Genomic DNA, 115,343 nt, shown 5'->3' with positions numbered 1-115,343 from the left:
TGTATATTGTAGCATTGCGGTTACTCTGGCTATCCATAGACATAAGCCTCGATCTGCAAATCAGAAATTCAGTAATATAAAAACAATTTATATGAGAAACCCATTCACTTTATAGCGATTATATTTTTATTGCTTGTCATATATAATTCAAAGAGCTTCGGTAGAGCGCACTCACATTACTTGTATTCAGGCGCGGAATGCCCGGTTCCAGTTTTCAGGCCCATTGACGAGCTACAGTATTTCATCCAGCCATAGCCTTGGCATTGCAGCGAATTTGAACGATCTCATCCAGCACGTAACCATCCTGATCGACTTCGCACAGGCCGACATTGTGACAGAACCCTTTTGTGGCTGTAGATTTGATTGACCCGACGGCGGTCGTCCTCTATGTCTGGCGAAAAGGTTCCGGCACCTGCCTCCTGCAGACGAAAGTCATGGTCAAGCCCGGATCGACACGACACCTCACCCTCGAAGCATTTCGCACGGTGGCAATGCAGGCTCCCATCCCATTTGAAATGCCTCATATGAGGAGTGAGCGATGCCTATGCGGCACGCCCAAAGGATTAATCCTTTTCTGACCGCCCCTGTCGGGCGGCTGTTTCTGTCGAACGCCCTTCCAATGGCCGTGGTTATGTCGATGGGCGGCATTCTTAGTGTCGTCGATGGGATTTTCGTCGGCCACTTCATCGGCTCCGACGCCCTCGCGGCAGTAAGTTTAGCCTTTCCTGTGATCATGGTCCTTTCCGCGCTCACCACATTGGTGGGTGGTGGGATGTCGAGCCTCATGGCGCGGCATCTGGGCGCTGGAGATCGTGTCGCTGCCGGTCGTATCTTTGCAGGTGCGCATGGATTGGCGCTGGCACTTTCGGTTGCCCTGATCGGGCTGTGGGTGCTGACTGGTACTTCGCTCGTCGCTTCCATGGCCGCGGGTAATCTTATGGTCGCCGGTCTGGCGCACAACTATTTGCAGATCATTATTGTTGGCGCGCCGGTACAACTGATGCTTGGCGTCCATGCCGATGCCCTGCGAAATGAGGGGCGGGCAAGCTTGATTGCAATCTTGTCCGTGCTGGTCAACCTGTTCAATATCGGTGCCAATTGGCTGGGGATCGCAGTGCTTGGCCTCGGTATTTCCGGTTCGGCTCTGGGTACAGTCGCAGCGCAAGCGCTCGGATTAGCATTGGTCGTTGGCTTCAGAAAACGCAACAAGGATCTGTTACCCCTGCCAGCTCCGCTTATGCAGCGCTGGCAAAATGGGTGGCCTCGCATCATCCGTCTTGGCCTGCCATTGTGTCTCAGTTTTCTCGGCATTGCCGTGGTAGCCAGTATCGTAATGCTGTCTTTGAGGCTTCATGTTGGGACGGAATATAGTACTTGGGTAGCGGCTTATGGCGTAGTAACGCGGCTTTTGGGTTTTGCCTTTCTGCCGCAAATGGCTATCGCGCTGACCACGCAGAGCATTACCGGCAACAATGCTGGTGCGGAAAGGAATGACCGTGTGCTGGCCGCGTTGCGGCTGTCGATTGGAGTCGCTTTCCTCTGGAGCCTGTCTGTCGCGGTGTTTGGCATCTTTGCGGGAACCACCCTCGGCAGTTGGTTCAGCGATGATCCCGCTGTAATCAGCGCCGTTGCACTGATACTGCAGCGCATGATGTTGCTTTACGCATCATCCGGCCCAGTCCTTGCCTTGGCGTTGTATTTCCAGGCTCTTGGTCGAGTTGGCCGAACGGCAGCACTCATTTTGATAAAGCCCTGGCTTTTGGCACCAGCGCTCATCCTCGTGCTTTCCGCCGCATTCGGAGTATCAGGCATCTGGCTGGCATTTCCGGTAGCGGACGGCATCATCTTGATGCTTGCCGTCATAATCGGTTGGAGTGCATTGTGCCAGCCTCGGCAATGAGGCGACGCGTGCCAGCCAGCCTTTTGCACCGCAGCTATATCGCTGCTCAGGAGTAACGACCATCACTCCTGAGCAGCGGTAGCCGATGGCGCGGCTTCATTACAAGAAGTGACAGGCGATTGTGCCGTAGGGGCCAAAGTCTGCACTGATCGTATCTCCGTGGCGGGCTTCAACAGGACGGATAAACGACCCTGCGAGCACGATCTGGCCGGCATCGATGCCGTCACCATACTGCGCAAGACGATTTGCGAGCCAGGCAATACCGCGCGCGGGTTGATTGAGAACCCCCGCGCCTAGCCCAGTTTCTTCAACTTCGGCGTTGCGTGAGACGATCGCGCCCATCCAGCGCATGTCCACCTGGTCTGGCCGCATCTGTCTCCCCCCGATGACAATGCCCGCATTTGCGGCATTGTCGGAAATCGTATCCACGATGCTGCGTGTCCTTTTCGTCTCTGGATCGGCGCGCAGCACACGCGTATCGAGTATTTCCAGCGCCGGGGTGATATAGTCAATGGCGTTTAGCACATCGAAGATCGAAACATTCGGCCCCTTGAGTGGCGCCTTCATAACAAAGGCGATTTCCGCTTCGACACGTGGCTGGATAAAGCGATCTGCCGGAATGTTTGCGCCGTCATCGAACATCATGTCATCAAGCAACACACCTGAATCCGGAATATTGATATTCAACGCATATTGCATGGCCTTGGACGTGAGACCGATCTTCCAGCCGATCTGCTTGCGGCCCGCAGCGAGTTTCTGCTTTACCCAAGCGGTTTGCACGGCATAGGCATCATCCATTGTCATGCCGCTGTGTTTCAACGACAGAAGACCGATTTGTGTGCGGCTCTTCTCGGCTGCGTCGAGCGCGTTTGCAGCCGCTGCTATTTCCGTTTCAGTCAACATGGATCAGACTTTCTCATCGGCAACAGTATTGCGGAGAACACCAATGCCATCCGCCTCCACTTCGATCACGTCACCCGGCTTCAGCCAGATCGGCGGGTCAAAACGGGCACCCGCACCTGTCGGCGTGCCACAGACCAGTACGTCGCCCGGTACGAGCGTGGTGAAGGTGGAAATGTAGTTGATGATCTTGCGGAAAGAAAAAATCATCCGGCTGGTGCGGTCCTGCTGACGAATATCTCCATTAACCCGAGTGGTCAGCTGGATATCCGCTAGCTGGCTTTCATCCGTAAACGGCACCAGCCATGGTCCGATAGAGCCAGTTGCATCGAAGTTCTTGCCTTGCGTGACATTGAACTTGGCGTGGCGCACCCAGTCGCGGATCGTACCCTCATTGCAAAGCGTGAGCGCGGCGATATGGTCGAGCGCGTCTTTCTCAGCAATGCGCCGACCGCCCTTGCCAAGGACAATGACAATTTCGCCTTCGTAATCGAGCTGTGGGCTTTCAGGCGGGCGGATCAGCGGTCGATCGTGACCAGTGAACGAGCGCGCAAACCGAATGAAGAGTGATGGATTGGGCGGTGCCGCCTGCCCGTCCTTATACTCCTCATTGCGGTCGGGAAAGTTCACACCAACACAGATAATCTTTTCCGGTGACGGAATGGGAATTTCGTAAGTGATATCCGCGAGTGGAATATCTGCCGCCAGGCTTGCGCCCTCCTCCGCAAGTCTTGCCAGCTCCCCTGCTTCGATAACTTCACGCAAGGTCGGCCAAGTCTGACCGTACTTCTTCGAAAGGTCGACAACACCGTCATCTTTCAGCAGGCCATAGGCTTTGCCCGCAGCGGTCGAAAAACTCACCAATCTGGTCATATATGTCTCGCTTTCGCTCCATCCGCGCGCCCCGGGAAGGGCCACCACATCGGCCAACTGGTTCAGGGAGCCACGATCGGCTGCGCTTTTAGAATAGAATCCCGCACTTCGGCCCCGGCAAACAGGCTGCCTTCTTCGAACCATGACTTCGGCGCAGGTGCGCCCCAGAGCGTCTGCCGTTGTGGATCTTTCAGATCCCATTTGATCGGCTCCAGATCGGGATCGACGGTTTGGTAATCCGAGCAGTAAATCTCGATACGGTGCCCGTCGGGGTCGCGAATATAGAGAAAGAAGGCGTTGGAAATGCCATGGCGGCCGGGGCCGCGCTCGATATTGGCGAGCCAGCCAGACGTCGACATCACATCAAGCAGATCGATGATGTTGAGCGGCGTCGGGACCCAGAAGGCGGTATGATGCAGACGAGGCCCTTTGCCATTGGTGAACGCAATATCGTGTACACCACCCTTGCGATGCGTCCACGCGGCCCACAGACGTCCGGTTTCGGCATCTTCAGTATATTCGGTAACGCGAAACCCGATTTCGTTATAGAAAGCAACGCTTTCATCGACATTCGGCGAGAAGCAGTTGAAATGATCGATGCGCAGCGGCTTGACGCCTTTATAAAGCGCATATTTCTGGTGGATCGGCGGCAGGCGATCCATTCTGGAATAAAACTCCAACGGAACACCATGTGGATCACGGGTGCGCAATGTCCGTGATTGATAGGGCCGCTCCACCCATTCGACAGGCAGTTCCTTGCTGCGAAAAAAATGCTCGGCCTTGTCGAGGTCTTCGTCGGAGAACACCTTGAAACCAAGGTCACAGGCTTCCGCCTTATCGGATTTGCGCAGCACGATGCAATGATGTCCGCGCTCCTCCATGGCACGCAGATAAATCGCGTCGGCGGTCTCGTCCGTCACCTGCAGCCCAAGAATATCGACATAAAAAGCGCGCGACTTCGCAAGGTCGGTGACGGCCAGCTCAACGTGCGACAGTCGCAGAATATTGAATGGCGGATAGAGATTTGGTTTCGGCAGAGCCATTATTTCCTCCTCGGAATGGCAGTTATCGTAAAGCGGGACGTCGGCGCGCCTTCTTCAACCGCCAAGTTTTTGAATCGCGTGTGCAGTGTTGGCAAACGCAATATTCTTGGTTTCCATGTAAAAATCGAATGACCAGTCACCGCCATCACGACCGATACCAGAGCTTTTAACTCCTCCAAACGGGGTCGGCAGATGGCGCACATTTTCGGAATTGACCCAGATCATGCCCGCTTCCAGACCATCAGTAAAACGGAATGCGCGCGTAACATCGCTGGTCCACAAATAGCCGGTAAGGCCATACTGAACGTCATTGGCAAGGGCGAGCGCTTCAGCCTCGTCCTTGAACGGAATTGCCGTCAGAACCGGGCCGAAAATTTCTTCCTGAGCGATACGCATCCGGTTGTTTGCACCCGTGAATAATGTCGGCGAAACATAGCAACCGCCACCAGGCCCGTCGAATTTTGCGCCACCGGCGGCAACAGTTGCACCTTCGTTCCGACCGATCTCGATATATTCCAGCACCTTCTTTTCATGGATTGGATGAATAAGCGGCCCCACGACGGTTTCCGGATCGAGCGGGTGGCCGACCTTTATCCGGCTGGCTTTTTCTGCAACCAGCGCCGTGAAGCGGTCATAAATCGTATCTTCAACCAGCAAGCGCGAGGATGAGGTGCAACGCTCGCCATTCAGCGAATAGATCATGAAGACAGCCGCATCGGCGGCGCGCTCAAGATCTGAATCCGCGAAAACGATAACCGGATTCTTGCCGCCCAGTTCAAAATGAACGCGCTTCAAAGTATCCGCACCCTGCTTCATGATCATCGATCCGGTGCGGCTTTCACCAACAAAGCCGATAGCCTTGATATCGGGATGCTCAGTCAATGCCTTGCCCGCATCCTCACCGAAGCCGTTAACGAGGTTCCAAACACCTTTCGGCAGACCGGCTTCTTCAGCAATCTCGATCAGCAGGCGAGCAGTGAGCGGTGAGAACTCGGCTGGTTTATGTACAATCGTGCATCCTGCAGCCAAGGCTGGTGCAATCTTCCAGGTCGACAGCATAAACGGCGTATTCCATGGCGTAATAACACCGACTGGACCTACAGGCACCCTTGTCGTCATGTTCACCTGACCCGGAGCGCGCAGGGTTTTGCCATCACGCGCCTCGGGTGCGCGATCGGCAAAAAAGCGGAAATTTTCTGCGCCACGCAAAGCGGCCTTGGCCATGAATTTCAGAGACTGCCCCGTATCCATGCATTCGACGAAGGCTATTTCTTCCGAACGAGCAACAATGGCATCGGCAATCTTGTGAAGCAGCTTCTTTCGCTCCACCCCCGGCATGGCTGCCCATTCCGGAAAGGCCTGTTTGGCTGCTTTAGCCGCACGATCAATATCGACCGCCTTACCGTGCGCAACTTTTGCCAGAGGCTTCAAATCCACCGGCGATAGGGTTTCGAATGTTGCACCGTCAACGGCGGCCACATCCTCTCCGCCAACGCGGTTCAGAACCCCATTTTCAAAATGAGCCAGATAGGCTTTCGCCTTGGCAACATTATCGTCGAGCTTAGACATGCTTTACTCCGTCATATGGAAATGGCTGACCGCGGCAACTTGCTGTGGGCGGCTCTGAATCAGGCCTGTTTCTGGCGCAGGCGCGGATGAATGGCGTTTTTCTTCCAGCTCAAATTTGGATCGATCTCGCGGACCTCAAGGGTCAACGCGAAATGCGGTGTCTGGAATAATGGGGTCAGAAATGTGCTCACTGTAGCGAAGATTGCCTCTCCGGCTCTCCGCTTCTCTTCCTCGCTACGACCATGGCCGATACGAAGGGACATATCGATGAACCCATTTTGGGGTAGCAGATCAGCGACGGCAAAGGACTCTGCTCTGAATGCGCGCACACGAACCGCACCAAGCTCGAAAAGCCCTGTCTCCATCATGGTCATATGCACGGCTTTGCACAGACCGTCGAAATCCACCGCCGCGTCGAGATTGGCGGAATATTCCATGGTGAAATGCGGCATCGTTCCTCCCACGAACTTAACCAAACTTGGTAACCATCGATATCCGGCTACCCCGTATGGCTGATTTTATTTAACATGTTAATCACAATGTCAAGCCCGGTTATCCAGATGATATGGGATGCAACATTCAAATGATTGAAAAGCGTTGGAAAATGCAGGATAAAGCTTGCATGCAAAATCGTTCCACCCCGAAGTCGAAATCATCGCAAGAAGACCTGCTGCCCCGCGACACGCGGCGTTCGGTGCCGATTGCATTGTTGCGTGCCCGCGAAGCGGTTATGAGCCACTTTCGGCCGATGCTTGCGCAGCATGACATTACTGAACAGCAATGGCGTGTTCTGCGCATTCTGGCAGAAATGGGCGTGGTCGATGCGTCGGAGATGGCTGACAAGGCCTTCATCCTGGCTCCGAGCCTGACTCGCATTATCCGGTCTCTGGAAGAGCGTGGGATTATCACCAAAGCCAAGGACCACAACGACGGTCGCCGGGTGCTGCTGGAAATAACCCCCATCGGTCTGGCTATCATCAAGGAAGTCGCACCGGAAAGCCGGTTGATTTACGCAAGGCTGGAAGAACGCTTTGGACGCGAGCGCATCGAGCAGCTTCTCGACACGCTGGAAGATCTGGCAGCAATCAACGACTAATTCACGTCTTAGCCCACCATTTCCCTATCACGGCTTAAGCAGTCGGGACTCTCTTTGAAAGAGACCGCCGCGATGCTCGCGCCGTGCATGTAACGCGTCGCTCCTGTTGCTTGTCAGGACTTTACGCTTTTAATTAACATGTTTACTTTATCCGTAATTAGAGGTAACGAATAGATATGACAAGATGCAAAACGGGATGGGAAATAGCTTCGATACGGTTATTGGGAGATATCCGACATAGAATACAGTAAGCATTATATTTATTCTGAACGGAATTGAGTGATATATTGATACAAGATTCTGAAATTAAAAAATTTTGGCAAATCAATTAAGTAATATTATACAGAGAGACGGTTTTATCGAAAAATTCTATCCGTGCGAAACGGGTCTAGCATTTCTCCCACATCTATTTACTTAACATGTTTATTATTTGAAGGCTTGATACCGCATATCAGCTGACAAGCTGACCGAGGAAATGGACCACGGAAGAGGACCGTGATTGCTGGGAGGCAATATGAGAATTCAGGGATTATCATCACAAGCACCTGCGGAAGCAGCATTAAATAGCCATCACACCGGCACAGACAAACTTGGCGACACGATACACCGCATCGTGACATGGCGTATCATGCCGCTCCTGATCGTGAGCTATATATTCGCGCATCTTGACCGCATCAATATTGGCTTTGCCAAACTTCAGATGACATCGGACCTCGGCTTCAGCGACACCGCTTATGGGCTTGGAGCTGGCCTTTTCTTCATCGCCTATGCCCTTTTCGGCGTCCCCTGCAACATAATGCTCGACAAGGTCGGCCCGCGACGCTGGATTGCCTTCATCATGATTGTATGGGGCATTCTCTCCGCATCCACCTTGTTGGTCACAACTGCCCAACAATTCTACGTTGTGCGCTTTCTGCTCGGAATTGCCGAATGCAGTTTCTATCCCGGCATGCTGGTTTACATCAATCGATGGTTTCCGGGACGCCGCCGTGGTCAGATCATCGCAATATTCAGCCTGTCGGTACCGGCGGCCGGGCTAATCGGCGGTCCCGTTTCAGGTTGGATTCTGGAGAGTTTCAACCAGTTCGCGGGAATGCGTGGCTGGCAATGGATGTTTTTGTTGGAAGGTCTGCCTGTTCTGCTGTTGGGCGTTATCGTTTACTGGATTATCCCTGATCGCATCAAGGATGCACCTTGGCTGGACAGAACCCAGAAAGACTATCTCACTGCCCAACTGGCGCGCGAAACCAGTCCCGTTGCCAATACCTCCTTGTGGGCGTGTGTCAGCGATGCGAAAATCTGGCAACTCGTCGGTATTTATTTCTCGGTCATGCTGGCGGTCAACACCATTGCCTTCTGGATGCCCGCACTCATTCACGAAACCGGCATAGCAAGTGACGCAGCCATCGGCCTTTTGAGTGCTCTTCCGTATCTTGCGGGCTGCATAGCCATGGTGACCTTTGGATACTCCTCCGACCGCCGCGCCGAGCGACGCTGGCACCTTGTCATTCCGGCCTTGATGGCCGCTGGCGGTCTCTTTCTGGTCGGCTTTGCCGCGCCAAACCCAATGCTTGTTATGCTGGGTCTTATCATTGCCGGCATGGGAGCGAGCGCTTCGCTTCCACAGTTCTGGCAGCTGCCACCCTCTTTCATTGCACCGGGCGCACAGGCAGCGGGCTTTGCATTCATAAGCTGCCTTGGGAATCTGGCGGCCTTTGTCGCCCCCTATTTTATAGGCTGGATGCGCGATACGACGCAAAGCTCATCAATAGCTTTGTATGTGCTGGCTACACTGATCGCTCTTGGCGGACTGATGGTGCTGCGGTTTTCCGCTGCAATCGTCAACCAGCGTTAGCAAACGTAGCGAATGGAACGAAGACGAAAGAAAGCACCAGACAATGATTGAGCATGAAACGACAGGTCAGAAGATCGCACGATCCCTGATTACGAACGGCGTCGATACGGTCTTCGGCATTCCCGGCGCACATATGTATGACTTTAACGATGCGCTCTATGAATACAGAAACAAGCTTCGTTTCATTCATACGCGTCACGAACAAGGCGCCGGTTACATGGCCTATGGCTATGCCAAATCCTCTGGACGAGCGGGCGTCTATACTGTCGTCCCGGGGCCAGGCGTTCTAAATTCGGGCGCCGCACTTTGCACAGCCTATGGTGCCAATGCTCCTGTCTTTTGCATTACCGGCAACATCATGGCGGACCTGATCGGTCGTGGCCGGGGGCAATTGCATGAGTTGCCGGACCAATTGGCCACACTTCGTGGCCTGACAAAAGCGGCGGAGCGGATCGAACACCCCTCCTCAACCTATAACGTCATGGCAAACCTGTTCACACAGATGTCGTCCGGACGGCAGCGACCCGTTGCAGTTGAGGCCCCGTGGGACGTCTTTGGCCAGAAGGGACTGGTTGCTTCTCCCCTGGTTGGAGCGCCGCTTGCTCCGCCGCCGGTCGATCCCGACAGCATCGAAGCGGCCGTCAAACTGATACGAACGGCGAAGAATCCGCTCATCATGGTCGGCGGCGGTGCTATCGACGCGGCAGCTGAAATCAAGGCACTGTCGGAGGCGATACAAGCCCCCGTCACCGCGCACCGTTCGGGCAAGGGCATCGTACCGGACGATGATCCATATGCTTTCAACTCGGTTGCCGGTTTCGACTATTGGCAAGATTGCGATCTTCTCATCGGCATTGGTAGCCGTCTCGAACTTCAGTTCATGCGTTGGCGCTGGATGCCCAAAGGCATCAAAGTCATCCGTATTGATATCGATGCGACAGAAATGGTTCGCCTCAAGCCCGACGTGGCAATTGTGGCCGATGCTGCAGAAGCAACCCTTGCGCTTGCGAACGCTGTCAACCCGACCAGTCTGGATCGCAAAGCAGAGTTCAGCGAGAGAAAACTGAAAGCCCGCGACGCGTTTTCGAGCGTTCAGCCGCAGATGGCCTATCTCGACGCCATACGTGAAGTTCTGCCGCGAGACGGCTTTCTGGTCGAAGAAGTCAGCCAGGTTGGTTTCACCGCGCGGTTTGGCTTTCCGGTCTATGCTCCACGTCAGTATGTGACGTGTGGCTATCAGGACAATCTGGGATTTGGATATAATACTGCGCTTGGCGTCAAGGTTGCCAACCCCGACAAGGCGGTTGTGTCGATATCCGGCGATGGCGGGTTTCTGTTTGGTGTGCAAGAACTCGCCACCGCCGCCCAGCACGCGATCAATGTTGTAGCGATTGTCTTCAACAACCAGTCTTATGGAAACGTATTGCGTGACCAGCGTCAGGCCTATCAGGGACGCTATATCGGTTCTAGCCTTGATAACCCGGACTTCGTCAAACTTGCAGAGAGTTTTGGTGTGGCCGCATGGCGCGCTGACAACCCTGCCGAACTGAAGAAGGCTCTGGAGCAAGCGCTTCTCCTCGATGCCCCCACGCTTATCGAAGTCACCGTGGAACGCGCCTCAGAGACAAGTCCGTGGCCCTTTATTCATCCAGCAGCCCCAACCTGATCCACGGTCAGTACGAGGGAATCTCGGCGCGATAGTCCAAGTGTTGAGACTGTAGCAACGACAAGCGAAAGGCCCCACGTCTTATCAGACGTGGGGCCTTTTAGTTCAATAGCGGATCATGACCGACTTGAGTTCCGTATAGTCATTGATGAATGCACTCCCAAACTCGCGCCCAATACCCGATGACTTGATCCCACCAAATGGAACGGCCGGGTCAAGTATGGTGTGCATATTGACCCAGACAGTACCTGCTTCAATGCGTGGGATCATGCGCAGTGCTTTGGAAATATCCTCCGTCCACAGACTGGCAGAAAGTCCAAATGGCGTATCATTCATCAGTTCCAGCAACTCTTCCTCATCATCATAGGCGAAGAAGGTGCCGATTGGACCAAAGGTCTCTTCCCGGATCAGCGTCGCGTCAGGCTTATCAACGCGAATGACAGTTGGCTCCACATAGAAACCGGGACGATCAAGAACCTTGCCACCACAGATAATCTGCGCGTTTTGAGAACGGGCTTGTTCGAAGAACGCGGCAATTTTCTCAAGGTGAGGCCTATTGGACAATGGGCCGAACTGGGCATCCTCGTCCAGTGGATTACCGACATTCAGACTGGAAATCCGGACCGAGAGTTTCTCCAGAATTTCATCCATGCGCGAGCGATGCACATAAAAGCGTTCGCCAGCCGCGCAGATCTGTCCTTGATGGATGAACCCCGCTTCGAAAATGCCATTCACCGCCTTGTCGGCATCGACATCACGCAAGAATCCAACAGCATTCTTGCCGCCAAGCTCCAGCGTCGCACGGGTGTGTTTCGCATCGAATGCACTCTTGCCAACGGCAATACCTGTCGGCACCGATCCGGTGAAGCTGACCTTGCTTGTTCCCGGATGAGCAATCAAGGCGGCTCCAACCTTGCCGGTGCCAGTAACAACATTCAGAACCCCATCAGGCACACCTGCTTCCTTCGCAATCTCCGCGATACGAAGCATAGTCAGCGGCGTAAACTCCGACGGCTTGATCATCGATGTGCAACCGGTCGCCAGCGCTGATGCAAATTTCCAGACTGCGATCAGGATCGAAAAATTCCACGGCACAATGCCAACGACCACACCAACAGGCTGACGAAGGGTATACGCCGTGTATTGCTCACCATTCAACGAGGGCAACGATGGTTGAATTGTCTCACCGGTAATCTTGGTTGCCCACCCTGCATAATAGCGCAGGAATGCGACCGCCGCATCGACCTCAAACCCGCGGGATATCTGGATGAGTTTGCCCGACTGAAGGGTCTCAATCTGCGCAAGTTCCTCTCGGTACTTGCCAAAGAGATCGGCAAGTCGCAACAGAATATTCGCGCGTTCTGCGGGGCTTGTCCTGGCCCACACACCTTTGAAGGCGCGGCACGACGACTGAACCGCTTTGTCTACGTCCTCATCGGAGGCATCCGCAATCGATGCAAAAGTTCGGCCATCCGCCGGATTGGTGATGCTGATCCGTCCTGTGGTCGTTGCAGGCGTCGCGACGCCGTCAATAAACAAACCGTGCTCGCGGCCAATAAACGCTTCCACCTCCGGCAGAAGAGAAACAGTGCTCATTGCAAACCTCAATTGTGAAGGGATAAAATTGACTTCGGTTTACCTGTGTTGGCAACGCTTAACGCAGCCGCAACCAGAGGATGCCGTGGATACGTAAACCTATTGCGCTGACTTGGACGCCAGCACGCAATGCACTTGCTATCGCATCTCTGTGAGCTTCCTCGCTTCCGATTGAAGCTTGGTCATCAAGCGATCCAACTGAAATGCTATCCAGTTGTAAACATCTGGTTCCTCCACCCTTTTATTTAACATGTTTATTATTTTGGCATTTGGCTCCCAAGTCAACCAATGGAGCAGCATTTGAATGGAAAAGATGACGGACGACCGACGGTTCCGTTGCAAATTTTCTATAAGCCTGACGGTGATCAAATTACAGCTTCTCGCAAACTCGATATTTCTGATGTCTGATAGCCACCATTTCGGCAAGCCAGTGGTTCTTTTATGAGAGCAATGATAGCTGGCCCATAAGCTGAGCTTGCGCAATCAGAAGGAAATGGCGACGATGCATAGAACCGGCCCAGACACGCAGGGAAGCGCCACCGTTCTTACTGGCATCTATGATGGGTTGCGGAGAAATTCCTCTACTTAAGGCGACGCTACCGCTTGAAATCAACGTCATTTTGATGCGTATAGACGTTGAGCAGCGATCATATCTAATTGAAAAGAGATAGGTAATGACCTTGGAGACTAGTGAGTGGCAACATGTTTATCTGCCCGGATCGAAGTCCTTCGAAGTCAGTTCAAAATGTACCGGCGAAACCTATAGGATTCTGGTGCGCATCCCCGATAGTCCGCCTCCCCAAAGCGGCTATCCGGTTTTGTGGATGCTGGACGCCGAAACAAGTTTTCCGCTTACCTATAGTCGCCCTACGCGCAATTTCACTGCTGGCGCGCCAATCGGCGGCACGGAAGCTGACGGCCTGATCGTTGCGATCGGTTTTCCCGGCGGCCCGCTGTGCAACCCCGCAGCGCGTGCTCGCAATTACACCCCCATACCGGACGGTGAGACAGGAGACCAGATTTCCCAAGATTTTGGCAAGGCCTCGGACTTCCTGTCTTTTATCGTCGAGGAGTTAAGACCTCTCCTAACAGAAAGAATTTCCCTCGATTCCGCACGACAAACACTCTTCGGCCATTCCTATGGCGGGCTTTTCGCCATCCATGCTTTGTTGAACCATCCCGGTCATTTCCAGCGTTATTGGGCGGCAAGTCCTTCGCTATGGTTCAGTGAGACGATGATGCTCCGCCATCTACGCGCACTCCCACTAATCACTGCGTGTGAAAAACTAGTCATTACAGTCGGCCAGGACGAGCAATATGCCTCGCAACCTCTGAACGACCAGCGCCAAGCTCATCTGGACAGACGCGCAATGGTGGACAACATCACCGAAGCAGCACAAAGGATTGCGGAAGCAAACCCGCAGCTTGCGATGCAATTGATCATTGCCAAAGATCATGATCATTTCGACATGCTGATGCACGGCGTACGACGCGCGCAACTGCTCGCCTTCAGCTGAGCAACCAGCCTCGACGCAATAACGAAAAAGCCCGGAACAACCGTTCCGGGCTTTTGATATTGCTCTATACCGGTTGCTTAGAACGTCGTTCCCAACTTGAACGAAACACTGCGCGGTTCACCGTAGAAGTTGAAGACGGACGTTCCGCCAACGCGTTCATAATATTTCTTGTCGAACACGTTGTTCACCGCAAGGGTGGCGGTCACATGGTCGTTGAACTTGTAACCTGCTTGCAGATCGACCACACCATAGCCCGGCGCTTCGATTGTGGTTGCACCACCGGCGGCAGTTCTTGAAATATTCTTGAATGACGAGAACACCTTGACGCCACCGCCAACGAAAATGCCATCGGTCCAGTCACCACGACCGTTAAACGTATATTTGGTGAACAGCTGCAGCATATGTTCCGGCGTGTAGAATTCCGAACCAGCAGCGCGTTGCGTATCCTCATAGACGGTATCGGTATAGGTATAGCCGGCGGTTACTTCCCAATAAGGCAGGACTTCGCCGTTGACTTCAAATTCGACACCCTTCAGATGCGCCTTGCCCAGTGCCAGATAGTCGCTCGTATTGCTTGGATCAGCGACAGCACGGTTCTTGTCGGTCAGGTCGAACCACGCGAGCGAAGCGTTGATATTGTCGGTCAGATCGGCCTTCAAGCCGATTTCAAACTGGCGCCCGGTGCGCGGATCGATGATAGAGCCATTCGCGTCCGTAACTGATTGCGGCTGGAATATTTCCGTGTAGCTGCCATAGGCCGAAAGCCAATCCGTCAAGTCGTAAACGACACCGCCATAAGGTGTGAACTCACCATCGATCTTGACTTCATCGCCGCTCGACTGGCCATCATACCAGCTGAAACGACCGCCACCAATGAGGGTCAGTTTATCAATTGGCTTGATGCGCCATTGACCGTACACTCCGTATTGATCGGTTTCTGTCTTGGTCGGGCTACCATATTTCACCGTCGGCTCGGCAAGATGGGTATTCCAGTTGTACAGGCTCTGTGCACCCGAAATTACACCTGTGGCCGAATAAAGCGTATCTTTGCTACCGCGATAATCCACGCCACCAATGATGTTGTTTTCCAGACCGAACATTTCGAACGGGCGGCTGATATGCGCGTCGAGCGAAACCGAGTCTTGCTGATAGTCCCGCGCCAGCCAGCGCGTGCCACTGCTAACGATGCCCGCCGTGTTGGCCGCGCCTGCGGCATAGGCATAGAGGAAATTCGTATCGACGCGCGAATAGAGTGCCGACACTTTGACATGCCCGCCATCGTCGAAACGGTGTTCGATTTCTCCGATATATTGGGTGACGTTGCTTTCGAAATTGTTCCAGTCCGCACCGGTAAATGTGGATCGGTCGAGATCGAGCAATGTTCCATTCGAGAGTGTCGGAAGACCATTGAACGGCGTGATGTTACGTTCGGTATGGTTGATGCTGAATGTTGCGGTCGTATTTTCATTCAGGTCGGCCTGAATGGTGCCGTACAGCACACCGACCTTGTTATCATTGTCATCCACCCAGCTATCCTTGGCCGACAGCACGCCAACGAGACGGCCACGGACGTTGCCAGATGGGGTAAGCGGGCCCGTGACGTCCCCTTCAATGCGCTTGCCGCTCCATGAATCGAAGATGGTATTGGCGCTTGCCTTGAATTCATCGGAAGCCTGCTTGAGACGCATATTGATTGCGCCTGCAGGTTCACCCGTTCCACCGAATAGACCCGATGGTCCGCGCAGAATTTCAATATGGTCGACCACGGCCATATCCGGCTGCGTGCCGTAGATCGACTGAATCGGCGTCGAAAGCCCGTTCATATAGATCGTGTCGAATTCGAAGCCACGCGAATAAATGCTGGAGCGACCATCATCATTCGTCAGAACGACAACCCCCGGCGTTTTGCGCATTGCCGTATCGAGCGATGTGAAATTGCCGTCGTCAAGACGCTCGCGGGTCAGAACAGTCGTCGACTGGGGAACTTCACGCAGCGGGCGCGTATCCTTGTCGCCAACGCTGATCATCTTGGTCGCGTAGCTGCCTGTACCTTCGGTCTCGTAACTGGCGCCCTCGATCACAACCGGCGCAAGAACCGTGGTGCCGGTCGCCTGTTCCGTCTTGACCGCATTCTGCGCGGCTGCCTTGGCGGTATCCTGAGCCGTCTCCTGAGCATGCGCGGCAAACGCAACGCCCGCCAGAATGGTTGTGCCTAGCAATACCCGCGTCAGCCGGGCGACGCGGCGCTGATTTCCGATGGTCTTCGTCTTCATTTCAATATCCCCAAGCGCCGCAGAGATAGCCTTCCCAAAACGGGTCGGACTGAAAATCGTTCTGGCATCCGCTAATCTTGACTGTAACTTTCATATATTCCTATAAGAGGTCAGGCGGACCTCCGCTTACGTTTGCCACGCATAAACTTATGCAGGAGACCGATGTGAACAGCACAATCGGAGTTTTTCCCTCAGCGGAAGCACATAACACACCTATTCTGACGCGACGCGCCCTGCGCAAGCGCGGTGTCCGCTTTCTCGATACGGGTGATCAGACCGAAGCTGTCGTCGGCTGCGGGGTTGTGGGCAAAGTACGGATGGATTGCGGGGTCTACGCCAATTTTGGTCGGCGCATGCAGCTTGAAGACCTCGAAATGGAGCTTGAGCTCGACGCGCGCGTCTGCATCAATATTTTTCTCGAAGGTTATGTCGAGGCATCGCTGGACGGCACCCCGCTGCCCATGCCCAAGCGGACATCGAAGGGGCGCTGGCAATCCTCGGCGGTTATTGTCTCCAATGAGAAGGGCGCCCGCTTGCGCCGGCGCGCCCGGAAGGGGCAATATCTGGACAAAATGGTTATCGGCATGTCCCGCGAATGGTTGAGACGCTGGGAAAGCAACAACGATATCTCGCCGGGCTTCAGCGCGCTGATTAATGGCGATCCCGGTTTGTGGCAATGGAACCCCGGCCCGAAGGTCGAATTTCTGGCCCGCCAGATGTTCGACGTCGCCGTGCGCAAACCACCCTTCTCCGGACTTCTGCTGGAAAGCAACACACTTGCCATCATAGCAGAAGCATTGACCGCAACCTTTAGCAATCGCAGTGAAGCGGTTGCCCAATCCAGCGACCTTACTGTGCTTGAACAGCAGCGTCTTTATGCTTTGATCCAATTCATAGACAGACATTCCGCCCATGATCATCTGTCTGCGGGAGAGATGTCTGGTGCGCTGGGAATGAGCCAGGCGACGCTCCAGCGGCTGGTGCGCAAGGGTCATCATTGTTCGCTGAATGAGTTTATCCGCTACCGATGGCTGGACGAGGCGCATGAGGCATTGCTGTTCAGCAATCACAGCATTTCGGACATAGCGTTCGATGCCGGATATGTACATCTGTCAAACTTCACGAACGCTTTTCGAAAGCGTTTTGGCTATCCGCCATCCGCGTTGCGCAAGCAGGCGACCACCCCCGCCCCTTGATACACAGCGCAATCCAGACAATCGAGATTTTGTGATAGCCAAACAGAAAAAATCGCGATTTTTGACTTCCCCCGAGACGGGCTGCCAATCTATGAGGCATCGAACAGTTGGATCTTTTCCGGAGATTTTCAAGAATGAAGGTTGCTGATATCCGCCAGCTACTCGTGCTGTTTATCGCGCTGAGCTTCATGGCGCTTGCGCCAATCGGCATCGCCCGGGCAGATGAAGGCTGGCCGCGAAATTTCACCAACGCCGATGGCAGCACGACCGTCATACCGAAAAAACCGCAACGCATTCTCTCCACGTCCGTTTCGACCACTGGCACGCTTCTTGCCATTGGTGCGCCTGTGGTTGCGAGCGCTTCTGCTGCAAACGGTAAGTTTTTCGCGCAATGGGACTCTGTTGCCAAGGAACGCGGTGTCGAAAACGCCTGGCCTGCAGGTGCGGTAGATCTCGAAACCGTCTATGCGACACAGCCCGACCTGATCATCGTAGCATCGAGTGGTGCCGGATCGGCGAAGGATCAACTTGCAGCATTCCGTGAGATCGCACCGACCATTCTTGTCGATGACGGCAGCGAAACATGGCAGGCGCTTGCCCAAACACTCGGCAAGGCCGCAGGGTTGGAAAAGGAAGCCGCTGCAACCATTGCCGATTTCGACGCCTATGTCGCCGCAGCCAAGGCAAAGATCAAAGTGCCGGAAGGCACGACCAATATCATCAGCTTCAACGGGGCCGGGCAAGCCAATCCCATTGCGCGCGTTGGCGGCCCTCATGCCTCCTTGCTGGCTTCGCTCGGATTTATGATCGAAGACCCCAACCCGGCCTGGCATACACAAGCCGAAAGCCGGGGAGACTTCGTTTGGGCCCCTTATGAAAACCTCATCGACTTGAAATCGAAAGTCACGTTTCTCCTGCGCGTAAATGATTCCGGCGCCGCCACTTTTCTGAACGACCCCTTTCTTGCCAATGTGCCATCGGTTAAGAGCCGTCAGGTTTACGGTCTCGGCGTCAATTCGTTTCGCATCGACAACTATAGCGCACGACAAATCGTCGACGACATTGTGAAGAAATTCGGAGCCTGATTTTTGAAAGCAGACAGTGCCGGAAGTGGAGGCGTATCGACGATGGAACGACGCCATTCGGCGGCGGGTCGCCGTCTGGCTATTCTTTTGGGGCTGGTCGTACTCCTGGCGGCTTGCGCCTTGTTCGGCTTTACAGTGGGCACGCGTCCGGTAACACTTGCAACGACGTGGGACGCCCTGTTCCATTTCGACCCGCAGTCGAGTGACCATCTGCTTGTGCGGAATCTGCGCATACCGCGCACCCTGCTGGCAATTATTGTCGGCACAGCGCTCGGCGTGGCGGGAACAGTGATGCAGGCGCTGACGCGCAATCCGCTGTCCGATCCGGGCATCCTTGGCATCAACGCGGGTGCATCGGTGATGATCGTCATTGCAATCACGCTTCTCGGCATCAGCGACGTCTCCTTGTACATGGCATTCGGTATCCTCGGTGCAGGGCTCGCCGGAACGGGCGTATATCTGCTCGGCAATGTCGGCGCAAAAGACAGCCAGTTGCGCGTTGTTCTCGCGGGGGCAGCAATCTCCGTTGTCCTGATATCGATTGCGCAGATCGTGCTCATCAACAGTGCAGATCAGGTCTTCGATCAATATCGCAACTGGTCCGTCGGTTCGCTGCAAGGACGCGGTTACTCCGTCTTTCTCCCGGTCGGCGGTCTGACGCTCATCGGCCTTGCTTTGGCACTTTCTCTCTCAAGTGCCCTGGACACGGCGGCACTTGGCAGCGATCTGAGCAAGGCTTTGGGCGCCAATCCAGTGCGGGTCTGGAGCCTTGCAGCAATCTCCATCATATTGTTATCAGGGGCGGCAACCGCCGCTGCCGGACCGATTGCATTTGTCGGATTGACAGCTCCGCATATCGCTCGGCTTCTGGCCGGTCCCGGTCATCGTTGGCTTCTCCCTTTTTCAATGATTGTCGCCGCCATTCTGGTAACGGTTACCGATACGCTTGGCCGCATTATCGCGCCTCCCGGAGAAGTCGGCGTCGGCATCATGATCGGCCTTTTCGGCGGACCATTCTTTATCCTGCTCGTCAGGCGAAACCAGATGTCCCAACTATGAAACAAACACGACTGACGCGCCGCCCGAACGAGTGGATCTGGCGCAGCCGCAGCCTGTCATTCAGCCTGAAACCGCGCTTCGTCGTTTATATGCTGTTGCTGACAGTTATGATCGCGGTTGCTGGTCTCTTCACGATGACGCTTGGCAAGGTCCACATTCCCGCCGAAACCGCAGTTTCGATCCTGTTCAGTCACAGTGACGCAAGCGCGATGCAACAGCAGATTCTTCTCAATCTGCGTCTCCCACGTACATTGACTGCCATCTTTACCGGCGCAGCTCTCGGCGTTTCAGGCGCCATATTCCAATCGGTATCGCGCAACCCGCTGGGATCGCCGGATATAATCGGTTTCACCATGGGCGCAGCCACCGGCGCATTGCTGCAGATTGTTTTCATGGGCGGCAGCCCGCTCGCCGTCGCTGTCTCGGCAGTCGCTGGCGGTATCATAACCGCAGGGATCGTCTATCTTCTATCGTTCAAAAACGGCACGACAAGCGGCTACCGGCTGGTTCTGATCGGCATTGGTGCCGGTGCGACCTTGAGCGCCCTTAACGGACTCATACTTGTCAAAGGCGATCTCGACAATGCAATCACTGCAAATCTCTGGTTGGCCGGCTCGTTGAACGGTCGCACATGGCAACATGTCTTGCCTCTCATGACTGGCTGCCTTCTCATCATCCCGCTCATCAGCCTTTTCGCCACGCGACTAACCATGATGGAAATGGGCGACGACCAGGCGCGGCAATTGGGGATAGGGGTAGAACGAACTCGCCTGGTGATGATCCTGTGTGCGGTCTTACTGGCGGGGCTTGCAACAGCCGCTGCTGGGCCGATCGCATTTATCGCTCTTGCAGCGCCACAACTGGTCAGCCGACTGACGAGGATCAATGGTATTCCAGTTATCAGCGCCGCGCTGATGGGGGCTTGCCTTCTGATTGCTGCGGATCTTTTGATCCAACTTGCAGCTTTCCGCCTTGTTCTGCCGGTCGGCCGTGTGACCGGCCTTGTAGGCGGGCTCTATCTCATCTGGTATCTGACCCGATCACGCTGAAATTAATCGTCATCTGCGTTGTCCAACGGAACAACCATGGGATCGCCGGTTATCGGATCGTCAATGACCACGCAAGGCAGTCCAAAAACCGTTCCCACCAGTTCAGCGGTCATGATCTCGCGCGGATTGCCTTCTGCAACGACATGCCCCTGCCGCATGGCAACGATATGGTCGGCATAGCGGCACGCCTGATTGAGATCATGCAGGACAGCCACAATCGTATTGCCCTGCCTGCGATTGAGATTACGCAGCAGGTTGAGAAGTTCGATCTGATGCGAGATGTCGAGAAACGTCGTCGGTTCATCAAGCAGAAGCAACGGCGTTTCCTGCGCAAGAACCATCGCTATCCAGACGCGTTGGCGCTGTCCGCCGGACAATTCATCTACAGTGCGCGTGGCAAGATCGTCGACACGAGCCGTTTGCATCGCCCAATTGACCGCTTTTTCGTCCGCTTCGGTCCAGCGCTGCAAGAACGTCTGATGCGGATAACGTCCGCGGGCAACGAGGTCGGCAACTGAAATTCCATTCGGAGCAATGGAACTCTGCGGCAAAAGCCCCAAAATACGCGCTACTTCCCGGGCGGGAACGCGCTCTATCTGCTTGCCATCCAGTATAACCGAACCCCTGTCCGGCCTGATAATCCGGGCGAGTGTACGCAACAAAGTCGACTTACCACAAGCATTGGGGCCAACAATGACCGTGAATTTCCCGTCGGGAATGCGCAACGACAAATCCTCGATGATCTGGCTGTCGCCATAGGAAACATTGATATTCAACGTTTCAAGTCGATCGGTTGGGGACTGTGTTGCGGGAGCTTCAGACATCGACGCTACGGTTTCCGGATTATCTCGCCTGCTGACAGGGTGCATTTAGAGTTTGGTAGTGAGGTTGATCGCTATAGCACTAAGACGCCGATTGAAATACCTTCGCTCTTCGTATTGCCAGAACAAAATGCAGAAAGTTGGTCAGGTTGATATCGAGACCCGCTTCGGGCAGGGCTGCATCCTTGACAATCGGGACACCTGCAGCCCTCGCAGCCGAGATAGGGAACACCTTCACTTTTTTACTTTACTTGCCCTTGTACCGGTCCAAACTTGGAGAACGCTTCCCATACACGCCTTTATCCACCTGAATGAACTGCAACTCTGCGCGACAAGATTTTATCCTCGCTTGAAGCAGACTTTGAAACGTGAAGGTTTCATTATGCCGTGCGATTTCTGGCACTGGCGGCTTGCGTGTGTCCGCAATGTGCTTTCGCTAAAAGTGATGACTGACAAGCGCTGCACCCAAACCCATCAGAATGGTGCCGCAAGTTTTTGGCACCAGCCAACCGGTCCTGTCGCCACTCATTCGTCCAAAAGCCAAAGAGGCAAGTGCAACGGCTGCAACATCGGCTAATGAGAAAATCAGGTTCACCACAACACCCAGAACAAGGAACTGGAGCCAGAGTGGGATTTCGGCTGCGGGTTGTACAAATTGCGGGAGAAAGGTCACAAAAAATAGCGCGGTCTTGGGATTGAGAACCTCAACGACAATACTATCCCGAAAAGTCTTGGACACCGGGCTGCTGGAATGGTCGCTCGCCTTGTTCCAATCAAAAAATATGACTAGCCCCAGCCAGATGAGATACGCGGCACCGGCAAATCTTATCATCACATAAACGGTCGGAGCATGCTCTATCAACGAAGCAAGGCCAATCGTAGCCGCTGCAATATGGACATAGCACCCAAGATGAACACCGAGAGCAGCCATCAGACCAGCATTGCGACCGTGTGCAAGGGTCTGCGCGGTCATGTAGAGTATGGCAGGCCCAGGTATACACGCAAATGTCAGCGTCGCGACAGCAAACGGTATCAACAACTCCAGCGACAACATGATGGTTCCTCCCCCATCGGCCAAACGCTGGGAGATTTAGGCTTCGCTGGAACAGAATGATATACGGCAGGTGCCGTATTTAAGCGGCGGTGATACTTGGATAGCGTGCTCTTGGTTAACGTTTTTCAATGCCGAAGCGGTTTCCCACAACGACGCACGAGCTTATTGTTCAATTCAGAATAGTGTCAGTTTCTGGCGTAGGTTAACGCGCTCGTGGTCTGATTCCGACATTTGCATCCCTCGGTTCAAGCGCTGGGCAAATGTTGGATCTTAAAGACCACTAGTTCGCTTTAGGTGCGGTGAACGCAGGAAGCGGATAGGTTTCTCCCAAAACAACCCCGGCTTCTCGTAAAGCTTCCTTTGGCGCCGCAAATGGCTTGTGAACCCAGCGATCCGGCAGGGCGGCGATCTCGGGAACCCATTTGCGTACATAGCCGCCATGGGTATCGAACTTGTCGCCCTGCAAGACCGGATTGAACACACGGAAGTAAGGCGCGGCATCCATGCCACAACCAGCTACCCACTGCCAGCTCCCCGGATTGCTGGCTATATCCGCGTCCACCAACGTATCCCAGAACCATTTCTCGCCCTCACGCCAGTCGATCTGCATATTCTTGCTTAAAACCGATGCCACCAGCATTCTTACACGGTTGTGCATCCAGCCTGTTGCCCAAAGCTGACGCATACCGGCATCAATCAGTGGAATACCGGTCTTGCCCGTCTTCCAGGCATCAATCGCCTCTGGATTGTTGAGCCAACGGATATCAGCCAATGTGTCGCGCATGTCGTTTTCAGCAATATCAGGACGATAATAGAGCTGATGATAATGGAAATCGCGCCAGATCAGCTCAGAAAGAAATTTTTCACCGCCAGCTTGGGTGCTTTGATCCTGATCCATGAGCGAAAGCGTAGCATGCCATGCTTGTCGTGGACTCATTTCGCCAAAGCGAAGATGGGGTGACAGTTTTGATGTGCCTTCAACGTCGGGACGGTCGCGATCCCTGGCATAATTGCGAATAGTTGTATCAAAGAAATGATATAGTTGGTCAATAGCAGCCGCTTCGCCGATCTTCCAAAGACCGCTCATCTTTCTGGACCAGACGGCCTCTTTATAGTTCTTCCGCCTGGGCTTGTGTTCGATGACCAATGGCTCGAGCTTCCGGTCTGGCGAGGGTAGTGGTCTGCTCACGCCATGCTGGCGCAGTGATTTGGCATATGGTGTAAAAACTTGATACGATCCGCCGTTGCCGGTTTTGATCTCCCAGGGTTCCGCCAGCAGATTGCCGGCGAAAGACTCCACATGCAGTCCCTTGTACTTTAAGTTGGATTTGATGAGCGCGTCGACTTCCCTCTCCTGAGGGGCATAACGGCGGTTCCAGAAAACAGTATCGAAGCTGTTTTCCTCGATTAATTGTTCAATGATATTGAGCGCTTCGCCATCGGCAATAATCAATTCGACATTTCGTTCATTGAGACTTTTTTCCAGCAAGTTCAAGCTCTGCTCCAACCACCAACGGACGGCACCGCCGGGTGCACGCAATTGTGGATTGGTTTCATGCACGAAAAGGGCCGTGATTGTGCCACCCATCTTGAACGCGGCATGAAGGGCAGGATTGTCAGCAAGGCGCAGGTCGTTGCGCAACCAGACAAGCGCTTTCGCAGTCATTCAATGATCCTCGGTTTATGTGTTGCTGAACGTGTTTTCGGACGTACGGATGCCACCATATTCATGTCGAGCCCCTTGATCTTCCGTTGCTTTTCCGTGGCCCGAGAAAGAATGCATTGACGCGATGTTGCAGGGCACGGAATTTTTCACCGCGCGATTTCAGCATATGCTCCTCAAGCGGCGGGATGCCAGAGACATGCACCAGCAGCCAATACATCTGGATCGGAGCGAGCAGCGACAACCAGCTCCATGACGATGCGGTAATTGCCATCAATGGCCACGCGCACCAGAACAGCCATTCAAAGAAATAGTTTGGATGTCTGGAATAGGCCCAAAGGCCGGCTTCACAAATTTCTGTTCTGGCTTCTGGAGTCTTGCGAAACTGCGCAAGCTGCGCGTCAGACAGCGCTTCACCCGTCAACGCGATGGCGACGATTGCAATCCCGACCATATCCAAGAAATATGGAAAGCCAGGGCGACCAACCGTAGCGAGATAGACCGCCAGAACCAGAATGACGGCTGCGAGAGCCTGTATCTGCAAAAACCAGAACAAGCGAACGGAAGCGTTTTCGCCCCATTCTTTTAGCAGCTTTGCATAACGCGGGTCTTCGCCATAGCGCATACTGCGCTTGGCAATGTGAAAGCCAAGGCGAAGCGACCATGCCAGGATGAGGATCAGTATAGCTGAACGTCGTTGCCATGTCGCATCTGCAAGCATAACGGCTATGACTGAGCCCACCCCCACCGAAAACGACCAGATGGCATCGATCCAGCCGCTTTTGCCGGTCTTTCGTTCAAGCGCCCAGGCAAATGCCATGATGGCAGACAGGCTAATGGCAACAATTAAAAGCAGACCGGGTTGCATGGGGACCTTTAGTGGAGAGTTCGCTTTTCCTTATGCAATACGTTCTGTTTGACCGGTTGGTTTCTTAAGCGGCTCAAAAAAATAAAAAAGTTTGGTCGCCGATTGAACCAAACTTCTTCTCAAAACGTAAAACGATGAAAATGCAGCACACACGCAGCTCAACGCGCGGTGAAGAGAGGGACTATGGATATCACGAACAGTCCGGGCAGCCCTAAACGTCTCAGCGTCGCGATTATCGGTAGCGGGATTTCCGGATTGTCTGCTGCATGGCTGCTTTCGCAACGCCACGATGTGACTTTATTTGAAGCATCGGACCGCATCGGCGGCCATAGCAACACTGTCGAATTTGAGAGCAGTCACGGTCCCGTAGCAGTCGATACCGGGTTCATTGTCTATAATGAAGTGACCTATCCCAATCTGACTGCCCTGTTTCGCGCGCTTGACGTTCCAACCGCCGCGTCGAACATGTCGTTTGCGGTTTCAGTCGGAAATGGCGCCTATGAATACTCGGGCGGCACCGGCCTCGGCCTCTTTGCCCAGCGCTCCAATCTGGTCAGTCCACGCTTCTGGTCGATGATCCGCGATCTCTTACGATTTTATCGCAATGCACCCAAAGACCTGAGCATCATGGGCGGTATTTCGCTTGATGATTATCTTGCGCGCAATGGTTATGGCCGGGCTTTCCGTGAAGATCATCTTTATCCGATGGCAGCAGCGATCTGGTCCACCCCTGCCATGGAAGTGGGGCAATATCCGGCTGCAAGCTTCGTCCGCTTCTGCTGCAATCACGGTCTTCTTGCTCTTCGTGACAGGCCAATCTGGCGCACGGTAACCGGCGGCAGCCGAGAATATCTAAGGCGGATCACCAAGCCCTATGCAGACCGGATCAGGCTCTCAACGCCGATCAAATCCGTGCGACGTTCCGAACATTCTGTCGAGTTGATCGACGGAAACGGCATTTCCCATGTGTTCGACGATGTAGTGATTGCCACGCATGCCGATCAGGCTTTGTGGATGTTGGCCGATCCGAGCGCGGATGAAAGCCGCATTCTCGGCGCGTTTCAATATTCACGAAATGAAGCGGTGTTGCACAGCGATGCGTCGCTGATGCCCAAACGCCGCACGGCGTGGTCGAGCTGGAATTACCTTACCAATGCGGCCACTGGCCCGGCGCAGCCATCAATTACTTACTGGATGAACCGCCTGCAACCGTTGGGCAACGCGCCTGAGACTTTTGTTACGCTCAATCCTTGTCGTGCACCGCGCGAGGAACTGGTGATCCGTCGCGAGATTTATGAACATCCGATTTTCGACATGGCAACGGATCGTGCGCAGAAAGAAATCTGGTCCTTGCAGGGGCAGCGCCGAACATGGTTTTGCGGCGCGCATTTCGGCTCCGGCTTTCATGAGGACGGTCTTCAGGCCGGTCTTGCCGTGGCAGAAGATCTGGGCGGCCTGCGCCGTCCATGGCAAGTCGAGCAGGAAAGTGGGCGCATCGTTCGCCAGAGTTTGCCTATCCGGGAAAGGGCGCTGGCATGACCAAGAGCTTCCAGTCGGCACTGTTTCCCGGTCATGTGACCCATGCGCGTTTACGACCGAAGGTTCACAAGCTGGCCTATAAAATCTACTCGCTCCTGCTCGACCTTGATGAACTGGAAGCCCTCGATCGCAAGTTGAAACTGTTTTCTCTCGACCGTTTGAACCTGTTTTCTTTCTACAGGAAAGATAGAGGCGATGGATCGGCTCTGCCACTGCGCGAGCAGGTGGAATGCGCCATGGAGGCAGCCGGAATAGTACCTGATGGCGGTGCAATCCGCCTGCTCACAATGCCGCGTATTGCGGGCTGGGCTTTCAACCCGCTCAGTGTTTTCTTCTGCTATAATTGCGGTGGCGAACTCGTGGCGATCCTCTGGGAAGTTGATAACACTTTCCGCCAGCGCCACGGTTATATGATCCCGGTCCGGAACTGCGATAACGGACGCATCGTACAAAGCTGCGACAAGGCTTTTTACGTCTCGCCCTTCATGGATATGAAGCTGCGATACGAGTTTGAAGTCACGCCACCCACAGACCGGCTTTCCATCCGCATCAACAGTTTTGATGATGAAGGCCTGCTTTTGACGGCCCGCCATCTGGCGCGGCGGGTTGAGCTGAGCGACGCCGCCTTGCTGCGCGCCTTTTTTTCGATTCCGTTTCTCACCTTGAAAGTGATTGGCGGCATTCACTGGGAGGCGCTGAAAATATGGTTGAAAGGCATCGGTTTACGCAAACGACCCACAGCGCCCGAGATTTCCATCACATCTGTTCGTAACGAGACCGTCCAGCAGAGGAACAAGGCCGCATGAGCCAGCTCGACGAATATCATCAACTATCGGCATCAAGCCGAACTGAACGACCAGCTTTCAGCCCTTCGGCTATCGTGTTGAAACGACTGCTGAAGCAGGTTAAGCATGGGCGATTGGTGCTTTCGCTGCCCGGCGGTGAGGTCATTGCCGTTAATGGTCCATTGCCTGGACCGGAAGCCAAAATTGCAATCGTTAAATGGAACAGCCTGCGTCGCCTGCTGACAGGCGGAGATATAGGCTTTGCGCAGGCCTATATCGAAGGCGAATGGACATCGCCCCATCTCACATCGGTCATCCGCTTTGCGGCGCGCAATCGCGATACGCTGACATCCACATTACGCGGATCTGGCTGGATGCGGGCGCTAAACCGTATCAGCCACCTGCTCAATGCAAACACGCGCCGCGGCAGCCGGCGCAATATCGAAGCCCACTACGATCTCGGCAATGATTTCTATGCCCGGTGGCTCGACCCTTCGATGCATTATTCATCTGCTATCTGGAATGAGACGACCCATAACCTCGAAAGTGCGCAGGAGCAGAAGTTGCAGTGTATTGCTGAAAAACTCGCGCTTGAGGGCGGCGAAAGAATTCTTGAAATCGGTTGCGGTTGGGGAGCCCTGGCTGGCTATCTCGCAAACTGTCGCAATGCCCATGTGACAGGAATAACCCTGTCACCATCGCAGCTCACCTGGGCAAAAGCCGTCGTTGAAAACGTGGGACTGAGCGATGCCGTTGACCTTCGCTTGCAGGATTACCGCGATGTTCAGGGCCAGTTCGACCGCATTGTATCAATTGAAATGTTTGAGGCTGTCGGCGAAGCCTATTGGCCGGATTATTTCGCAACCCTGAAACGCTGTCTCAAGCCCGGCGGCAGAGCGGTCCTGCAGGTCATTTCAATAGAAGAAACGCGCTACGAAAATTATCGCCGCAAGGCCGATTTCATCCAGAAATTCATCTTTCCGGGCGGCTTTTTGCCGTCAGATCAAGTGCTTGAGCGCGACCTTGCGAAGGCCGGTCTGGTTTTAAAGGAGACCGAGCATTTCGGCCATTCCTATGCTCTTACGCTTGCCGAATGGCGTCAGCGCTTTATCGCCAATTGGCCCGAAATCGAGAAGCTTGGCTTTGACGATAAATTCCGTCGGCTTTGGGAATACTACCTTTGCTATTGCGAAGGTGGGTTTGAGGAAGGTGCCATCAATGTTGGGCTCTATACGATTGAACATGCTTAGGCTCCACACTCACTAACGGAGGAAGCGTCGATGAAATGGATACTGACGGTCGGCATGATGACAGTGTTGTTTCCCTTCTCGGCGCAGGCGGCTGAGATCAACGGTAACTGGGCGCGCGGAGATGGCAATGCGCGGGTGAGAGTTGCCAGATGCGGCAAGGACATTTGCGCCACCAACACCTGGATCAAGCCCGGAACACCGAAAGAGAAAACCGGCGACCGGCTGGTGATGAGCATCAACGAAACTGCGGACGGGCGATATTCAGGTACGGCTTTCGATCCGCAACGCAACCTGACCTACAAGATCAGCGTGAAAGTCGACGGCGACACTATGACGACCAATGGCTGCGTTCTGGCTGGCATCCTGTGTCGCAATGTGGGTTGGACCCGCATCAAGTAAGAGAGCGAGCTATCGATGAAAGATTATCTTATAGCCTATGTGGTGACAGCGGTTGCATTTCTGGCAATCGACTCCGTGTGGCTATCCAACATGGCGAACGTGTTTTACCGCCCTGTCATGGGCGACATGCTTGCGCCGGGTTTTCGCCTCGCGCCAGCTATCGTTTTCTATGTAGTCTTCGTGTTCGGGCTGGTTTTCTTTGCGGTAAGGCCCGGACTTCTGGCCGATAGTGGCACAGTCACGCTCGTGCACGGGGCGCTTCTCGGATTCGTCGCTTATGCGACTTATGATCTGACCAATCAGGCCACTTTGAAAAACTGGTCATGGACCCTGACAATCGCAGACGTGGTCTGGGGCACTGTCCTGTCTGCCGCGTCAGCCTATATTGGCTATTGGGTTACGTCGCGGATCAGCGGATAGACTGGAGTAAGCATATGCAAAAATGGGGTCTTCTGGCCGTCTTCGTCTTCGTCATCATTGTTGTAGGAATGGCAATCGGCATCGGTTTCCCGCCGGGCGAATGGTATGCAGCGCTTCAAAAGCCTTGGTTTACCCCGCCGAATGCAGCCTTTGGCCCCATCTGGACGATACTCTATATCTTCATTGCCATTGCAGGCTGGCGCACGTGGATAAGTGACAGCGGATGGAGGCGGCGCGGACCCTGGTTTGGCCAGATGATTTTGAACTTCATCTGGACGCCGATTTTCTTCGGCGCACATATGACTGTGCTGGGGCTTGTCATAATCATCGGTGTCTGGCTTTGCGTGCTTTTGTTTATCATGCGCGCGTGGCAACCAGATCGTATCTCGGCTCTACTATTCGTGCCTTACCTCATATGGCTATCTCTGGCGACAGCGTTGAATGCGGCAATCGTCGTGTTGAATTCATGAAGAAGGCGGCAATTATGCCGCCTTTTCTTTAGATGCCAATCAATGGCTGCACGAGCCGCATAAGCCAGCTCTGGAACTTGAGCGGCGCGTCAGTCACCGCAAGACAGATGCAATCGCCATCCGGTGAGGCAATCGGCTGATGCACGAGATCAGCATTCGCTTCCTCAATGTCGCCGCGCGCAAAGAGCCCGGTTCCATCATTGAAACTGCCGCTCAACACCAATGTCAGTTCACGACCGCCATGCCCATGTTCTGGCACTGGCTTCCCTGCTGGAATTCGCAAAAGGCGAACCTGCGTTTCGCTATCGCCGGTCTCGATTGGCACCTGATAGGCGCCCCGGCCAAGCGATTTCCATTTCAGGTCCTGCAAATCGCCACCGACATAGGAACGCAGCGGTTCCGGTATCACGGCAGGCTGCTTTATCTCGCACCGCGGTGCCGATTGTTCCATTGATTGCGGTGTTTTCTGCAACCTGTCCTTGAAATTATCCCATGTGGATGCTTCGAGTTTCTGCGGCTCAACCGCGTCAAGAAGCTGACCGCCAATCTGTTCAAACTGCTTGAGCCTTAAACGGCAGGCCGGGCAAAGCGCAAGATGAGTGGCGACTGCTATGCTCCAACCCTCGGCCAACGTGCCTGCAGCATAGCTTGAAAGGAGTTCGTCGCTCAGATGATGCTTGATATCCATCAGTGCGCTCCCGAATTATCGAGCGCTGCGCGCAATTTGTTGAATGCCAGCCGCAGGCGGGATTTAACCGTGCCAAGCGGGAGGTTCAGCTTCTTCGCGATGGCGCTATGCGTGCTTTCCTCGAAATATGCGAGTTCGAGCAAGGTGGATTGCTCCTTCGGCAAGTCAGCCATTGCCGCGCGCAACTGACTGGCGGATTGCCGCTCGGCAATCCTTAAATCGGCGGGCTGTTCCTCATCGGGCACAAAGGAGGGATCGGTTGGGTCAAATTCCGGGCGACGGGCGCGCCGCACTGCGTCAATGCGCTGGTTTCGTGCGATGGTGAAAATCCAGGTCGACAAGGCTCCTTTGGCAACATCAAACTGATCTGCCTTGTTCCAAACTGCAATCATGGTCTCTTGCATTAATTCTTCCGCTGTTTGCGTATCAGCAGACAGTTTGGCCATATAGGCCTTCACCCGGGGTGCGAAATGCTTGAAAATCACCTCGAAAGCGTCCACGTCGCGTCGAGAACTGACCGCCAGCATCAATTCCTCCATTGAGGGCTGATCTTCAGGTGCGGTCTGTCCATTCATCCGTATTAAACCCCATACGCTCAGATGTAGCGAAGCCAGAACCTGTAAATTATGCTGAGCTTCCATGTGCCACTGTTGCGAGAGGAAAGAAACTTTTGTGTTCATCAGCATTATACGCAAACAGATTTAATCTGGATCACACCAGATTTCAAATGTAGGGCGTCATCACAAGCAGCACTCTGGAACTCTGCCTTCTTCGCAATAAATCATGCATCAGCTATGTGAATTCATAGCAGCTCAGCAATCTCTTATTTTGCTCGTGATCTTATGGCTCACCAAATGCTTTCTCGTAATTGATCTCAAACGTGCGAAAGCTGTCAATCGCGGCTTCGATGCACCGTTCTTCATCTTTTTTGTCGAGCGACATGGTTTCAAGCAAAGAAACAGTCTTCTTCCAACCGGCCAGGTTTCCGACCTGCTTTGCCAGGTGTCGCGCACCGTACCCGGCATCAAGACCAAGCAATCGCGCCTTCTGGATGAGCAATGTTGCCCCCAAAGCGGAACCTTCGAGCACGTATAGCGTACCAATCGCTGAAGGCAGATCGACAGGCGTCGCTGCGACGAACTGCAATTCCGGCTTCTTCAGTTCTTCCCCGTCCGACAGATCCGCATAATCCATTTGAAGTTCAGATTGAATTTTATGATTATCCCAATCTGAGAATACTCGTCTCAGGTCACTGACATCCAGCAGTGTTTCCAGAGCCAATCTGCTGTGCCAGGTGGCTTCCAGATATTTCCGGTAGGCGTCCAACGAATTGAACATGCCATATAACGAACCAAGCCTGTCAATCCGTTCGTGGTAGGGTGCGGTAGCCGCCTTCAAATCCCAACGACGTTGCAGGACAGTGCGTTGATTCATCAGCAAAACTTTCCATAGTTCGTTATTCGGTCCAAGACTACATAATATCGTTATGAATAGATTCCGTGCATTACGGCATCGTAATGCTCTTCGATTTCCTGTGTGCACTTGCACGATTTGCGCTTCAAAGCGCTCTTGTCTTTTATGATGAACAATCCGCGCCTGGTGACGATAATGCCCTCATTGCGCAATTGACCGATAATGCGCGTTACAAAAGTCCTGCCGACTCCAAGCATTTCCGATAACTGATCGTGCGTCATCTCAAACTGATCGGTGCCGGTTCGTTCTGCCGCTGATAGCAGCCATTTAGCAGTTCGCTGCGTTATCGTATGGGTCGCGTTACACGCGGCTGTTTGAAATACCTGAGCCATCAGGCAATCGGAATAGCGCGCAAACCAGTGCCGAAGCGAAATGGAATCCAGCTTCAACTGTTCGAGTGCAGCCGTTTTGATCCTGACAAAGCTTCCCGAATTACGGACGATGGCGGTGGCATAGGCGGGTAAACTCCCGTTCGACACAATACCTCCCACAGCCCCTTCCCTTCCGATCAACGCAATCTCGACAGCGCTGTTATCTTCGTCGACCCAGCGCTGAAAACTCGCCAACGCGGATCCGCACGGAAACCAGGTGTGAACAACATCATCTCCGGCCTTCTGCAAAACAGCTTCCGCCTCAAGTTCGTAGAAGACCGTATGGGGCAGCAGCTTTTGCCGGTCTTCCTCATTGAGCATCATCAGAAGCAGATTGCCCGACATCTCGTGGGTCGATGTTAAATTCATACAGTCGAGTTCCTCTTTTCGCGGCCGTTGTGTCCAATAGTGGACGGACGATCCTTTCAGTCTATGTTACTTTTAGACGTAATTACCGTAACCCTTTGAAAAGATGGGTTTGTTTGTGTGCTTCATCGTTGATACTACAATCTCAACAGATATTTTCGTTTGTCAGCGGTCGCAACGTCTTACCGTTTTCAGCTCTCAGATAGTTTAGCAATCCTGCAAAAGGTGCGCTCACGAACGGTTAAGTCCGGGAAAGTTCTGCCGCAATGAATGTGTCCGAACCTGTCAATCTCACCAATTGCGATCGCGAACCAATCCATATTCCAGGATCGATCCAACCGCACGGCGCAATGCTCGTTATGGATCAGTCTGGCCAAAATCTCCTTTTTGCTTCGGCTAATATTCCATGCATAACGGGCTATGGAGGGGATTTGATCCCTGGTACCGCCATTTCTTTTATTGTTGGCGAGAAAAATGCCCATGATTTCCGTAACGCCGCCGCCAAGGCGAGAGAGCCGGGCTTATCGTCTGTGGTGCTTGGGCTTCGTTTTCCAGGCAAATCCACGCTTTTTGACGCTGTGATCCATACACATATGGGAAGGACTTTCGTCGAAATAGAACCCTGCGCGGATCGAGGACAAAGTGCTCGTCAGGCACTCGATCTCACACGTAGCGTCATCCATCGCATTGGTCGCGAGGAAACGGTAGAGAGGGTCGCTGCAACAGGCGCGCGCCTCGTCAGGGCCATGCTGGGTTACGACCGCGTGATGGTGTATCAATTTCTCCATAACGGAGCAGGTCGCGTCATCGCAGAGGCAAAGTCACCGACACTTGGCAGCTTCATGGGACAGCATTTTCCTGCATCTGATATCCCCCTGCAGGCCCGGCGCCTCTATCTCGTCAATACAATCAGGATGATTTCCGACACATCCTATCAGCCGATCGTACTTTGTCCCTCACTGGCGGCAGACGAACCTGCTGTCGACATGTCCTTTGCACAGTTGCGTAGTGTTTCCCCGATCCATTGTCAGTACCTGCAGAATATGGGTGTCTCCGCTTCTCTGTCGATTTCGATTGTCGTTGATGGTGAATTATGGGGCCTGATTTCCTGTCATCACGACAGCCCGAAAGTCACCCCTCTTCCCCTGCGCATAGGCGCTGAACTGTTCGGGCAGTATTTTTCGCTGCATATCGCCGATTGTGACAGACGAAAAACATTGCAGATCACCGCAGACGCAAGAACCAAGCTCGACGCTATTGTATCGCAACTGAGTATCGGTGACGAAATTCGAGACAGTCTGGGGGAACAACTCAGCCGGTTTTCCGAACTCGTTGCGGGCAACGGAGCTGCATTGTGGATGAACGGGCAGTGGCTTCAAAGTGGCGATACGCTCAACGAACATCAAACGCGCCAACTGCTCAAAGTCGCAGGTGATGAATCTCCACGCGAACTTTGGGCGAGCCAGGAAATCAGGGCCCACCTGACCGACTATACCGGAAGTGTTGCAGGCATGCTCGCAATTCCACTTTCCATGGCGTTCAGTGATTATCTTGTTCTGTTCCGCAATGAAGAGGCCCACGCCATCGAATGGGCGGGCGAACCGGTGAAAACCACCGTCGAAACACCTTTCGGTTCCAGATTAACGCCCAGAGGCAGCTTCGATACCTGGCGGGAAGAAGTTCGCGGGCGTTCAACCCCCTGGACCACTACCGATCTCTCAGTAGCGCAGTCGATTGGCACTTACTTACGCGACGTCATCCTTCGGCAAAATGAACTGTCTGAACAGGAAAGAGCAAAAACCGAACAGCGACGTCGGGTGTTGAACGCCGAACTCAATCATCGTGTTAAGAATATTCTTTCTCTGGTGAAATCAATTGCGTTGCAGACAGGAGCCAACGCTGCAAATGTTGCTGACTACGCCCAAACGCTTGAAGGGCGATTACGCGCGCTCGCATCGGCACACGACCAGTCTTTGGACGGTGAAAACGGCGGTTCGCTAGCAGATCTGCTCAAAACTGAGGTCAATCTTTATAGCGATGCACCAGGTCGCATAACTCTGGAAGGTCCACCGGTCTATCTCGATCAACGAGCATTTGGCGTAATCGCCATGGTCTTTCACGAGATGATGACAAATGCTGCAAAGTACGGCGCGCTTTCGGTTCCGGAAGGACGCCTGAAGATCAGCTGGAAACTGGAAGTCTCCGGTGATTGCGAAGTATTCTGGAACGAAACCAACGGGCCATCCGTTACATGGCCGTCACGAACAGGTTTCGGTAGCAAGCTGATTAGAAATTCTTTCGAGTACGACCTCCGGGGAAAAGTCAAAATCGAATACCACCGGGATGGGCTTCAGGCGCAGTTTTCTGTTCCATCTGTATATGTGACGCAATTAAACGACGAGTTGATCACGGCAGATATTCCAAAAGACGTTGTCGAGAAAACCCACATCAATGGAATGAAGATTCTGGTTGTCGAAGATCAGAGCCTGATCGCCCTTGATATGGAAAACACCCTACGAAAATTGGGCGCCGAACATATTAATCTTGCCTCCAGTGCACCAGAGGCATTTGAGATGATTGAAAGAACCAAACCCAACCTTGCAATTCTCGATTTTAATCTGGGAGACCGTACTTCGGAGAATATCGCCGAACTGCTTCTAAAGCTGAAAATCCCGTTTCTTTTTACGACAGGCTATAGTGACAGGGTGCTCATCCCCGAAAATCTTCGCGACATAACCATCGTGCGCAAGCCCATAAGCGATTCTGCAATCGCAGCGGCCATCAACGCCGCTCTCGGATAGAGTATTCTAACAGTTTGACGAGATAGAGGGAATTGGGAGACGATCATCGCCGACTGCCAACCCTACCCATAGATTACCGATCAAAACTGAAAGGGTGGCTACGAAAGTATGAGCCACCCTGTTTGCTTCGGTCGTCATTGAGCCATCTGTATCCTCGCAGTGGCACTTGTGGCTATCAGAGTCGCTCCAGCTATTGCAGCCACAGCCGAGAACAGCAGACTGCCCGCAGCTCCTTGCAGATCAACAAGCACCCCGCCGAGAACCGCACCGCTTGATATCGCGATTTGAAATGTCGTCAACATCAATGCGCCTGCGCTTTCCGCTTCATCTCCCGCAGCGCGTGTCGTGAAACTTTGTGCGCTGACCGGCACCGCTCCAAACGCTACCCCCCAGACCACTGTTGCCACGATGGCCACAACGGGCACGGAGCCGAAAACGAAAAGCACAATCGTTGCCAGTGACAAGCCGGCGGCCGCGATCGCCAAAGACATTCGGGTGCTTCGCTCAGACATAAATCCGCCAAGCAAGTTCCCAAAGAAACCACCGATGCCAAATGCAAGCAATATTCCCGAAATCGAGTCGATGCCGAACTGCGGGACATTCTCCAGAAATGGCCGGATATATGTAAAGCTGGCAAAGTGGGCGGCAACGACGAAAAGAAGAGTGGTAAGGCCGACACGAATAATAGGGCGGCGTAACACCGCCACCAGTGTACGAATGCTGGCATCACCCGAAGAAGGCAGCGACGGCACTGTCAAAAGCTGTACGATGAAGGTTACGGCTCCGATAGCCGCTGCAACAAAAAAGGCATAGCGCCATCCGAATGTCGCCCCGACCCAGGCCCCCAAAGGCGCTGCGCATACCGTAGCCACCGAAACGCCTGTCATGATCACAGCCATAGCTCTCGGCAGAATCCTACTGGGCGCAAGCCTCATCGCCAATGCAACGGACATCGCCCAGAAGCCGCCCAGTCCCACGCCTAAAAGAATTCTGGCCGCGTAAAGAGCAGTCAAACTGTTTGCGAAAGCCGACAAGAGACTGGACAGGATGAGTGCGAAAGTGAGACTTAAAAGAACATAGCGCCGGTCGAAGCGCTTCGTCCCAATAACGATGCCCGGTCCAGCGAATGCAGCGACAATCGCGGTCATTGTCATTGACTGGCCGGCTGCGCCCACACTCACACCAAGGTCGGCAGAAATCGGCGTGAGCAGACTAACCGGTAAAAACTCAGCCGTTACGAGCCCGAAAACGCCAAGAGAGAGCGAAATAATAGCAGGCCACACCGCCTCCTCAATCCCGTCCCGGGATTCATTTCGCGAGTTTATCTTCATGTCCATGGCGAACTCCATTTCCTAAGTTAGACAGAAAATAGGAGTGACGCTTCGTTGTTTCTATGATAGTAAATCCGAATAACATGACAATTCGTCCAAATCTGCCGAGACCACGATGATCGATCCACTTACGGAGATTCTGCGCGGCATAAGACTTGACGGCGTTGAATATGGCCGCTGCCAGCCATGTGCTCCATGGGCAACCCTGTTCCCATCCGGTGAGCCGGCGCGGTTCCACTTTCTTGTCTCGGGTTCAGCCTGGATTCAATCGCCGGACGGCGATTGGCATGAGTTGAGGCCCGGCGATGCCGTCCTCCTCCCGCGCGGAGACGAACATGTGATTGCCAGCAGTCCCGGCATCACACCCGTACCGATCAGCGATTTTCCAAGTAAAAGCGTAGACGGCATCGTCAATGTCGAATGCCCCAACGCCGACGCTCGAAATCTGCTTTTCTTTGCCGTTATGAAATTCAATCTGGACAGGTTCCATCCTCTTCTTCAACTGATGCCGGGGTTTATTCGAGCAAACGACTTTGCAATCAAAGAACCTTCCATTCCGTCTCTACTTGAAAGCATGTCGCGAGAAGCCGAGATGAACCGCGTTGGAGCGTGTGGGATTCTGGCGCGGCTGGCCGACGTCCTGACAGCAACGATGATACGCAGCTGGGTCGAGCATGGATGCGGTGAGGCAACAGGCTGGCTTGCCGCATTGCGCAATCATGAAGTGGGTCGAGTACTTGCGGCAGTTCATCTTGACCCTGCTCGCCACTGGTCGGTTGAGGAACTGGCACGTATCATGGGCGCGTCACGGTCGAGTTTTGCCCAGCGATTTCTTGATATCGTGGGGGAAACCCCTGCCCGTTATGTGGCGCGCACGCGGATGCAACAGGCCCACCAGTGGCTACGTGAAGGCCAGCGCGTCGCCTCCATCGCCAACAAACTTGGTTATGACTCCGAAGCCTCCTTCAGCCGTGCTTACAAGAGAATAATTGGCACGCCTCCAAGTTTTCACCGCCTCGCTTCAAGAGCGTGATGAAATCATAAAGTGGGTTCGAGTTATTCTTGGATAACGACCCCAGAAATTCGGCCAAAACCTACGTGAAAAATAAAAGCCCAGGAGAGTTGCGGTCAACTGTCCTGGGCCAACATTGCCTTCAATATTGTTACACCAGATCAACCGGTTGGCGCGTCGGCCGAAATCACGCCCTTATCCTTCAGGCGCACCCAAAGGGAAGCTGGAATCTCCTGCTCGAACCAATCGACATTTGCCTTCATCTGTTCGCCATTGCGAGCACCCGAAACGACCGTGACCACAGCCGGATGCAATGCGGGAAAGGCCAGCGCAGCCGCTTGCATGGTAATGCCTTCGGATTCGCATGCCGCTTGAATCTCATCGACGCGGCCAAGGAGATCGCTCGGCGCTTCAGCATAGTTGAACTTTCGATTGCCTGCCAGAAGACCCGAATTAAAAGCACCCGCCACGACGATACCAACGCCTGCACGGTGGCAACGGTCGAGAAGATCAAGGCTTTCCTGCTCAAGCAAGGTATAGCGGCCAGCTAGCATGGAGACATCGATGTCAAATTCCTGCATCGCATCGGATACGACCTGCCATTCGTTGACCCCCAAACCGACGGCCTTTACCAAACCTGCAGACCGCAGTTCTCCAAGCGCCTTGAATCCGCCGCCCTTGGTCAGCTGGTCCCAATAGTGTTGATGACGATCGCCGTGGGTGGCGCGACCAATGTCATGAATGTACAGAACGTCAGGAGCAAACACACCAATGCGCTGGCGGCTTGCTTCCAAGGAACGCATGATCGCATCGTAACTGTAATCATAAGTCGGCCGGAATGGCAGCGGCTCCACATAAGCGTCTTCTTCTGGCCCGACAGTTTCGTCCGGCACCATGATACGTCCAACTTTCGTGCTGAGCACATACTCGTCGCGCTTGTGCTCCGTGACCATGGTGCCGAGGCGACGCTCTGAACGCGTATAGCCATAAAATGGCGCTGTATCGAAATAACGGATACCAGCATCCCAAGCCGCATCGAAAGCACTCAGAGATTCCTGATAACTCGTCACTCGATAGAGATTACCCATCTGGGCACAGCCGAGACCCATTAGCGTGAACGAGACGTCACGATTGCGCAACTTGCGTTTGTCTGAAACCTTCATGATGAGCCGATTCCCAATCTAACCGAAAAGAGCGCGCGGATATGTTCCGCGCGCCAGCCTTAACTTAGTAAAGAACGTTCTTCGCTTCCGGCTTGTCGACATTGTCCTTTGTGACAACAACGACGCCAGTATCGATTGTCTTTTCGACCTTTTCCTTTTTGAGTAGCTTCAGCAGCGTCGCAACGCCTATATCGCCCATCTGGTAGGAGCCCTGAACAACAGTTGCAGCGAGCGTGCCATCCTTGACGAATTCCTGCAAATCCTGGTTTCCGTCGAAACCGATTGCAGTAACCTTGCCCGCCTTGCCTGCCTGCTTGATCGCCCGGCCCATGCCGATTGCGGTCGGCTCATTCGCTCCAAAAATGCCCTTCAGGTCGCTGTTGGCAGCAAGAACATCGGTCGTCTGGTTAAGCGCAGTGGCCATCTGCGACTGTGAGTAGTACGGTCCGACGATTTCCAGTTTCGAATTAGCCTTTATGTAGTCGGTAAAACCGCCCACACGACCGATTTCGGACCCAGCTCCAGCAACATAAGACATAACCGCAATTTTGCCGGTGGTTCCGACCTTGTCGATCAGAGCCTTAGCGGCGAGTTCGCCAGCCTTTTTATTGTCCGTTGACAAGAAGGACTGATAGTATTTCTCGGCACCGTCGGCGAGTTGGCTGTCGATGATGACAACCGGGATGCGCGCTTCCCAAGCCTTTTTCACAGCTGGCACGAGCGCATCAGGATCGGAAGGTGCAAGGAGTATGGCGTCGACTTTGCGGTTGACCGCATTTTCGACCATATTGACCTGATCGGCGATAGCCGACTCCGATGCAGGCCCCTGGAAAGTCATCGTGTGCTCGCCCTTTGCGTCGGCAATGGCAGCATCAGCACCCTTTTGAACGTTCTGCCAGAAGGTCGAATTGACCGTCTTGACGATAACAGCAATTTCACCAGCCGAAGCAGTGGACAAACCACCAAAGACCATGACCGAAGCGAGAAGCGCAGTTTTGAATTTACCCATTTTTTCCTCCAACTAACCGAACCCGACCGGAGCTCGAAACGGGGGAAGGCCCTACCCTTCCCGTCCTCCTCTTCAGCGGCGATTGCGCAGTTGGTCGATCCAAACGGTGACCAGAATGACAAGGCCGATGATGATTTGCTGAGTGAAGGCGGACACGCCATTCATGTTCAAACCGTTGCGCAGAATCCCGATGACGAACGCACCAATAAAGGTTCCGGAGATCGTGCCTACGCCGCCGATTAATGAGGTCCCGCCGATGACGGCACTGGCGATGGCATCAAGTTCATACATGACGCCCTCATTCGGCTGTGCCGTAACCAGTCGCGACATCAACACACAGCCGGTCAATCCTGCGAGCGTGCCTGAGATCAGGTAGGTATAGATGGTAATCCGCGAAACATTGACGCCCGACAGACGCGCTGCAACAGCGTTGGAGCCAATGGCATAGATATGTCGGCCGAACACGGTCCGATTGAGAACATATGCAGCAACGACTGCAATTAAAATCATCAGGACAACGGGATAGGGGATGCCCGGAAAGGTAACGACCGGAAATCCCTGTTCATCGATAGACTCGAACCGAAAAAGCGAACCATTACCCAAAACACCGAAGCTTTCTCCCAGTCCCGAAACTGCGCGGGCGCCGGTTATCTGCAACGCAACACCGCGGGCAATCAGCATCATGCCGAGCGTGGCGATAAAGGGAGGCAACTTCAACTTTGTGACGACGAGCCCGTTGATAAGTCCACAAAGCGATCCAGTCAGAATACCGAGCAGCATTGATATCCAAATGGGCAGCTGTAATTCCTTGACAGCCAGCGCGGCGACAACGCCAGCGAGCGCGAGTACCGACCCAACAGACAGATCGATACCGCCGGTGATGATGACATAGGTCGCACCGATGCCAAGCAATGCAATCGATGTAACCTGAAGCGCAATTGTCATCCCATTGCCGACGGTGAAGAAAGCGCTGCTCGTTGCGGAGAAGATCGCAGCCAACACGACAAGACTGCCGAGTGCGGCAAACTTCTGAATAATATCCTTTTGCCGCTCGCTGAGACGTCGCCCTTTCCCTGCCGGGACTTGTGGCTGCTCTTCCGATTTGTCGCTGGTTACGTCCGCCATGCTGATTATCCTTATTCGCCGCGCCGACCACTGCCGGACGCGTAATGCATGATCTCTTCCTGATTGGTGTCTCGCGTCGTGAGCGTCGCAGCGATGCGCCCGCCATGAAAGACGGCGATGCGATCAGACATCCCAAGCACTTCCGGCAATTCAGAACTGATCAAAACGACCGCGATACCACGCGCCGCAAGCTCGTCCATGATCTGATAGATTGCGAATTTCGCGCCAACGTCGATGCCACGGGTGGGCTCGTCGAAGAACATGACTCGCGGCTCACGAAACAGCCATTTGCCGATGATAATCTTCTGCTGATTGCCACCAGACAGAAGGCGAACCGGCTGATTGAGGCTCGGCGTCTTGATGTTCAGAAGATCAACATAATGCTGACTCGCGTCCCGCTGCTGCTTGCGGTCAATGACGCCGAGACTGTTACTGACCGCCTGCAGGCGCGCCATTACCAGATTGGCATCGACGGGCATCGCGATGGCCAGACCTTGAGCCTTGCGATCTTCAGACAGGTAAGCGATGCCTGCATCGATCCCGCTGCGTGGATCTGATATCTTCAATTCTCTGCCGTCGAGCATAATCGTGCCCGCATCAAGCGGATCAGCACCGAAAATTGCCCGCGCTACTTCCGTTCGTCCCGCGCCCATAAGTCCGGCAAAGCCGAGGATCTCACCGCGACGAACATCAAAGCTTATGTTTTCGAAAACATCGCGCCTTGTCAGGCCTTTCACCGAGAAAATGACATCGTCAGCAGGCCGACGGGTCGGCTCGGGAAACTTGTCCTCCAAAGAGCGCCCAACCATTCGCGCAACGATTTCATCGACGGTGAGGTCAGCAAAATCATCGGTCGAGACATATCGCCCATCGCGCAAAACCGTAACGCGATCAACAATTTCCTGCATCTCATCCAGCCGGTGCGAGATATAAATAATGCCGGTGCCCTGGCTTTTCAGGTCACGGATCACCTTGAAGAGAAGCTGCGCCTCCTGTTCAGTCAGAGACGAGGTCGGCTCGTCCATAATCAGCACATTTGCGTTCAGGGAAAGCGCCTTCGCGATTTCCACCATCTGACATTGGGCGACCGAAAGCGTTCGCACCTGCACATTCGGATCGATACTTACTCCGAGCCGGTCCAAACAACGCTTGGCATCTGCGATCAACTTCTTTCGATCGACCAGAAAGCCCCGCCGGGGTTCCCGTGCGAGATAGATATTCTCCGCAACGCTCAGGTGCGGTACGAGATTCAGTTCCTGATGAATGATAGCGATACCAGCCGCTTCCGACTCCAGCGTCGAAGCGAACCGGACCAGCGCGCCCTTGTAGGTGATCGAACCTGAATTTGGCTGATATACACCGCTGATGATTTTCATCAGCGTCGATTTACCAGCGCCATTTTCTCCACAGACAGCATGAACTTCACCGGCGCGCAGATCGAAACTAACGCCCGAAAGAGCTTTCACTCCGGGAAATTCTTTTGATACGTCGTCGAGTTTCAACAGCGCAGGAGCCGTTTCAGATGGCTTCTTTGCAGAAAGACCCCTCATCGCGCTCCTCCTCCTAAAGCTCTGTCAAAAGTTGCCACTTGATGGGGGAAAATAGAAATTTGGTCAAGCCGCTTTCTCGAAATTTCTTATGAACTGGGATAGAATGTGAAAAATGGCATTGAAAATAATCGCTCGCAGCAATTTTGGTCTTACCACATGCTTGAAACCAGACGTGTCTATCAGCAGATAGCGGATCAGATCCGCGAACTCATCGTTGCAAGTTCATTGACATCCGGATCAAGGCTGCCGGCTGAACGTGATCTTGCGCAGCAACTGGGGATTTCCCGTCCATCGCTTCGCGAAGCGCTGATTGCGCTCGAAATTGAAGGCGTCATCGAAATTCGGTCTGGATCTGGCATCTATGTGCTGGCTCCCGCCGACACAGATGTGAACGATCAGTCATTGGGTGAAAGCCCTGTTGAATTAATGCAGGCGCGAGTTTTGATCGAATGTGGTTTGATCGCGCAATGTGCGGCACAAATCAGCGAGCAAGCATTAACAGAATTGGAAAGCGTTCTTGAAGCAATGACGCTAGAAATCGAAGCCAATCGAAAGCCTGTCGAACACGATAGACAATTTCATATTGGGCTCGCATCGGTGGTGGGAAACAGCGTTCTGACCAATATGGTGATCAAGCTCTTCGATGAAAGACACAGCCCGATCTCCGAACGGATGCGACGGGATACGGAGAGCCCGAATACGTGGCGATCAGCGGTTGAAGAGCATCATGCCATCTTAATTGCGTTACGGGCGAAAGACCCCTTTGCGGCGCAAGTCGCTATGCATGCACACCTCACTGCATCCGAGCGCCGATGGGTTGAAGAATAGCATCGAACTACTCTTGAGCGGTCGGGCGCATAGACTTCAGCCTACCATACTGTCGGGGATGCCTTTTAAAAGGCTGCACACGTCGAAGAAGGCGACAAAGTACCGCTAGGCGACCGCCAGACCGGCCTGTCCTTATGCACAGACGGAATTTGATTGCCCATCAGAATTCGCATGTTGTGGCTCCGGTCGAAGTGCTCCAGAACAATTGCAAATGTGACATGTCAGTTTTAAATTGACATGTCAGTTTGATGACTGTTAGTTTCATATTATAGACTTTAAGTCCGCTATATGAACAAGGAGGAGCCGTGGTCACGCAACCGCCCGGGGATATCGACCCTGAAACATTGCGTCGGATGCCCTATCAAAAGCCGCAGCCAATAGAAATGCTGCCAGATTTGGTGGTGCCCAACGCCATTCCAACTGACGAACGCATCTGGGTTCCGCAATCCGAGAATGTCTGGTTCAGGCCTTTGTGCCTCAACCGGTCAGCCGGTTACTGGATGAACCTTTTGAAAGTTCGTAAGTCCGGCGTGCTCAGCCGCCATCGTCACCCCGGCCCGGTTCACGCGCTGGTGCTCAAAGGAAGCTGGCGCTATCTGGAACATGACTGGATCGCCACCGAAGGGTCCTATGCCTTCGAACCACCGGGCGAAATCCATACCCTTGTCGTCGATGAAGGCGTGGAAGAAATGATCACCTATTTCCAGGTCAACGGTTGCATGTATTACGTCGATCCCTGGGGTAATAATAACGGCTACGAAGACGTCTTCACCAAGATCGATATGTGCCGCAAGCATTATGAAGAAATCGGCCTAGGCGCCGATTATGTCGATCAGTTTATCCGCTAATCCAAAGGGCGGCCCGTATTAAGGAAAATGCAAAAGGCAGGTCTACGTCCTGCCTTTTGCAACAGTTATCGCGCGCCAAAAATTCTCTCAACCCGTCAAAGAGTATTCATCATGACCTATGCCCCCGACCTTTTTTCAGGGAAACTGGCGCTTGTCACCGGAGCCACAACCGGCATCGGAGCCGGCATCGCGACAGGACTTGCCAAGCTCGGTGCAAGTGTTGTCGCCGTCGGTCTTGGTAGCGACCAGTCAAAGCCGGAAGCAGGCCTCGACATCAGCTATCATGAACTGGATGTTTGCGATGCGAATGGCGTGCAGGCGCTGATCGACGGTCTCGACCAACTTGACATGGTGGTCAATTGCGCGGGCGTCATCCGGCGACATGAGGAACACGAACTCGACGTGTTTGAAAAAGTACTCGCCATCAATCTCACCGGAACGATGCGTGTCTGTACTGCGGCGCGCGGCAAACTTGCCGCCAGCAAGGGCGCCATCGTCAACACCGCCTCCATGCTGTCCTTCTTTGGCGGCGGACTGGTCCCCGCCTACAGCGCCAGCAAGGGTGGCGTGGCTCAGCTCACAAAGTCGCTGGCTTTCGCCTATGCCCCCGATGACATCCGGGTGAATGCTGTCGCTCCGGGCTGGATAGCCACTCCGTTGACGCAGGCTTTGCAGGACGATCCCACACGCTCTGCTCCGATCCTCGACCGCACCCCGATGAAGCGTTGGGGCAAGCCCGAGGATATTGCTGGTGCTGTTGCGTTTCTTTGCAGCCCTGCAGCGGCTTTTGTCACCGGGATTGTCATGCCAGTCGATGGCGGCTACCTGATAGCCTGACCATGATCCGGCGGACCGCCAAAAACAGGGAGGACATATCCTGACGACACAGGAAAAAGTATCTGGCACCGCCGCGTTCTCCCGTTTCATGCAGGTCTTGCAGACCGTCAGCGACCAGCAACAACCGTTGACGACGGCCAAGCTTGCAGCGTTGGTCACATTGCCCCGCCCAACGGTTTACCGCATCGTCGCCGCGCTCAAAGCAGAAGGAATGCTGACGGAAGCCCGTGGATCAGGCGCCTTGTTGCTCGGCCCACGGCTTATCAGCCTTGCCGCACGCAGCTGGGAGCGTTCGGATTTGAGACAAGCGGCGGAATTACCGCTGGTGCGGCTGCGCGACGCCATTGATGAGACGATCCATCTAGCGATCCGCAGCGGCAATGAAATGATCTATATCGACAAGCTGGAAAGCAACCGGACCGTCAGGATGATGTCTCGGGTCGGCACGAGGGTTCCGTTTCACTCCAGCTCTGTTGGCAAAGCCTGGCTTGCAGCGCTCGACCCGGCGGAAACCCAGACCATCCTCGATACACTTCCCTTGCCTCCCAGAACGCACCATACGATTAGCGGACGCAAGGATTTCGCCCGCGAAATCGAAGCAACGCGGGAGCGGGGCTTTTCGCTTGATCTGCAAGAAAATGAGGACGATATCTGTTGCTACGGTCGCGCTGTTGTTGATCGGGACGGGCTGGTTCTGGGCTGTATCAGTGTCAGCATGCCGCGATATAGGTTCGAAGAGAGCCCGGCGGAGCCAATTCTCAAGGCGATGGCGGATTGTGTCCGCGACATCGCCTGTGAGTTTAATAAATTTAACGACTGAGCTTCACGCAAACACCACAGAGACCGGACTGCCGATCTCATAGGTTGGGCCAAACGGCGAAAGCGTCCCGCTTGTCTGGTCAATCTTATAAACCGCAACCGAATGGCCGTCCTGATTGGCTGCGACCAGATAGTGTCCGCTCGGATCAATTGCGAAATCGCGCGGCGTTTCACCCTGCGTCGAATACCAGTCAATGGCCTCCATTTTCCCGCTTTCGACATCTATCTTGAAAGCGGCGATGGAATCGTGACCGCGATTGGATGCGTAGACGAAACGCCCGTTCGGATGAACACGGATCGCTGCGCAAGCCGATTCACCGATAAAGTTCGCAGGCAAGGTGGAGACCTCCTGGATCAATCGAATTTCATCGTCGCCAAGGGCATATGCGCTGACCGAGCAACCCAGCTCATGCACGACGAAGAGCTTCGACCCATTGGTAGAAAGCGCCATGTGTCGCGGCAGATAACCGCCTCTGGTTTTCACCACCAGATCTGGACTTGTTGCGATCAGGCCTTCAGCAAGTGAATAACGTGCAACTTCATCTGTTCCTGCATCGCAAATCAAAACATGGTTGCCATCGGGTGTGACTGCTGCACAGTGGACATGCGGCCCTTCCTGCCTGCTCTCATTCGGACCCGTTCCGTTACGCTGAATATTGACCACCGCGCCGGTTGGGACACCGGCGGCATCGAGTGCGCAGGTTACGAAATTCCCGCTCAGATAGTTGGAAACGAAGAGCCTGCTTTCGGCTTTGTCCAACGCAACGTGGCAAGGCCAGTCGCCCATAGCATCGACGCGACCAACCACGCGTAAGTCGCCCGTGTCCTTATCGAAGTTGAGCGCCGCCGCAGCCGCACCATCCTGTTCGGAAAGTTCCTCTACCGCGTAAAGCGTCTTTTTGTCGGCAGAGAGCGTCAGATAAGTCGGATTGCGAAGCCCGGCGAAATGCGAAACCGGCGTTAGACGACCGGTTTCCTTCGACAGGCGAAGAATGCTGATTCCCTGCCCCCGCGCCTGCACATGTGGCAGCGAATCCGTATAGCTACCAATGATTAAAGTGATTTCGTCTGAACTGTTATTCTGTTCGGTCATGATCGGGTACTCTTCCATTCATTGTGCGATGCGGGCGTAAAGATCGTCCTGCGGATGATAGCCGAGGAAGCGCTTGCCATTTTCAAGGCTCCAGTCTGAACCCGCATTAGCTGATACACCGTTGATGACAACACTTGGCTCTGGCCAACCGTCGTCCGAAGCAGTGACGCTGGTGAAAACGAGTTGCTCGAAATCGCCGTTTGAAAGCCACATATTGCGGAACCATCGCAATGTGCGCGCTTCCTCCGCATCGGCGGCATTGGTCGCACTCTGCCCGCTCGGCGAACCGGAGGTGCTGATGTCGGCAGGATCATTATCGCCGGGCAACGCCCATCCGACACGCAAAGATACGGCGCTCAGGCGTCCATTGGAACCCGCAGCAAGACCAGCGACGAAACGCTCGCCCATAATCTTGGACGAACCATAAGCCGTCGAGTCGATGTCTTTCACGCCATCGTTCCAGCGGGTACCGGGCGCGGGCGCCAGTTCTTCGCGCAGTGCACCCGGCGACATGGCAGTTGCGAGTTCACCGTCCTTATAACCGCCCATCGCGTGATTGGACGAGCAGAACACATAGCGAGACACCCCATGTTCAAGACAGGCTAGACCGAGATTGACGGTCATGTCGAAAGACGCCGCTGCTTCGGACCATGTGGAGTCCGGCACAGGGTTTTTTGCTGCAAAATGGACAACGGCATCCACGCCTTCAAAATGCTCTCGCCAGCTTCCGTTCGTATCCGTCAGATCGGCTACCACAACTTCGATCTTGTCATTCACTGGTTTCGGCGGCGTGCGATTGGGCGAATAGAAACCGATGACTTTCTTGCACCAGGGTGCTGTGGCCAGTGCTTCGACAGCCTTCGCGCCCAGATTACCACCAGCGCCCGTCACAATCACCGTTTTTGCCATGCTCAGTTTGGCGTCCTTGTCCATATGTCTCACTCCCTATCGGTATCTTATCGCTTTCAGCGCACGAATTGTTCGAACAAGCTAGATGCCCTGGCTCGTCTCTTGCGGCACAGAATAGTCATGCAGCGGGCGAAACCTCAGCGCGTCCTTATTGAGGGCCGCAATATCGGGGCATCCGAGAAGCCCCAGTCCGCGATCCACCTCGGACGCCAATATGCCAATGGCGTGCTGCGCACCGGCCTGACCGCCTGCGGCAAGGCCATAAACTCCCGCACGGCCGATCAGCACAAGATCAGCCCCCAGAGCCTTCGCCTTGAGAATATCGGTGCCGCGCCGGAAGCCACCATCCAGCATGATAGCAAGCTTGCCTTTCAGCTCGGCGGCAATTTCCGGAAGCACCTCCAAAGCCGAAACCGCACCATCAAGCTGACGTCCGCCGTGATTGGAAATCACGATCCCGTCGGCACCGCAATCGAGCGCCAGTCTTGCATCCGCGACCGTCGAGACACCCTTCACGATGAGTTTTCCGGGCCAAAGGTCGCGCAACCAACGGATGTCGTTCCAGTTGAGAGATGGGTCAAGCTCGCGACCCAACACCGCCGATGCACCTTTGGCCGAGTCCTGCCCCGGTGGCAGCAGATCGCCAAGGTTTTTGAACCGCGGCAAGCCATGCGGGATCGGCACATCCAGCAGCCAGCGCGGATGTAAAGCCGTATCGATGAGATTACGCAGATTAAGTTTCATGGGACGACGAAAGTTGCGAAGATCCCATTCGCGATTGCCATAAACCGGAATATCCGTCGTGACCACAAGCCCTTTAAAACCGGCTGCCTTGGCACGTTCGGCGACTTTACGGACAAAGTCGCGTGTCCGGTACATATAGACCTGCATCCACAAGGTGCCGCCAGCATGTTCGGCGATATCTTCCATCGACGTATTCGAGACATTGCTGAGCGTGAACGGAATGCCCGCTTTCGCGGCGGCGCGCGCAAGCTTCAGGTCGCCTTGATGTGTGAGCATTCCATTAAAGCCAGTCGGTCCGATAGCAAACGGGCTCGCCACACGCTGGCCGAAGAGCTCGACTGACTGGTTGCGACTGGTCACATCGACAAGCGTGCGCGGCAGAAAGCCGATCTGCTCGAAGACTTCCCGGTTACGCCGCAATGTCACCTCGTCATCTGCTCCACCTTCCACATATTCGAAGCAAAAATTCGGGGTTCGACGGCGCGCGATCAAACGCAGCTCCTCGATGTTGCGGGCGCGTCTGAAATCCCAACCGGCGTAATAACGTCTTTTCATCAAATACTCGCTATCCGTTGCAGAATATGCCCATGCAAACAGAAATGTAACATGTCATTAATTGTGCTATGGCTCCGCCGTTTCGGAATGCAGAGCCATCTGCATTGGAATTTGCGTCAGCCGCTGTGATATCCGCCATCTACCGGCAATACGGCACCGGTAACGAAAGCTGCCGCAGGTGAAGCGAGGAAAAGCGTCGGACCGACCAGATCTTCCACCGTGCCCCAGCGCTTCAAGGCCGAGCGCTCTGCAATCTTGTCCGCGCTACCATCGACCTGCCACAGATCCTTCGTCATGTCGGTCTTGTGATAGCCCGGCGCGATGGCATTGACCCGCACGCCGTCACGACCGTATTTATGCGCCATGGCGCGGGTCAGACCGACAATGCCAGCCTTGCTCGCGGTATAGGCAGGCACGGTTTCGTCGGCAAGGTAGCTTAGCATCGAAGCTACATTGATGATGTTGCCCCCGCTTGCCTTCAATAGAGGATAAGCACTACGGGCAAGACGCATGGCACTCGACAAGTTGATGTCGATGACATTCAGGAACGTGTCTTCGTCCCATTCCTTGTCGGGACGGGAAATGCCCTGACAATTCACCAAAACATCCAGCCCCTTGAGCTTGCCAAAAAACGCATCCACGCCCGTCGCATCGCGAACATCCAGGCGCTGGAACGAAAGCCGGTCAGTCGCGAACTGCGCGGCATCGGCAATACGCTGTTCAGAACTGCCCGTTGCGATGACAGTTGCACCGGCTTCAGCGAAACCACGTGCCATGGCAAGCCCAATGCCGCTGGTGCCGCCGGAAACAATTACGACCTTACCGTCGAAGACTGGCCTTGCGAACGTGCTTACATCCATTTTGATTAACCTCCTCATTTGCCCTTGAAATCACGAAGCCAGCGCTCTGAGCGCCGACACCACCATGTCGGCTGTAATTGGCATTGGTTCGTTATGAATAATCTCGCCTTCGCGGGTGGCGCGCCTTGCGACAATGCCAAGTTTCTCTTCCGTCGCCTCTTTAATGCCGATGTCGGACAGACGGGTCGGAAGTCGCACCGATTGACAGAACTTCCGCACGCGCTCGTACTCTTCTGTTTCGCCCGCCATGAGCAGTCCGGCCAGCACACCGATCGCGACCTTTTCGCCGTGCAGGTGATGGTGCACGTCATCCAGTTCACAAAGTCCATGATGGATGGCGTGGGCGGCGGCAACGCCGCCAGATTCAAAGCCGATGCCAGACAAAAGAATGTTGGCTTCGACGATGCGTTCCAGTGCCAGCCCCGGCTCGTTGCGGTCACATTGCGCAAGTGCTTCTTCACCAAAGGCAAAGATTTCGTCCCGGCATCTGGTGGCTATAACATAAGCCAGATTGGCGCCGGGCAGCCCCATGCAGTTGTGTGCACCACTTCTGAGACAAGCGTCGGCCTCATAGAAGGTCGCAAGTGCATCGCCAATCCCCGCCGCCAGAAAACGGGAAGGAGCGCGCGCGATCAGCAGCGTATCGACAAGGACGAGATCTGGATTGCGCGGCAGGAACATGTCATAAGCCACCGTTCCATCATCGCGATAGACTACCGCAAGTGCGCTACACGGCGCGTCAGATGCGGCAATCGTTGGCACGATGACAACCGGAACGCCGAGCCGATGAGCGACAGCCTTGGCCGTATCAAGCACCTTGCCGCCACCAATCCCGACGATCAGGTCACAGGACGATGTGGCAGCCAGTTTCTGGACATGCTCCACCTCCGTTTCCGAACACTCACCGCCATGTCTGACAGCCACCGGCTGCATAGCCTCTCCGAAGGCAGAACGCAGGCGTGGTTCCAGTTCCGCGAAAAGAAATCCGTCCAGAAGCGCCAATGGTTGGACGCCAAGTTCGCGGCTGTGCTGTCCGAGTTGCGCGAAGACATCGGGTCCCTGGATGTAACGACCGGGAAAACGAATGCCATGGACGGGAGACATGTTATTCATGCGCCATCTCCGATCCGCACCACGATTTTCCCCGACACATTGCGCTCACGCATGCTCTTCAGCGCATCGACCGCCTCTTCCAGCGAAATGACTTGCTCGATCATCGGGTCTAGTTTCTTTTGCTGCAAAAGTGCCAGCATCGCGTCGCCCATCACGGCGAAGTCTCGCTGCGTCGGAATGTGACCGGCCGCATAAGCACCGCCCAGCGCAACCTCATGAATGGAAGCGGCATAGGTGTAAGGCGGAACGTCATGCAAAACCGGCATGGGATCAATGCAGAGCAGATGCCCATTGTAGCGGATCAGATCAAGTGACTGCCGCGCATTGCCGGGATTGGCAACTTCCAACATAATATCAGCTCCATAACCACCGGTGAGCGCGCGCACTTGTTCCTTGAGATCATTCGCGTGGCGATCCAGAACATGATCTGCGCCAAGTGATCTAACGCGCGGTTCCTGGTCGTTGCGCGCCAGAGCAATAACCGTCGCGCCCATTGCCTTGGCAATCTGCATGGCAAAGCCGCCGACAGCGCCGCTTGCTCCCTGAACAAGTACGGTCTGCCCTGCTTCCACACGCGCCTTGCGTACCAATGCCTGATAGGCCGTCAGACCTGCGCAGGGCAGTGCCGCCGCAGACGTCGCCACAATGTCGTCCGGCACTCTGGACAGGACATGGCTGTCAGCCAGCGCAAACTCGGCCAGAACACCCTGCCGGTTAAGGTCGCTATGCCAAACGACGCGATCCCCTACATTCCAGCCTGTCACCTCCGGTCCTAGACTCTCGATCACGCCTGCGCCATCAAGACCGACGACGTGAGCCCCGGTTCCTTGCCACCACGGGGCAAATCCGGTCGCGAGTTTCCAATCCACGGGATTGAGCGATGCGGCCTCGACGCGCACGCGGACTTGTCCCTTAGATGGTTGCGGGCGCGGAATCCGGCGCAGGCTGATACCCTCCATCTTCTCATCTGGCGCATCACAAACTACAGCGCGCATCGTGGATTCGCTTGAAACATGTAACATGTTAGATCTTTCTGCGAGCTGATTGAGATTTGTCATACCGTCATTCGTCCATCAGACCAGCATAATAGACTTCGGAATAGCCGATGTGTTGCCGCAAGAGCTTTCGCACGGCTTCCACATCATTGGCCTTGATTGCATCGCGCAATCCCTTGTGTTCATTGAGCGAATGCTCAACGTGTTGTGGCTGCTGGCTGAAACGCGTGCGGAGCGCGGCAAAGCGGCTATTCACCTTGCTGGTGAATGTTTCCTCCAGGAAAGGCGAACACGCACTTTCCACGAACAGAAGATGCAATCTTGTATCGAGCTTTTGATATTCGTCGATTGCTCCGCGCCGCGCGCAATCGACCATCTCGTCATAAATCTTGCTGACGCTGCGCTGCAACACGCGCAAGCTGCGCTGCATGGCAAGCGAGATTGCCTCAAGTTCCAGCGCCGTGCGCAGTTCAGACAACGCCTGAAGCTCCTGCGGTGTTGGCTTGAAGACAAAAGTGCCCGACTGTGCCCGGATTTCAATCAGTCCTTCCGCTTCAAGACGGATATAGGCGGAACGGATGGGCGCCTTGGTAACCTGATAAAGTTCCGAAAGCTGACCTTCCGAAATCTTCTCGCCCAGCGCAAATTCGTTGTTGACGATATCGGCGCGCAGTCGTTCCAGTACGATCTCGGATACCGGCTTCGGTCGGACGATTTTTGCAATCGTTTTCTTGGATCTCATATCATCCTGCCCGCTTGTTACCCTTGGCACTGTTCACAGTACCGACCATAGCTTCAACTGCCTTTGCCGCAATCACAAGTGTCGTCGAGTTGGTATTGCCACTGATGATGTTCGGCATTGCGGAAGTATCACCGATTCGCAAGCCCTCGACACCCATCACTTTAAGATCGCTGGTGACAACAGCGTTCGGATCGTCCTCACGTCCCATTCGCGCCGTTCCAACCGGGTGATAGACGGTTTTGACGAACGCCCTTGCATGCTTGGCCAACTCTTCATCCGTATCCTTGCCCGTACCGGGGAAGATTTCGCGGTCGACCATATGTTTAAGTGGCGCAGAATTCAGCACCTTACGCGCCTGACGCAAGCCCGCAATAGACAGACGCAGGTCTTCCGGGTCGGACAGATAATTCGGATTTACCAGGGGCTGTTCGTCGGCCTTTCCGGAATTCAGTCGAACCGTCCCTCTGGATGCCGGACGCAACACACAGGAATTGATGGTAACGCCATAGCTTGGCTTCAGGTCGGTTGTGCCCCGGTCGAGGTAAACCGACGGAATACAGAACTGCTGTATCTTCGCATCGTTGGAAAAATCGTCCGGGTCGAAGAACGAACCGGCTTCCACGCCGTTCGATGTAACCGGACCGCTTTTGAACAGAAGATATTGCAGGCCGTTGCGGATCTGGTTCCAGCCCGTGTCCTGCCCGAAATACCCATATTTGCCGTTACAGAAGGCAAGGACTGGTACCTCCGTGTGATCCTGGAGGTTTTCGCCGACGCCTGCGCGATCCAGCACAACGTCAATTCCGTGTGCCTTGAGATGTTGCTGCGGACCGATGCCCGACAGCATCAGGATTTTCGGCGTGGCGATAGCCCCTGCGCAAAGCACCACTTCCTTTTGTGCGACGATCTCGGTCACCGCATTGCCACGCGAGAATATTACGCTCTTTGCGCGTCCATTTTCGATGCGCACCCGATGAACGAGACTGCCGCTTGAAATATCGATGAGACCCGTTTTCGTGGCCGGATAGAGAAAAGCATCGGCTGCCGAGCAACGGCGACCATTATGAGTATTGAGCTGGAAAAAACCCGCTCCGGTCTGCAGACCCCGATTGAAGTCGGCCTTGAATGGCAGGCCTGTGGCCTGCGCCGCCTGTACATAAGCTCGCGACAGCTCATTGACATGCAGCGGATCGGACACTTTCATCGGCCCTTCGCTGCCATGCAGATCGTCGTTGAAACGATTATTGCCCTCAATGGCACGGAAGAGTGGCAAGAGGTGCTCGTAACGCCAGCTCTCGTCACCAGTCGCCTCCACCCAGCGGTCGTAATCGGTGGACTGGCCACGGATATAAACCATCGCATTAACCGACGACCCACCGCCGATGACGCGACCCGATGGAATGACCGGTGTGCGTCCATTGAGCTGTTCCTGTCGAACCGACTGGAAAAACCACATATAGCGTGCAGCATTGAGCAGTTTCACATAACCCGCCGGCATCTGGATAAGCGGATTGCGGTCCGATCCGCCTGCCTCGAGAACCAGAACACTCGCGCCCTGTTCGGCCATCTTGGCTGCAATATAGGAACCAGATGTGCCGCCACCGACGACGATATAATCATAAGCCTTGCGCGTCATTTGAACTGGTCTTCCTTTGCCGCGTGGAACAGGAGCAATTGGGACGGATCGATGGAGATTGTGACCGCCTCACCGCGCTCTACACGAATATCCGGCGGCGTAACGATGGATATGCGGGTCGCGCCGACATCGGCGAAGACAATGCTATGATCCTGCAATTCCTCTGTGATGAAAGCCTTGGCTTGCAATTGGATCGGGCCGTGCGCGCCGAGTTTCAGAAAATGCGGGCGCACTGCGACCTGCCCTTGCGGCCCCACATCTTGCAAACGCGGCAGGAGATGTTCCGGCAGATCAATGTGATTGCCCTCCACATCCAGCACACGGTCAGACGCTGCCTTATAGGGGAGAAAGTTGATCGGAGGTTCGCCTACAAAGCCCGCCACAAAGGCATTTTTTGGGCGCTGGTAAATCTCTGAAGGGACGTCGAACTGCTGAATATTTCCATTGCTCATCACCATGATGCGGTCGGCGAGCGCAAGAGCCTCTTCCTGATCATGGGTCACATAGATCATCGTATGGGCGAATTCCTGATGGATCGCCTTGATGAACCGTCGCATGCGATAACGCTGACGCGTATCGAGGTGACTGATGGGCTCGTCAAGCAGGAATACGGATGGCTTTCTGACCAAGGCACGCGCCAGTGAAACACGTTGTGCCTGCCCCGAAGACAATCCGCCCGGGCGTAACGAGAGCAACGGCTCCAGCTCCATCTTGGATGCGATGTCGCGCACACGCTTTTTCACTTCCGCATCCGCCATGCCGGACGCGCGTAAGGGAAAGGCGATGTTTTCGAAAACGGTAATCGGCGCATAGAGTGCGTAATTCTCAAAGCTCATCGCAACGTTGCGATCGCGAGCACGCACATCGTTGACTTTCTTACCGTCGAAATAAATTGCACCATCCGAGACAGTTTCGAGCCCCGCGATCATGCGCATCGTTGAGGACTTTCCGCAGCCGGACGGACCAAGAATAGCGACAAATTCACCATCATTGATCTCGAAATTCAGCGGATGTACTGCTTCTACAGTGCCGTATCGCTTGACGAGGTTTTCCGCTCTTATCGATGCCATCTGTCAGGCCCTCCCTTCCAGAGCCTTTTCGCCCTGGAACAACTGAAACTTGCCGGGATCGATTGCAACGCCGACCCTGTCACCAGCGCGCACAGACGTGGATGTCGGCAGCGATATCGACACCTGATCCCCACCCACATTGACGACGGCAATATTCGCATAACCAAGATGTTCGACGACGCTGACCTGCCCCGCAATCGTGCCAGGCGCGCCCGCTTCGCCAAGCGAAACAGCTTCTGCCCGGAAGCCGGCCTTGAGATCATCCAGCTTGCTGAAACGGCTGAAATGTTCGTCGGAGACGATCTTTTCGCCGGCCAGACTCGTCAATCCAACGCTCTTGCCTTCGCCCGTCACACGCACGGAAACAAAACTCATCGGCGGATCGCCAATGAAGGAAGCGACAAAGGCGTTTTCCGGCTTGTGATAAAGTTCGGCCGGGGTTCCCACCTGTTCCAGCTTGCCCAGATTGAGCACTGCAATGCGGTCGCCGAGCGCCAATGCCTCACGGCTGGAGGTGGTGGTAAACACCACGGTGGCATTGAGGTCTTGCGCAAGCGCCTTGAGTTCAGCCCGCATCTGATGTCGCAATTTTGCATCGAGATGGCCGATGGGTTCGTCCAGGAGATAGATGTCGGCCGGACGGATGATAGCGCGCCCCAAAGCCACGCGCTGACGCTGGCCGCCAGACAGGAAACCCGGACGTCGGTCAAGTAGATGGCCGATGCCCAGCATTCCTGAAACCCGCTTGACCCTGTCCTCGACCTCGGCGCGCGTCATCTTGCGCGCCTTGAGCGGAAAGGCGAGATTTTCGCCGACGCTGAGATGCGAATAGAGCGCGTAATTTTCAAACGCCATGGCAGCGTCGCGCCGTTCCGGCGCCAGCGGCAGCAGGGAAATACCGTCGCGTTGGATGTCGCCCGAGGTTGGCCTGGTGATACCGCCCAGAAGATTGAGCATCGTCGACTTTCCAGCGCCTGCCGGGCCATAAAGAACGAAGAAACTGCGCTTTTGAATATCGAGATTGATCTTGCGCAGCGCAACTGTGCGTAAACCGTAACGTTTATGGACGTTGACAAAACTATACATGGTCAGTCCACCTCTTTCATGAGGGTGGCGATTTCGGCTTCGGCCAGCGCGCGTTCCTTGCGGCAGCTTTGGCGGGCGAAGATGAAAAAGCCAATGGCGAGTACGGCGGCGGCGATATTCATGATCGTGACGGAAAGCCCACGGTCGGGAAAACCCGCTTCAAGAAAGCAAAGCCAGAAGAAGACAACGCCGATATAGATCATCACGGATTTGAAGCCCGCATCCCAGATTTGTGAGAAAGACATCGTTACCCCCTCACCGCGCCGAAGGTCAGGCCGCGGACCATATAGCGCTGCATCAAAAGGACGAAGAGAAGCATCGGCGCCACCGAGATTGTCGCCGCCGCCGCGACGGGGCCCCAGAGAATGCCTTGCAGGGTGAAGAAGCTTTCAACACCGACTGTCACCGTCGAGGCGAACTTCCGGGTAAGGATGTAGGCGAAGAGAAACTCGTTCCAGCAGAAGATCAAGGTGAAAACGGTGGTTACGGCGATGCCGGGTGCAGCCAGCGGCAACGTGACCTTGCGCAGCACTTTCAGGCGGCTGAGACCATCCATACGTGCTGACTGTTCCAGTTCGCGCGGAATGTCCTGAAAGAAGCTAACCAGAAGCCAGATAGCGAATGGCAGGTTGAACATCACATAGGACACGATCAATGCACCATGCTGGTCGAGCCCCAGATGCATGAACTTGCCAAATCCGGTGCGACCAATATCGCGGAAGATCAGGAAGTAAGGCAGGATCACCGCAATGGCGGGCATCATCTTGGTGGACAAGATGAAGAAAAGCACATGACCATCGCCAACATTGTACCGGGCGAAACTGTAAGCCGCGAGCGAGCCGACAACGATCACGATTGCGGTCGAGATCACCGATATGATGAGCGTGTTGCGCACATAGAAAAGGAACCCTTTGTCAAAAAGCGCGTGCTGGTAGTTTTCCAGTGTCGGTGTGAAGAAAAACTGGGGCGGCGACACCATGATTGCCGATTCCGGCTTGAAGCTCGTCAACAACATCCAGAAAATCGGGAAGAAAAAGAACAGGAGCACGACAAGGATCGCCGCATAGCGGAGAATTTCTTTCAGTGGTGATGTCTTGTGTTGCAACATCTCATGCCTCCCCTGCACGATCGGTGAACTGCTTGAGCAAAGGCTTGAGCGCGAAGATCGACGCTACCAGCATCACGTAAAGGAAAAAGACAGCCATAGTCGAAGCGTAATCCATGCGGAAAAGCTTGAGGCCTGTGCGATAGAGATAGAAGGTCATGGTTTCCGTCGAGCTACCGGGACCGCCCTGGGTCAACACCGCGACCGCATCATAGAGACGAACACAGTCAATGGTGCGCAGCACAAGGATCAGAAACAGAACCGGCTTGAGCAATGGAAAGGTTAGCGTGCGAAGGACGCGCCATGTGGATGCACCGTCCAGTTCAGCGGCCTCGAAAGGTTCCTTCGGCAGCGCCTGAAGCCCAGCCAGTACGATCAGGGCAACGAAGGGCGTCCATTGCCAGACGTCAAAAATAATGACCGACCAGAGCGCGATGTTGAAGTCGCCGAGCCAATTGGGTTCCGGCAGGCCGAATGCGCCCAATACCCAGTTAACGACCCCGAACTGCGTATCATAAAGGTAACGCCAGAACAGACCCGTCACGGCAGCCGATGTCGCCAAAGGCAGGATCATGATCGACCGGATGAGGCCCTTTCCATAGGTGGCTCCATGGATGAGGAACGCAATCGCTATGCCGAGCGACATTTGCAGGCCGACCGAAACGACGGTGAATTTCAGCGTGATCCATGCCGAAGCCCAGAAAGCCTGATCGGCAAATATCGTGCGGAAATTGTCGAGCCCGACATAGTCTCCCAATTTGCCGCGCGAGAGATCGGCAAAACGGAAAGATACATCCACCGCATAATAAAGCGGCAACAGCGCGAAGATAACGATGACCAGCATCGCGGGAACGATAAGCAGGACCGAGAATGCGCGGTCGGACGCCACCTTTGCAGGCGGGGCATGATAACTGTTCATGACAGGAATCCGGACTGTTTCTGAATAGGGGTACCGGAGCGGCCCACAAGTGCCGTCGGGCGGAAACCGCTCCGGGTGAATAATGGAGATTTCGGCAGGAAGGCTCAATGCTTCCGCGAAACATGCCAGTTGATTAGTTGTCGGGACTGAACCCGACAACGATCTCATTTTACTTCCCGATAGGGCAAGGTCCGCCGCATATCTTTTCGACTTCAGTTGCGAGGCTTTCAGCCGCCTGCCGCGCGGTCAACTGACCGGCCGCCGCCGATTGCAACGGAATTTGCATCGTGTTGTAGATCTTGGCGCCGAACGGTGAGGAGACGAGATTTGACGTAAAACCGTTCATGCTCTCGAAGACCTTGGCCAGCGTTGCATATTCGCCATTGGTCTTGCGTGCTTCCGGTGTCTGGAACTTCGGATCGGTCAGGATAGACATCAGCGTCGTCGCACCGCCATAGGATGCAAATTTCGCCTGCGCTTCCGGCCCTCCGAGATGGGCAATGAACTTCATTGCCATATCCGGATTTGCCGAACTCGACGAGACTGCCAAAAGAAAGCCGCCCACATAGGACATTTTGCCCGGTGCTTCCGCGACGGCCATTTTCGCTCCGGGCACACTGTCTTCCGTTCTGACCGCATTTGGCCATTGGTCGAGGAAGAAGTCATGCGTCATTGCAATCTGCCCGTCGCGCATCTGGTTCATCACCCCATCATAGGTGACGGTCAAAGCCGCGGGAGGCGCAAATTTCAAAAGCTCGATATAATCTGAAAGGACCTTCTCGACATCATCGACAGGAACCTTGCCTTCACTGTTGAGCCAATCGGACTTCATGTCCCACAAAGGCGCCGACAGCTCGTCCTGAATGTCGGGAAAACGACCGGCCATAAGTCCAACGCCGTAGAAGTCTTTTTTCAGAACTTCACCTTTGAGTTTTTCACCCGCCTTGCGCGTAAAAAACTCGGCCATGTCGCGATGCTGCTTCCAGTCGGTCGGCTTCGCCAGCTCGTAGCCATATTTAGCTTTGAACGCTGCCTGCTCCGTGGGGTCCTCCCAAAGGTCGGCGCGATAGAAGAAGCCGGAGGAATAAGTATAATACGGTAATCCCCACAGGTCGTCCTTATAACGAATGGTCATATTGGCGAGGGTGGGGTGGATATCGTCGATGATGCTCTGCTTGTCTTTAAGGAAATCCGTCATCGGTAGAATGAAGCCGTTTTCAGCAAACTCGGCATATTCCGCATTGTTGAGCGTCACGACATCATAAGCGCCGGTCTGCCCCACCATCTCGATAACCTGTTTGTTATAGAGCTGGGAATTATCAATGTTGATGACATTGACTTTAGCGCATTCCTTTTCCTGAAAGTCATTGACGAGCTGCGCCATCGCATCGGTGTAAAAGCCTGCAATCGTAGACCAGGTGATCTCGACGCGATCCGCGTCGGAACAAGCCGCTGACGCCGGACTGGATAGAGCAACAAGACAGAGCGCGCTAGCGCCCAGAAGACAATTTCGCATGATTTCCTCCCATTTCCCCATTAGACATGTAACATGTCAGTTTGAATGTCAAGAACCACTTCTCGTTTTCTTTTTTGGGAGTGAACGCGAGCTGATCTATATTTTTTTGGGAAAATTGTTCGGAACAATGGGCGGAGGTCGGATTATCGATATCGCGGCTTTTTAAGAGGCATATCCCGCGGTAAGTCGTTTCCCCGCGATCAAAAATTGGTTTGCCCCCGGAAGGGTGATCCCATTGGAAGATTAGTACACGCTTAGCTCGATAGGTCGTTGGCGTTAAAGTCGGCCCGTTCTGTGGCAGCCAGACGAGGGCTTCCGGTCCCGGTGGCTTGTAGCCCAGCAATGAGTGAGGCCGCACTGTGTTCTAATGCTGTCTCCATTTCTCGATGATGATCTTATGCGGTGGGCAATCGGTTCGCTGGATCGACTTCCAATCCAGCTCACGATCATTCGGTGTCTTTACGATCTCGCGCGCACCGCAACCTTATGCTCATCCTCCGTTTGGAAAATCAACCGAAGTCGTTACATGCGCCCAGCGGTCGAAATCCGCCTTGAGCTTCTCTAAACGATCATAGGCCACTTTCAATGCCGAGGTTCCAAGTAGAAGTCGGAGAGGTGGCACTTCAGCTTCCACTGCATCAATGATGGCTTGCGCCGCCTTGGCCGGATCGCCAGGTTGTTTCCCAGATGCAGCGCGGGTCGAAAGTCGGCGTTTCCCCGATGTCTCTTTATAGTCCTCTATCACAACAGACGACTCGATCATCGACCGCCCTGCCCATTCTGTTCGGAATGCGCCCGGTTCCACAATGATGACGTTGATGCCAAGTGGAGCCACTTCGTGCGACAAAGATTCAGAAAGGGCTTCAACCGCGAATTTTGTCGCGTGATAATAGCCGGTAGCGCCAAATGCCACGAGGCCGCCAAGAGACGAAATATTGATGATAGTGCCGTGACGTCGCGCTCGCATAGCTGGGAGAACCGCCTTGGTAACCTCCACCAATCCAAAAACATTTGTTTCGAATTGCGCTCGGATTTCAGCATTCTCACCTTCCTCAATGGCAGCCAGATAGCCGTATCCCGCAGCATTGACGAGCACGTCGATGCCCCCAAACCTTCGCTCAGCCTCTGATACAGCCGATTGGATCGTTAGATTGTCAGTCACGTCCAGTCTGAGGGGAAGCATGGTTTCAGGATAACGCGCTTGAAGATCAGCGAGATGTTCTGGATGTCTTGCGGTCGCAACAGCATAATATCCACGCTGAAGAACTGCTTCACTGATCGCCCGACCCAATCCGGACGATGCTCCCGTGATCAGCCACACAGGCTTTTTGCTTTTCATATAAAGTTCCTTTCACTCGAAAGTCGAGCCAAGCTCAACAATGGAAAGGTAGCAAAGCACCGAGCGACGCCTTATATCGAAAGCAGCAAGTTTTAGCACAATCCTACCAGCCGTGAACTGATCGGAAATCGGGTTGTTTATGGAGCCAGCATGACCGAGATCGCAACGCATTTGAAAGGGCTGGTGCGTTTTCATTGCAACGCCGCGAAATCGCCAACTCCGATATCAGGATTGACGTTGTTTCGAAGTGACCGTCGGTCGCAGCCGGTGCGCAGTCTCTATACGCCTCGCATCTGTGTGGTCTTGCAAGGGCGCAAGCAGATTGACGTTGAGAAATCAAAAATCACGATTGAGCCCGGTCAATTTCTCGTTATCGGTCTTGATCTGCCTGTTTCGGCGAGCGTTGTCACTGCAACGCCTGCCGAACCACACTTGGCATTAACAATCGATCTGGAGCCTGCCATTATCGCCGAACTGGCGCTTGCCGCAGGTGATACTCCACCGACCAACCAGCTAAGAGGCGCGGCCATCGCCAAATTGAATCCGGATTTGCTAGAAGCGATTGAACGTCTGGTGCGCCTGCTTGATCGCCCGGCCGACATTCCAGTCCTGGCGCCACTTCTCCAACGTGAAATTTTCTATCGTCTGCTTCACAGTGAATTGGGCGATATGCTGCGGCAGTACGGCACGACTGGATCGAAGCTCAACCGCGTGTCCACTGCCGCCGCCTGGATCAAGCAGAATTTCGAAAAACCTCTCGAGGTCGCCAACCTTGCAGAACATGCCGGAATGAGCGTTACCTCATTCCATCGTGCATTCAAAGCCGCGACACATATGAGCCCGTTGCAGTTCCGCACCAGGCTTCGTTTGCACGAAGCCCGACGCCGCCTGTCTCTCGGAGAGCAACATATTGGGACAATAGCCTTCGACGTTGGTTATCGCAGTCAATCCCAATTCAATCGTGAGTACCGAAAGATGTTTGGTAACGCTCCGGGTCAGGATCACTCTGTTTAAGCTGTAGCGGCTTGCCGATAATCCCAGAGGATAACTGTTCATATCTCGGCCAGCCGTTGTCAGTCTCTCTCTAAACGGACGATTAAAGAGCATCAATCCATGCGGTTATCGCTGTGTTCACATCATCCTTGCGATCTTGCATGATCCAATGACCTGTGTTCGACCAAAGATCGACCTTCGAATCCGAATGCGAAAACCATGGGCGCATACGATCAGTCTGAGCTGGATCGCGACACAGATGGTAAACGGGAACCGTCAGCTTGCGACAGAAAGACTCGCTCGCTTCACCGACACCAACCTGCTCGGGGCCGAAGAAAAGCGGAGCAAATGACTCGCGCACGACATGCGATGGCGTCCCGCGAACGCGTCGCGCGTGCCAGCGTTTTAGCGCCGGATCAGTCGAAGGCGCGTAGACAAGTTGAAACAACTCCGGAACAACCACGCCAGGATCGCTGACATCCAGATTGTGAGCAACTTGCTCAAAGAGATGTTCAGCATCTCCTGCAAAGCCGAGCGCACCGTCAATCGATACCACGGCTTCAACCAGATCCGGTCTTTTGGAAGCGAAGCGAGCGGCGATCTGCCCACCCATCGAGTGTCCGACAACAACAAACTTCTGGCCAGGATATTGATGGGTGATCAAGGCCTCGATGTCCCCGACATAGTCTGAAGGGTTATATGCGCCTGATGGCATGACTTCGGATCTGCCGTGCCCGCGCAAATCAGGAGCGACAACGCGGTATTTGCTTTCGAACAATGGGAGCTGCCAGCTCCAATCGTGGGAATCACAGGTCCAACCGTGAAGGAACATCACGTTCTTACCTTCACCTGCCTCTGTTGCGAAAAGATTGGCTGTGGCAGGACTGATCGTAGTCTGTGCAATGCTGGCCACCTGAGACATTCCGAGCGCGAGCGCACCAGATCCCATCAACAGTGCGCGCCGAGATAATTTATATTGGTTCGTATCCATTTTACCTATCCTTTTCGAGTATGGTTGTCAGTCGTTCGCACTTTCAGATCGCGGTCAACGTGATGATAACGTTGGCGTTCATCGAATAGGCATCAACGGCTTAGACGGGGAAATAGCCCCAAGGCATTCGTTCGATTGACAAAGCCGTGTTCGACGTCACTGAAACCCTGATAAGCATCAAGCTTCTGCGTGAAGGAAGCGCCAACAGAAGCGGGCGCATAAGGATAATCGCTGCCGTAGAGCACCTTGCCCACACCTGCAAAGGCATTGAGCGAGGGCAAGCCGGACGGGCTGGAAAGCGCAGTATCAAAATAGAAGCGCCGGAACGTGGCAATTAGCTCTTCTGTCGAAGGAACATTGGATCGCACATGAGGCGCCAACTCGGCAAAACGATGAGCTGCATAGGGAAGAAAGCCACCCGCATGTGAGAGGATAACGTTGAGGTTTTGGTGGCGATCCACAATACCATTTAGCACCATATGAACAGCTGTTCTGGTCGTATCGAACGGATAGTCAACGATCGGACCTGGTACGCCGTCGAGTGTTGAAATCGGTGGCTTTCCAGGATGGATAAACACGACCGCTGAACGGCGATCTAACTCAGCCCAGATTGGTGCAAATATCGGATCGCCAAGATAGATCCCATCATAATTGCTGAGCAGAACGACACCATCGGCCTTCAGTTCATCGAACGCATATTCAATCTCGCGGAGCGCTCCGTCGACATCTGGCAACGGCAAGGTTGCAAAATTGCCAAAACGGCCAGGATGTTGGATCGTCAGATTTGCCGTATATTCGTTGACCCTGCGAGCCATATTTCGGCGTGCTTCGTCCTTCCAGCCCACAACGCTTGGCGCTGTCAGAGACAGAATGCCAGTAGCAATCTGCTGCGAATCCATAAATTCGATAGCGCTTTGAGGGCTCCATTCCGGGCTGAACCAACCAGACGGGTCGCCGCCATTCTCCGACAGGGCCTCCTTCCAAAATGGCGGAACGACGTGTTGATGAACATCGATACGTGCTGCGTCAGTCATTTTTCCATCTCCAGTAACTTCGATGACCGGAGAATGGTTGATCGTAACAAATCATTCAAATATATTGAAAATATCAATTAATCATCGAAAGTGATTGTTAATGGAGTTACGTCATCTCCGGTACTTCCTGATGGTCGCGCAAGAAGGACATTTCAGCCGCGCCGCCGAGAAGCTGCATATCGTCCAGCCAGCCCTCAGCATGCAGATCAGGTCATTGGAAGAAGAACTGGATGCTGCACTCTTTACGCGTACAAGCCGAAAGGTGACCCTCACTACGGCAGGCGAGATACTGCTCCCCGAGGCTCGGCGCATACTCGCTCAGGCAGAACGCGCAAAAGAGCTCGTTCGAAAATCGGTGCGAGGCGAGATTGGTTCTATCCGGGTCGGCTTCTCCGGCAACGCATCTTTCATCGGTAAACTGTCTGACGATCTGCGTGAGTTTAATCTTCGCTTTCCAGAGGTGCATATCGCGCTGACGGAAGCCTCACCGCGACAACAGGTAGAGGGCATTCTCGCAGGTGAACTCGATGTCGGTTATTGCCCGACATTCGCCATAGAAGTGGATATAGATCTCGACGCAGAACGGATCGGTTCCTGGCCCTGGATGGTGGCAATGAGCACCAGCCATCCCCTCGCCTCGCGTAGCGAAATCAGCAAAGCCGATTTGTTGGACGAGACATTTGTCGTGTATGCGGCACATGGTTCCGAAACGGCTCAGATTGATCTGCTTCGTCGCATCTTGGGTCAGGAGCCAAATGTCGCCCATTCCGTTGGCAACACACTTACATTTCTGACCATGGCGTCCGCTGGACTGGGGCTGGGCTTAATTCCGGCGTCACTGATGCAGGTGGCACTTCCGGGCATCGCTTATCGCCCACTGGCGGAAGTCAATGAAACCGCCGATCTCGTTCTATTGTATAGGGCGCGCGAGACAGCCGGAGCGGTCAGGGCGTTTCTTGATCTTGCAAGGCGAATAACCGCCGGTTGAGCAATGCCTGACTTTTGACTGCTAATCACCAAAGAGAGAGCTATTCCCTTACAATCACCGTCCTACAGTTCTCAGCTCAGTAACGAAAATACGATCATTGTTCGCCATGGCGATCAGCGTATCCGGTTTCAGACCACTTTTCAAAAAGCGGAAGAATGCTAGGTTTCAGATCGTGAGATACAGCACAGGTGAATGCCTGCCCCCCTGACATGGTTCCAACCACGCGAGGTAACATGACTGGTAAGACCGTTCTCATTACAGGCGCCAACAAAAGCATTGGTTTCGAGACAGCGCGTGCGCTTGGGCGTCTTGGGTATCATGTCTGGTTGGGCAGCCGCGATGAAAGACGTGGCGCGCTCGCAGCCGATGCTCTCAGATCCGAGCAGCTCGTTGTTCGCCTTTTGACGATTGACGTTACCGATGACGATAGTGTTCGAGCCGCGTTCAAGACAGTCGAAGCCGCTGACGGAAAGCTAGACGTGCTGATCAACAATGCGGGTATTCTGGGCGCGAGAGAAAATCCAGGCGAACAGGCCCTTAGCGATATAGAGAACGTCTATCAAACCAATGTCTTCGCTCCCATTCGTGTGACGCAGGTCTTTTTGCCTCTGCTTAAGGCCGCAGGAAATGCAAACGTTATCATGGTCAGTAGCGGACTTGGATCTCTCACCTGGCTTTCCGATCCGACACACCCGTACTACGCGACCAATATATTGGGCTATAACAGTTCCAAAACGGCTCTCAACGCAGTTACGGTCTCTCTCGTAAAGGACCTCGCCAAGCATCGCATCAAGGTCAATGCCGCAGATCCCGGTTACACAAAGACCGATTTCAATAACCATAGCGGTAGCCGGACCGTCGAGCAAGCTGCCGATACTATTGTTTGGCTGGCAGGTCTGGATGCAGACGGCCCCACCGGCGGTTTCTTTTATGAACGAAACGCCGCGCCTTGGTGAGCCCCATCAAGCATCGTAACGATAGTAGAACTATACCCCCAAGCGGCTGGGGGACTGCTCAGATCAATCCTGATGGGGATACATCCTGACATCAATGCCCCCATGCGGAAAGCCATCAAGAGTTGACCGCCAGCTTCCTCGCCCTGACGCCGGCGATTGCTTCGTCGGCCAGACCATAGAGTTCGTCTGCGGTCGCGCCATCTCTCGCCTGAACAGAGAGGCCAATCAGCACGACCATGAGATGCCCGGCCAGTGCATCTGCTGCTTGCGGATCAAGCCAGCGCACGAGTTGAGTAGCAATCGAATTTCGGATCGAGCGACGCCGTTGCGCAACGTCACTCGCCAGCTCGCGATGCTCGGGTGCACACTCAATCATTCCGGAAGAAATCATGCAGCCTCGTTCCCGTGACGCATCGGTGATCGCCCGAACACCGGCATACAGAACGGCTGCAACCGCATCGTCCAGGTTCGCCGCCGACTTTGCAGGTTGATCGAGTGCACCAGACGAAGCTGTATAACGATCGAGAGCCTCGCGATAAAGTCCAGCCTTGCTGCCAAAAGCGGCATACAGGCTCGGCGGGGCGATCCCGATCGCGGCTGTCAGATCATTGATCGATGTGCCCTCATAGCCCTGCCGCCAGAAAAGGCGCATTGCTTTTTCTACCGCCTGGTCTCTTTCAAACTTACGTGGACCGCCACGCCGCTTCTTTTTTTCCATAGCGTTCACTAAAGAATACAGAGGAGCTGATTGCAAGCAAATATTGTAAACGGCATCTCGACGTTATCTCATGCCTTTTGCAACGCGTATCAGCGTTCGGCTTAGGGAACGCTGATACGATAAAGGACAACATGCGGTAGCCGATTTGCCTGAGAGTTCCGTGAAAGTACCCTTTTGGATCCGGCTACCACATTGCAGTTTATGGAGGATGTCCTTGCATCACGCCGATTGATTGTCAGCGACCATTAGAGATGGAGTCTCTAAATGCCGTCAGGTCATGGTTGAAGCGACGCGCTTCCTCGATGAAGGGGGCATGGCCGGACTTCGCGTAGATTTTCGTCTGGATGTCTGATTTGAGTGCGCGAGCTCGTGCAATGCTTGGATTGACCTGCACGAGATTATCCTTGCCACCATATAGCAAAAGAACGGGCACGCGAGCCTTGGGCAACCCCTCGGCTGCAGACACAGTCATTGATGGAACAGCGCGCGTCATGACCCAGGAAGCCATTGCGGCGTTCGAGAGGAGCCGCTCAAAAGCAACTGTGTCAGGCTGCGTTTCAAAGCACAGTTGCAGAAATGTCCGAACTGAATCGAGATGCGATTTCAAATCGGCTGACGCCAGCCCCGCATAGACGGCAGGATGTGGCGTAATCAGTTTCTCGTTGAGCTCAATCACCCCATCAACATAAACAATGCCGCCGATGCCGCTATCCCCGTAAGTGGCGAGATAGTTTGAGAGAACAACCCCACCCAAGGACCATCCAACCAGGACAGGATTTCTGGCATTGCTGGCCTTCAACACTGCCGCCAAGTCATCCGCCCACCGACGCCCATCGTGATATGCTTCCACATCGTCCGGCTTTCCCGACAATCCATGTCCCCTCATATCATAGGTAATGAGGCGATACTGCCGCAGTGTTGTGCTGGTTACTTGCTTTTCCCAGTTAAGATGGCTGCCTAAAAGTCCATGAATGAAGACTATGGGCGGTCCATCAGGATCGCCAGTTTCTTGAACCGCAATAGATACTCCATCCGGGGCTTTGACCGTGTAGTTCTTCTCGGCTGCTAATGCTGTCGAAGGAAGGTATATAGCCAGTAAGGCAACCACCCACACCCGTTGCAGAATTTTCAAAATTCGTTCGCTCATCATCTCGACATACCTTTTTGCGGGATCGATGTCATAACAACATCATTCCCAATTGGCTTAAGCGGCATTCGCCGCACCACGTCACAATGTAGTGTTCACTACAAATAATGACGTCACCCGATCTGTCAACTATTTTTTAGTGATCGCTACAAACAAATAGCGAAACGCGCGCGGAGCCTTCGTTTGGCCCAGCGACGATGAGATTCAGCCGAGCCACTGAAACGCCCACTGACTACGCGCAAGTTTTTTCTTTTATTTGTTGGCTATACGATGCGGCTCCGCCATGGACGAAAAGCGGCTCGAATGTCTTCTGCCAGTGCCTGCGGCTGCTCCAAAGCGGCGAAATGTCCACCCCGTGGCATCTCCGTCCAGCGCTCGACCCTGAGCGCACGCTCAATCCAAGATTGCGGTGGGATTGGCAGTTCTTTTGGGAAATGCGCAATCGCAAAAGGAACCTCACACGGCAAAAACTCATCCAGAATGAGTGGCTGATTGCGGTTTTCCTTGTAGATCCGCAAAGACGCATCAATGCTGTTGCCAAACCAGTAGATGCAAATATTGGTCAACAACTCATCGATGGAAACCACTGTCTCCAGATCACCTGTATGGTCACTCCAGCTTTCGAACTTTTCTGAAATCCACGCTGCAAGACCTATTGGGCTGTCGGCGAGCGCATAAGACAAGGTTTGTGGCTTCGTCGCCTGAAGGGCGGAATATGCCCCCTCCTCAGCTGCAAACTTTGAAACGCGCTCGAAAAATGCGTTTTCTTCGGCACTCACTGGTGGAAAGTCAGGGCCCGTCGGTGGCCGAAAGCTGGCGGAAATATAGTTCAAGTGAACACCAGTGACACTTTGCGGGTAGAGCGCGGCGAGCCATGTTGACACACCAGCCCCAATATCCCCACCTTGAGCGAAATATTTTTGATAGCCCAGCGACAGCATGAGTTCCTGCCACAATGCGGCAACGCGACGGCTACTGGTTCCTGGTGCAACAGGGGCCGCTGAAAACCCGAACCCGGGAAGGGAAGGGACGACCACATCAAACGCATCACTCGGATCAGCACCGTGGCTGGCAGGATCCGTTAGATGTGAGATCAGCTTCTCAAATTCAACGAACGAACCCGGCCAGCCATGCGTGAGAACGATGGGGGCTGGTGATGGTCCGACGCCCTTGGCGTGCACGAAATGTATCGTGCAATCCTGGATCAATGTTTGAAATTGGGGCAGTCGATTGAGGCGAGCTTCTTGCTCCCGCCAATCAAAATTTTCGAGCCAATGGTCTTTCAACTTGCGTATAAACGGAAGGGGAATGCCATCTTCGGAGCCTTCCTGGAAAATTGCCCCAGGCAAACGAGCGTATCGCAGACGATGTTTCAGATCATCTATCTGTTCGTCCGGGATTTTAATCTTGAATGGATGCACGCCTCAACTCCTGCATACGGTCAGAGCACTTTTCCGCAGCTTACCGCCTGTCTGGAATGAGAAACAAGCCATTCAAAACAAAGATAAACATCACCAAGACGACACTGGACATCGGTCCGGGTGAGACACCTTGCGGGATCTACATCGCTTTTTCCCACCAACCGCGAGTGTTCACATTAGCGGCATCAGCCAGCACTTCAAGCTCAGCTATATCAACGCCGCTAAGCGTTAGTTTGCTAGCTCGGACCAGACCTTCGACATATTTGGGATTCGTGACGCCGATAATCGGAACTGTTCCCTTGGCGATTGCCCAAGCTACCGCCACATCGGGTGCTGCCGCATCGTGGCTCTGGCCGATCAGGGCGAGCTTGTCTGTTAGCGCCTTCAGCTGAGGCAGCATGCCATTATATGCCTCCGCCCGGTTGCTGCCTTCCGGTAGTGGATTCTCCGGGCTATATTTACCACTCAAGGCACCCTGTTCGAGCACCATATAGGCGAAGAAAGGGATACCCCGATGGCGGCAGTAGTCCAGGATGCCAGTATCTTCGGAGCTACGGTAGAGAAGGCTGTAGTGGTTCTGGATCGCTTCTACCCGGAAACCAGCTTCTGCGAGAATCTCGTCGGCTTGCTTGATTTGGCTCAAGTTATGGTTCGAGACGCCAACATGCCTGATCTTCCCACTCTGCAACAATGGGATCAACTGCGGTGTCCACCGCGCTACGTCGGCTGGATTGTGAACCCAGTAAAGGTCGATGTAATCAGTCCCGAGGCGGGACAGGCTTTGCTCCAGCATATCCGCCATCGCATTCTCGCCGGTTCCCGCAGCCTGCGGAGTGAACTTCGTCGAGAGCTGATAGTCCGAGCGTTGAAAACGCTTCAAGACCTCCCCGAGTACGGTTTCCGAACGACCCATGCCATATACCACTGCGGTATCCCACAGTGTAAAGCCAGCTGCATTTGCCTTTTCTGCAACTTTTTCCAAGCCTGCGCGCGTCAGATAACTGCCAAAGTAACCATTGCCAGTCTCGCCGCTGTCGCCCCAAGCCCATGTTCCCAGCGCAATCGCGGGAATCTTCAAATTATCAATCAACATGTTCGCTCCATATTTGTTTCGCAGCCGGGCTTGGCTGCGCCCATCCGCTCCAACACTGTGATACGCATCAACAGTCCGGCGTTAGCCCGATGCGCCGGAATTGCTGCCCAATCCTCCAGCAATCGCTTTTTCGAATTGCCGCCCTTCCACACGCATGCAATTGTCCCTCCCATGGAAACACTGACAGAAATCGCACTTTTGATTGCCCGTCACGTCACCAAGGATGGTTTTCAGACCACTCCCATCGAACGTTTGACGCTTGTACGATCCGCCACAGTTACAATGCCCATGCCAAATGTCTTTCGGCCGCAACTGTGCCTCGTTGCGCAGGGACGCAAAGACGTCACGTTCGGGGATCGGGTATTCGACTATGCGCCGGGACGTTACGGGATCGTAACACATGACCTGCCGGTGACTGGTCAAGTGGTGCAGGCGACGCCCGACAAGCCCTATCTTTGTCTCTACCTCGATTTCGATCCTGTCATATTGGGACAGCTGGCATTGCGTGTTCCGATGCCGTCTGGGACGGCCTCTCCGCCAACAGGAAAGACCGTTTCTAACGCCGACCCCACTCTGCTCGACGCGGCACTACGTCTGCTGCGGCTGCTTGATGATCCAGCAGCGCTACCTGTGCTCGGACCATTTGCTGAGCAGGAAATCCTCTATCGCCTGCTCGCGGGGCCTGATGGAGCAAGAATGCGCCACATCACTTCCAGTCAGGGGCGGGTGGCCCAGGTCGGGCGCGCTATCGCCTGGATCGGACAAAACTTCAGGGAACGGTTCAGCATAGAGCGACTTGCCACGGAAGTTGGCATGAGTTCGTCGAGCTTGCACGAGCATTTTCGCGCAGTGACAGCCAGAACGCCGCTACAGTTTCAAAAGCAATTGAGACTTCAGGAAGCACGCAGCTTGATGCTGGTCCAGGATATCGACACAACGACTGCCGCACTTCGCGTCGGTTACGAAAGCGTGTCGCAGTTCACTCGCGAATATCGTCGGCACTTTGGAGAACCGCCCGCGCGCGACATATCCCGCTTGCGCGCTTCGCCAGATCTTGCAGTGGTCGTTTGAGCTTGGCCTTGCGACTGTTCGGTTGCTATCTGTTTTCAAGCCCTTGAGTTCTGCCGCAGGACGGATGAGCAAATCTGTGGAAGGCAGCATTTTCTTCGCAGTCTGCTCTACTTAATGAGGGCGCAACTTTCTCGTTTTTATTAGAGACTAAGAATGACTCCCGCATCTTTTAGTTTGCGCTGCAACAAATTCACGCGAACAGACCGACTATTGCAATCTTGCTCCAATGCGATAGCTGCTGCCGTCCCTGCCGCTTGCCCCAAAGCATAGCAAGGGCTGGATACGCGTGCCGAAGCCTGTACCTCGTGTGTCGCGGATATATTGCATCCGGAGCCCAGAGATTATCGTAACCGGTGTTCCGCTGCCACGTTGTCCTTACTCCCTTAATCTGTGATCGGTTTTCTATGGACGAGCAATGGGAGTTTCCCGATGGACAGTACATTGAAGTTTCTCACGACCAGAAAGTCGGGACGTGAGAGCCACCGGCGTTGAACTGATAAGGTCAAAGCGCAGATCGTGTTGGAGAGTCTACGGCCCGGGACGATAGTGAATGAGGTCGCTGAGCGCCACGGCCTGAAGCCTAACCACCTATCGACTTGGCGAACGATGGCGCAGCAGGGCAAACTGGTTCTGCCCGCCCCCGAAGATGCGGTGGAGATCGCAGCGGTATTCGTCGAACCACCAATTTCGAAACCGCCGATCAAGAGGGCCAGCCGTCTCGAGATCATCGTCGGGTCCGGATCATGGTGGCGACAAAGCCCGTCGATTTCCTCAACGGCCATGATGGGCTAGCGGCTCTGGTCAAGAACGAACCTCACAAAGACCCTTCTACGGGTACGGTCTTCGTACTCCGGTCGCGGAAAGCGGATCGTTTGAAGCTCATCTACTGGGGTGGAAGCAGACTGGTAATCGCTTAAAGGCGGTTGGAGGAACACACCTTCATCTAGCCGGGCGTCAGGGATGGCCCAATGACATTGGGCCACACGCAGTTCGGAGCGTTATTCGCAGGCCTTTGACTGGTGTCGGGTTCGTTCCGTGGTCGTAAGACCGCCGGATGCCATCGAATAGATGTGGCGCGATGGCTCGGACGGCGGATTCTTCCGGCGGAACGTGACGAGGGTTGATAGATTTCTGGCGTGTGGGATGCCGCCGATCTTCCAGACAACATTGCTGCGCTGAAGGCCATGCTGATCGTGACGCAAGCACGATCGTATCGAGCGACTGGAGAAGCTGGAAACGGCCATTGCCGCCATCCATGCCGGAGATGACGCCGATAGCTCTCTGTGAAGCCGCAGCCTTGACCCCCTGCCACCAATCGCGGCTCTTTGCCCGCCCATCTTCCTCGTATCGAGGAAATTATCGAGCCAGAACGCTTGATCTGTGCTTGCGGTGGCGCCTACATTGCATCAGTGAAGACATCTCCAAGCGGCTGGATGTTATCTCGGCGCAATTCTGCATCATCCTCACCCGCAGTCCCCAATATGCTTGCCGCGCCTGGCACTGACGGCGTTGCCCAGGCTCCAGCACTCACTCGATTGATCCAGGCCGGCTTGCCGACAGATGCGACCATTGCGTATGTGTTGGTCTCCAAATACGCCGAGCATCTACCGCTTTATCGACAAGCCCAGATCATGAGCCGCTACGACACTGATCTCGACGGTTCCACGCTCGCCAAGCGGGTCGTCCGGGCAGCATTCGAGCTGCGCCCGATCTTTGTAGCTCTGATCGCCGATTTGAAGCGCTCGGCCAAGCCGTTCATGGACGAAACCTGCGCGCCTCTGCTCAATCCCGGTTCGCGCAAAACCAAGACTGGGTACTACTTGGCGCTGGCCCGTAATGACCGACCTTGGGGCGGCGGCGCCCCGCCTGGTGTGACCTTCACCTGTGCTCCCGGTTGCGGCGGGCCAGATGCTGAACGGATATTGCAAAGGTTCACGCGCTTTCTTCAGGTTGATGAATATGCTGGGCATAATCGTCTGATTGCGTCGGTCCCGACATCAAAATCGCCTGTCATTGTGCGCACGCCCGGCATAAGCTGATCGAGATCCCCCTAATGGCTCAACCCAATTGCTGAGAAAGGTCAGAAGCGCACAGGCGAACTCTGCCCTATCGAAGCTAACTTGCCTGCCTCAGCACCGACGCTCACCTTACTGGGAGGCAGGCACGGTCATCATCAACGGTCACACGCGGTCCCGCATCGATAAGGTTTTACCGTGGAATTATCCGGGCATGGCAAGCAATTTCACATGTAGTAGCCCCCCTTTTGCGTCCGACCGACTCTTTCGGAAGGATCGTTCGTGAAGTAAAATATTTCAATGAAAAATGAACTCGGCCACGAAATCTGGCCCACCGGGAGACGGCTTCAGCGCGCCCCTTAATAAGGGGGCTGTCAAGGCTGGCGAGATAACTGGGCAAAGCCATTTAGATGTCATAGCGAAATACTAGAAGCTTCAGGGCTGAGGCGAGTACCAGAAGAAGCACTGGCAGTACCACGAGCCGTACCCGACGAATGGGTTCTCGCCCAACGCTCCTTTATCGACAGAATGTGAATTTACAGCATGATCGCGATCAAAGCACACTCGCCTTGGGTCTGAAGGCCGATCTTCAAAACGCCCCCGTCTTTTGGTGGTAAAGTGTGGTTGGCACATCGCCTGCTCCTAACGGACCATTGCGGGCAAAACAATTGAATGTCGACAACGCCAGACCTAATGCCGGGTACGACTTGGCTTAGGCTTAGGCATCGCGGCAATGCATCCAGATAATTGCACGCCAGGCGCACGCGTTGCGTCATCAACCGACTATGGAGTTCCAGGAGAAACCAGCTCATTCTGTTGCCAGACAACATGCATTGTCATTGGCAATGTCATCCCGCGGTTGGTATCAAGGACTATAAGACCAACCCGCAGTCCGTCGGCGATTGTGTCCCAGTCCGACATTTGCGGTAGCGCTAGGGCCTGTTTGGCTGTTACGCCGATTGCCTAAGCGGGTAAGAGGCTTGCACTGACAAGACGTTCCAGTTTGCGATGTTCGGAGAAGCCGGGAATAGGTTTGGGAAACGCCTTTGCATTCACAGAATTGCAGTTCGTGAATATTTTCTTGGGGACGCTACATCGCCTTTCAAACGCAAGGGTCTAGATTCGAAAGACGTGGTCCACACGGCGTTGTTTGGGAGTGGTCTAAATCGTGGTCCTTGACTGCTCAGCCGATTACGTTTCAGAATTAGCTAGTATCCAGAAACTGCCAAACTAGGGGCGAGCTCTAAGCTCGCCCAAATCAGAAGAAGAGCCCTCAAGGATAGCGCTAGCCTCTTATATTCGCATCGCGCAACAGGTGCTCGGTCGCGTAGCGTTTTTCGTCACAGTGTCACCACTGCATTTCACCGGTTGCGACTTTGGCACTTATATCAAGCACGTTTTGTGAACCGAGGTTAGGGAACCGCTTCTTCATCGCGGCGATTAGCTCCGTGGATTTTTTGGCTTTAGCCGCTTCTTCCTGAAAAGCGCGGATATAGCTTGCCGTGAAATCCACTGAACGCAAATCTAAGGGAGCCCCCGGAATAAAGTGTCCTGGGATAACGGTTTTCGGCTGCAATGCGCGAATTCGATCCAGGGTCGTCAGCCAGTTGGCCTGGGCTTCAGCTGTTCGTGCGTCCGCCATAAACAGATGTCGTCCACCGTGCACTGGAATTCCACCCAATACTGTACTGATGGAAGGAATCCAGACAAAGCTGCGACTTGGTTCTGGTCCATCCAAGCCGACAATCTTCAGTGTTTGACCTTCCAAGGTGAGAGTGTCGCCTTGAAGTGGCTGGGGCATAACAATCCGCGCAGGCGCATTCTCCCCCAGTTTCGGACCCCAAACCTTCAATTTTCCGTCAACAGTCTCTTTCATCCGTGCGATTGTTTGCGGCGTTGCCAGAATTGGGACATCTGGAAACGCCTTCTGTACAATATCCAAGCCGAAGTAATAATCTGGATCGCTCTGACTGATATAAACGGCAACTAACCTTTTGCCAGATGATTGAACCAAATCCACCAGTTTGCGCGCATCGGCTGCCGAGAATTGGGTATCGATCAATATTGCATCTTGTTTTCCCGTAACCAAAACTGAGGCCACTGGGAACATGGCGCCCGGTCCGGGGTTGTAAACTTCAATCTTCAAGGCCTGTTCTTTTGTCTGAACAGTCGAAGTCGGCTGAGCGTAGGCGCGAGTTGTCACCGCCGGTGCACTTATTGGCAGAGACAATACAGCCAGCGTTGCAATGTAACAGAGATAACGATTTGCGATCATTGAAGAAAAGCCCTACAGATTTGGAGCGCAGTTTTGATTGTGAACTACGGCATTAGTCCGTACGCTAGAATATGGGAAATATCGGTTAAATTAACAAGTTCATTATCAATGTTTCTCTTCCAGATACATTAATTAATTTTAATGTCGTTGATATCTGAATCAATATTTTGTATAATTCTATATGTAGTTATATGAATTGATTTATATTTATTTGTTGTATTAGTTTGCTCATATATTTTCCAATTATTTTTTATTTATGCCGATTTCTCTTTAAGCGTGTGTTTTTCTTGAGCAACATACGTGAAGTGGGATGGGCGCCGCCTGTTGAGTGCTACCCAGAACTGGGCCACTGGAGGTGCGGACTAAAGCCTGGACAATCGAGGGGCTCTGTGCAGACGTCTCGTCAATGAACACTGATATAGATTTCGAGCTTTCAAAAAGTTGGGTTATTTGATGTTCAAAGACCGCCATTTCCATAATTCCGTTATCCTTCTATGTGCCCGTTGAGACTGGCTTACAATCTTAGCCTGCGTGACCAGAAGGAAACGATGGTTGGGCGCAGTATCGCGATGGATCACTCAACTATGCATCACTGGGTTCTGCATTTCGGCCCCATACTTGCTTGGGTGCTTCAATCGGCGAAAGCGCAAGTCACGCGAAAATGGAACCCAGACGAGACCTATGTGAAGGTCAAAAGCGAATGGCCTTGTCTGTATCGTGCCGTCTACCATAACGGCGATACAATCCATGCTCGGCTTCAAGTCTGAAGCCACTGCCAGCAGCGCGCTCGCAGTATCGAACCCATTCACATGATGCGAAAGCTGCAAAGCAGTTTCGGCACAACCGCACCGCTTCCACTCAACCAACATGTCACAACACTCACAACATAATTGCGTCTCCAGATAAGCCGCGCTCCGTGCTAAACGAATGTTTGCAACAGAACCAATTTCCGCTTTGAAAAAGTCATTCTGGGCGTGTGACCGAAAAAGAGAGCGCAGTCGACAATCACCAAACAAGATCACACGCTTATGCTTTTAGCATGATTGTTTGCACGGCCGCAGCTTGCACCGCTTTTGACGAGTAGACGAGCGGACATTGGTTCCCGTCGCGCCACTTGGCGTGAAGGTCCTGATAATGCGGTGTGTTCGGAACGCCCGACTGCCCCGGATTGTTGATAAACAGGCTGTTATCCCAAGCCCCAACGTCGATCACCATGCGAACTGATGGCCCGGCCAGAACGGAAAAATCCCGCAGACGATAATTGGCATAATTGAGCGTCGAACTGCTTCCGCCGAGACCGATAGGCGGCAAGGACCAGTTTTCCTCGGTGAGAGATTGCAAGGGGTGTTGCAAATGCAGCTTGTGGATTTGCCCCCACGACCAGCACTCGGGATCCGCACCCATCAAGGCTTCGCATTCAGTCCAGGCGTCATTGAGACTTTGGCGAATGCGTTCACCCATCTGCCCGTCGGCTTCCGCTCGCTCCAGCCACGCCACAACGCTCGGAGCATCAAACGGCATAAGCAACGGTACAATCTCCGGCGCAGCGCCCTTCATCCGGGCGACAAGTGGGCCGAGATGTTGGCTGAACCAAACCTCGAAAAAGGCAGCGCTCGCAGACCGAGCCGCGAGATCGCCATCCCAGTCTCGCAGCAACTGCCAGCCCCGGGACTGAGTGACTGTTGGCATGGCAAACAAACAGGCGAGCACGCGTCCAGCAATTGGGGAAAAGGTCGAGCATTGCAGGCGCGCGCAATCTTCCAGTGATATCGGCTCTGCCTTCGACAATTCGCGATGAAGCGTATTATGCCTGCTGCTGTCGAGCCACTCATAGCCGATGGCCGGATTCGAACGTGACCAATCGTCAGGCACATTCATGGCATTTGCAGTCGCCACGAAACCGCGCGCCGGATTGATCTCGTGGGGGCCGACTTGCGGCGGCAAATATCCGTCCCATTCATAACGCCCATCACCCGGCACGGGAAGCAGGCCATCCCAATTGCTGCGAACGGGTGTCGCCCCGGACGGCTTCCAAGCAATCGTGTTACCGGTATCGGCATAGATATGATTGACGGATGGGCAGCCCCAGCCTGCCAATGCATCTGCATACGCCGCATAACTGGTCGCCCGCATGACGGAAAGACTGGCCATATAGGGTGCCATGCCCGCCTCCATCCAGACTGTGCGCAATGCGAAAGCGCGATTATTTTCCGGGTCCTCGTAAAGGAGCGGGCCATGGCGGGTAAACTTCAATGCTACCGTCTGATCCGGATAACCCTTCACGGAAATTGGTTCCATCACAGTCCGGACGCATTCCCAGCCCGTTTCATAGGCATAGAGATCGGGATTGTTTTCCTGCGTGCGGTAGACATAGATGTCTTCCTGGTCCGCACCGAAAATGGTTAGCCCGAAAGCGGCAGTGCCATTGTGGCCCATCGATATGCCGGGCACCATCGGTTCGCCCGCACCGATAACGTTCAGTCCCGGCATGCACAGGTGCACGACATAGCGTATCGACGGCAAAATATGCGTGCGATGCGGGTCCAGAGCCAGAATTGGCCGGCCTGTACTGGTTTTACCCGCTGATATGGCCCAGTTGTTCGACCCTTCTTCGAAAGCGGCTCTGACGATTTCACCGGATGGAGCGATCGTGGTCCATAGACCAGCCTGCCCCAGTGTCGCGGCAAGCCGGTCCCTGGAGAATGTCGCCGGACTGACGGCGAGATTGAAATCGCGCAGAACCCTATCCGTCATGATTGCCGGATCGAACCCGTCTACCGGTTGCGGGACGACGCCATGCGACAATTCTTTCCGCAACTGATCGAGTTTCGCGCCAAGTTCGATCCCGGCCGCTGCCATCACTTTCGACCGCAAAAGTTCGGATGACGCATTGCGCGTGAGCGAATGGGTTCGAACGCGCACGACATCTTCCGGTTTCCAGCGATCAGGCCGATGACCAAGCAGCGCAAATTCCGGCGGCAGCGCTATCGTGCCCGCGTCGCAGGCATCGACATAGGCGTTGATGCCACCGGCAAATGCGGTGCAGATCTCTTCCGAATCCGGTCCATAGGCTTTCCATTCGGGAGCCATGTCGCCGCGATAAAGCAGCAGCCTTGCAGCCCTGTCCTGTTCAAGATAGCCGGGACCGAAATCGCGGGCCAGCAGGCCAAGACCGCGCTTTCGCGCGATATCGATCTGCCAGAGTCGGTCACGTGCGGCGTTCCAGCCCTGTGCAAAGAAAAGATCGTGAAGGTTGCAGGCGCGAATATGAGCAACACCCCACCGATCCACCATAATGGTGACGTCCTCTTTCAGACCCATGATCCGACGGGCATCAAGTTTCATCTCATCCGACTTTGCATCGAACATGGCCGCACCCATCACGCTTTATTCAAGCCCCAGGAACAGGCCCGCATGGAGCCGCGCCCGTTCAACAAGACTGTCCTCGAAGATATGCTCGCCCAAAGTGTGCAGGCCTTCGCCGCGCACGCCGATGGAGTCGAGCGTTGGTATGCCGAGTGCACCGGTGAAATTACCATCAGACCCGCCGCCCGAACTTTGTGCGGTCATGGAAAAGCCGATCTCCTTGGCAATGTCATTGGCGAAGTTGAAGAGCTTCATATCCTGAGGCTGCGCATTTTCCCAAACAGGGCGGGTCACGCCGCGGGTCACGATGAATTCGACATCGTCTTTCACGCCCGCAAGCGCCATGATCCGAACAACGCCGTCCTCAAGATCCTTTTGGGTCTTGGCCATGCTGAGCGCTTCGGCCTTGCAGTTCGAGGAGACGCAATTGACCCACTGCCCCGCCTGAATAACGCCGACAGAGAAGGTGCAGTCATCCGTGGTGAGCGCTTCGATATCGATGATCTTTTCCGCCATGCGGCGGATGGCGGAACGGCCTTCCGCCAATAGCCAGCCAGCATGGCTGGGCCGTCCGACAGTCTCGAGATTATAGCGGGCAATCGCATAGCGGCCCACCACAGCACCACCATCGCGCCGCGCCGGTTCAGGCACCAGAACATATTTGTTCTTCAGCGCTTCCTGTTCAATCAGGTTGCGTGTCGAAGGCGTTCCGACTTCTTCATCGGGCGTCAACAGGAAAGTGACGGGTAGCTTTGTCGTCAGTCCCGAGCGAATGATCTGGCGCATGGCTTCAAGAGCGACGAAATTACCGCCTTTCATGTCCTGAATGCCGGGACCATAAATCTTTCCGCCTTCGCGGCGATAGGGATTCACATCAATGACGCCGAGCGGATGCACGGTATCGAGATGGCCGGACACCAGAACGCCGGGCTTGCCCTGATCCGCATGCGGGAAGCGTGCACGCAGAGAGCCGCCAAATCCCATGCGTCCGGGGATGAATTCAACACTTGCACCGGCGGCGGCAAAATCATAAGCGGCAGCGTCGACCATGCGATTGACAGCCGACGCATCGAAGGTCGGGCTTTCCGTCTCGATCCATGGGCGCAAGCGCGCAATCATGTCGTCGAGATCAAATGGCAGTTCATGCGCGCTCATGCGGCTAATTCCTTATTCACTGGCAGACGGGTTTCCACGATTCGCGCATAGATCGACGAACCGATAGGCAGGGTCGCAGGATCGAGCGTAAAGGCGGGGTTGTGAAGCGCCGCTTTGCCAGCGTGCTGCACATTGATATAGGCGCCCGGCACACGCGCAAGCATGTCGGCAAAATCCTCGCTGCCCATGGCCGCGGGCGTGTCGTCGCTGACATTATCTTCGCCCAGCACATCGCGCGCTGCCGCCATATAAGCGTCTGCGAGATCGTGATCGTTGCGCAGAACATCGAACACATTGCGAAGATCGACATCGACAGTCACACCGTAACCGGCAGCGACACCAGCGCAGATTTCGCGCAGACGGCTTTCAGCAAGATCGCAGATGCTTTTCTCGAAGTAACGGATCGTGCCGGTGATCGTCGCCACTTCCGGCACGATATTGTAAGCGCTGCCCGTGTGGAATTGCGTACAGGAAACGACACAGGCTTCAGTCGCCGGAATGTTGCGCGAGACAATGGTCTGCAACTGACCGACCAGATCAGCACCGATCACCAATACATCGCGTGAATTGTGCGGCTGTGCCGCATGGCTCCCTTTGCCCGTTAGTTTGATATCGAAGAAGCTCGCACCTGCCATGGCCGCGCCCTTGCGGATGACCGCTTTGCCAAGCGTTCCCAGAGGCTGATTGTGCATGCCGTAGATTTCATCACATGGGAAGCGCTCGAAAAGCCCTTCCGCGATCATGCGGCGCGCACCGCCCAGCCCTTCTTCCGCAGGCTGGAAAACGAAAACCGCGCTGCCTTCAAAATTGCGCGTCGCCGCCAGATATTGCGCGGCACCGAGCAGCATCGTCGTATGCCCGTCATGACCGCAGGCATGCATGCGACCGGGGTTTTGCGACGTATAAGGCACGCCGGAGATTTCATCGATCGGCAGCGCATCCATATCGGCGCGCAGGCCGACCCGACGATTGCCCGCGTTGCGTCCCTTCAGGATGCCGACAACGCCGGTCGTCGCAATATCAGTATGAACTTCATCGAAGCCCCACTTTTCCAGAAGATCGGCGACCACGCCCGCAGCGTGCTTTTCCTCAAAGCCGATTTCGGGATGACGATGCAAGTCCTCGAAAACCGCGCGCATCTCGCCGGCCTTCTCCTCAATAAACGGTATAATGGGCATGATTTCATTCCTGTTTAAAATCACTCGGATAATCGGGGCCGCTTCTTGCTGCCCCCAATCAGACGACGGTCAGGCGACTAGCTGCCCTGCCGCAAAATCCCAGAAGCGACCGGGGGCCGCTTCAATAAGTGCGCGCGTATAGTCGTGCGACGGGCTTCCCAGTACAGCGGCAGCCTCTCCCTGCTCGACCACCTCGCCACGCTTCATCACCAGCACTTCATCGCAAATTTGTGCTGCAACCCGCAGATCGTGCGTGATGAAGATGATGGCGATGCCGGTGTCCTTCTGAAGTTCGGCAAGCAGATCGAGAACCTGCGCTTGCACCGACACATCAAGCGCCGACACAGCCTCGTCCGCAACCAGAATGTCGGGGCGGAGCGCAACCGCGCGGGCTATTGCGATACGCTGGCGCTGCCCGCCCGAAAACTGGTGCGGATAACGCTTCAACGCATCTTCCGGTAACGACACGATCTTCAACAGACGCTTTGCTTCCTCCACGGCCTCTTCATAAGGGACGCCGTAGTTCAGCGGGCCTTCGGTCAGGCTCTGTTCAATAGTCCAGCGTGGATTGAGCGAGCGGAACGGGTCCTGAAACACGACCTGAAGTTTTTTGCGAAACGGCTTCATATCGCGTTTGCCAAGATGGGCGATGTCGCGACCGTTGACGACGATTTCACCTTCCGTCGGTTCGATCAGGCGCATGATCGACCGTGCCACCGTGGTCTTGCCGGAGCCGGATTCACCGACAATACCGAGCGTGCGCCCCGGCTGAAGATCGAAGGTCACCTCACGCGATGCCTTGACGCCAGGCTTCTTGTTGAAAATGCCGCCGCTCTGATAGGTCATGCCAAGATTGCGGACCCGGATGACCGGATCGCGTCCCAGCGGTGCACGAGGCGCACGAGGAATGAGGCTGGGCACCGAACCGAGCAGGTCCTTCGTATATTGCTGCTGTGGCTGCGTCAGCACCTGCCGGATGGTGCCACGCTCCACGATCTCACCACTACGCATCACGCAGACCCGATCCGCGATTTCGGCAACCACACCCATGTCATGGGTGATGAACAGCACAGCGGTTCCATGCTTTTCCTGCAATTCCGCAATCAGTGACAGAATCTGCTTTTGCGTCGTCACATCGAGCGCGGTGGTCGGTTCGTCGGCAATCAGCAGCATGGGCTGCAGAATGAGCGCCATGGCGATCATGATACGCTGTCGCTGCCCACCGGAAAGCTGATGCGGATAGCTCTGATAAATCCGCTCGACATCCGGCAGATGCACTTGCTCCATGATATTAATGACTTTGGCACGTTTGGCTTCCGCCGAGAGCGCGGTGTGAACGTCGAGTACCTCGGTGATCTGTTCGCCAACCCGGATGACAGGATTGAGCGCCGTCATTGGCTCCTGAAAGATCATGGAAATGCGCGTGGCGCGCATTTTCTTCATATCGGCGAGCGACAGTTTGAGAAGGTCGTTGCCGTCCAGCCGGATCGCACCGCTCTGCACCTTGAGGGCATCCTTGGGCAAAAGCCCCATCGCGGTCAGCGAGGTCACCGATTTACCCGAGCCGGATTCACCGACGAGACACACCGTTTCACCCTTGCGGATATCGAAGCTGACGCCGCGCAGGACAGGCGTGCCGCCCGGCAGGGCAACGGCGAGGTTCTCCACCTCAAGCACAACGGGCTCTTGCGAGAAATCACGATTGCGCAGTTCCATATCAGCCCTCCCGCTTCTTGAGACGTGGATCGAGACTATCGCGTGCCGCATCGCCCAGAAGATTGATCGATAGCACGCACAATGTCAGCAAAAGGCCAGGCCAAAGCACAATGGACGGCTTGATGCGGAAGAACTGGCGGCCTTCCGCCATGATGTTACCCCAGGTCGGTATTTCGGTGCTGATACCGGCGCCGAGGAATGAAAGGATCGCTTCGGTCAGGATGGCCGATGCGACAATATAGGTACCCTGCACGATCAGAGGCGCCATCGTGTTCGGCAAAAGATGGCGGAACAGGATTTTCGGTGTGCTGGAACCGAGCGCCAGTGCGGCTTCGACATAAGGCTCCTCTCTGGCGCTCAGAATAACCGAACGGACCAGACGCACCACGCGCGGAATTTCAGGAATGGTGATCGCCACGATCACCGAACCGATGGACGGCCCGTTGAGTGCGACAAGAGCGATGGCAATCAGGATCGACGGCATGGCCATCAGCGCATCCATCATGCGCATGATGATTGCATCGGCGGTACGGAAGAAACCGGCGACGAGACCGATGAAAACACCGGCAGCAATCGACGCCGCCGCCGCGAAAAGCCCAATCAGGAGCGAGATGCGCCCGCCGAGGATCATGCGGGAGAAGAGATCGCGGCCATAATTGTCCGTGCCAAGCAGATACTCATCCGAAGGCGGTTTCAGACGCATCAGCGGGTTCATAGCAAGAGGATCGTGCGGCGCGATCCAGGGTGAAATTAGAGTAAGCAGAACGATTGCGGCGAGAAGAACGCCCGCAACCAGCGGCCCGATACCGACGCGAGTAACGCGCGGCAACGAGAACAGGCGAAGCATCCAGTGCATGCCAGCCGATGTCGATTCAGAGCGCATCAGTAACGAATCCTTGGGTCGAACAGTGTGTAGGAAAGATCGATCAGCAGGTTGACGAACACGTAAAGCGCACTCGTCAGAAGGATCATGGCCTGAATGACTGGATAGTCGCGCGCAAGCACGGCATCCACAGTCAGGCGGCCGATGCCCGGAATATTGAAGATACTCTCGGTGACGACAACACCGGAGATCAACAAGGCAAAACCCGTACCCACAATCGTCACGACCGGCACCGCTGCATTCTTCAGCGCGTGCACGAAAAGAAGACGGCGATCACTCACGCCCTTGGCGCGTGCGGTGCGGATGTAGTCTTCACCCAGCACATCCAGCATCGCCGCGCGGGTCATGCGGGCGATGAGCGCGATATAGATCGAAGCCAATGTCAGGGCCGGCAGGATTGCGCGTTGCATGAAGCCGCCAAAGCCCGATGAAATCGGCTTGAAACCCTGAACCGGCAACCAGCCGAGATTGACCGAGAAGATCAACAACAGCACATAACCAACCAGAAATACGGGCACGGAAAAGCCGAGAACCGAAAAGCTCATGACCAGATAGTCAATCCAGGAACGATGCCGCCAGGCCGCGACGACGCCCATGGGGATCGCCACCAGAACTGCAATTATGATGGTCAGAACGGCAATCGAAATGGTCGGGCCGATGCGTTGCGAAACCATGTCGAGCACCGGAACGCCGGAGATCAGCGACACGCCGAGATCGCCCTGCAATATCTTGCCCATCCAGGTGAAATATTGGGTCAAGATCGGCTCATTGAGGCCCATAGACTCACGAATACGCTCCAGTTGCTCGGTCGTCGCAGCATCGCCTGCGAGGATTGCCGCCGGATCACCGGGCGTCAGGCGCAAAAGGAGGAAGACGAAGATCGATACCAGCAATAGAACCGGTACCAGCGCAAGAATGCGTTTTATCAGATAGACAGCCATAGACACGTCCCGCGTGAGGCAGAACCGGAGGGAGGAACCGGCTCCGCGTTGGACAGGGAGCTATCACGCCAGGGAGACTTGCGGCGCGATAGGCGAGGCAGGATTATTCCTCTGTCTTTTTCACGTTCCAGAAGACCGGCACCGGCGAGCCGAGCATATCGACGATATTGGAACGTCGGCCCTGTGGCGGGTTGTATTCGCCGAGCGGGATATAGAGCACATTTTCAAGCGTATGCGCCTGTATCTTCTCGACCACCGCCTTGCGTTCTTCCGGCGACTGCGCGGCGATATAATCCTTCTTCAGCGCTTCAATCTTGTCGTCCTTCGGCCAGCCGAACCAGCCCTGGTCACCACGACCGTTGAGCATCACCGAATTGAGCGGCGTTGCGATTTCCGGGATCTGCCAGTTGGTGAAGAAGATGTTCCAGCCGCCCTTGGACGGTTCGTCCTTGGAAGCGCGGCGACCGACCAGCGTCTGCCAGTCCATCGGCTGCATATCGACCGTGAAACCAGCCGCGCGCAATTGCTGCGCGGCGACAACCGGTTGAGGTGACAAGCTGGTAACGTCGGTCGGCTGCATCATCACGACCGGCTTGCCATCATAGCCGGCCTTTTTCAGAAGTGCCTTGGCTTCTTCAATATTGCCCTTCGCCGTTATGGTTTCAGCCCCGATATCGGTGGCATTTGGTGTACCGCAACCAAAAATCGCGCCGCAAACCTTGTAATAGCTCGGATCCGCCATCAATGCGGCCAGCACTGGTTCCTGCGACATCGCGAGGAAGGCCGCGCGCCGAATATCTGGATTGTCGAAAGGCGGGTACTTGAAATTCAAACGGCCCATCGTCTGGTAGCCAAACGGATCGCGCTTTTCCAGAACGACGGAATCGTCGCCGTCGAACAGCGGGACCAGATCGACCGGGACCTGCTCCATATAATCAACTTCACCACTCATCAATGCGTTGACCGCTGTCTGGGCGTCCGTCATTGTGACCCAGCGCACCTTGTCCACATTCACAACCTTGCCGCCAGCCATCCAGCTGGCAGGCTCTTTACGCGGGACGTAATCCTCGTTCTTGACGTAGCTGACACCGACACCCGGCTGGAATTCCTCAGGCACGAATTTGAACGGGCCCGAACCGATATATTCTGTTATGGCGGTATCGGCTGGGGTTGCGGCGATGCGGGCGGGCATGATGAAAGGCGGAAGGGCAGACTGCTTGGACAATGTATCGAGGAACGGTGCGAAAGGCTCCTTTAGCGTCCATACCAGTGTCTTGTCGTCTGTGGCCTTGAGCGACTCCGTGATGTCCATGATGAGCTGACCACCCGTGTCGCGCTTGGCCCAGCGTTCCAGGGATACCACAGCATCGGCTGCTGTAACCGGCGCGCCATCATGGAACTTCAGACCGTCGCGTAGTGTGAACGTGTAGACTTTCTGGTCATCGGAAATCGTCCAGTCCGCCATTTGCGGCTGCGGCTTGAAATTCTCATCCACGGCGATCAGAACGTCGTAGATCATATAGGCATGATCGCGGGTGATATGCGCCGTGGTTATAACCGGATCGAGGATACGCAGATCTGAATGCATAACAGCGGTCAGGGTCGTTTCGGCCCATGCATTGCTTGATAGATTACCAGCACCAAGTGCGATCAGAGAAGCGGCTAGTCCAAATTTCAACCGGTGGAGAATGCGACCGGAGGTGGGGGTTTTGAAAAACTGCATCTATGTGGTTCCTCTGAAGGTTTTTTGTTTGTTTATTGTTTGAATTCTTTCCCGAGCGGCTCGAGCCGGATGCCCGAGCGCAAATGTTTCCATGACAGTTGAGCCGGACTCAGCGGCATGGCGCCGGGAGCCGTGCAGACCAGAAGCTTCTCGGCGATCGGCGCAAAGTCGGCGCGAAAATGCACCGAGCTTTTATTGACGAGAATAGCTTCCTGTTCGGGCTCGATACCGACCATGCGGTAGAGCGCGCGATCCGCCATTTGCGCCAGATTGGTCGTGACGACCACGCGCGTTCCGCCAAGCCGCAGACAAGCCGATGGCCCCATATGCAACCAGGTACCGCCATAATAGGGCCCGGTGGCATGCGCTTTACCGTCGGACAGTTTCTCGACCCGAAACCGTGCGGTGAAAGGCGCGTCCCCGGCAATCCCCGACTTGCCGCCCAGCGATAGTTCGATCTCGGCTCCCTCGCCTGCCCGATGGGCGAGTGCCGCAGCGTCAGGATCGTGCATACAGCCGATAGATGCCCGCTCGGCGCCGCAGGCGACAAGTGCGCGCAGCATCCCCGTCGTGTCGGAACTGCCGCCGGCGCCCGGATTGTCCTGCGTGTCGGCAATCACGATGGGACGCGTTGCATCACGAGAAAGTTCAATGGCCTTTTCGACACCCTCCTCGGGCTGATAGGCAATGCCTGCAAAAGACCCTTCCGCAGCAGCCAGCGCATCGGCAATGGCATCCGCGCAACGCTCGACTGCCGTGCGGTCCCAGCCATAAGCGAAAACAGAAGGACCGCATTCAGCAAAGTCGGCGGCAGGAAACCCCATGCAAAGCGAGGCCGTCAGCACATTTTCCGGCAGGTCGATGGTCATACCGTAAAGGGCCTTGGCGGGCTGCTCATCCGTGCATTGCCAGGCAATCGGAATGAGATAGTCGCCCTGACGCATGGTCTTGTGCCAACCATCCGGCGTGTCCATCAGTGCTTGCAACGCCTTGGCCGCACGATAACCGGTTTCGGCCATATCGACATGCGGATAGGTGCGGAAACCGACCATTACATCGGCAAGATCGAACATCCGTTTTGTAATATTGCCATGCAGATCGAGCGCGACCGCAATTGGTTCGTCCGGGCGAACAGCGCGAACCCGTTCCAGCAATTCACCTTCGCCATCATCTACATGCGCAGCGACCATTGCACCATGCAGGTCGATGAAAATCCCGTCGAGCGGACCACAATCCCTCAGTCCTGCAACGATTTCCGAAACAATGCCCTCATAGGCTTCCTCGGTCACTGGCGCCGATGGTATGGCGCCAGCCCACAGGATCGGCACGACATCCCACCCCGCTTCGCGCGCAAATTTCAGCGCACCCGCAATGCCCAGATTGACGTCTTGCGCCCGATCGACAATCGCGTCGCCACGCGACAGCGGAATATAACCGCCACCTTGAACGAACGCCGCCATATCGGCTGGAGCCGCGGCAAACGTGTTCGTTTCATGCAAAAAGCCAGCAACAGCCACGCGTTTTGACACGAGCATACTCCCATTTCATCGATTTGCCCCCTCGGGCTGGAATGTGTATCTCTCAGCGATACATCTATATCTATTTTTATCTTAGGGACCAATTTTGGCTCTTGTCAATCCTAGAACTGCGACTAAAGATTTTTCCCATGAGCACATTTCGAGACTTGGGCGGCATCTCCACTTTTCACCCCGAAGAAGGGGAAGCCTACAAAGAAGATCCATTGTTCCTGCGCTCGGTTGCGCGGACCGTGGCTGTCATGATGGCTTTTCAGAAAGCAAGGCATCCGCTGTCGCTAAGCCAGATCGCGACTGCGGCTGGGATCGACCGTAGTGCGGCGCAGCGCATTGTTCATTCGTTGCAGAAATTGGATGTCATCGCCCGCGATCCTGCAGATCGCGGTTATCTGCCAGGTCTGCATGTTCTGGACATGGCACATGATCTGTTACGACTTAATCCCATGCTGCAACGCGCCAACCCGATCATGCTGGAACTACGTCGCCGGGTGCGTGAGCGTGTTGATCTTTCGCTATTCGACGATGTCCGTGTTGTCTATGCCGTACGCATGCCGTCGAAGCACGAACTCTTCAGTGCAACGCTTGTTGGCCATGCTGTTCCAACCTATTGCACGGCCGGCGGCGTAGCCATTCTCTCACGACTTCCCGACGAAAAAATCGCGGATATTATCAGTCGCTCCGACCTGACGCCTTTTACCCCCCATACGGTTCGCACTTTGGAAGAGGTGATGGAGCACGTGAATGCAACGCGCGAACGCGGACATTCAGTCTTGTCTCGCCAGGTTTTGTACAATGAAGTTGCCATCGGCGCAGCCATTCTGGATGCGGATGGCAATCCAGTCGGCGCAATTCATGTCGCTGGTAGTTTGCAAGAATGGAAGGCAGAGAGCTTCAGCAACAGTTTCGGACCGCTCGTCGAAAATGCCGCACGCACTGTTTCGGAACGCCGGTAATCCCTTGGCAGTAATACGCCCATCAACTAGCCAAGTTTCATAGGTTATTCCCTAAAAGTAAGCCCCGGCCTTTTCCCTGACCCGGCATGAAGTTCTTTGGTGAGCGCGCATGGCCGTTTCCGGCATTTCTCGGACGACTGATCCCGCTTAATCAAGCGGTGAGGACAAACTTAAGCCAGCACCCAGTGACTGCACTATGAACCATTCTGTGTTGAATTTTGGTAGGGATTGAACCGTTGGCCACTTCTCGGTGCAAATCAACGCCTGCGGCCCCTTTGGCATCAATGGTGAGAGTGAAAAAGGCTAAATCCGAAATCAGAACGATCTAGCAATATATACGCACTGTCCAACATGGATTGTTCAATGTACGCCTCTTATTTTTGAACAGCAATTAAAGGGCGCAGCACCTATCGGAGATCAGTTTTGATGGAGAATATATTGTGATCAATCAGCAAATCATTCTGACTACACTTCCGAAAGATAAGCTGTCCGAGGATCATTTTGAATTGCGTAACGCCCAAATGCCCAGCCCAGCTAAGGGAGAGGTTCTACTACGTACGCTTTACGTGGCTTTAGATGCCGCCAGCCGAGCATGGATGCAGGGAGCCACTTATCGGGCCGGACTGAAAAGCGGTGATCTCATGGCTGGGATGTCGCTGGCAGAAGTCATCGAGTCGCACTCACCCAATCTGGAACCCGGCGATCTGGTCTTCACAGAGACTGGCTGGCAGACTTTTACTGTAGTCTCGGCACAAAATCTCACCAAACTCCCCAGAATTGAACCCTTGAGCCATCTGGTCAGCGTCTATGGGGTCCCGGGCCTCACAGCCTATTTTGGTCTGCTGGAGTGCGGACTACCGAAGCCTGGCAACACTGTTGTCGTCTCCGCAGCAGGTGGGGCCGTTGGCTCGATAGTCGGACAGCTCGCCCGGATTAAAGGCTGCCGCGCCGTTGGTGTAGCCGGAGGTCCAGCTAAATGCGCGCTTTTAACCGAGGAGTTGGGCTTTGATGCAGCTGTAGACTATAAAGCGGGCAACCTCGTCAAGGATCTGAAATCGGCTTGTCCTGACGGCATTGATATCTACTTCGACAATACAGGTGGTGACATTCTGGATGCCTGCTTGGCCAATATGGCTCAATACGGGCGGATCGTTTGTTGCGGGGCCGTTTCGCAATATGATGACGGTACTCCCAGTTCTGGCCCGAACGGCTTTCCAGGACTGGCCATTCTGAAAAGCCTTACTATCCGCGGCTTCCTTCTATTTGATTTTCTGGACAGGCAAGAACAAGCTGCTGCCGAGTTGCGCAATTGGGTCAGCAAAGGCCAAATCATAGTACGAGAAGACATTTTGGAAGGGTTTGATGCTCTCCCCAGAGCCTTGGTTGGATTGCTGGCAGGTGAGAATGTCGGAAAAAGAATGGTCAAGGTCGTGTAGGGGAAGGACCCATTGTTTTGAACCGCCGATAGCGGTTCAGCCGTGTTCAAAGAAGCCTGAATGAGTCATTTTTTTGGCCGACAGACGAACAATTGTCATGTGTTAAGCCGTATTTTCCCAATAGCCATAGCCGCCCTCCGATTGATGATCGGTGAGTACGATCTTTTTACAACCCATTCTTCATTGGAGCAAGATAGTGCGAAGGCCGCCCAAAGGTGAACCGACGTGACATTGGGAACTTTTCTGAAACGTCGCGGATCGGTGGCACGGTAAACAAAGAGTTGGGCAAAGGCGTCGTGAACGTATTCCAGTCGTTATCCGCATAAGACTGCGTAATTAAATTCACAATCTCACTCATATGGTTAGCTCTATTCTGCGGCTACATTTTCCGTGAACAATCGCGATGTCCTGAGGCGGTCCGAGCCGGCTGTTGTGGAAGTCATCGCGTACGTCTGAGATAAGGTGCTTTGCTGCAAAGCCAACGTCAACCGCTCTGATTGCCAGTCAAGAACATTGATCAACCTCGTCCCGTTGATGGCGCAATCCAAAATGCGTAATCTGATGCTCGACGCGCCGCTGAAGGTTGCGGCTTAGTCTACCTGGCCGAAGGACAGCTTGGACCATATCTCGCCCACGGACGTCTTATCCATGTCTTAAGCGACTGGTGTGAGCTCTTTCCCGACTACCGGCTCTAATTTCCCCATCCGTGGATAACCGACGCCAGCATTTTCGCTTCTCGTTGAGGTATTGCGGTATAGAGTGAAGTGAGAACACGCACGAACAATGGTGACGGTTTCGCATCAAGCTGTCAACTTTGATTGCATGTTGGAATTCGACCAAATAGAAGAACTTCTCTTCTGCTAATAAAGGCCGGTCATCCCGGCCAATTTTATTCTAGTTTCCATTAATCAAGTCGCGAATGAGCGGTTTCTCGAACACTAGTCACAAGCGTCAGCAGGGAAACTGCGGAAGCAACGACCAGATAATATGTCGGAGATAGCGGTGAGCCGGTAACGTTGATCAGCGAGGTCGCTATGAAAGGCGCAAAGCCGCCAAAGATTGCTGTTGCAAGACCGAAGCTGACCGACACGCCAGTCGTACGCAGTTTGGTCGGGAACATTTCAGACATGGTAGCTGGCATGATACCTGCAAAAATTCCGGTCAGCGCGCCCATACCGATGAAAATCGCGAAGAGCTGCGCAATGGATATCCCGCCGAGCAGGAGCGAGAAAACCGGATAGGCCAGAACCAGGGACAACAGAAGGCCAACGAAAAGTGGCGGCTTGCGACCAACCTTGTCCGAAATCAGACCGAATATCGGAATGCTGATCATCATCGAAGCAAGACCAGCGGTATTCGCCCAGAGAGCGGTCTGGGAGGAAATGCCGGAATATTTGGTGACGAAAGTCATGAGATAGATGAGGTAGATGTAGAATGAAACCACCCATCCGGCTGAAAGCGCGAGCGACTTGGCACCCTGCATCCATTGGCTGCGCGTATCCGTCACAAATGATGGATCGGGCGCGCGTTCGAAAGTTGGTGATTCATCGATGTGTCGACGGAGATAGAGACCGAGCGGCGCAACCAGCAATCCACCGACCAGAAACGGAATACGCCAGCCCCACGAATGGAGATCCTCTGTCGTCATGATCGTTGTCAACAGGGCCGCCGTGCCGGAACCGATCAGGGTGCCAAGCAGCGAAGTGCACTGTTGGAGACCACTGTAAAGCGCGCGGCGTTTTGCGGGAGCCCATTCGAGCAGAAAAGCGATGGCGTTCCCCACTTCGCCGCCAGCCGCAAAGCCCTGCATGACACGACCCAAAATGAGCATAATCGGCGCAAGAATGCCAATGGAATCATAAGAAGGGGTGGCCCCGACAAAGAGCGTGCCGATACCCATCAGCGGCATCGAAATCAGTAGCGCGAGCTTGCGACCCCTCTTGTCGCCAAAGCGACCGAAGAACAAGGCGCCGAGCGGGCGAGCAACGAAGCCGACGCCGAAGACCGCGAATGTGCTCATCAGCGCGAGGAAATCATCCCCAGCCGGAAAGAAATGCGATGCAATAATCGTCGCGAAGAATGCGTAGGAAGCAAAATCGACCCATTCGAGGACATTGCCGATCGTGGTCCCGATGACAGCATTGGTTCTCTTGGACGGTGTTGCGCTGGCGGTGACGGCGGCAGCATGGCCGACGTCATGGTCTCGTATAATAGTCATTCGTCTCCTCCGAACGATTGAACGCACCGCGTACCGCGAGTCGCCGTGCGCACGAAACGTCCTTTTTCAAACAGATCATGCCGCTGATGCGACGACACACGACGCAAGCCTCTCCACTGGCAGCGTCGGTCTCCTCCTCTTCCGGTGTTTCCGGAAACGTTCTGTGTTGATCGCACTTAGCCACAAGGACCGAGTGATCACAACGGAAACGACGGTCAACTTCTATACCGCCGCTCCTCGCCCTAGCGCATCCATCGGCACTCCCTATGGCAAGCCTTACCGACTGTCTGCATACCCGTTATTCAACCGACCTAATGTTCGAGCGACAATCCGAAGGAGTAGACTTTGATAGGCATAGGAAAAATGAAGATCACAGTTTACCCGCAGCAGATTATGAATGTTTCGATGAGAAATTTGAGACCAACGAGTCCAAGCGCACTCGTTCCGGGAATGCCAAGGGAGGCAGAATAGATGCAACGATTGAAGCACAAGGTTGCACTGGTCATGGGTGCAGGCAGCGCCGGACCGGGTTGGGGCAACGGCAAAGCCTGCGCCGTCCAATTTGCACGCGAAGGGGCAAGCGTCGCCTGCTTCGACTTGCAGCCGGATGCCGCCGAGGAAACAGCAGCCATTATCAGAGATGAAGGCGGCCAGGCCATTGCGATTGCTGGTAACGCCGCCGTATCAGCCGATGTCGCCGCGGCGGTTCAGGCTTGTCTCAAGGCTTTCGGCCGTATCGACGTGTTGCACAACAATGTCGGCATCGTGATCAATGGCGGTGTCGTCGAATTGCCTGAAGAAGACTGGGACCGCGTTTTTGATGTAAACTTGAAAAGCTGTTACCTCGCTATGAAGCACGCAATCCCGCCCATGGTCGCGCAAGGCGGCGGCGCAATTGTCAACGTCTCGTCGATTTCATCGCTGCGCTATCTCGGAACGCCCTATGCTTCCTACTATACCACCAAGGCCGCAATGAACCACCTGACCCGCGTGACGGCCGCCGAATATGCTTCGCGGCAGGTTCGAGTGAATGCCATTCTGCCAGGGCTGATGGATACGCCCATGGCCAAGCTGTCCGCATTAAAGAACCACGGCGTCAAGCCCGAGGAACTGGACGACAAGTGGCGCGAGCGTGTCTCGCGTATCCCGATGGGCTGGATGGGCGATGCCTGGGATGTTGCCAAGGCCGCTGTTTTCCTTGCCAGCGAGGAATCCCGGTTCATCACCGGCGTCAGTCTTACGGTCGATGGCGGCATGACACTAAGCAGCTGATAACAAGCAGGAAATTTCGGCGGAAATACCCATGACAGGAAAGACGGAAACTCCGCCCTCCCTTTTGCGCAACACGCAGTTCTTCACGCTATGGGCTGCGGTCGAACTGTCGTTTCTCGGCATGTTCATCCATGTGGTGGCCGGTGGATGGCTCATGACAGCGCTGACGCCATCGGCAGCATTGGTATCGCTGATACAGACCGCCTATGCCCTGCCTATGGTGGCATTCTCGGTAGTAGCCGGCGCGATGGCCGATACGTTCGACCGTCGCATCACCATGATTATATCGCTGGCAATCAGCCTGCTGGCGTCGGTCGGACTGGCGTTCTTCTCGGTCACGAGCATGTTGACGCCATGGTCAATCCTCGCCCTGATCTTCGCGGTTGGGTCAGGCGTCGCCATCTTCACACCATCTTGGCAGTCCTCGCTCGGCGATATCGTACCGCGCGAAAGGCTGGTCGAGGCTGTGTCTCTGCACAATATCGGTGCCAATGTCATGCGTACAGTTGGCCCCTCCATCGGCGGCATTCTGGTTGCCAGTGCCGGTGCGGGCATTACATTCATGGTCGGCGCTGTCAGCTATCTGCCAGCGCTGATCGTTATGTTTTTCCGTTCTCCAGTGCAAGCCAAGAGCAACGACAGGGAAGGTTTTCGTTCAGCGCTCGTGCTTGGCTTTCGCTTCCTCGCAGTATCACAGCCGCTACAGATCCTGTTGCTGCGGGTTTTCTGCTTCTCGCTCGCCGCCATCTGCGTCATGGCTATGTTGCCGCTGGTAGCCCGCGATCAGTTCGGTCAAGGGGCGCTAACCTATGGCTTCCTCTTCGGAGGTTACGGGTTTGGCGCGATCCTTGGTGGTCTATGCATGAAATATCTGCGCCGCCGGTTTACGGTCGATCACATTGTCTGCTCGGCTTTTCTCATGAGCGCGGTTGCGATGGCGCTTCTTGCAATCAGTCGCAACTTGTGGGGCGGTCTTCCCTCCACCGTGCTCGGTGGTGCCTGCTGGCTGACCGTGCACTCGCTGCAGAACAGTGTATTGCAATTGTCCTCGCCCCGCTGGATCGCAGGACGCATGGTTGCAATGTTCTTGTCCTCCGCCTTTCTGGGCCTGTCCATCGGTGGTTGGTTATGGGGTGTCGTGGCTGAGCATTTCAGAACTGAAGGCGCGCTTGGTGGTGCAACCGTGCTAATGCTTGGCGCTTTCGCCCTTGCCGTGAAGTTTCCCTTGCCGGATACGACCGGCATCAACCATGACCCACTGGGGACGACAGAACTGGCCGACGAGCAAAACATGACTTCACATGGCGGCCCGCTACATGTGGTTATCGAACACCAGATCGATGCGGGCCACGTATCGACGTTCATGGCATTAATGGAAACGCGCCGGCGACACCTGACAAGGTTGGGTGCCACGCACTGGGTTCTCCTGCGCGACTTGCGCCGGACAGGGCGATGGACAGAAAGTTTTCAGACGAATAGCTGGACAGATTATCGCCGCATGATGAGCCGCAGAACGAGCGAAACTGCGGCCTTGCGCCAGCAAGTGATCGATTTGCAGCTGGAGAATGCTGAGCCCGTCGTGCATTTGATGCTGCAGACCCGCGTGCCCCGCCAGGCAGGAACGATGTTGAGGGCCTGACCTCCAGAAAGGTCAGGCCGTTGCGTTTTCGTAGTCTTTCGGAAGGCCGATAGATTTCACTTCGAGATAGGGTTCAAAACCCTCACGCCCGCCCTCGCGACCGATGCCCGATTGCTTGACCCCACCGATTGGTGAAGCAAAGCCAACTCCGCAGCCATTGATCTCCACCGTGCCCGTCTTGATGCGCCCGGCGAGACGGATCGCCTTCTCGACATCGGCAGAGAAGATCGCGCCATTTAGACCATAGACCGAGTTATTTGCGATTGCGATGGCCTCGTCCTCGCTGTCATAGGTGGTGACACAGATCACCGGGCCAAAAATTTCCTCCTGGGCGATGGTCGAAGTCGGATCGACATCCGCAAGAAGCGTCGGCTTGACGAACCAGCCACGATTGAGATCAGCCGGTCGACCCGGTCCACCCACCACCGTGCGAGCACCATCGGCGATGCCCACATCAATGTAGTGGGAGACCCTCTCCATCTGTCGTTTTGTCACCATCGGTCCAATCTGGGTTGCTGGATTGGCTGGATCGCCAACCGGCATTGTCGCGAGAACTGCCGAGAATGCATCCAGAAGCTCGTCGCGCCGCTGACGTGAGACCAGAAGTCGCGTCTTGAGACTGCAAACTTGCCCTGAATTTCGCAATGAACCAAGACGCAACGCCTCGACCCCTGCAACGATATCGGCATCGTCGAGAAAGATGCCCGCGGATTTTCCGCCGAGTTCGAGTGTGATCGGGCGGATCAGTTCGCCGCATTTCGCAGCGAGATGACGCCCCGCTGCCGTCGAGCCGGTAAACGTCACCTTGTCGACGCCAGGATGAAGCGCGAGATATTCGCTGGCTTCGCGCCCCGCTGGCAAAATGGAGACGACACCTTCCGGCACACCGGCCTCTTCCAGCATTTCGCCCAGCATATAGGCAGAAAGCGGCGTTTCCGGTGCGGGTTTCAGCACAATAGTGCAACCTGACAAAAGAGCGGGGCCGAGCTTCATGATCGTCGTCATCATCGGCACATTCCAGGGCACGATGGCTGCAACCACGCCTTTCGGTTCGCGAACCACCAAACCGTGACCGGTGGCAGAGCGCCGGGTTTCGCGAAACGGAAAATTGCGTGCGATGTCGATGAAGGCATCGAGCATCATGACGGGCACGCCAGCCTGAAGCGTCTTCGAGAAAGTGATCGGACTGCCCATCTCATCGGAAATGAGCTGGCCGAGCACATCCTGCCGCGCGGCAAAACAGTCGCGCAAACGGCTGACAATCGCAATTCGCTCCTCCACGCTCATGCGCGGCCAAGGGCCTTTGTCGAAAGCCTGCCGCGCCGAGGCGACCGCCGCATCCACATCGGCCATCGAAGCCGAGGGAACGGCGGCGATGACCTGCTCAGTCACTGGCGAAATGACCTCGATGCGATCCGCCCCCTTCGGGACCACCCAGCGACCAGCAACAAACAACTTATCGTATTTTCCCTGCCAGACCACGTCCAGCGTCCTCCCTGTCATATCGAATTAATCGGACGCGACGGCATCATCAAAGAGAAGTACCACACGACCGCGAAACCCACCCCGCAACGCCATGCGATATGCGTCTGCGGCATGTTTGAACGAAAAGCGTCCACCTTCGGCCACACGGGGCACAATAGCTCGTTCCTCGATTCCAGACGCTATAGCGTCCAGAATATCCGTGCGCTCCATACCCGCAATGACCGAAACATAAGGCGTTTTCAGCCGCTTATCTTCGATCGGAGAAGTAATGCGGAGCGAGACAGCGGTACCGCCGTCTCGGACCAGAAATGATATGTTGTTACCGATCAGCGCACCGTCGACGAGACCGTCGACACCTTCAGGAAAGGCTTCGCGCACCGCCCCAACCATGCCAGCTTCGTCGCGCGACACACAAGTATCGGCTCCCAAAGAGCGTAATAGCGGCCAGTCATCGGTCGAACCTGTCGCGACCACGTGTAGGCCCGCGCGACGCGCCAGTTGAATGACGCTACCACCGAGCATGCCTGAACCGCCGGTGACGAGCACCGATTGGCCGGGCTGGAGGCTGAGCAGATCGAGCGTCATATGAGCGGTCAGCGCATTCATTGGTACTGTCGCCGCAGAAACGAGATCGACTTCCGGTTTGAGCTTTGCCACCGAAGCCGCTGGGACACGAACATAGGCCGCCTGTGCCCCTCCTTCAGGTCGCCGAGGATTGACGACACCGATGACTGCATCACCCTTAGCGACGACGTTAACGCCCTCGCCCACCTCATGAACATGACCGGAAAACTCCATGCCACCGACATAGGGTGGTGAAAGTTCGGCCATCATGCGGGCCTGTTGGCCGGAGAGCATCATGAGATCGGTCGGATTGACCGATGCGGCGGTGACGCGAACGACGACTTCCCCGCGACGCGGCAGGGGAATGGGAAATTCCGCTATACGCAAGTTGTCCGGCGTGCCGAAAGCATCGAATGCAACGGCGTGCATTGTTCCGTTCACGACACCTGTCCTTTCAAAGCGAGATAGGCATCACGGCGAGCCGGATCGACTGTAAGCGGCCGGTCATAAGAAGGGTCGCTGCGATTACGGGCGCTGCCGCGGCCTTCGTTCATGAAGCGTCGTTCGGCGTCGGAAAGCAGCGCGCGCGTTGAGGTGAAGGCGCTTAGATCTGACACATCGGCAATCTCGTCTGTCATCCCCCAATCGCGAAGCGTCACACGGGCAGCGATCCGCCACTGTCCATGCCGTTTCTCCAGGCGGTCGACATAACGACCGCCGCCAATGGTAACTGGCTTACCACTGCGGTTCATGGAAATGAACATGAAATAGGTTTCCGCATGGGCCGTTGCGCCATCAATCTCGCATGTGTGGTTGAGCAGGCAATGCTGGTGCGACTGGTGTGCCCCGCTATGCTGCGCTAATGCCCAGTCTACGAACTCCTCCGGTGTGCCGACAAACTTGCCGTGCTCATCCAAACTGTCCTCGTGAAAAGCAGACAAAACCATTTCCCGGTCGAACCGGTCTACTCCTCGCGAATAACGATGCAGGCATTGCCTGATCGCCTCCCTGTCCAGGAGTTCCAGAACGCCTGCCATCATCTCATCCATCGACATCGCCAAATCCTCCCCGATGTTTGCCGGCAATATATCCCCACCCCTCCAATCCGTGCCCATAGGAATGACCTATCAGTTGACAAGGCAACGGAAACCAGAACCGCTTACCAAGCATGAGCCTAACCAACTTCAATCGCCGCGATACTGGCCATCCGTGACATGTTCCTGCCAGTCGGTTGTCTCGCCATTCACGGCTTCAACCAGAGCAATATGGGTCGCCCCAACGTCCGGCGAAGCGCCGTGCCAATGCTTTTCACCGGGCTCGAACCAGACTAGATCGCCGGGGCTGACCTCTTGTACCGGTTCGCCCCAAACCTGAACTCGACCGACGCCAGTCGTATAGATCAACAGTTGACCCAGAGGATGCGTATGCCACGCCGTACGCGCGCCGGGATCAAATGTTACCGTGCCGCCGACGAGATGCGCAGGTGCGGGTGCAGCAAAGAACCCATCGCGGCGAACATGTCCGGTAAATGTGGCCGCACTGCCAATGGTGGATTTCTCGGTTCCGTTTCGTGTAATCCTCATAGAATGCTCCTGCCTCTTTTAGCATCTTTGATCTTGGGGCGTCATGGTGGTCACGCTATCCCCTGCTTGACTTCTCATTATGCCTCTAGTTGATCGCTATCTGTTGGAACGACGGTCGTGCCAGCGAGCCGATCGTAGATCAATGCAGCCGTATCGACCTGACTGGACGGTCCCTTTTCAGCTATAAAGGTCTGATATAATTCGCGAGTCAGATTGCCGAAGAACATCGGAACTCCGGAATCGACACCAAGCTGGCAGGCAAGCCGCACATCCTTATGTGCAAGCCCCAAGGTGAAGCCCACATTCAGCTCACCCTTCAGGATTCGCGGTCCCATCATTCTTTCCAGATATGCATTACGACCACCGCCGGCGATGAGAATATCAACCGCCTTTTCAGGAGGCACTCCATTCTTCGCGGCAAGGGTCATAGCTTCAAAAGACAGTAGACGTTGCGTCATAGAGAGCAGGTTGTTCACCAGCTTGATGACATGGCCATTACCGATTTCGCCCGCATGATAGACATTGTTGCTAATGGATTCGAGCAGTGGGAAAGCTCGTGAGAACTTCTCCTCACTGGCGCCAACCATAATGGCAATGGTACCGGCTTGAGCACCAGCAATCCCACCGCTGACGGGCGCATCGATCAGTTCGATTCCGACGCTAGCCAATTCCTTTGCCAATCGCCGGGTTTCGTCTGGATCGCCGGTCGTTTGGTCGATGATCATCGAACCCGCGCGTAAGACGCCGGAAAGACCAACAGGGCCAAAGATAACTTCACGAACATGAGCTGAGGTCGGCAGACACAGGAAAACGACGTCGCATGAAGCTCCAAGAGCAGCTGGTGTTTCTGCAGCAACCGCTCCCTTTTCCACCAGGCGCTCAACCGCAGTGGTGGACTGATCATAGACGGTCAGCTCATGTCTGAGCAGAAGCCTTGCAGCCAGCGCACCGCCCATGCTACCCAGGCCAATATATCCGACTTTCATCTTTAACTCGATTTCGTTGGAAATGTGTTGCGGCCCGGTTCTCCCGGCGGGCATCGACGCCCTACACCTGCCACATGTTATCGAGAAAGGCGCATTCAAGTCAGAGTAGCAAGACCTTCGCATATTGCGACAACGTCGATATAGGTTTTACCTTTGTCTAATATAGCCACTTCCTATCCATCAGACATATTCTGCCAACAGGACAGATAAGGTCCGGCGCTAGCTCATCGGAGCGAATAATGACGGCGAAGTACTGGCGCTTAAACTCTATCTCCAAGAAATCAAAAGAGAATTGAAAACCCGGAAGGGCCCGGTGTCGCCAACGGAATTGTCAAAACTTGCACCTGCGGGGGCCCGGTGAGAAATGCCCCGACGGCTCTGCGGCATCAACATGCAGTCACAAGAGGTCGAGCAGGCAGGGCCTTTGCTTGATTTTTCCTTGACGCGCACATCCATAGGCTTAGCCTATCGATTTGGAGAGCCTGTCTCAGGCTAGGAGGAATTTACTGATGGTCAATATGGACAAGGGTCATGCGCTGCTGAATTTTCGGCAGCTATCCTATTTTCTGGCGCTTGCCGAACATGGGTCGATCTCGGCAGCTGCAAGTGCAATGAACATGGCGCAGCCTTCACTTTCGGAAAACATTGCCAAGCTTGAAAAGATGCTGGATGTGCAGCTGATAATCCGTGGTACCCGCGGCATTCAGATGACGGAAGCAGGGATGGCGCTCACCCGTCGTGGAGCGGATATCCTGAAAAGTCTCGATGATCTGGTTGAAGATATCAGAAGCCTGAGCGGCGAACCACGCGGCCCGGTTTCTGTGGGACTGCCACCATCACTGAGCACACTCCTCAGCGTTCCTTTACTGGAGACCATTCACACAGAGTATCCAGACATCCGCCTTCACATTGCTGAAGCTATGTCCGGAGACATTATCGATTGGATCAGCACAGACCGCGTTGATATCGGTTGTGTCTATGAAGCCTATGATAGTGTGCCTTACTCGTTCGAACCTTTGCTATCGGAAGAACTCTTCCTCGTCACAGCAACTGATAATTGGCCCGGCGAGATTGGTCCAGACGGCATAGCGCTCAATCCTATCAGCGCCGCACGGCTTCAGGAAATGCCGTTGGTGCTAACCAGCCCTGCCCACGGTGCGCGCAAACTGCAGGAAAAGTTCGCACGCTCAATCGGCATACAACTCAATGTGGTTGCGGCGATTGATTCATTGCCCCATCTCGTGGAGATGGTCAGTCGCGCCAGCGCCTATACGATCCTATCACACGGTGCGGTCAGCAAGCAGGTTGCCGAAGGTACGCTTGCTCTCGTGCCCATTGAGGAGCCGACCATTCGACGCAACGCCTATATGGTGCGCAAGCGTTCGCGTCCAGTTAGCCGCGCTTGCGCGGTGGTTGAATCGCGCATTTTCCTGATCATTCAGGAGATGGTCCAGCGCTACGGTATTCGCGCCGTATTGCAGGGCGAAGCCGCCAAAGCCCTGCCTTCCACCGAACAGATTACGAAGATGGCCGGTTGAACACACTTCAGCGGATGGCAGATGCCATCCGCCGGTATTCCAGCTTGTAAGTCGCGCAAAAATTGAATGTCATAGCCAATAATCGCGAAAGGCCCATCGCATTCTAACGGTGCGCGCCCATCATAACAGCAACGATAGTACACGGCTCATGCGTGCGGTTGCTCCAGGTGTGTCGCGTGCCCCTCTGGACGAAAGAGTCACCTGCCTTCAAGCAAACTCCTCCCGCTTCAAGCACCGCGTAAATCTCACCAGAAATGACCGTGATAATATCGACGGTATCGGTCTCATGCATGCCGGGAATTTCGCTCGCCTCGACATGAGCATTCGCACCGCCCGATGCAGCGAGCGCATCCTTGTAGCGACCGGCAAAATCCCATGAAGCGTCCGGTGGAAACGTCGTGACAAGGTATACGAAGCCGCCAACCGGCGGTGCAATCGACACTTCACCCACGGAGCTGTCTTCGACAAGAACGTGCGGCGGAAGCTGGTCTACCTGCCAGATCTGATTGATGGTGAAAGCGTCTGTCGCAACCCTGGATGCGGTCATTGCATCGCTAAGCACGATCGACTTTCCCGCTCTATCATGACCTGACACGACCCGTCGCGCATAGATGGCGTTACTCATACCTTTTCCCCTCTCAAGCGCCGCTGTGCCTCCCAACAGATCAGGAACTAAAGCTGGTTGAACTTGCCAGTTCGTACCACATTTGCAGTTCCCCTTCGACTTGGGCCATCTCATTGCGTAGATGGGCGACAGCCTCCACGCCAAGAGGCAGGCGCAGTGGCGGTTCAGTGGCATCCACCAATTTGCAGAGCGCCGGACCAAATTTGGCCGGGTCGTTCGGTTGCTTCCCATGTTTGCTGGTCTGATAGGTGCGCACATATTCGGCAGCTGCAGCGTAATCTTCATTGTCGCTGATCAACGCATCCAGAGAACCACCAGCAAAATCGCTGCGGAACGGCCCAGGCTCGATAATCGTCACCTTTATTCCCAACGGTCCGACCTCATGGGCCAGAGATTCAGACAAGCCTTCAACCGCATATTTCGTTGCGCTGTAGAAGCCAAACCCGGCAACGGCCCCGAAACCTGCGACAGAGGACAGATTGATGATATGGCCGCTGCGCTGCCGCCGCATGATCGGCAAGACGGCGCGAGTAATCTCTGCAAGACCGAAGAAATTCACGTCGAAAAGAGCGCGATATTTCTCTGGGGGAGTTTCTTCGATCAGACTAATGAGGCCATAGCCCGCATTATTGACCAGCACATCAATCCGGCCGAACGCCGCTTCCGCTTGCGCAACGACCTCTGGTACGCGCGCGACATCCGCCGCATTCAAATGAAACGACCTGAAACGCTCCGGAAAGGTCTCGCTGAGTGGGTGGCGACCATCTGAAGCCAGCACCGTGACGACGACGTTATCTCCTCGCTTTAACGCCGTCTCGGCTGCAGAATATCCCAGCCCCTTGTCAGCACCGGTGATCAACCATGTCTTGCTCATGTTCAGCTTATCCTCATCACTTCACATCTGATAACTGTAACTTATGCCGAATGCGCTTGGCGGAGCCCCGTTAGCGCCTCCGGATACATCCTCGAATGCCGGTGCACATAAGACTTTTTTGCGCTCAATCATGCGTGCGTCAATTTGAGAATTTCTATCGGTGGAATTGGCCTATGCGGGACATAGGAGGATTTCGAAATGGCTTTTCTCTCTGCACCACTGAACGCGCAAAGCTGTCGCCCTGGTCATCCCAGAAAACGGGTCGATGCGAGCCTGCTCTCCCGGAAGAACTTAGCCTGCTCAAGATCGATTCCGATCCGGACGCTCTGACCGACTTCAGGTGATCCAAGTCCTTTACCTTCAACCAGCATGCTGTGTCCGCCGATATCAACCGTTACCTCGCTGATATCGCAATAGCTGATACTGTCGAGAACTGTTCCGTCAATCCAGGCACGGTTTCCTGCATTCTCCTCGCGACCGTTTGCCATGACGAGGTCGACAGGACGCATACGTAGACGATACTCGCCCGCTGGCAAAAAGTTTGCGGGCAGCTGCGCCTTGTCCTTGCCGACAAACATAAGTCCGTGTTCGTCAACCCGCACTGACAGAGCATTTCGCAATCCGAGAAACTCTGCGACATATTCATTGGCCGGGCGGCTATAAATCTCCATCGGTGCGCCAATCTGCTCCATCTGTCCGGCGCGCATCACAACAACCCGTGTTCCAAGACTGATGGCTTCATTCTGGTCGTGGGTTACATAAATGCCGGTAAACCCGAGCTTCTTATGCAATTGATGGAGCTGGCTGCGGAGATCGACGCGCAAGAGCGCGTCCAGATTTGAAAGGGGTTCATCCATCAGCATCACCTGTGGGCGCGATGCAAGGGCGCGCGCCAGCGCAACGCGCTGCTGTTGTCCGCCGGAAAGCTGCGAAGGATAGCGTTCGGCCAAATGACCACATTGCACAACGTCCAGCGCTTCCTGAACACGGCCTCTGCCAATCTCGGCTGCCTGTTTGCGGCATTTCAGTGGAAAAGCGACATTCTGCGCCACAGTCATATGCGGCCAGAGCGCATAGTTCTGGAACACCATACCCACGCCGCGTTTATCTGGTGGCAGTACCAGCCCGCGCTCTGTATCGACAACGATTTTACTGCCAAGTTCAATTCGGCCGCTGTCAGGTTGTTCCAACCCAACGATACAGCGTAGCAGAGTGGTCTTGCCACAGCCCGAAGGTCCCAGCAAAACCAGCATTTCCCCCTGTGCCACGCTGATCCCAAGATTGTCGAGAATACGTACAGCGCTTTTGCCAGAGCCGTAACTCTTTGACAGGTTGCCCACTTCCACGGCATTGCTGTGTGTTAGGGTTTCAGTACTGGTCATCATATTCATCGGGAAACTCCTGCCATTACATCTTGGCGAAGGCTTTGGTGCCGCCAACCCACAGCGCGACGAAAACGCCAACCATGGTGATGAAGGTCATTACCAGAGCGAAAGCGGCTACCTGCGGATAGAGACCGCCAGCATTGAAAAGATCGAACAAGACCACCGACATCACATTGGTATCGGTAGAGCGCAGCATCAACGCCACGCCAAATTCGTGGATCAACAACACGAAGATGACAGCGCCGGCCGCAGTCACGCCGCTTCGCGCCAGCGGCAAAATGATTTGGAAAAAGGTTCTGAACGCGCCTGCGCCATTTGCGCGTGCCGCTTCAACCTGAACCGAGCCAAGTGCGATCAGCGATGAAAGCTGATAGCGGACCGCAAAGGGCAGCTTGATCGTGACGAAGGCGAGTATCATCCCAAGAGCCGACCCATAGAGACCGAAAGGAAGTGCCGAATAGGCAAACAGGAAGCCAAAGCCCATCAAAGCACTCGGAACAGCAAGCGGCAGATTGGCGACTACATCAAGCGCCATGGACAGCGGACGCCATAGCAGATTGCGGTAGAAAATCGCCATCGCCACCAGCATACCCAGCGGCAGCAGGATCACGATGGTGGTCAGCGCGAGGCGCAGTGTCGTCACCACGGAATCCAACATGATCGGACTTGCCAGCACTGCCTGAATGTTGGCAATCGTCAAATTCGAAATGGACAACGACCCAGACCAGAACGGTGACAGCGCAACGAACAGCAACGCCAACAGTGGCAAGATCGCCGATAACAGGGCAAAAATTGAAATGACCGACACCGCAACGACACGGGTGGTGAGTGTCACGGGCAGCATTGCAAGCGAGGCATTTCCGCGCCCGATAAATCGGTCACGATTACCGATAATGCGATGTTGCATCCATAGGATCGCAGCTGCGACGATCAACAATGGCAGAGCATAGGATGCGCCCATGGCATAGTTGACGGGGAATTCCGTCGTTACGAGATACATCTGCGTGGTGATCACGTCGATGCCCTGTCGACGGCCCAGCATCAGCGGACCGGTAAACTGCCCCATCGACAACAGCAGCACAATCATGCCTGCATAGACCAGAACCGGACGTAGCATGGGCAACGTAATCGTGAACAATGTCCGCACCGGACTTGCGCCATTGGCTCTTGCAGCCTGGATATAGTCAGTGCCCATATCCTGCAGACCAGTGTAGACGAACAGGAAGACGTATGACGCCAGCGAAAAGCCGGTGTAAAAAATGATCCCCCAGATCGTGTAGATATTCAACGGACCGCTGTAGCTCTCGGAGAAGAACGGCAACAGACGCAGAACAGAATTGATGTATCCATTCTCGGGCGAGAAGAGGAAAACAAAGCCGATCACATGTGCAACGCTTGGGATCAAAAGCGGCAGCACCGGCAGGAACGATGTGTAGCGTCGGATCGACGGCGGCAGCGCCCAAACAGAGAGCGCAACAGCCGTACCGCAGACCATAGCCACGACGAGCGCGCCAAAGGCAAGCACAACGGTGTTCCATAGAATCTTCGGTGTATTGGCCTCTGCCATAACTGTTCTAAGACCAGCGGCCCCATCTTCCAGCGCCAGCCTCAACAGGGCGCCGATTGGCATAAAAACCAGAATTGCAACTGCAATCAGCAGCAAAAGCCAAGGCTTTTGGCGCCAGAGCATATGCAGAAAGGCATTGAAACGCGAATTCTTGTCCGCATTCCCGACAATGGTGAAATTCGTCATGATTTCCCCTGTTACAAGCTTGAAGTCGGGGCAGAATGCCGATAGCACGCCGCCCCCGCTTTCAGATCAAGGGGCAGTCGTTAATTCCGCCAGGCCTTGTCGAATTTCGCCTGCCATTCCTGCCGCACGGATGGGGGATATTTGGTGGGGTCAAGAACATCGAAGTCGGCAAGCTGCAAGGTGCCTTCAAGACCCGGTATGGGGCTCGCGCCAAGATGATTGCCGTTCAATGCCTTCTGGCCTTCGGGTGAGGCGGCGAAATCCACGAACACGAGTGCCGCGTTTGGACGCTTGGAGCTGCCCAATACCGCACCAGCTTGCGGATTTGCAAAGCTTGGTTTGGGGACCGAAAAATCGATCGGCGCACCCTGAGCCACCAGTTGGATGATGGTTGCAACATTGCCAGTATTGGCGGCCCAAACCTCACCTGAAGCGACAGCCTGTGTCAGCGGCACGGTGGACGGGTAGAAGCGTGGCTGTTGTTTGCCGAAAGCCTCGAAATAGTCCTGTCCGAGCCGGTCATGCACGAATTCCAGAAAACCTGCCAGCGTAGAGGTCATCCCCTCGCGGGTACCGACGTGACCTTTGAGTTCCGGGGCAAGAAGGTCGTTCCATTCTTTGAGACCATCTTTCACGCGGGCTGTGTTCCACACAAGAAAGCCAAGCGGCGAAAAGGAAAGATTCACAGACTTGCCATCAACCGTCCAACCCGCTTTGGGAAAGGCTTCCACATTGGGGCCTTTCAGATCCAGCAAGTTTTCCTTGTTGGTTGCAAACCAGCCCGTATCGGCGAAAGCGAACACATCCGCGCCATCAGAACCGGCCTGTTGTTCAGCCGCGATACGACCAGCCAACTCACCGGCGCCGCGCACGACCACAACCTTGATTTCCGGATATGTCTTTTGAAACGCCGTTATCAGCGCATCGTTCTGAGCTGGCGGCATGACAGAATAATAGTTGACCCGGCCCTCCTCTTTGGCCTTAGCAACGATCCCGTTCCAGTCGCCCGCAACTTCAGCCGAAGCCGCACCCGTCAGCGCGAAAGCGGCAAGGGCAACAAGGGATGCTTTGATGGCATGGGTAAAATGATTGGAGCTACGGCGCATGAGATCCTCCTTCTCTGAGCCTTAATTCAACCCATTATGCATAATGGATCGGCCCGCGCTTCACCGCCAAATCCTAGAGCAGATCAAGGTTCTGCCAATGCACCCGCCTATAAAAGCCCTCCGGTCCTGCCACCATCGAGCTGCAAAATCTGGCCCGTGAGATACCCCGCCTGTTGCGATGCAAGGAAAGCGACGCAGGCTCCAAGCTCCTCCGGCGTTCCCGCCCGACCCAACGGCGTTGCCTGTATCCTCGCTTCGAGATCGTGGAATTGTGAAAATGTCGGCGTGACGATTGTTGCCGGTGCAACCGCGTTCACCGTAATCCCTTCGGAGGCAAGCTCCAGCGCCAGATGTTTCAACGCCGCTTGTATACCAGCGCGGAAGATCGTCGATATCGCGTGACGCGGCATAGGATTTTTGACGCTCGCGGACGTGATGCCGATCACTCGCCCCCAGCCTTTACCGCAAAGCAACCGTGGCAGCACGCGTAGAACATTCAGACCTGCATCCAGTTGGTCACGATGCGCCTCCCGCCAGCGCTGATCGTCGGTTTCATCCAGAAAGTCCCGCATGGGACTGGGTGGACGCGGCGTGTTCAAAACCAGAATGTCGAGGCCGCCTCTTTCCGTGAGGTGTTCTGCCAGCTGATTCAGGTCATCCAGCCGAGTAACATCACCTGCAACGCAGTCCGATTGAACATTCAACCGGCCAAGTTGCCTTGCTGCCTCTTCCAGAGCCTCATTATTCCGCGCAAAGAGGGTGACATCAACGCCCTCCTCTGCCAGTGCCGTTGCTGCTGCAAAACCCAAGCCCGAACTGCCGCCAATAATGACGGCGCGTTTGCCTCGTATTCCGAGATTCATCGCGTCCTCCCTTTTTCGGAAGCAGGATCAGCCATCGCGATTCAATGGAGAACACATGAACGACGGATATCTCATATAGGAGCTTCCTATCTGCATTTTCTTTGTTATCTGTGCTCTGTAGAGTTCGAACACGACGTTATTTTCAGGAATGCTGCCTCCAATGACCACGAATACAATCCTGAACATTGATCTAGCACCATTTTCGATCGCCGCCGGCATGGAAGTCACTTTCTGCAATGGGCGCGAAGTCGAAGTGGTAATGCCCGAAAACCCACTATTGTTAAACAGGCGCGGCGTGGTTCATGGCGGAGCCATCGCAACATTGATTGACACGACGCTCGGGCTTGCGGCAGGTCTCGAAGATGGTGAAGGAAGTGCGCTTAGCGCCACGCTGAACTTGAACATCAACTATGTCAGCGCGGGCAAAGGCACGCTTTACTGCCGTTCGGCCACTCAGCGCCGTGGCCGCAGCATCATGCATCTCGAAGCCCGTGTCGTTGATACCGAAGGCACTCTTGTCGCTTTCGGTATGGGCACTTTCAAGACCGTTGCCAGGCGCTGATTGCGTCAGTCCTCGTCGTCGATGAAGTTTACCAGCTCTGAATGAGGCGGGGACGATGCGAGCTACGCCAGCTTGCACGATCACCCGGTCACTACGCCAACACCGCGCAATGCGGCTATGTCCGTGGCAGTGAAACCATAATCGACCAGCACCGCATCACTATGTTCGCCCAGCACTGGCGGACGGGCCATATCCACAGTGCCATGCGAAAGGCGCGCTGGCGGTGACGCAATAGGAACCGGTTGAGAGTTCGGAAACTCCACCTCGCGCATGAAGGTATTGCGCAGATCCAGTGTTCCAGCAACCACTTCGACAGGTGCCAAGACCGGGCCGCATCCAATATTCGCCTTGCCAAGTATGTCGATACAATCATCGCGCAGACGGGCTTCGCACCATGCTTGCATAATTGCGCTCAGTTCAGCGCCGTTTTCACCACGTAACTGGTCGGTGGCGAAACGTGGCTCTCCGATCAGATCTTCACGACCGACAACTTTGCACCAGCGCTGGAAAACCTTCTGACCGATGACCTGCATGATGAACCAGCCATCCTTGGCCCGAAAGACATCGGATGGACCCGACATAGGACTGCGGTTTCCGGTGGGTTCGCGATGGGTGAATCCGCTCGCCTCTTCCATCAAAATCTGGTTGGTCAGGTTGAGCGAGGTCCCGACAAGCGAGGCCTGCACATGTGCTCCCTTGCCGGTGCGCATCTTGCCGATGATCGCCGCAAGCGTTCCATAAGCCAGTGACAACGAGGTCGCGAAATCGATTGGCGCTGTCGCTGCGCGATAGGGCTTTCCGGGCTCCCCGGTGAGATAGATCGCACCGCTTACCGCCTGCCCGACACCGTCAAAGCCTATCCGTTCGGCCATCGGTCCCTCGGTGCCATAGGCTGACGCCGATGCCAGGATAATGTCCGGCTTGATTGCCTGCAGGGTTTCGTAATCAAGACCGAAATGCTTGAGCCCATTGGGAGAATAATTGGCGACGACAACATCCGCCTTTTCGATCATACGACGCATCACCTCGCGTCCCGCTGGCGAATTCATATCCAGCGCCAGAGAACGCTTGCCTCCGTTGCACTGCATATATTGCGCGCCTTCGCCATGGGCCGTGACCGGCATGAGAAACCGGTCGTCCTCACCTTTGGGGCGCTCTATTCGAACAACATCCGCACCTAGATCGGCCAGAAGATGAGCGCTGTAGGGACCAGCGATCCAGCGTCCAAAATCGAGAACGCGAATTCCCTCCAATATTGCAGTCATATGTGTTCTCCAAAGGCAATTTTGTAAGAGTTTATGGTTCGCTTGGGTAACGATCCACTGGCGCGGCTGAGCCAAAGTCAGGAACTATGCGCGCTATAGGTAGGGCCCTTTACCGCCTACCCACCTCCATGACGCGAGCGGCTATACGGACAACTCCATGAGTTGCCCGCTCAGCCATGTTCTGAAATTTATTGCAGTTCCTGTGCTGAGATACTCAGCGAAACATTAGCGTCCGGGAACGAGAAGCGATGCAATCTCGCTCGCCTTGCGATCAAAGCGCATTTCATCCACCAGCGCCCACAGGCGCGCTGCCTGCTCGCGCCCCATCACGCCATCAGTCAGATCGCTCAACTTTTCCAGATGTTCAGCGGCAGTATAGGGCTTCATAGGCGAGCCTTTGGACTGCTCGCGGAAAATCGTCTCGGTGGTTCCGTCTTTTAAGTGTACGGTCACATCAGCGACGAAGTGGCGGTATTTCTCATCAAGCTCGGGCGAAATTTCGATCTTGATACGGTTGATCAGATCATAGACGGGCGAACCATCTTTCAGATCGATCTTTCCTTCAAGCACAGCATGATGAGCAGAAAACCCGTTGCCGATACCAAGTGCCGACATCGCCATTTGCGCAGGCAACGAATATTGCACCTCTTCGATATTACGAGGCTGATAGATATTTGCGTTTCGAGTGCCAACGATATTGTTGACCATCGTCTGAACGCGCGCTTCCACCCGTTCGATATCCTGCGCCCGTCCCTGCAATTCCTGCATGGCCTCGATATAGGAGAAGGTGCAGGCACAGCAGCAGTAATGCTTGAAAGACAAACCCGGCATGAAATTCGCAACGCCGGGCAGAAAATCGGCAATCGCCTCATCGCCAACCGTTTTGTGACAGAACATGCGATAAAGACCACGATCACCAGTCAGGAATCGTCGTGGGCCGGTGACACCTGCAGCGGCAAGGCCAGCGGCCTCAATGCCGTTGCGAACGGCAATGCCAGCGTGAACGCGCTTGATGGACCCTCCAGTCGACGCATATTCCGTTGGACCACTGGCATGGCTCAGTGCAATGGCAAGCGCGTGAAAGGTCTGTTCGACGTCGAGTTTCATCAACTTGGCTGCAAGTGCGGCGGTGCCGAAATTGGCGAAAATTGCATGGGGCTGCCAGCCAACATTGAGAACTGCGGGCGATCCCCATTTGCCTATACGGACATAGGTTTCATAGCCAACTACCAGGGCAGTCAGCACCTCTTCAAGCGAAGCGCCCAGCTCTTCGCCAAGAGCAAAGGCTGCTGGAACAACCGCACAACCAGGATGAGCGTTCCCGAAGAAATCATCATACTCAAAACCATGGCCATAAGTGGCGTTCATGTAAGCCGCGTCAACTGCCGAAGCAGGTTCCGCACGATTGACAATCGTTGCCCGGCCTGGGTGCGGTGCGCGAAATGCCAGTGTCTTTTGCGACCATGGCAGCACTGAAGCGCCGATCTGAATCGCAAACTGGTCTTTGATCAGGGCCTTTGCGGCCTCAAGCGTCCGTGCATCAATATCCGCATGGGTAAAGTTGACGACAAAGGCCGCGACGGCCTCTTCCAGTGTTTGAGAATGATCGGTCATATTACTCCCCACAAACGTGATGCCGTCCGGCGCACGTCTCCTCCGCAACCGAACGGACTTCTAATTCGATGTCGGGAATAAATGTCTGATTTTTGCAGGTCAATGACTATAGCCTCACAATAGGCTTAGCCGATAGGCCACATCGCTTTTTGAACGGCGACCAGTACCTGATCGCTTTCGCTTACTGCCCCCCCGACATCTCGGTTTTTCCGATGATAGAAGAAGGTTTCACCTGTTTGGCGCTGATCTTTCGTTCCGTTAGCTTTTTGAAGAGTTGAACGAGAAAGCCATGACCAAGCCAGCACCATTGCAGTTTCCGATATTTGTCCCCGCCAATCGCCCTGAACGTTTCGCAAAAGCGGCTGCATCGGGTACGGATTCCATTATCCTCGATCTGGAAGATGCAGTCGCGGCGGATTGCAAGACCGCAGCGCGAGCAGCAGCCAATGTCAGTTTCACTGATTTGCCAGTGGTTTTGCGCATCAATGCCAGCGATACGGAATTCCATGACGACGACTTGCGTCTCGCAGCATCCTTACCCTTCGCAGCCGTGATGCTGCCAAAGTCCGAAAAAGCCGATGATATCAGCCGCGTTGCGGACATGACGGGCCATCCGGTGATTGCTCTTGTCGAGAGCGCGAAGGGCATAGCCGCAGCGCGCGATTTGGCGAGGTCGGACGCAGTCATGCAACTCGCTTTTGGTTCCATCGATTTCTGCGCTGATCTTGGCTGCGAGCATGAACGTGAGATTCTGCTGCCTATCCGTCAGGAACTGGTGATCGCATCCCGTCTCGCCCAGATTGCTGCCCCGCTCGACGGTGTGACAGCGGATGTGAAAAGCCCGGAAATTACACGCGCCGATGCGCGGCATGCGCGGGCTTTGGGCATGGGCGGTAAACTTCTGATCCACCCTGCGCAAGTCGCTCCCGTTCACGAGGCATGGCGGCCAACTGCTGCCGAAACTGAATGGGCGACCAAAGTGCTCGCATCCGGCGATGGCGCCGTCAAAGTCGACGGAGCGATGGTCGACGAACCCGTCCGTATTCGCGCCCGCGCAATTCTTGCTCACAACATATGCCTCTGATCCGGAATTCCGGCTCGGATATCTCGACTCATCGGCAAACTTCGCTGCCGGAAACGGAAATACCATGTATGATCTTTTGAGCGATTTGACCGTCGTTGAAGGCGCTTCATTTATCGCGGCCCCATCCTGTGCGTTGCATCTCCAGCAATTTGGCGCGAAAGTAATCCGCTTCGACAATATTGGCGGCGGGCCGGATTATCGGCGTTGGCCGCTCAACGATGCGGGCGACAGCCTCTACTGGGAAGGGCTGAACAAGGGAAAGCTCTCCGTTGCCCTCGACCTTTCCCGCCCCGAGGGCCGTGAACTTGCAGCAGCCATCATCACAGCGCCCGGGCCCGGCCGCGGCCTTTTCGTCACCAACTATCCCCGAGACGGCTTTCTCGCCCATGCAAAACTGCGTGAGCGCCGCTCCGATCTGGTGACACTTCGCGTGCAAGGTTGGCCTGATGGTCGCAACGGCGTCGATTACACGATCAATGCTGCGGTCGGCGTTCCGATGATGACCGGCGATGACAGCCAGAATGGCGCGCAGCCTGTCAATGCCGTGCTTCCGGCGTGGGATCTACTGACCGGCGCCTATGCTGCCTTTAGCCTGATGGCCGCCGAAAGACAGCGGCGCGTCGACGGACGCGATATCGAGATCAATCTTGCACTGAGCGATGTCGCGATTGGCGCGCTTGGGCATCTCGGACAGATATCCGAAACTCTGATGGCAGGAGACCGCCCGCGTATCGGCAACGCCTTGTTCGGCGCATTCGGTCGAGATTTTGCCACACGAGACGGACGTCGCGTCATGATCGTCGCTATCACAGCCCGACAATGGAAATCTCTGGTACAGGCCTTCGACATAGCCAAGGAAATCGGCGATCTGGAAGCAGTTCTCGGTGTTTCATTTACGCGTGATGAAGGCCAGCGCTACCGCTATCGTGAAGCACTCTTCGCACTGTTGGAAAAGGCGACCGCGAAGCTTGATTTCGTCGATCTGACAGCTCGGCTGGAAGCGAGCGGCGTTTGCTGGGAACCCTATCAATCGCTCGCGGAGGCAATAGCAAACGATCCGAGACTTGTGCGTGACAACGAAATTTTCTCGACAGTCGCGCAGCTTGCGGCAGGTTCTGTGCCTGTACCGGGCGCTTTTGCCCGCATCTCGAAGCGTGAACGGGGACAGGTTCAACCCGCAAGACGGCTGGGTCAGGACAGCGAGGCAGTTCTTGCCGATCATCTGGGTTTACCTTCGGGCGAAATCAGCAAACTTGTTGATCAGGGCGTGATAGGTGTCTGACGCGCCACAGGACGATGGTTCGCGAATACGAGCCATCTATAGCTATGGCAATTGAGGGGTAAAGGGCCTCCCTATATATATTGCTTTTGCCTTTACCCGGGAATGGCGACATCCTCCGGGTAAGAGGAGAAAGTCATGTCCACACAGGAAAAGCCACCGGCGTTGAACCTGCGCCAACTCTATTATTTTCTGACCCTTGCCGATCATG

At 54.8% G+C, this 115,343-nt stretch carries 102 protein-coding genes and 3 pseudogenes (2 of these 105 running past the window's edge); 38 read left to right on the top strand and 67 right to left on the bottom strand.

The genetic code is table 11. The features are described 5' to 3' along the window. Positions 1-37, bottom strand: the start of a protein-coding gene (locus FGI60_RS07040) for a response regulator transcription factor (RefSeq protein ID WP_328592646.1). Its footprint begins 587 nt before the window's first position; only the first 37 of its 624 coding nucleotides appear in the window; it begins with the start codon at positions 35-37; its stop codon lies beyond the left edge, outside the window. Positions 38-538: 501 nt separating this feature from the next. On the opposite strand from FGI60_RS07040, the gene FGI60_RS07035 reads away from it, so the two are divergent. Next, a complete protein-coding gene (locus FGI60_RS07035; RefSeq protein WP_138784542.1) occupies positions 539-1,900 on the top strand; it encodes an MATE family efflux transporter in 1,362 nt (453 codons plus the stop codon). Positions 1,901-1,999: 99 nt separating this feature from the next. On the opposite strand, the gene hpaH is transcribed toward FGI60_RS07035, so the two are convergent. The 5 genes from hpaH to FGI60_RS07010 form a co-directional block, all read right to left on the bottom strand. Next, on the bottom strand, positions 2,000-2,803 hold the full coding sequence (gene hpaH, locus FGI60_RS07030) for a 2-oxo-hept-4-ene-1,7-dioate hydratase (protein ID WP_138784541.1): 804 nt from the start codon (positions 2,801-2,803) through the stop codon (positions 2,000-2,002). A gap of 3 nt (positions 2,804-2,806) precedes the next feature. After that, positions 2,807-3,673, bottom strand: a complete 867-nt coding sequence (locus tag FGI60_RS07025) for a fumarylacetoacetate hydrolase family protein (RefSeq protein ID WP_138784540.1) — start codon at positions 3,671-3,673, stop codon at positions 2,807-2,809. A 62-nt stretch (positions 3,674-3,735) separates the two neighbouring features. Further along, entirely contained in the window at positions 3,736-4,716 is a 981-nt protein-coding gene (hpaD, locus tag FGI60_RS07020; protein ID WP_138784539.1) for a 3,4-dihydroxyphenylacetate 2,3-dioxygenase, read from the bottom strand. Between the two features lie 54 nt (positions 4,717-4,770). Beyond that, positions 4,771-6,285, bottom strand: a complete 1,515-nt coding sequence (hpaE, locus tag FGI60_RS07015; RefSeq protein ID WP_138784538.1) for a 5-carboxymethyl-2-hydroxymuconate semialdehyde dehydrogenase — start codon at positions 6,283-6,285, stop codon at positions 4,771-4,773. Between the two features lie 59 nt (positions 6,286-6,344). Then, positions 6,345-6,737: a 5-carboxymethyl-2-hydroxymuconate Delta-isomerase gene (locus FGI60_RS07010; RefSeq protein WP_138784537.1), complete on the bottom strand. Its 393-nt coding sequence runs from the start codon at positions 6,735-6,737 to the stop codon at positions 6,345-6,347. Between the two features lie 152 nt (positions 6,738-6,889). Here FGI60_RS07010 and hpaR point away from each other — a divergent pair, with 152 nt between their 5' ends. The 3 genes from hpaR (at position 6,890) to FGI60_RS06995 (ending at position 10,902) form a co-directional block, all read left to right on the top strand. Beyond that, positions 6,890-7,381 carry a homoprotocatechuate degradation operon regulator HpaR gene (gene hpaR, locus FGI60_RS07005; protein ID WP_171058731.1) on the top strand — a complete coding sequence of 164 codons (492 nt, stop codon included), beginning with the start codon at positions 6,890-6,892 and terminating at the stop codon, positions 7,379-7,381. 514 nt (positions 7,382-7,895) lie between these two features. Further along, positions 7,896-9,236: an MFS transporter gene (locus tag FGI60_RS07000; protein WP_138784535.1), complete on the top strand. Its 1,341-nt coding sequence runs from the start codon at positions 7,896-7,898 to the stop codon at positions 9,234-9,236. Between the two features lie 43 nt (positions 9,237-9,279). Beyond that, positions 9,280-10,902, top strand: a complete 1,623-nt coding sequence (locus FGI60_RS06995) for a thiamine pyrophosphate-dependent enzyme (RefSeq protein ID WP_138784534.1) — start codon at positions 9,280-9,282, stop codon at positions 10,900-10,902. A gap of 105 nt (positions 10,903-11,007) precedes the next feature. On the opposite strand, the gene FGI60_RS06990 is transcribed toward FGI60_RS06995, so the two are convergent. After that, the gene (locus FGI60_RS06990) at positions 11,008-12,498 is read right to left on the bottom strand and encodes an aldehyde dehydrogenase family protein (RefSeq protein ID WP_138784533.1); all 1,491 of its coding nucleotides are present in this window, start codon (positions 12,496-12,498) and stop codon (positions 11,008-11,010) included. Positions 12,499-13,172: 674 nt separating this feature from the next. Between FGI60_RS06990 and FGI60_RS06985 the strand changes: the two genes are divergently transcribed. Continuing rightward, positions 13,173-14,015 carry an alpha/beta hydrolase gene (locus FGI60_RS06985; RefSeq protein WP_138784532.1) on the top strand — a complete coding sequence of 281 codons (843 nt, stop codon included), beginning with the start codon at positions 13,173-13,175 and terminating at the stop codon, positions 14,013-14,015. Between the two features lie 77 nt (positions 14,016-14,092). On the opposite strand, the gene FGI60_RS06980 is transcribed toward FGI60_RS06985, so the two are convergent. Beyond that, a complete protein-coding gene (locus tag FGI60_RS06980; RefSeq protein WP_138784531.1) occupies positions 14,093-16,288 on the bottom strand; it encodes a TonB-dependent siderophore receptor in 2,196 nt (731 codons plus the stop codon). Between the two features lie 353 nt (positions 16,289-16,641). Between FGI60_RS06980 and FGI60_RS06975 the strand changes: the two genes are divergently transcribed. The 4 genes from FGI60_RS06975 (at position 16,642) to FGI60_RS06960 (ending at position 20,677) form a co-directional block, all read left to right on the top strand. Continuing rightward, on the top strand, positions 16,642-17,484 hold the full coding sequence (locus FGI60_RS06975; protein WP_171058718.1) for a helix-turn-helix domain-containing protein: 843 nt from the start codon (positions 16,642-16,644) through the stop codon (positions 17,482-17,484). A gap of 134 nt (positions 17,485-17,618) precedes the next feature. Continuing rightward, complete coding sequence (gene fepB / locus FGI60_RS06970) at positions 17,619-18,569, top strand: Fe2+-enterobactin ABC transporter substrate-binding protein (RefSeq protein ID WP_138784529.1); 951 nt, start codon at positions 17,619-17,621, stop codon at positions 18,567-18,569. Positions 18,570-18,572: 3 nt separating this feature from the next. Further along, positions 18,573-19,628: a FecCD family ABC transporter permease gene (locus FGI60_RS06965; protein ID WP_235889752.1), complete on the top strand. Its 1,056-nt coding sequence runs from the start codon at positions 18,573-18,575 to the stop codon at positions 19,626-19,628. Continuing rightward, positions 19,625-20,677, top strand: a complete 1,053-nt coding sequence (locus FGI60_RS06960; protein WP_138784528.1) for a FecCD family ABC transporter permease — start codon at positions 19,625-19,627, stop codon at positions 20,675-20,677. Before FGI60_RS06965 ends, FGI60_RS06960 begins: the two co-directional genes overlap by 4 nt. A 2-nt stretch (positions 20,678-20,679) precedes the next feature. Here FGI60_RS06960 and FGI60_RS06955 read toward each other — a convergent pair whose 3' ends face one another. The 4 genes from FGI60_RS06955 to FGI60_RS06940 form a co-directional block, all read right to left on the bottom strand. Continuing rightward, positions 20,680-21,501: an ABC transporter ATP-binding protein gene (locus tag FGI60_RS06955; protein ID WP_138784527.1), complete on the bottom strand. Its 822-nt coding sequence runs from the start codon at positions 21,499-21,501 to the stop codon at positions 20,680-20,682. A 433-nt stretch (positions 21,502-21,934) separates the two neighbouring features. Continuing rightward, a complete protein-coding gene (locus FGI60_RS06950) occupies positions 21,935-22,552 on the bottom strand; it encodes a LysE family translocator (RefSeq protein ID WP_138784526.1) in 618 nt (205 codons plus the stop codon). A 280-nt stretch (positions 22,553-22,832) separates the two neighbouring features. Further along, positions 22,833-24,218, bottom strand: coding sequence for a cryptochrome/photolyase family protein (locus FGI60_RS06945; RefSeq protein WP_138784525.1), 1,386 nt, complete (start codon positions 24,216-24,218; stop codon positions 22,833-22,835). 61 nt (positions 24,219-24,279) lie between these two features. Next, positions 24,280-25,083 (bottom strand): DUF1295 domain-containing protein, encoded by an 804-nt coding sequence (locus tag FGI60_RS06940; RefSeq protein WP_138784524.1) that lies wholly within the window; start codon positions 25,081-25,083, stop codon positions 24,280-24,282. Between the two features lie 183 nt (positions 25,084-25,266). Here FGI60_RS06940 and FGI60_RS06935 point away from each other — a divergent pair, with 183 nt between their 5' ends. Genes FGI60_RS06935 through FGI60_RS06910 form a run of 6 tightly spaced genes read left to right on the top strand, consistent with a single transcriptional unit; the run spans position 25,267 to position 29,946 of the window. Then, positions 25,267-26,622 carry an NAD(P)/FAD-dependent oxidoreductase gene (locus FGI60_RS06935; RefSeq protein WP_138784523.1) on the top strand — a complete coding sequence of 452 codons (1,356 nt, stop codon included), beginning with the start codon at positions 25,267-25,269 and terminating at the stop codon, positions 26,620-26,622. Further along, positions 26,619-27,428, top strand: a complete 810-nt coding sequence (locus FGI60_RS06930) for a DUF1365 domain-containing protein (RefSeq protein WP_138784522.1) — start codon at positions 26,619-26,621, stop codon at positions 27,426-27,428. The genes FGI60_RS06935 and FGI60_RS06930 overlap by 4 nt, the downstream gene beginning before the upstream one ends. Next, on the top strand, positions 27,425-28,657 hold the full coding sequence (locus FGI60_RS06925) for an SAM-dependent methyltransferase (protein ID WP_138784521.1): 1,233 nt from the start codon (positions 27,425-27,427) through the stop codon (positions 28,655-28,657). Before FGI60_RS06930 ends, FGI60_RS06925 begins: the two co-directional genes overlap by 4 nt. A gap of 30 nt (positions 28,658-28,687) precedes the next feature. Next, complete coding sequence (locus FGI60_RS06920; protein ID WP_138784520.1) at positions 28,688-29,056, top strand: DUF2147 domain-containing protein; 369 nt, start codon at positions 28,688-28,690, stop codon at positions 29,054-29,056. Between the two features lie 15 nt (positions 29,057-29,071). After that, positions 29,072-29,476 carry a DUF2177 family protein gene (locus FGI60_RS06915; protein WP_138784519.1) on the top strand — a complete coding sequence of 135 codons (405 nt, stop codon included), beginning with the start codon at positions 29,072-29,074 and terminating at the stop codon, positions 29,474-29,476. A gap of 14 nt (positions 29,477-29,490) precedes the next feature. Beyond that, positions 29,491-29,946, top strand: a complete 456-nt coding sequence (locus FGI60_RS06910; RefSeq protein WP_138784518.1) for a TspO/MBR family protein — start codon at positions 29,491-29,493, stop codon at positions 29,944-29,946. Between the two features lie 28 nt (positions 29,947-29,974). Here the strand turns inward: FGI60_RS06910 and FGI60_RS06905 are convergent, their stop codons facing one another. The 4 genes from FGI60_RS06905 to FGI60_RS06890 all read right to left on the bottom strand — a co-directional run bounded on the left by FGI60_RS06905 (position 29,975) and on the right by FGI60_RS06890 (position 32,847). Next, entirely contained in the window at positions 29,975-30,634 is a 660-nt protein-coding gene (locus tag FGI60_RS06905) for a ChrR family anti-sigma-E factor (RefSeq protein ID WP_138784517.1), read from the bottom strand. After that, entirely contained in the window at positions 30,634-31,173 is a 540-nt protein-coding gene (locus tag FGI60_RS06900) for a sigma-70 family RNA polymerase sigma factor (RefSeq protein ID WP_138784655.1), read from the bottom strand. Before FGI60_RS06900 ends, FGI60_RS06905 begins: the two co-directional genes overlap by 1 nt. Positions 31,174-31,474: 301 nt before the next feature. After that, positions 31,475-32,068 (bottom strand): biliverdin-producing heme oxygenase, encoded by a 594-nt coding sequence (locus FGI60_RS06895; protein ID WP_138784516.1) that lies wholly within the window; start codon positions 32,066-32,068, stop codon positions 31,475-31,477. Positions 32,069-32,118: 50 nt separating this feature from the next. After that, on the bottom strand, positions 32,119-32,847 hold the full coding sequence (locus tag FGI60_RS06890) for a Crp/Fnr family transcriptional regulator (protein ID WP_078340013.1): 729 nt from the start codon (positions 32,845-32,847) through the stop codon (positions 32,119-32,121). A 263-nt stretch (positions 32,848-33,110) separates the two neighbouring features. On the opposite strand from FGI60_RS06890, the gene FGI60_RS06885 reads away from it, so the two are divergent. Next, on the top strand, positions 33,111-35,645 hold the full coding sequence (locus FGI60_RS06885) for an HWE histidine kinase domain-containing protein (protein WP_138784515.1): 2,535 nt from the start codon (positions 33,111-33,113) through the stop codon (positions 35,643-35,645). Between the two features lie 134 nt (positions 35,646-35,779). Here the strand turns inward: FGI60_RS06885 and FGI60_RS06880 are convergent, their stop codons facing one another. After that, positions 35,780-36,982 carry an MFS transporter gene (locus FGI60_RS06880; RefSeq protein ID WP_138784514.1) on the bottom strand — a complete coding sequence of 401 codons (1,203 nt, stop codon included), beginning with the start codon at positions 36,980-36,982 and terminating at the stop codon, positions 35,780-35,782. Between the two features lie 109 nt (positions 36,983-37,091). Between FGI60_RS06880 and FGI60_RS06875 the strand changes: the two genes are divergently transcribed. Then, positions 37,092-38,009, top strand: coding sequence for an AraC family transcriptional regulator (locus FGI60_RS06875; RefSeq protein ID WP_138784513.1), 918 nt, complete (start codon positions 37,092-37,094; stop codon positions 38,007-38,009). A gap of 140 nt (positions 38,010-38,149) precedes the next feature. On the opposite strand, the gene FGI60_RS06870 is transcribed toward FGI60_RS06875, so the two are convergent. The 4 genes from FGI60_RS06870 to FGI60_RS06855 all read right to left on the bottom strand — a co-directional run bounded on the left by FGI60_RS06870 (position 38,150) and on the right by FGI60_RS06855 (position 42,835). Continuing rightward, positions 38,150-39,151, bottom strand: coding sequence for an aldo/keto reductase (locus tag FGI60_RS06870; protein WP_138784512.1), 1,002 nt, complete (start codon positions 39,149-39,151; stop codon positions 38,150-38,152). A 64-nt stretch (positions 39,152-39,215) separates the two neighbouring features. Next, positions 39,216-40,160 (bottom strand): ABC transporter substrate-binding protein, encoded by a 945-nt coding sequence (locus FGI60_RS06865; protein ID WP_138784511.1) that lies wholly within the window; start codon positions 40,158-40,160, stop codon positions 39,216-39,218. A 72-nt stretch (positions 40,161-40,232) separates the two neighbouring features. Beyond that, positions 40,233-41,285, bottom strand: a complete 1,053-nt coding sequence (locus tag FGI60_RS06860; protein WP_138784510.1) for an ABC transporter permease — start codon at positions 41,283-41,285, stop codon at positions 40,233-40,235. 11 nt (positions 41,286-41,296) lie between these two features. Then, positions 41,297-42,835: a sugar ABC transporter ATP-binding protein gene (locus FGI60_RS06855; RefSeq protein ID WP_138784509.1), complete on the bottom strand. Its 1,539-nt coding sequence runs from the start codon at positions 42,833-42,835 to the stop codon at positions 41,297-41,299. A 156-nt stretch (positions 42,836-42,991) separates the two neighbouring features. On the opposite strand from FGI60_RS06855, the gene FGI60_RS06850 reads away from it, so the two are divergent. The 4 genes from FGI60_RS06850 (at position 42,992) to FGI60_RS06835 (ending at position 46,168) form a co-directional block, all read left to right on the top strand. Further along, the gene (locus tag FGI60_RS06850; RefSeq protein ID WP_138784654.1) at positions 42,992-43,663 is read left to right on the top strand and encodes a FadR/GntR family transcriptional regulator; all 672 of its coding nucleotides are present in this window, start codon (positions 42,992-42,994) and stop codon (positions 43,661-43,663) included. A 353-nt stretch (positions 43,664-44,016) separates the two neighbouring features. Next, complete coding sequence (locus FGI60_RS06845) at positions 44,017-44,511, top strand: 2,4'-dihydroxyacetophenone dioxygenase family protein (RefSeq protein WP_138784653.1); 495 nt, start codon at positions 44,017-44,019, stop codon at positions 44,509-44,511. A 111-nt stretch (positions 44,512-44,622) separates the two neighbouring features. After that, positions 44,623-45,348, top strand: a complete 726-nt coding sequence (locus FGI60_RS06840; protein ID WP_138784508.1) for an SDR family NAD(P)-dependent oxidoreductase — start codon at positions 44,623-44,625, stop codon at positions 45,346-45,348. Positions 45,349-45,436: 88 nt separating this feature from the next. Beyond that, entirely contained in the window at positions 45,437-46,168 is a 732-nt protein-coding gene (locus FGI60_RS06835; protein WP_138784507.1) for an IclR family transcriptional regulator, read from the top strand. Between the two features lie 3 nt (positions 46,169-46,171). Here FGI60_RS06835 and FGI60_RS06830 read toward each other — a convergent pair whose 3' ends face one another. The 15 genes from FGI60_RS06830 to FGI60_RS06760 all read right to left on the bottom strand — a co-directional run bounded on the left by FGI60_RS06830 (position 46,172) and on the right by FGI60_RS06760 (position 61,849). Next, positions 46,172-47,260, bottom strand: a complete 1,089-nt coding sequence (locus tag FGI60_RS06830) for a lactonase family protein (protein ID WP_171058717.1) — start codon at positions 47,258-47,260, stop codon at positions 46,172-46,174. 18 nt (positions 47,261-47,278) lie between these two features. Further along, positions 47,279-48,193, bottom strand: coding sequence for an NAD-dependent epimerase/dehydratase family protein (locus FGI60_RS06825; RefSeq protein ID WP_210238420.1), 915 nt, complete (start codon positions 48,191-48,193; stop codon positions 47,279-47,281). Positions 48,194-48,250: 57 nt separating this feature from the next. Next, a complete protein-coding gene (locus FGI60_RS06820) occupies positions 48,251-49,468 on the bottom strand; it encodes an alpha-hydroxy acid oxidase (protein ID WP_138784505.1) in 1,218 nt (405 codons plus the stop codon). Between the two features lie 116 nt (positions 49,469-49,584). Next, positions 49,585-50,328 carry an SDR family NAD(P)-dependent oxidoreductase gene (locus FGI60_RS06815; protein ID WP_138784504.1) on the bottom strand — a complete coding sequence of 248 codons (744 nt, stop codon included), beginning with the start codon at positions 50,326-50,328 and terminating at the stop codon, positions 49,585-49,587. 30 nt (positions 50,329-50,358) lie between these two features. After that, positions 50,359-51,441, bottom strand: coding sequence for a glycerol dehydrogenase (locus tag FGI60_RS06810; protein ID WP_138784503.1), 1,083 nt, complete (start codon positions 51,439-51,441; stop codon positions 50,359-50,361). Continuing rightward, positions 51,438-52,436 (bottom strand): zinc-binding dehydrogenase, encoded by a 999-nt coding sequence (locus FGI60_RS06805; protein WP_138784502.1) that lies wholly within the window; start codon positions 52,434-52,436, stop codon positions 51,438-51,440. Before FGI60_RS06805 ends, FGI60_RS06810 begins: the two co-directional genes overlap by 4 nt. Positions 52,437-52,503: 67 nt before the next feature. Next, positions 52,504-53,178, bottom strand: a complete 675-nt coding sequence (locus FGI60_RS06800; RefSeq protein WP_138784501.1) for a GntR family transcriptional regulator — start codon at positions 53,176-53,178, stop codon at positions 52,504-52,506. 1 nt (position 53,179) lies between these two features. Next, complete coding sequence (locus FGI60_RS06795) at positions 53,180-54,814, bottom strand: GMC family oxidoreductase (protein ID WP_138784500.1); 1,635 nt, start codon at positions 54,812-54,814, stop codon at positions 53,180-53,182. Next, positions 54,811-55,884 carry an ABC transporter ATP-binding protein gene (locus FGI60_RS06790; protein ID WP_138784499.1) on the bottom strand — a complete coding sequence of 358 codons (1,074 nt, stop codon included), beginning with the start codon at positions 55,882-55,884 and terminating at the stop codon, positions 54,811-54,813. Before FGI60_RS06790 ends, FGI60_RS06795 begins: the two co-directional genes overlap by 4 nt. A gap of 3 nt (positions 55,885-55,887) precedes the next feature. Then, on the bottom strand, positions 55,888-56,970 hold the full coding sequence (locus FGI60_RS06785; protein ID WP_138784498.1) for an ABC transporter ATP-binding protein: 1,083 nt from the start codon (positions 56,968-56,970) through the stop codon (positions 55,888-55,890). Positions 56,971-56,972: 2 nt separating this feature from the next. Beyond that, positions 56,973-57,215 carry a hypothetical protein gene (locus FGI60_RS06780; RefSeq protein WP_138784497.1) on the bottom strand — a complete coding sequence of 81 codons (243 nt, stop codon included), beginning with the start codon at positions 57,213-57,215 and terminating at the stop codon, positions 56,973-56,975. A gap of 2 nt (positions 57,216-57,217) precedes the next feature. After that, entirely contained in the window at positions 57,218-58,078 is an 861-nt protein-coding gene (locus FGI60_RS06775) for a carbohydrate ABC transporter permease (protein ID WP_138784496.1), read from the bottom strand. Position 58,079: 1 nt separating this feature from the next. Further along, complete coding sequence (locus tag FGI60_RS06770; RefSeq protein ID WP_138784495.1) at positions 58,080-58,994, bottom strand: carbohydrate ABC transporter permease; 915 nt, start codon at positions 58,992-58,994, stop codon at positions 58,080-58,082. A gap of 169 nt (positions 58,995-59,163) precedes the next feature. Further along, entirely contained in the window at positions 59,164-60,510 is a 1,347-nt protein-coding gene (locus FGI60_RS06765) for an ABC transporter substrate-binding protein (protein WP_138784494.1), read from the bottom strand. Positions 60,511-61,000: 490 nt separating this feature from the next. Continuing rightward, entirely contained in the window at positions 61,001-61,849 is an 849-nt protein-coding gene (locus FGI60_RS06760; protein WP_138784493.1) for an oxidoreductase, read from the bottom strand. 150 nt (positions 61,850-61,999) lie between these two features. Here FGI60_RS06760 and FGI60_RS06755 point away from each other — a divergent pair, with 150 nt between their 5' ends. After that, positions 62,000-62,863 carry an AraC family transcriptional regulator gene (locus FGI60_RS06755; RefSeq protein ID WP_138784492.1) on the top strand — a complete coding sequence of 288 codons (864 nt, stop codon included), beginning with the start codon at positions 62,000-62,002 and terminating at the stop codon, positions 62,861-62,863. Positions 62,864-62,945: 82 nt separating this feature from the next. Here FGI60_RS06755 and FGI60_RS06750 read toward each other — a convergent pair whose 3' ends face one another. Continuing rightward, the gene (locus tag FGI60_RS06750) at positions 62,946-63,833 is read right to left on the bottom strand and encodes an alpha/beta fold hydrolase (RefSeq protein WP_138784491.1); all 888 of its coding nucleotides are present in this window, start codon (positions 63,831-63,833) and stop codon (positions 62,946-62,948) included. A 92-nt stretch (positions 63,834-63,925) separates the two neighbouring features. Then, positions 63,926-64,867, bottom strand: a complete 942-nt coding sequence (locus FGI60_RS06745) for an amidohydrolase family protein (RefSeq protein ID WP_138784490.1) — start codon at positions 64,865-64,867, stop codon at positions 63,926-63,928. 100 nt (positions 64,868-64,967) lie between these two features. Here FGI60_RS06745 and FGI60_RS06740 point away from each other — a divergent pair, with 100 nt between their 5' ends. Both FGI60_RS06740 and FGI60_RS06735 read left to right on the top strand, forming a co-directional pair. Then, on the top strand, positions 64,968-65,855 hold the full coding sequence (locus FGI60_RS06740) for a LysR substrate-binding domain-containing protein (RefSeq protein WP_138784489.1): 888 nt from the start codon (positions 64,968-64,970) through the stop codon (positions 65,853-65,855). Positions 65,856-66,088: 233 nt separating this feature from the next. Beyond that, a complete protein-coding gene (locus FGI60_RS06735; protein ID WP_138784488.1) occupies positions 66,089-66,811 on the top strand; it encodes an SDR family oxidoreductase in 723 nt (240 codons plus the stop codon). Positions 66,812-66,926: 115 nt separating this feature from the next. Here FGI60_RS06735 and FGI60_RS06730 read toward each other — a convergent pair whose 3' ends face one another. The 4 genes from FGI60_RS06730 to FGI60_RS06715 all read right to left on the bottom strand — a co-directional run bounded on the left by FGI60_RS06730 (position 66,927) and on the right by FGI60_RS06715 (position 71,190). Further along, the gene (locus tag FGI60_RS06730; RefSeq protein ID WP_138784487.1) at positions 66,927-67,529 is read right to left on the bottom strand and encodes a TetR/AcrR family transcriptional regulator; all 603 of its coding nucleotides are present in this window, start codon (positions 67,527-67,529) and stop codon (positions 66,927-66,929) included. A gap of 235 nt (positions 67,530-67,764) precedes the next feature. After that, positions 67,765-68,679, bottom strand: a complete 915-nt coding sequence (locus FGI60_RS06725; protein ID WP_138784486.1) for an alpha/beta fold hydrolase — start codon at positions 68,677-68,679, stop codon at positions 67,765-67,767. 260 nt (positions 68,680-68,939) lie between these two features. Continuing rightward, positions 68,940-70,097 carry an epoxide hydrolase family protein gene (locus tag FGI60_RS06720; RefSeq protein ID WP_138784485.1) on the bottom strand — a complete coding sequence of 386 codons (1,158 nt, stop codon included), beginning with the start codon at positions 70,095-70,097 and terminating at the stop codon, positions 68,940-68,942. Between the two features lie 139 nt (positions 70,098-70,236). Further along, the gene (locus FGI60_RS06715; RefSeq protein WP_138784484.1) at positions 70,237-71,190 is read right to left on the bottom strand and encodes an aldo/keto reductase; all 954 of its coding nucleotides are present in this window, start codon (positions 71,188-71,190) and stop codon (positions 70,237-70,239) included. A gap of 171 nt (positions 71,191-71,361) precedes the next feature. Between FGI60_RS06715 and FGI60_RS06710 the strand changes: the two genes are divergently transcribed. Further along, positions 71,362-72,261 carry an AraC family transcriptional regulator gene (locus FGI60_RS06710; protein ID WP_138784483.1) on the top strand — a complete coding sequence of 300 codons (900 nt, stop codon included), beginning with the start codon at positions 71,362-71,364 and terminating at the stop codon, positions 72,259-72,261. A gap of 140 nt (positions 72,262-72,401) precedes the next feature. Here the strand turns inward: FGI60_RS06710 and FGI60_RS06705 are convergent, their stop codons facing one another. After that, on the bottom strand, positions 72,402-72,581 hold the full coding sequence (locus FGI60_RS06705; RefSeq protein WP_235889758.1) for an FAD-dependent oxidoreductase: 180 nt from the start codon (positions 72,579-72,581) through the stop codon (positions 72,402-72,404). 184 nt (positions 72,582-72,765) lie between these two features. Between FGI60_RS06705 and FGI60_RS26785 the strand changes: the two are divergent. The 3 genes and pseudogenes from FGI60_RS26785 to tnpC all read left to right on the top strand — a co-directional run. Next, positions 72,766-73,053: pseudogene (locus FGI60_RS26785) on the top strand (transposase); the annotation flags it as partial. Further along, positions 73,005-73,178 (top strand): IS66 family insertion sequence element accessory protein TnpB, encoded by a 174-nt coding sequence (gene tnpB, locus FGI60_RS06695; RefSeq protein ID WP_138784482.1) that lies wholly within the window; start codon positions 73,005-73,007, stop codon positions 73,176-73,178. The pseudogene FGI60_RS26785 and the gene tnpB, both read left to right, overlap by 49 nt. Positions 73,179-73,397: 219 nt before the next feature. Continuing rightward, positions 73,398-74,443 (top strand): annotated as a pseudogene (gene tnpC, locus FGI60_RS06690) (IS66 family transposase); the annotation flags it as partial. A 1,181-nt stretch (positions 74,444-75,624) separates the two neighbouring features. Here tnpC and FGI60_RS06685 read toward each other — a convergent pair. Beyond that, positions 75,625-76,551, bottom strand: a complete 927-nt coding sequence (locus FGI60_RS06685) for an MBL fold metallo-hydrolase (RefSeq protein WP_138784481.1) — start codon at positions 76,549-76,551, stop codon at positions 75,625-75,627. A 453-nt stretch (positions 76,552-77,004) separates the two neighbouring features. On the opposite strand from FGI60_RS06685, the pseudogene FGI60_RS06680 reads away from it, so the two are divergent. Continuing rightward, a pseudogene (locus FGI60_RS06680) lies at positions 77,005-77,297 on the top strand (IS6 family transposase); the annotation flags it as partial. 280 nt (positions 77,298-77,577) lie between these two features. Here the strand turns inward: FGI60_RS06680 and FGI60_RS06675 are convergent. The 8 genes from FGI60_RS06675 to FGI60_RS06640 form a co-directional block, all read right to left on the bottom strand. Continuing rightward, positions 77,578-79,920, bottom strand: a complete 2,343-nt coding sequence (locus tag FGI60_RS06675; RefSeq protein ID WP_138784480.1) for a penicillin acylase family protein — start codon at positions 79,918-79,920, stop codon at positions 77,578-77,580. A gap of 18 nt (positions 79,921-79,938) precedes the next feature. Next, positions 79,939-81,072 (bottom strand): M20/M25/M40 family metallo-hydrolase, encoded by a 1,134-nt coding sequence (locus FGI60_RS06670; protein ID WP_138784479.1) that lies wholly within the window; start codon positions 81,070-81,072, stop codon positions 79,939-79,941. Beyond that, a complete protein-coding gene (locus FGI60_RS06665; RefSeq protein ID WP_138784478.1) occupies positions 81,069-82,250 on the bottom strand; it encodes a M20 aminoacylase family protein in 1,182 nt (393 codons plus the stop codon). Before FGI60_RS06665 ends, FGI60_RS06670 begins: the two co-directional genes overlap by 4 nt. Positions 82,251-82,319: 69 nt before the next feature. Then, entirely contained in the window at positions 82,320-83,966 is a 1,647-nt protein-coding gene (locus FGI60_RS06660) for an ABC transporter ATP-binding protein (RefSeq protein ID WP_138784477.1), read from the bottom strand. Position 83,967: 1 nt separating this feature from the next. Further along, positions 83,968-84,813, bottom strand: a complete 846-nt coding sequence (locus FGI60_RS06655; RefSeq protein ID WP_235889757.1) for an ABC transporter permease — start codon at positions 84,811-84,813, stop codon at positions 83,968-83,970. 35 nt (positions 84,814-84,848) lie between these two features. Beyond that, positions 84,849-85,790 (bottom strand): ABC transporter permease, encoded by a 942-nt coding sequence (locus tag FGI60_RS06650; protein ID WP_138784475.1) that lies wholly within the window; start codon positions 85,788-85,790, stop codon positions 84,849-84,851. A gap of 103 nt (positions 85,791-85,893) precedes the next feature. Next, positions 85,894-87,513 (bottom strand): ABC transporter substrate-binding protein, encoded by a 1,620-nt coding sequence (locus tag FGI60_RS06645; RefSeq protein ID WP_138784474.1) that lies wholly within the window; start codon positions 87,511-87,513, stop codon positions 85,894-85,896. Between the two features lie 32 nt (positions 87,514-87,545). Continuing rightward, complete coding sequence (locus FGI60_RS06640; RefSeq protein WP_138784473.1) at positions 87,546-89,048, bottom strand: M81 family metallopeptidase; 1,503 nt, start codon at positions 89,046-89,048, stop codon at positions 87,546-87,548. A gap of 131 nt (positions 89,049-89,179) precedes the next feature. Here FGI60_RS06640 and FGI60_RS06635 point away from each other — a divergent pair, with 131 nt between their 5' ends. Together FGI60_RS06635 and FGI60_RS06630 are read left to right on the top strand one after the other, a co-directional pair. Further along, complete coding sequence (locus FGI60_RS06635) at positions 89,180-90,001, top strand: IclR family transcriptional regulator (protein ID WP_138784472.1); 822 nt, start codon at positions 89,180-89,182, stop codon at positions 89,999-90,001. A 437-nt stretch (positions 90,002-90,438) separates the two neighbouring features. Continuing rightward, positions 90,439-91,437 (top strand): NADP-dependent oxidoreductase, encoded by a 999-nt coding sequence (locus FGI60_RS06630; protein WP_210238427.1) that lies wholly within the window; start codon positions 90,439-90,441, stop codon positions 91,435-91,437. 904 nt (positions 91,438-92,341) lie between these two features. On the opposite strand, the gene FGI60_RS06625 is transcribed toward FGI60_RS06630, so the two are convergent. Beyond that, positions 92,342-93,655, bottom strand: coding sequence for an MFS transporter (locus FGI60_RS06625; RefSeq protein ID WP_138784470.1), 1,314 nt, complete (start codon positions 93,653-93,655; stop codon positions 92,342-92,344). Positions 93,656-94,126: 471 nt separating this feature from the next. Between FGI60_RS06625 and FGI60_RS06620 the strand changes: the two genes are divergently transcribed. Further along, positions 94,127-94,927, top strand: coding sequence for an SDR family NAD(P)-dependent oxidoreductase (locus FGI60_RS06620; RefSeq protein ID WP_138784469.1), 801 nt, complete (start codon positions 94,127-94,129; stop codon positions 94,925-94,927). Positions 94,928-94,958: 31 nt separating this feature from the next. After that, positions 94,959-96,566 carry an MFS transporter gene (locus FGI60_RS06615; protein ID WP_138784468.1) on the top strand — a complete coding sequence of 536 codons (1,608 nt, stop codon included), beginning with the start codon at positions 94,959-94,961 and terminating at the stop codon, positions 96,564-96,566. 12 nt (positions 96,567-96,578) lie between these two features. Here FGI60_RS06615 and FGI60_RS06610 read toward each other — a convergent pair whose 3' ends face one another. From FGI60_RS06610 to FGI60_RS06590, 5 genes are all read right to left on the bottom strand, one after another. Beyond that, positions 96,579-98,069 (bottom strand): aldehyde dehydrogenase, encoded by a 1,491-nt coding sequence (locus FGI60_RS06610; protein ID WP_138784467.1) that lies wholly within the window; start codon positions 98,067-98,069, stop codon positions 96,579-96,581. A 6-nt stretch (positions 98,070-98,075) separates the two neighbouring features. Then, positions 98,076-99,056 (bottom strand): quinone oxidoreductase family protein, encoded by a 981-nt coding sequence (locus FGI60_RS06605; RefSeq protein ID WP_138784466.1) that lies wholly within the window; start codon positions 99,054-99,056, stop codon positions 98,076-98,078. Beyond that, the gene (locus tag FGI60_RS06600) at positions 99,053-99,670 is read right to left on the bottom strand and encodes a nuclear transport factor 2 family protein (RefSeq protein ID WP_210238417.1); all 618 of its coding nucleotides are present in this window, start codon (positions 99,668-99,670) and stop codon (positions 99,053-99,055) included. Before FGI60_RS06600 ends, FGI60_RS06605 begins: the two co-directional genes overlap by 4 nt. Before the next feature lie 129 nt (positions 99,671-99,799). Next, on the bottom strand, positions 99,800-100,198 hold the full coding sequence (locus FGI60_RS06595) for a (R)-mandelonitrile lyase (RefSeq protein WP_138784465.1): 399 nt from the start codon (positions 100,196-100,198) through the stop codon (positions 99,800-99,802). A gap of 77 nt (positions 100,199-100,275) precedes the next feature. Next, the gene (locus FGI60_RS06590; protein WP_138784464.1) at positions 100,276-101,184 is read right to left on the bottom strand and encodes an NAD(P)-dependent oxidoreductase; all 909 of its coding nucleotides are present in this window, start codon (positions 101,182-101,184) and stop codon (positions 100,276-100,278) included. Positions 101,185-101,693: 509 nt separating this feature from the next. Here FGI60_RS06590 and FGI60_RS06585 point away from each other — a divergent pair. Next, positions 101,694-102,722: a LysR family transcriptional regulator gene (locus FGI60_RS06585; protein WP_138784463.1), complete on the top strand. Its 1,029-nt coding sequence runs from the start codon at positions 101,694-101,696 to the stop codon at positions 102,720-102,722. Between the two features lie 103 nt (positions 102,723-102,825). Here the strand turns inward: FGI60_RS06585 and FGI60_RS06580 are convergent, their stop codons facing one another. The 6 genes from FGI60_RS06580 to FGI60_RS06555 all read right to left on the bottom strand — a co-directional run bounded on the left by FGI60_RS06580 (position 102,826) and on the right by FGI60_RS06555 (position 109,328). Beyond that, positions 102,826-103,347 carry a cupin domain-containing protein gene (locus FGI60_RS06580; RefSeq protein WP_138784462.1) on the bottom strand — a complete coding sequence of 174 codons (522 nt, stop codon included), beginning with the start codon at positions 103,345-103,347 and terminating at the stop codon, positions 102,826-102,828. 40 nt (positions 103,348-103,387) lie between these two features. Beyond that, positions 103,388-104,221, bottom strand: a complete 834-nt coding sequence (locus FGI60_RS06575; RefSeq protein WP_138784461.1) for an oxidoreductase — start codon at positions 104,219-104,221, stop codon at positions 103,388-103,390. Between the two features lie 245 nt (positions 104,222-104,466). After that, positions 104,467-105,612, bottom strand: a complete 1,146-nt coding sequence (locus FGI60_RS06570; protein ID WP_138784460.1) for an ABC transporter ATP-binding protein — start codon at positions 105,610-105,612, stop codon at positions 104,467-104,469. 16 nt (positions 105,613-105,628) lie between these two features. Then, positions 105,629-107,359, bottom strand: a complete 1,731-nt coding sequence (locus FGI60_RS06565; protein ID WP_138784459.1) for an ABC transporter permease — start codon at positions 107,357-107,359, stop codon at positions 105,629-105,631. A gap of 80 nt (positions 107,360-107,439) precedes the next feature. Continuing rightward, positions 107,440-108,465 (bottom strand): ABC transporter substrate-binding protein, encoded by a 1,026-nt coding sequence (locus tag FGI60_RS06560; RefSeq protein ID WP_138784458.1) that lies wholly within the window; start codon positions 108,463-108,465, stop codon positions 107,440-107,442. 107 nt (positions 108,466-108,572) lie between these two features. Further along, on the bottom strand, positions 108,573-109,328 hold the full coding sequence (locus FGI60_RS06555; protein WP_138784457.1) for an SDR family NAD(P)-dependent oxidoreductase: 756 nt from the start codon (positions 109,326-109,328) through the stop codon (positions 108,573-108,575). 160 nt (positions 109,329-109,488) lie between these two features. On the opposite strand from FGI60_RS06555, the gene FGI60_RS06550 reads away from it, so the two are divergent. Continuing rightward, the gene (locus FGI60_RS06550) at positions 109,489-109,890 is read left to right on the top strand and encodes a PaaI family thioesterase (RefSeq protein WP_171058716.1); all 402 of its coding nucleotides are present in this window, start codon (positions 109,489-109,491) and stop codon (positions 109,888-109,890) included. Positions 109,891-109,970: 80 nt separating this feature from the next. Here FGI60_RS06550 and FGI60_RS06545 read toward each other — a convergent pair whose 3' ends face one another. The 3 genes from FGI60_RS06545 to FGI60_RS06535 form a co-directional block, all read right to left on the bottom strand. Beyond that, positions 109,971-111,155, bottom strand: coding sequence for a CaiB/BaiF CoA transferase family protein (locus tag FGI60_RS06545; RefSeq protein ID WP_138784455.1), 1,185 nt, complete (start codon positions 111,153-111,155; stop codon positions 109,971-109,973). A gap of 225 nt (positions 111,156-111,380) precedes the next feature. After that, on the bottom strand, positions 111,381-112,769 hold the full coding sequence (locus tag FGI60_RS06540) for an MmgE/PrpD family protein (protein ID WP_138784454.1): 1,389 nt from the start codon (positions 112,767-112,769) through the stop codon (positions 111,381-111,383). A 125-nt stretch (positions 112,770-112,894) separates the two neighbouring features. After that, positions 112,895-113,077 (bottom strand): hypothetical protein, encoded by a 183-nt coding sequence (locus tag FGI60_RS06535; RefSeq protein WP_138784453.1) that lies wholly within the window; start codon positions 113,075-113,077, stop codon positions 112,895-112,897. Here FGI60_RS06535 and FGI60_RS06530 point away from each other — a divergent pair. The 3 genes from FGI60_RS06530 to FGI60_RS06520 form a co-directional block, all read left to right on the top strand. Then, positions 113,059-113,853 carry an HpcH/HpaI aldolase/citrate lyase family protein gene (locus tag FGI60_RS06530; RefSeq protein WP_138784452.1) on the top strand — a complete coding sequence of 265 codons (795 nt, stop codon included), beginning with the start codon at positions 113,059-113,061 and terminating at the stop codon, positions 113,851-113,853. The genes FGI60_RS06535 and FGI60_RS06530 overlap by 19 nt on opposite strands. A gap of 64 nt (positions 113,854-113,917) precedes the next feature. Continuing rightward, a complete protein-coding gene (locus FGI60_RS06525; protein WP_138784451.1) occupies positions 113,918-115,135 on the top strand; it encodes a CoA transferase in 1,218 nt (405 codons plus the stop codon). A 135-nt stretch (positions 115,136-115,270) separates the two neighbouring features. Continuing rightward, positions 115,271-115,343, top strand: partial view of a LysR family transcriptional regulator gene (locus tag FGI60_RS06520; RefSeq protein ID WP_138784450.1) — the 5' portion only. Its footprint extends 926 nt past the window's final position; 73 of the gene's 999 nt are visible here — the first part of the coding sequence; it begins with the start codon at positions 115,271-115,273; its stop codon lies off the right edge, out of view.

This window comes from Brucella haematophila, assembly GCF_005938105.1.
Taxonomy (GTDB): domain Bacteria; phylum Pseudomonadota; class Alphaproteobacteria; order Rhizobiales; family Rhizobiaceae; genus Brucella; species Brucella haematophila.
The sequence above is the reverse complement of the archived record's forward strand: the minus strand, read 5'-3'. Positions and strand labels throughout refer to the sequence as shown.

Bases quoted from the DNA above. Each gene is read 5' to 3' on its own strand.
- FGI60_RS07035 (WP_138784542.1), top strand. From the start codon at position 539: ATGCCTATGCGGCACGCCCAAAGGATTAATCCTTTTCTGACCGCCCCT.
- hpaH (WP_138784541.1), bottom strand. From the start codon at position 2,803: ATGTTGACTGAAACGGAAATAGCAGCGGCTGCAAACGCGCTCGACGCA.
- FGI60_RS07025 (WP_138784540.1), bottom strand. From the start codon at position 3,673: ATGACCAGATTGGTGAGTTTTTCGACCGCTGCGGGCAAAGCCTATGGC.
- hpaD (WP_138784539.1), bottom strand. From the start codon at position 4,716: ATGGCTCTGCCGAAACCAAATCTCTATCCGCCATTCAATATTCTGCGA.
- hpaE (WP_138784538.1), bottom strand. From the start codon at position 6,285: ATGTCTAAGCTCGACGATAATGTTGCCAAGGCGAAAGCCTATCTGGCT.
- FGI60_RS07010 (WP_138784537.1), bottom strand. From the start codon at position 6,737: ATGCCGCATTTCACCATGGAATATTCCGCCAATCTCGACGCGGCGGTG.
- hpaR (WP_171058731.1), top strand. From the start codon at position 6,890: ATGCAGGATAAAGCTTGCATGCAAAATCGTTCCACCCCGAAGTCGAAA.
- FGI60_RS07000 (WP_138784535.1), top strand. From the start codon at position 7,896: ATGAGAATTCAGGGATTATCATCACAAGCACCTGCGGAAGCAGCATTA.
- FGI60_RS06995 (WP_138784534.1), top strand. From the start codon at position 9,280: ATGATTGAGCATGAAACGACAGGTCAGAAGATCGCACGATCCCTGATT.
- FGI60_RS06990 (WP_138784533.1), bottom strand. From the start codon at position 12,498: ATGAGCACTGTTTCTCTTCTGCCGGAGGTGGAAGCGTTTATTGGCCGC.
- FGI60_RS06985 (WP_138784532.1), top strand. From the start codon at position 13,173: ATGACCTTGGAGACTAGTGAGTGGCAACATGTTTATCTGCCCGGATCG.
- FGI60_RS06980 (WP_138784531.1), bottom strand. From the start codon at position 16,288: ATGAAGACGAAGACCATCGGAAATCAGCGCCGCGTCGCCCGGCTGACG.
- FGI60_RS06975 (WP_171058718.1), top strand. From the start codon at position 16,642: ATGCAGCTTGAAGACCTCGAAATGGAGCTTGAGCTCGACGCGCGCGTC.
- fepB (WP_138784529.1), top strand. From the start codon at position 17,619: ATGAAGGTTGCTGATATCCGCCAGCTACTCGTGCTGTTTATCGCGCTG.
- FGI60_RS06960 (WP_138784528.1), top strand. From the start codon at position 19,625: ATGAAACAAACACGACTGACGCGCCGCCCGAACGAGTGGATCTGGCGC.
- FGI60_RS06955 (WP_138784527.1), bottom strand. From the start codon at position 21,501: ATGTCTGAAGCTCCCGCAACACAGTCCCCAACCGATCGACTTGAAACG.
- FGI60_RS06950 (WP_138784526.1), bottom strand. From the start codon at position 22,552: ATGTTGTCGCTGGAGTTGTTGATACCGTTTGCTGTCGCGACGCTGACA.
- FGI60_RS06945 (WP_138784525.1), bottom strand. From the start codon at position 24,218: ATGACTGCGAAAGCGCTTGTCTGGTTGCGCAACGACCTGCGCCTTGCT.
- FGI60_RS06940 (WP_138784524.1), bottom strand. From the start codon at position 25,083: ATGCAACCCGGTCTGCTTTTAATTGTTGCCATTAGCCTGTCTGCCATC.
- FGI60_RS06935 (WP_138784523.1), top strand. From the start codon at position 25,267: ATGGATATCACGAACAGTCCGGGCAGCCCTAAACGTCTCAGCGTCGCG.
- FGI60_RS06930 (WP_138784522.1), top strand. From the start codon at position 26,619: ATGACCAAGAGCTTCCAGTCGGCACTGTTTCCCGGTCATGTGACCCAT.
- FGI60_RS06925 (WP_138784521.1), top strand. From the start codon at position 27,425: ATGAGCCAGCTCGACGAATATCATCAACTATCGGCATCAAGCCGAACT.
- FGI60_RS06920 (WP_138784520.1), top strand. From the start codon at position 28,688: ATGAAATGGATACTGACGGTCGGCATGATGACAGTGTTGTTTCCCTTC.
- FGI60_RS06915 (WP_138784519.1), top strand. From the start codon at position 29,072: ATGAAAGATTATCTTATAGCCTATGTGGTGACAGCGGTTGCATTTCTG.
- FGI60_RS06910 (WP_138784518.1), top strand. From the start codon at position 29,491: ATGCAAAAATGGGGTCTTCTGGCCGTCTTCGTCTTCGTCATCATTGTT.
- FGI60_RS06905 (WP_138784517.1), bottom strand. From the start codon at position 30,634: ATGGATATCAAGCATCATCTGAGCGACGAACTCCTTTCAAGCTATGCT.
- FGI60_RS06900 (WP_138784655.1), bottom strand. From the start codon at position 31,173: ATGGAGGAATTGATGCTGGCGGTCAGTTCTCGACGCGACGTGGACGCT.
- FGI60_RS06895 (WP_138784516.1), bottom strand. From the start codon at position 32,068: ATGAATCAACGCACTGTCCTGCAACGTCGTTGGGATTTGAAGGCGGCT.
- FGI60_RS06890 (WP_078340013.1), bottom strand. From the start codon at position 32,847: ATGAATTTAACATCGACCCACGAGATGTCGGGCAATCTGCTTCTGATG.
- FGI60_RS06885 (WP_138784515.1), top strand. From the start codon at position 33,111: ATGAATGTGTCCGAACCTGTCAATCTCACCAATTGCGATCGCGAACCA.
- FGI60_RS06880 (WP_138784514.1), bottom strand. From the start codon at position 36,982: ATGGACATGAAGATAAACTCGCGAAATGAATCCCGGGACGGGATTGAG.
- FGI60_RS06875 (WP_138784513.1), top strand. From the start codon at position 37,092: ATGATCGATCCACTTACGGAGATTCTGCGCGGCATAAGACTTGACGGC.
- FGI60_RS06870 (WP_138784512.1), bottom strand. From the start codon at position 39,151: ATGAAGGTTTCAGACAAACGCAAGTTGCGCAATCGTGACGTCTCGTTC.
- FGI60_RS06865 (WP_138784511.1), bottom strand. From the start codon at position 40,160: ATGGGTAAATTCAAAACTGCGCTTCTCGCTTCGGTCATGGTCTTTGGT.
- FGI60_RS06860 (WP_138784510.1), bottom strand. From the start codon at position 41,285: ATGGCGGACGTAACCAGCGACAAATCGGAAGAGCAGCCACAAGTCCCG.
- FGI60_RS06855 (WP_138784509.1), bottom strand. From the start codon at position 42,835: ATGAGGGGTCTTTCTGCAAAGAAGCCATCTGAAACGGCTCCTGCGCTG.
- FGI60_RS06850 (WP_138784654.1), top strand. From the start codon at position 42,992: ATGCTTGAAACCAGACGTGTCTATCAGCAGATAGCGGATCAGATCCGC.
- FGI60_RS06845 (WP_138784653.1), top strand. From the start codon at position 44,017: ATGCCCTATCAAAAGCCGCAGCCAATAGAAATGCTGCCAGATTTGGTG.
- FGI60_RS06840 (WP_138784508.1), top strand. From the start codon at position 44,623: ATGACCTATGCCCCCGACCTTTTTTCAGGGAAACTGGCGCTTGTCACC.
- FGI60_RS06835 (WP_138784507.1), top strand. From the start codon at position 45,437: ATGCAGGTCTTGCAGACCGTCAGCGACCAGCAACAACCGTTGACGACG.
- FGI60_RS06830 (WP_171058717.1), bottom strand. From the start codon at position 47,260: ATGACCGAACAGAATAACAGTTCAGACGAAATCACTTTAATCATTGGT.
- FGI60_RS06825 (WP_210238420.1), bottom strand. From the start codon at position 48,193: ATGGACAAGGACGCCAAACTGAGCATGGCAAAAACGGTGATTGTGACG.
- FGI60_RS06820 (WP_138784505.1), bottom strand. From the start codon at position 49,468: ATGAAAAGACGTTATTACGCCGGTTGGGATTTCAGACGCGCCCGCAAC.
- FGI60_RS06815 (WP_138784504.1), bottom strand. From the start codon at position 50,328: ATGGATGTAAGCACGTTCGCAAGGCCAGTCTTCGACGGTAAGGTCGTA.
- FGI60_RS06810 (WP_138784503.1), bottom strand. From the start codon at position 51,441: ATGAATAACATGTCTCCCGTCCATGGCATTCGTTTTCCCGGTCGTTAC.
- FGI60_RS06805 (WP_138784502.1), bottom strand. From the start codon at position 52,436: ATGCGCGCTGTAGTTTGTGATGCGCCAGATGAGAAGATGGAGGGTATC.
- FGI60_RS06800 (WP_138784501.1), bottom strand. From the start codon at position 53,178: ATGAGATCCAAGAAAACGATTGCAAAAATCGTCCGACCGAAGCCGGTA.
- FGI60_RS06795 (WP_138784500.1), bottom strand. From the start codon at position 54,814: ATGACGCGCAAGGCTTATGATTATATCGTCGTCGGTGGCGGCACATCT.
- FGI60_RS06790 (WP_138784499.1), bottom strand. From the start codon at position 55,884: ATGGCATCGATAAGAGCGGAAAACCTCGTCAAGCGATACGGCACTGTA.
- FGI60_RS06785 (WP_138784498.1), bottom strand. From the start codon at position 56,970: ATGTATAGTTTTGTCAACGTCCATAAACGTTACGGTTTACGCACAGTT.
- FGI60_RS06780 (WP_138784497.1), bottom strand. From the start codon at position 57,215: ATGTCTTTCTCACAAATCTGGGATGCGGGCTTCAAATCCGTGATGATC.
- FGI60_RS06775 (WP_138784496.1), bottom strand. From the start codon at position 58,078: ATGTTGCAACACAAGACATCACCACTGAAAGAAATTCTCCGCTATGCG.
- FGI60_RS06770 (WP_138784495.1), bottom strand. From the start codon at position 58,994: ATGAACAGTTATCATGCCCCGCCTGCAAAGGTGGCGTCCGACCGCGCA.
- FGI60_RS06765 (WP_138784494.1), bottom strand. From the start codon at position 60,510: ATGCGAAATTGTCTTCTGGGCGCTAGCGCGCTCTGTCTTGTTGCTCTA.
- FGI60_RS06760 (WP_138784493.1), bottom strand. From the start codon at position 61,849: ATGAAAAGCAAAAAGCCTGTGTGGCTGATCACGGGAGCATCGTCCGGA.
- FGI60_RS06755 (WP_138784492.1), top strand. From the start codon at position 62,000: ATGACCGAGATCGCAACGCATTTGAAAGGGCTGGTGCGTTTTCATTGC.
- FGI60_RS06750 (WP_138784491.1), bottom strand. From the start codon at position 63,833: ATGGATACGAACCAATATAAATTATCTCGGCGCGCACTGTTGATGGGA.
- FGI60_RS06745 (WP_138784490.1), bottom strand. From the start codon at position 64,867: ATGACTGACGCAGCACGTATCGATGTTCATCAACACGTCGTTCCGCCA.
- FGI60_RS06740 (WP_138784489.1), top strand. From the start codon at position 64,968: ATGGAGTTACGTCATCTCCGGTACTTCCTGATGGTCGCGCAAGAAGGA.
- FGI60_RS06735 (WP_138784488.1), top strand. From the start codon at position 66,089: ATGACTGGTAAGACCGTTCTCATTACAGGCGCCAACAAAAGCATTGGT.
- FGI60_RS06730 (WP_138784487.1), bottom strand. From the start codon at position 67,529: ATGGAAAAAAAGAAGCGGCGTGGCGGTCCACGTAAGTTTGAAAGAGAC.
- FGI60_RS06725 (WP_138784486.1), bottom strand. From the start codon at position 68,679: ATGATGAGCGAACGAATTTTGAAAATTCTGCAACGGGTGTGGGTGGTT.
- FGI60_RS06715 (WP_138784484.1), bottom strand. From the start codon at position 71,190: ATGTTGATTGATAATTTGAAGATTCCCGCGATTGCGCTGGGAACATGG.
- FGI60_RS06710 (WP_138784483.1), top strand. From the start codon at position 71,362: ATGGAAACACTGACAGAAATCGCACTTTTGATTGCCCGTCACGTCACC.
- tnpB (WP_138784482.1), top strand. From the start codon at position 73,005: ATGGTGGCGACAAAGCCCGTCGATTTCCTCAACGGCCATGATGGGCTA.
- FGI60_RS06685 (WP_138784481.1), bottom strand. From the start codon at position 76,551: ATGATCGCAAATCGTTATCTCTGTTACATTGCAACGCTGGCTGTATTG.
- FGI60_RS06675 (WP_138784480.1), bottom strand. From the start codon at position 79,920: ATGTTCGATGCAAAGTCGGATGAGATGAAACTTGATGCCCGTCGGATC.
- FGI60_RS06670 (WP_138784479.1), bottom strand. From the start codon at position 81,072: ATGAGCGCGCATGAACTGCCATTTGATCTCGACGACATGATTGCGCGC.
- FGI60_RS06665 (WP_138784478.1), bottom strand. From the start codon at position 82,250: ATGCCCATTATACCGTTTATTGAGGAGAAGGCCGGCGAGATGCGCGCG.
- FGI60_RS06660 (WP_138784477.1), bottom strand. From the start codon at position 83,966: ATGGAACTGCGCAATCGTGATTTCTCGCAAGAGCCCGTTGTGCTTGAG.
- FGI60_RS06655 (WP_235889757.1), bottom strand. From the start codon at position 84,813: ATGCTTCGCCTGTTCTCGTTGCCGCGCGTTACTCGCGTCGGTATCGGG.
- FGI60_RS06650 (WP_138784475.1), bottom strand. From the start codon at position 85,790: ATGGCTGTCTATCTGATAAAACGCATTCTTGCGCTGGTACCGGTTCTA.
- FGI60_RS06645 (WP_138784474.1), bottom strand. From the start codon at position 87,513: ATGCAGTTTTTCAAAACCCCCACCTCCGGTCGCATTCTCCACCGGTTG.
- FGI60_RS06640 (WP_138784473.1), bottom strand. From the start codon at position 89,048: ATGCTCGTGTCAAAACGCGTGGCTGTTGCTGGCTTTTTGCATGAAACG.
- FGI60_RS06635 (WP_138784472.1), top strand. From the start codon at position 89,180: ATGAGCACATTTCGAGACTTGGGCGGCATCTCCACTTTTCACCCCGAA.
- FGI60_RS06625 (WP_138784470.1), bottom strand. From the start codon at position 93,655: ATGACTATTATACGAGACCATGACGTCGGCCATGCTGCCGCCGTCACC.
- FGI60_RS06620 (WP_138784469.1), top strand. From the start codon at position 94,127: ATGCAACGATTGAAGCACAAGGTTGCACTGGTCATGGGTGCAGGCAGC.
- FGI60_RS06615 (WP_138784468.1), top strand. From the start codon at position 94,959: ATGACAGGAAAGACGGAAACTCCGCCCTCCCTTTTGCGCAACACGCAG.
- FGI60_RS06610 (WP_138784467.1), bottom strand. From the start codon at position 98,069: ATGACAGGGAGGACGCTGGACGTGGTCTGGCAGGGAAAATACGATAAG.
- FGI60_RS06600 (WP_210238417.1), bottom strand. From the start codon at position 99,670: ATGTCGATGGATGAGATGATGGCAGGCGTTCTGGAACTCCTGGACAGG.
- FGI60_RS06595 (WP_138784465.1), bottom strand. From the start codon at position 100,198: ATGAGGATTACACGAAACGGAACCGAGAAATCCACCATTGGCAGTGCG.
- FGI60_RS06590 (WP_138784464.1), bottom strand. From the start codon at position 101,184: ATGAAAGTCGGATATATTGGCCTGGGTAGCATGGGCGGTGCGCTGGCT.
- FGI60_RS06585 (WP_138784463.1), top strand. From the start codon at position 101,694: ATGGTCAATATGGACAAGGGTCATGCGCTGCTGAATTTTCGGCAGCTA.
- FGI60_RS06580 (WP_138784462.1), bottom strand. From the start codon at position 103,347: ATGAGTAACGCCATCTATGCGCGACGGGTCGTGTCAGGTCATGATAGA.
- FGI60_RS06575 (WP_138784461.1), bottom strand. From the start codon at position 104,221: ATGAGCAAGACATGGTTGATCACCGGTGCTGACAAGGGGCTGGGATAT.
- FGI60_RS06570 (WP_138784460.1), bottom strand. From the start codon at position 105,612: ATGAATATGATGACCAGTACTGAAACCCTAACACACAGCAATGCCGTG.
- FGI60_RS06565 (WP_138784459.1), bottom strand. From the start codon at position 107,359: ATGACGAATTTCACCATTGTCGGGAATGCGGACAAGAATTCGCGTTTC.
- FGI60_RS06560 (WP_138784458.1), bottom strand. From the start codon at position 108,465: ATGCGCCGTAGCTCCAATCATTTTACCCATGCCATCAAAGCATCCCTT.
- FGI60_RS06555 (WP_138784457.1), bottom strand. From the start codon at position 109,328: ATGAATCTCGGAATACGAGGCAAACGCGCCGTCATTATTGGCGGCAGT.
- FGI60_RS06550 (WP_171058716.1), top strand. From the start codon at position 109,489: ATGACCACGAATACAATCCTGAACATTGATCTAGCACCATTTTCGATC.
- FGI60_RS06545 (WP_138784455.1), bottom strand. From the start codon at position 111,155: ATGACTGCAATATTGGAGGGAATTCGCGTTCTCGATTTTGGACGCTGG.
- FGI60_RS06540 (WP_138784454.1), bottom strand. From the start codon at position 112,769: ATGACCGATCATTCTCAAACACTGGAAGAGGCCGTCGCGGCCTTTGTC.
- FGI60_RS06530 (WP_138784452.1), top strand. From the start codon at position 113,059: ATGACCAAGCCAGCACCATTGCAGTTTCCGATATTTGTCCCCGCCAAT.
- FGI60_RS06535 (WP_138784453.1), bottom strand. From the start codon at position 113,077: ATGGTGCTGGCTTGGTCATGGCTTTCTCGTTCAACTCTTCAAAAAGCT.
- FGI60_RS06525 (WP_138784451.1), top strand. From the start codon at position 113,918: ATGTATGATCTTTTGAGCGATTTGACCGTCGTTGAAGGCGCTTCATTT.